Annotated in this window: 100 protein-coding genes and 1 tRNA gene (1 of these 101 cut by a window edge); 41 read left to right on the plus strand and 60 right to left on the minus strand. The window is 68.5% G+C overall.

The features are described from left to right. The first annotated feature begins 201 nt into the window (after positions 1–201). Positions 202–516: a DUF1476 domain-containing protein gene (locus tag CVV76_RS10085; RefSeq protein WP_102224527.1), complete on the plus strand. Its 315-nt coding sequence runs from the start codon at positions 202–204 to the stop codon at positions 514–516. A gap of 149 nt (positions 517–665) precedes the next feature. After that, a complete protein-coding gene (gene bmt / locus CVV76_RS10090) occupies positions 666–1679 on the plus strand; it encodes a betaine--homocysteine S-methyltransferase (protein ID WP_102224528.1) in 1014 nt (337 codons plus the stop codon). A 229-nt stretch (positions 1680–1908) separates the two neighbouring features. On the opposite strand, the gene CVV76_RS10095 is transcribed toward bmt, so the two are convergent. Continuing rightward, positions 1909–2991, minus strand: a complete 1083-nt coding sequence (locus CVV76_RS10095; RefSeq protein ID WP_199178558.1) for a PA0069 family radical SAM protein — start codon at positions 2989–2991, stop codon at positions 1909–1911. Between the two features lie 305 nt (positions 2992–3296). On the opposite strand from CVV76_RS10095, the gene CVV76_RS10100 reads away from it, so the two are divergent. From CVV76_RS10100 to CVV76_RS10105, 3 genes are all read left to right on the plus strand, one after another. Further along, on the plus strand, positions 3297–3998 hold the full coding sequence (locus CVV76_RS10100) for a corrinoid protein (protein WP_102224530.1): 702 nt from the start codon (positions 3297–3299) through the stop codon (positions 3996–3998). Between the two features lie 114 nt (positions 3999–4112). Then, positions 4113–4280, plus strand: a complete 168-nt coding sequence (locus CVV76_RS24960; RefSeq protein ID WP_158243129.1) for a hypothetical protein — start codon at positions 4113–4115, stop codon at positions 4278–4280. Beyond that, positions 4277–4936, plus strand: coding sequence for a DUF1638 domain-containing protein (locus CVV76_RS10105; protein WP_102224531.1), 660 nt, complete (start codon positions 4277–4279; stop codon positions 4934–4936). Before CVV76_RS24960 ends, CVV76_RS10105 begins: the two co-directional genes overlap by 4 nt. 88 nt (positions 4937–5024) lie before the next feature. Here CVV76_RS10105 and msrA read toward each other — a convergent pair whose 3' ends face one another. Genes msrA through CVV76_RS10125 form a run of 4 tightly spaced genes read right to left on the minus strand, consistent with a single transcriptional unit; the run spans position 5025 to position 8019 of the window. Beyond that, positions 5025–5531: a peptide-methionine (S)-S-oxide reductase MsrA gene (gene msrA, locus CVV76_RS10110; protein ID WP_102224532.1), complete on the minus strand. Its 507-nt coding sequence runs from the start codon at positions 5529–5531 to the stop codon at positions 5025–5027. Continuing rightward, a complete protein-coding gene (msrB, locus tag CVV76_RS10115) occupies positions 5528–5983 on the minus strand; it encodes a peptide-methionine (R)-S-oxide reductase MsrB (protein WP_102224533.1) in 456 nt (151 codons plus the stop codon). Before msrB ends, msrA begins: the two co-directional genes overlap by 4 nt. A gap of 56 nt (positions 5984–6039) precedes the next feature. Next, entirely contained in the window at positions 6040–6819 is a 780-nt protein-coding gene (locus tag CVV76_RS10120; protein ID WP_102224534.1) for an RlmE family RNA methyltransferase, read from the minus strand. A 54-nt stretch (positions 6820–6873) separates the two neighbouring features. Next, a complete protein-coding gene (locus CVV76_RS10125) occupies positions 6874–8019 on the minus strand; it encodes a Ppx/GppA phosphatase family protein (RefSeq protein WP_102224535.1) in 1146 nt (381 codons plus the stop codon). 352 nt (positions 8020–8371) lie between these two features. Here CVV76_RS10125 and CVV76_RS10130 point away from each other — a divergent pair, with 352 nt between their 5' ends. From CVV76_RS10130 to CVV76_RS10145, 4 genes are all read left to right on the plus strand, one after another. After that, positions 8372–8668 carry a virulence factor gene (locus tag CVV76_RS10130; RefSeq protein WP_102224536.1) on the plus strand — a complete coding sequence of 99 codons (297 nt, stop codon included), beginning with the start codon at positions 8372–8374 and terminating at the stop codon, positions 8666–8668. A 70-nt stretch (positions 8669–8738) separates the two neighbouring features. Beyond that, a complete protein-coding gene (locus CVV76_RS10135) occupies positions 8739–9692 on the plus strand; it encodes a methylenetetrahydrofolate reductase (protein WP_102224537.1) in 954 nt (317 codons plus the stop codon). A gap of 84 nt (positions 9693–9776) precedes the next feature. Beyond that, positions 9777–10424, plus strand: a complete 648-nt coding sequence (locus CVV76_RS10140; RefSeq protein ID WP_102224538.1) for an HAD family hydrolase — start codon at positions 9777–9779, stop codon at positions 10422–10424. 19 nt (positions 10425–10443) lie between these two features. Continuing rightward, positions 10444–11445 carry a methyltetrahydrofolate cobalamin methyltransferase gene (locus tag CVV76_RS10145; protein ID WP_102224539.1) on the plus strand — a complete coding sequence of 334 codons (1002 nt, stop codon included), beginning with the start codon at positions 10444–10446 and terminating at the stop codon, positions 11443–11445. A gap of 243 nt (positions 11446–11688) precedes the next feature. Here CVV76_RS10145 and CVV76_RS10150 read toward each other — a convergent pair whose 3' ends face one another. Beyond that, entirely contained in the window at positions 11689–14010 is a 2322-nt protein-coding gene (locus CVV76_RS10150) for a cytochrome P450/oxidoreductase (RefSeq protein WP_102224540.1), read from the minus strand. Positions 14011–14164: 154 nt separating this feature from the next. On the opposite strand from CVV76_RS10150, the gene CVV76_RS10155 reads away from it, so the two are divergent. The 3 genes from CVV76_RS10155 to CVV76_RS10165 all read left to right on the plus strand — a co-directional run bounded on the left by CVV76_RS10155 (position 14165) and on the right by CVV76_RS10165 (position 15816). Beyond that, positions 14165–14896: an IclR family transcriptional regulator gene (locus tag CVV76_RS10155; RefSeq protein ID WP_199178559.1), complete on the plus strand. Its 732-nt coding sequence runs from the start codon at positions 14165–14167 to the stop codon at positions 14894–14896. A gap of 37 nt (positions 14897–14933) precedes the next feature. Continuing rightward, a tRNA-Gly gene (locus CVV76_RS10160) sits at positions 14934–15007 on the plus strand. Between the two features lie 326 nt (positions 15008–15333). Next, positions 15334–15816: a MarR family winged helix-turn-helix transcriptional regulator gene (locus CVV76_RS10165; protein ID WP_102224541.1), complete on the plus strand. Its 483-nt coding sequence runs from the start codon at positions 15334–15336 to the stop codon at positions 15814–15816. Positions 15817–15844: 28 nt separating this feature from the next. Here the strand turns inward: CVV76_RS10165 and CVV76_RS10170 are convergent, their stop codons facing one another. The 4 genes from CVV76_RS10170 to CVV76_RS10185 form a co-directional block, all read right to left on the minus strand. After that, positions 15845–17155, minus strand: a complete 1311-nt coding sequence (locus tag CVV76_RS10170; RefSeq protein WP_102224542.1) for a TRAP transporter large permease — start codon at positions 17153–17155, stop codon at positions 15845–15847. Then, a complete protein-coding gene (locus CVV76_RS10175) occupies positions 17152–17598 on the minus strand; it encodes a TRAP transporter small permease (RefSeq protein ID WP_102224543.1) in 447 nt (148 codons plus the stop codon). The genes CVV76_RS10170 and CVV76_RS10175 overlap by 4 nt, the downstream gene beginning before the upstream one ends. After that, positions 17595–18647, minus strand: coding sequence for a TRAP transporter substrate-binding protein (locus CVV76_RS10180; RefSeq protein ID WP_102224544.1), 1053 nt, complete (start codon positions 18645–18647; stop codon positions 17595–17597). The genes CVV76_RS10175 and CVV76_RS10180 overlap by 4 nt, the downstream gene beginning before the upstream one ends. A 281-nt stretch (positions 18648–18928) precedes the next feature. Continuing rightward, positions 18929–19522 (minus strand): TetR/AcrR family transcriptional regulator, encoded by a 594-nt coding sequence (locus CVV76_RS10185; RefSeq protein ID WP_233192800.1) that lies wholly within the window; start codon positions 19520–19522, stop codon positions 18929–18931. 249 nt (positions 19523–19771) lie between these two features. Here CVV76_RS10185 and CVV76_RS10190 point away from each other — a divergent pair, with 249 nt between their 5' ends. From CVV76_RS10190 to CVV76_RS10200, 3 genes are read left to right on the plus strand one after another with little or no spacing between them, the layout of a single operon-like run. Beyond that, positions 19772–20272, plus strand: a complete 501-nt coding sequence (locus tag CVV76_RS10190; RefSeq protein WP_102224545.1) for a (2Fe-2S)-binding protein — start codon at positions 19772–19774, stop codon at positions 20270–20272. After that, positions 20269–21318: an FAD binding domain-containing protein gene (locus CVV76_RS10195; protein ID WP_102224546.1), complete on the plus strand. Its 1050-nt coding sequence runs from the start codon at positions 20269–20271 to the stop codon at positions 21316–21318. The genes CVV76_RS10190 and CVV76_RS10195 overlap by 4 nt, the downstream gene beginning before the upstream one ends. Beyond that, entirely contained in the window at positions 21311–23566 is a 2256-nt protein-coding gene (locus CVV76_RS10200; RefSeq protein ID WP_102224547.1) for a xanthine dehydrogenase family protein molybdopterin-binding subunit, read from the plus strand. Before CVV76_RS10195 ends, CVV76_RS10200 begins: the two co-directional genes overlap by 8 nt. Before the next feature lie 84 nt (positions 23567–23650). Here CVV76_RS10200 and CVV76_RS10205 read toward each other — a convergent pair whose 3' ends face one another. The 4 genes from CVV76_RS10205 to CVV76_RS10220 all read right to left on the minus strand — a co-directional run bounded on the left by CVV76_RS10205 (position 23651) and on the right by CVV76_RS10220 (position 31394). Next, positions 23651–25630, minus strand: coding sequence for a MacB family efflux pump subunit (locus tag CVV76_RS10205; protein ID WP_102224548.1), 1980 nt, complete (start codon positions 25628–25630; stop codon positions 23651–23653). A gap of 1 nt (position 25631) precedes the next feature. Next, the gene (locus tag CVV76_RS10210) at positions 25632–26900 is read right to left on the minus strand and encodes an efflux RND transporter periplasmic adaptor subunit (protein WP_102224549.1); all 1269 of its coding nucleotides are present in this window, start codon (positions 26898–26900) and stop codon (positions 25632–25634) included. A 117-nt stretch (positions 26901–27017) separates the two neighbouring features. After that, positions 27018–30119 carry an efflux RND transporter permease subunit gene (locus tag CVV76_RS10215; protein ID WP_102224550.1) on the minus strand — a complete coding sequence of 1034 codons (3102 nt, stop codon included), beginning with the start codon at positions 30117–30119 and terminating at the stop codon, positions 27018–27020. 72 nt (positions 30120–30191) lie between these two features. Continuing rightward, a complete protein-coding gene (locus CVV76_RS10220; protein ID WP_102224551.1) occupies positions 30192–31394 on the minus strand; it encodes an efflux RND transporter periplasmic adaptor subunit in 1203 nt (400 codons plus the stop codon). A 165-nt stretch (positions 31395–31559) separates the two neighbouring features. Between CVV76_RS10220 and CVV76_RS10225 the strand changes: the two genes are divergently transcribed. Next, on the plus strand, positions 31560–32261 hold the full coding sequence (locus tag CVV76_RS10225) for a TetR/AcrR family transcriptional regulator (RefSeq protein ID WP_102224552.1): 702 nt from the start codon (positions 31560–31562) through the stop codon (positions 32259–32261). A gap of 112 nt (positions 32262–32373) precedes the next feature. After that, entirely contained in the window at positions 32374–33618 is a 1245-nt protein-coding gene (locus CVV76_RS10230) for an MFS transporter (RefSeq protein ID WP_102224553.1), read from the plus strand. Positions 33619–33720: 102 nt separating this feature from the next. Here the strand turns inward: CVV76_RS10230 and CVV76_RS10235 are convergent, their stop codons facing one another. From CVV76_RS10235 to CVV76_RS10255, 5 genes are all read right to left on the minus strand, one after another. Next, on the minus strand, positions 33721–34701 hold the full coding sequence (locus tag CVV76_RS10235; protein ID WP_102224554.1) for a branched-chain amino acid ABC transporter permease: 981 nt from the start codon (positions 34699–34701) through the stop codon (positions 33721–33723). A 9-nt stretch (positions 34702–34710) separates the two neighbouring features. Further along, entirely contained in the window at positions 34711–35622 is a 912-nt protein-coding gene (locus CVV76_RS10240; protein WP_199178560.1) for a branched-chain amino acid ABC transporter permease, read from the minus strand. Positions 35623–35730: 108 nt separating this feature from the next. Beyond that, a complete protein-coding gene (locus tag CVV76_RS10245; protein ID WP_102224702.1) occupies positions 35731–36438 on the minus strand; it encodes an ABC transporter ATP-binding protein in 708 nt (235 codons plus the stop codon). Positions 36439–36461: 23 nt separating this feature from the next. After that, entirely contained in the window at positions 36462–37235 is a 774-nt protein-coding gene (locus tag CVV76_RS10250; protein WP_102224555.1) for an ABC transporter ATP-binding protein, read from the minus strand. Between the two features lie 81 nt (positions 37236–37316). Further along, positions 37317–38525, minus strand: a complete 1209-nt coding sequence (locus tag CVV76_RS10255; RefSeq protein WP_199178561.1) for an ABC transporter substrate-binding protein — start codon at positions 38523–38525, stop codon at positions 37317–37319. A 751-nt stretch (positions 38526–39276) separates the two neighbouring features. Between CVV76_RS10255 and CVV76_RS10260 the strand changes: the two genes are divergently transcribed. Together CVV76_RS10260 and CVV76_RS24965 are read left to right on the plus strand one after the other, a co-directional pair. Then, entirely contained in the window at positions 39277–40488 is a 1212-nt protein-coding gene (locus tag CVV76_RS10260) for a sugar ABC transporter substrate-binding protein (protein ID WP_158243130.1), read from the plus strand. 6 nt (positions 40489–40494) lie between these two features. Continuing rightward, on the plus strand, positions 40495–42582 hold the full coding sequence (locus tag CVV76_RS24965) for an ATP-binding cassette domain-containing protein (protein ID WP_158243131.1): 2088 nt from the start codon (positions 40495–40497) through the stop codon (positions 42580–42582). Between the two features lie 166 nt (positions 42583–42748). Here the strand turns inward: CVV76_RS24965 and CVV76_RS10270 are convergent, their stop codons facing one another. From CVV76_RS10270 to CVV76_RS10285, 4 genes are all read right to left on the minus strand, one after another. Continuing rightward, entirely contained in the window at positions 42749–43228 is a 480-nt protein-coding gene (locus CVV76_RS10270) for a hypothetical protein (protein WP_102224557.1), read from the minus strand. A gap of 423 nt (positions 43229–43651) precedes the next feature. Continuing rightward, entirely contained in the window at positions 43652–43909 is a 258-nt protein-coding gene (locus tag CVV76_RS10275) for a hypothetical protein (protein ID WP_102224558.1), read from the minus strand. 136 nt (positions 43910–44045) lie between these two features. Continuing rightward, the gene (locus tag CVV76_RS10280) at positions 44046–44228 is read right to left on the minus strand and encodes a hypothetical protein (RefSeq protein WP_102224559.1); all 183 of its coding nucleotides are present in this window, start codon (positions 44226–44228) and stop codon (positions 44046–44048) included. Between the two features lie 485 nt (positions 44229–44713). Next, positions 44714–45007, minus strand: a complete 294-nt coding sequence (locus CVV76_RS10285; RefSeq protein ID WP_102224560.1) for a DUF1344 domain-containing protein — start codon at positions 45005–45007, stop codon at positions 44714–44716. A gap of 329 nt (positions 45008–45336) precedes the next feature. Here CVV76_RS10285 and CVV76_RS10290 point away from each other — a divergent pair, with 329 nt between their 5' ends. Next, entirely contained in the window at positions 45337–45783 is a 447-nt protein-coding gene (locus CVV76_RS10290; protein ID WP_102224561.1) for a GNAT family N-acetyltransferase, read from the plus strand. An 87-nt stretch (positions 45784–45870) separates the two neighbouring features. On the opposite strand, the gene CVV76_RS10295 is transcribed toward CVV76_RS10290, so the two are convergent. The 6 genes from CVV76_RS10295 to CVV76_RS10320 form a co-directional block, all read right to left on the minus strand. Continuing rightward, the gene (locus tag CVV76_RS10295) at positions 45871–46869 is read right to left on the minus strand and encodes an ABC transporter ATP-binding protein (protein ID WP_102224562.1); all 999 of its coding nucleotides are present in this window, start codon (positions 46867–46869) and stop codon (positions 45871–45873) included. Next, complete coding sequence (locus CVV76_RS10300) at positions 46857–47900, minus strand: Gfo/Idh/MocA family protein (RefSeq protein ID WP_199178562.1); 1044 nt, start codon at positions 47898–47900, stop codon at positions 46857–46859. The genes CVV76_RS10295 and CVV76_RS10300 overlap by 13 nt, the downstream gene beginning before the upstream one ends. Next, positions 47897–48739: a carbohydrate ABC transporter permease gene (locus tag CVV76_RS10305; protein WP_102224563.1), complete on the minus strand. Its 843-nt coding sequence runs from the start codon at positions 48737–48739 to the stop codon at positions 47897–47899. Before CVV76_RS10305 ends, CVV76_RS10300 begins: the two co-directional genes overlap by 4 nt. Before the next feature lie 13 nt (positions 48740–48752). Continuing rightward, positions 48753–49673 (minus strand): carbohydrate ABC transporter permease, encoded by a 921-nt coding sequence (locus CVV76_RS10310; RefSeq protein WP_102224564.1) that lies wholly within the window; start codon positions 49671–49673, stop codon positions 48753–48755. 229 nt (positions 49674–49902) lie between these two features. Next, positions 49903–51156 carry an ABC transporter substrate-binding protein gene (locus CVV76_RS10315; RefSeq protein WP_102224565.1) on the minus strand — a complete coding sequence of 418 codons (1254 nt, stop codon included), beginning with the start codon at positions 51154–51156 and terminating at the stop codon, positions 49903–49905. A 59-nt stretch (positions 51157–51215) separates the two neighbouring features. After that, positions 51216–52109, minus strand: a complete 894-nt coding sequence (locus tag CVV76_RS10320) for an N-acetylmuramic acid 6-phosphate etherase (RefSeq protein ID WP_102224566.1) — start codon at positions 52107–52109, stop codon at positions 51216–51218. Positions 52110–52262: 153 nt separating this feature from the next. On the opposite strand from CVV76_RS10320, the gene CVV76_RS10325 reads away from it, so the two are divergent. The 4 genes from CVV76_RS10325 to nagA are packed head-to-tail and all read left to right on the plus strand — an operon-like array spanning position 52263 to position 56048. After that, the gene (locus tag CVV76_RS10325; RefSeq protein WP_102224567.1) at positions 52263–53105 is read left to right on the plus strand and encodes a BadF/BadG/BcrA/BcrD ATPase family protein; all 843 of its coding nucleotides are present in this window, start codon (positions 52263–52265) and stop codon (positions 53103–53105) included. Beyond that, positions 53102–53872: a GntR family transcriptional regulator gene (locus tag CVV76_RS10330; RefSeq protein ID WP_102224568.1), complete on the plus strand. Its 771-nt coding sequence runs from the start codon at positions 53102–53104 to the stop codon at positions 53870–53872. The genes CVV76_RS10325 and CVV76_RS10330 overlap by 4 nt, the downstream gene beginning before the upstream one ends. Further along, positions 53869–54894 (plus strand): SIS domain-containing protein, encoded by a 1026-nt coding sequence (locus CVV76_RS10335; protein WP_102224569.1) that lies wholly within the window; start codon positions 53869–53871, stop codon positions 54892–54894. The genes CVV76_RS10330 and CVV76_RS10335 overlap by 4 nt, the downstream gene beginning before the upstream one ends. After that, positions 54891–56048, plus strand: coding sequence for an N-acetylglucosamine-6-phosphate deacetylase (nagA, locus tag CVV76_RS10340; protein WP_102224570.1), 1158 nt, complete (start codon positions 54891–54893; stop codon positions 56046–56048). The genes CVV76_RS10335 and nagA overlap by 4 nt, the downstream gene beginning before the upstream one ends. Positions 56049–56073: 25 nt before the next feature. Here nagA and CVV76_RS10345 read toward each other — a convergent pair whose 3' ends face one another. Next, positions 56074–56511 carry a MarR family winged helix-turn-helix transcriptional regulator gene (locus CVV76_RS10345; protein WP_102224571.1) on the minus strand — a complete coding sequence of 146 codons (438 nt, stop codon included), beginning with the start codon at positions 56509–56511 and terminating at the stop codon, positions 56074–56076. A gap of 215 nt (positions 56512–56726) precedes the next feature. On the opposite strand from CVV76_RS10345, the gene CVV76_RS10350 reads away from it, so the two are divergent. Continuing rightward, a complete protein-coding gene (locus CVV76_RS10350) occupies positions 56727–58676 on the plus strand; it encodes an FAD-binding monooxygenase (RefSeq protein ID WP_102224572.1) in 1950 nt (649 codons plus the stop codon). Between the two features lie 328 nt (positions 58677–59004). Next, entirely contained in the window at positions 59005–60435 is a 1431-nt protein-coding gene (locus CVV76_RS10355; protein WP_102224573.1) for an APC family permease, read from the plus strand. A 347-nt stretch (positions 60436–60782) separates the two neighbouring features. On the opposite strand, the gene CVV76_RS10360 is transcribed toward CVV76_RS10355, so the two are convergent. Then, the gene (locus CVV76_RS10360; protein WP_102224574.1) at positions 60783–62765 is read right to left on the minus strand and encodes a primary-amine oxidase; all 1983 of its coding nucleotides are present in this window, start codon (positions 62763–62765) and stop codon (positions 60783–60785) included. Positions 62766–63132: 367 nt separating this feature from the next. Continuing rightward, entirely contained in the window at positions 63133–64155 is a 1023-nt protein-coding gene (locus tag CVV76_RS10365; RefSeq protein ID WP_102224575.1) for an AraC family transcriptional regulator, read from the minus strand. A 309-nt stretch (positions 64156–64464) separates the two neighbouring features. On the opposite strand from CVV76_RS10365, the gene CVV76_RS10370 reads away from it, so the two are divergent. Further along, positions 64465–65613 (plus strand): amidohydrolase, encoded by a 1149-nt coding sequence (locus CVV76_RS10370; RefSeq protein WP_102224576.1) that lies wholly within the window; start codon positions 64465–64467, stop codon positions 65611–65613. A 178-nt stretch (positions 65614–65791) separates the two neighbouring features. Further along, complete coding sequence (locus CVV76_RS10375) at positions 65792–66601, plus strand: creatininase family protein (protein ID WP_102224577.1); 810 nt, start codon at positions 65792–65794, stop codon at positions 66599–66601. 24 nt (positions 66602–66625) lie between these two features. Here the strand turns inward: CVV76_RS10375 and CVV76_RS10380 are convergent, their stop codons facing one another. After that, positions 66626–67558: a 2-hydroxyacid dehydrogenase gene (locus tag CVV76_RS10380; protein WP_102224578.1), complete on the minus strand. Its 933-nt coding sequence runs from the start codon at positions 67556–67558 to the stop codon at positions 66626–66628. A gap of 156 nt (positions 67559–67714) precedes the next feature. Here CVV76_RS10380 and CVV76_RS10385 point away from each other — a divergent pair, with 156 nt between their 5' ends. After that, on the plus strand, positions 67715–68641 hold the full coding sequence (locus tag CVV76_RS10385) for a LysR family transcriptional regulator (RefSeq protein ID WP_102224579.1): 927 nt from the start codon (positions 67715–67717) through the stop codon (positions 68639–68641). A gap of 43 nt (positions 68642–68684) precedes the next feature. Here CVV76_RS10385 and CVV76_RS10390 read toward each other — a convergent pair whose 3' ends face one another. The 8 genes from CVV76_RS10390 to CVV76_RS10425 form a co-directional block, all read right to left on the minus strand. Next, positions 68685–70022 (minus strand): NAD(P)/FAD-dependent oxidoreductase, encoded by a 1338-nt coding sequence (locus tag CVV76_RS10390; RefSeq protein WP_102224580.1) that lies wholly within the window; start codon positions 70020–70022, stop codon positions 68685–68687. Further along, a complete protein-coding gene (locus CVV76_RS10395; protein ID WP_199178563.1) occupies positions 70022–70762 on the minus strand; it encodes an SDR family NAD(P)-dependent oxidoreductase in 741 nt (246 codons plus the stop codon). The genes CVV76_RS10390 and CVV76_RS10395 overlap by 1 nt, the downstream gene beginning before the upstream one ends. After that, positions 70759–71784, minus strand: a complete 1026-nt coding sequence (locus CVV76_RS10400) for an ABC transporter ATP-binding protein (protein WP_102224581.1) — start codon at positions 71782–71784, stop codon at positions 70759–70761. Before CVV76_RS10400 ends, CVV76_RS10395 begins: the two co-directional genes overlap by 4 nt. After that, positions 71781–73718 (minus strand): dipeptide/oligopeptide/nickel ABC transporter permease/ATP-binding protein, encoded by a 1938-nt coding sequence (locus CVV76_RS10405; RefSeq protein ID WP_102224582.1) that lies wholly within the window; start codon positions 73716–73718, stop codon positions 71781–71783. The genes CVV76_RS10400 and CVV76_RS10405 overlap by 4 nt, the downstream gene beginning before the upstream one ends. Then, complete coding sequence (locus CVV76_RS10410) at positions 73715–74671, minus strand: ABC transporter permease (RefSeq protein WP_102224583.1); 957 nt, start codon at positions 74669–74671, stop codon at positions 73715–73717. The genes CVV76_RS10405 and CVV76_RS10410 overlap by 4 nt, the downstream gene beginning before the upstream one ends. A 7-nt stretch (positions 74672–74678) precedes the next feature. Beyond that, positions 74679–76208, minus strand: a complete 1530-nt coding sequence (locus tag CVV76_RS10415; RefSeq protein ID WP_102224584.1) for an ABC transporter substrate-binding protein — start codon at positions 76206–76208, stop codon at positions 74679–74681. A gap of 131 nt (positions 76209–76339) precedes the next feature. Then, the gene (locus tag CVV76_RS10420) at positions 76340–78016 is read right to left on the minus strand and encodes a hydantoinase B/oxoprolinase family protein (RefSeq protein WP_332888539.1); all 1677 of its coding nucleotides are present in this window, start codon (positions 78014–78016) and stop codon (positions 76340–76342) included. Next, positions 78016–80088, minus strand: coding sequence for a hydantoinase/oxoprolinase family protein (locus tag CVV76_RS10425; RefSeq protein WP_102224585.1), 2073 nt, complete (start codon positions 80086–80088; stop codon positions 78016–78018). Before CVV76_RS10425 ends, CVV76_RS10420 begins: the two co-directional genes overlap by 1 nt. Positions 80089–80280: 192 nt before the next feature. Between CVV76_RS10425 and CVV76_RS10430 the strand changes: the two genes are divergently transcribed. Further along, positions 80281–80964 (plus strand): GntR family transcriptional regulator, encoded by a 684-nt coding sequence (locus CVV76_RS10430; protein WP_158243132.1) that lies wholly within the window; start codon positions 80281–80283, stop codon positions 80962–80964. 121 nt (positions 80965–81085) lie between these two features. Here the strand turns inward: CVV76_RS10430 and CVV76_RS25190 are convergent, their stop codons facing one another. The 6 genes from CVV76_RS25190 to CVV76_RS10455 form a co-directional block, all read right to left on the minus strand. Then, a complete protein-coding gene (locus CVV76_RS25190) occupies positions 81086–81262 on the minus strand; it encodes a hypothetical protein (protein ID WP_199178564.1) in 177 nt (58 codons plus the stop codon). Positions 81263–81407: 145 nt separating this feature from the next. Beyond that, a complete protein-coding gene (locus CVV76_RS10435) occupies positions 81408–82466 on the minus strand; it encodes a 4-oxalomesaconate tautomerase (RefSeq protein WP_102224587.1) in 1059 nt (352 codons plus the stop codon). 125 nt (positions 82467–82591) lie between these two features. Then, on the minus strand, positions 82592–83263 hold the full coding sequence (locus tag CVV76_RS10440; RefSeq protein ID WP_102224707.1) for a 4-carboxy-4-hydroxy-2-oxoadipate aldolase/oxaloacetate decarboxylase: 672 nt from the start codon (positions 83261–83263) through the stop codon (positions 82592–82594). 10 nt (positions 83264–83273) lie between these two features. Continuing rightward, positions 83274–84227, minus strand: a complete 954-nt coding sequence (locus CVV76_RS10445; RefSeq protein ID WP_102224588.1) for a VOC family protein — start codon at positions 84225–84227, stop codon at positions 83274–83276. Positions 84228–84252: 25 nt separating this feature from the next. Next, positions 84253–84744, minus strand: a complete 492-nt coding sequence (locus CVV76_RS10450) for a cytochrome b (protein WP_158243133.1) — start codon at positions 84742–84744, stop codon at positions 84253–84255. Positions 84745–84796: 52 nt separating this feature from the next. Continuing rightward, positions 84797–85549, minus strand: a complete 753-nt coding sequence (locus CVV76_RS10455) for a PIG-L deacetylase family protein (RefSeq protein WP_102224590.1) — start codon at positions 85547–85549, stop codon at positions 84797–84799. 160 nt (positions 85550–85709) lie between these two features. Between CVV76_RS10455 and CVV76_RS10460 the strand changes: the two genes are divergently transcribed. Both CVV76_RS10460 and CVV76_RS10465 read left to right on the plus strand, forming a co-directional pair. Beyond that, positions 85710–86591 carry an NAD(P)-dependent oxidoreductase gene (locus CVV76_RS10460; RefSeq protein ID WP_102224591.1) on the plus strand — a complete coding sequence of 294 codons (882 nt, stop codon included), beginning with the start codon at positions 85710–85712 and terminating at the stop codon, positions 86589–86591. After that, complete coding sequence (locus CVV76_RS10465) at positions 86588–87757, plus strand: LysR family transcriptional regulator (protein WP_102224592.1); 1170 nt, start codon at positions 86588–86590, stop codon at positions 87755–87757. Before CVV76_RS10460 ends, CVV76_RS10465 begins: the two co-directional genes overlap by 4 nt. 79 nt (positions 87758–87836) lie before the next feature. On the opposite strand, the gene CVV76_RS10470 is transcribed toward CVV76_RS10465, so the two are convergent. Next, entirely contained in the window at positions 87837–88715 is an 879-nt protein-coding gene (locus CVV76_RS10470) for a sugar phosphate isomerase/epimerase family protein (RefSeq protein WP_102224593.1), read from the minus strand. Continuing rightward, on the minus strand, positions 88712–90388 hold the full coding sequence (locus tag CVV76_RS10475; protein WP_233192801.1) for an FAD-dependent oxidoreductase: 1677 nt from the start codon (positions 90386–90388) through the stop codon (positions 88712–88714). The genes CVV76_RS10470 and CVV76_RS10475 overlap by 4 nt, the downstream gene beginning before the upstream one ends. 112 nt (positions 90389–90500) lie before the next feature. Here CVV76_RS10475 and CVV76_RS10480 point away from each other — a divergent pair, with 112 nt between their 5' ends. From CVV76_RS10480 to CVV76_RS10510, 7 genes are all read left to right on the plus strand, one after another. Next, complete coding sequence (locus CVV76_RS10480) at positions 90501–91445, plus strand: LysR family transcriptional regulator (protein ID WP_102224595.1); 945 nt, start codon at positions 90501–90503, stop codon at positions 91443–91445. A 121-nt stretch (positions 91446–91566) separates the two neighbouring features. Next, entirely contained in the window at positions 91567–92571 is a 1005-nt protein-coding gene (locus CVV76_RS10485; protein WP_102224596.1) for a Bug family tripartite tricarboxylate transporter substrate binding protein, read from the plus strand. A gap of 130 nt (positions 92572–92701) precedes the next feature. Next, positions 92702–93271, plus strand: a complete 570-nt coding sequence (locus tag CVV76_RS10490; protein WP_102224597.1) for a tripartite tricarboxylate transporter TctB family protein — start codon at positions 92702–92704, stop codon at positions 93269–93271. Further along, positions 93271–94791, plus strand: a complete 1521-nt coding sequence (locus tag CVV76_RS10495) for a tripartite tricarboxylate transporter permease (RefSeq protein WP_102224598.1) — start codon at positions 93271–93273, stop codon at positions 94789–94791. Before CVV76_RS10490 ends, CVV76_RS10495 begins: the two co-directional genes overlap by 1 nt. Beyond that, on the plus strand, positions 94788–95639 hold the full coding sequence (locus tag CVV76_RS10500; protein WP_102224599.1) for a shikimate dehydrogenase family protein: 852 nt from the start codon (positions 94788–94790) through the stop codon (positions 95637–95639). Before CVV76_RS10495 ends, CVV76_RS10500 begins: the two co-directional genes overlap by 4 nt. Continuing rightward, complete coding sequence (locus CVV76_RS10505; RefSeq protein WP_102224600.1) at positions 95636–97525, plus strand: bifunctional sugar phosphate isomerase/epimerase/4-hydroxyphenylpyruvate dioxygenase family protein; 1890 nt, start codon at positions 95636–95638, stop codon at positions 97523–97525. The genes CVV76_RS10500 and CVV76_RS10505 overlap by 4 nt, the downstream gene beginning before the upstream one ends. A gap of 44 nt (positions 97526–97569) precedes the next feature. Continuing rightward, positions 97570–98412 carry a BKACE family enzyme gene (locus tag CVV76_RS10510; protein WP_102224601.1) on the plus strand — a complete coding sequence of 281 codons (843 nt, stop codon included), beginning with the start codon at positions 97570–97572 and terminating at the stop codon, positions 98410–98412. A 105-nt stretch (positions 98413–98517) separates the two neighbouring features. Here the strand turns inward: CVV76_RS10510 and CVV76_RS10515 are convergent, their stop codons facing one another. The 11 genes from CVV76_RS10515 to thpD form a co-directional block, all read right to left on the minus strand. Then, positions 98518–99720 (minus strand): calcium:proton antiporter, encoded by a 1203-nt coding sequence (locus tag CVV76_RS10515; RefSeq protein ID WP_233192802.1) that lies wholly within the window; start codon positions 99718–99720, stop codon positions 98518–98520. 352 nt (positions 99721–100072) lie between these two features. After that, positions 100073–101149, minus strand: coding sequence for an NAD(P)H-dependent flavin oxidoreductase (locus tag CVV76_RS10520; RefSeq protein ID WP_102224602.1), 1077 nt, complete (start codon positions 101147–101149; stop codon positions 100073–100075). 203 nt (positions 101150–101352) lie between these two features. Next, positions 101353–102408, minus strand: a complete 1056-nt coding sequence (locus CVV76_RS10525; RefSeq protein WP_146010283.1) for a sterol desaturase family protein — start codon at positions 102406–102408, stop codon at positions 101353–101355. Between the two features lie 354 nt (positions 102409–102762). Further along, on the minus strand, positions 102763–103455 hold the full coding sequence (locus tag CVV76_RS10530) for a glycosyltransferase family 2 protein (protein WP_102224604.1): 693 nt from the start codon (positions 103453–103455) through the stop codon (positions 102763–102765). Continuing rightward, positions 103452–104024 (minus strand): DedA family protein, encoded by a 573-nt coding sequence (locus tag CVV76_RS10535; protein ID WP_102224605.1) that lies wholly within the window; start codon positions 104022–104024, stop codon positions 103452–103454. The genes CVV76_RS10530 and CVV76_RS10535 overlap by 4 nt, the downstream gene beginning before the upstream one ends. A gap of 4 nt (positions 104025–104028) precedes the next feature. Then, positions 104029–105162 (minus strand): ceramide glucosyltransferase, encoded by a 1134-nt coding sequence (locus tag CVV76_RS10540; RefSeq protein WP_102224606.1) that lies wholly within the window; start codon positions 105160–105162, stop codon positions 104029–104031. A gap of 11 nt (positions 105163–105173) precedes the next feature. Further along, positions 105174–106046, minus strand: a complete 873-nt coding sequence (locus CVV76_RS10545; protein ID WP_233192803.1) for a UDP-2,3-diacylglucosamine diphosphatase — start codon at positions 106044–106046, stop codon at positions 105174–105176. A 559-nt stretch (positions 106047–106605) separates the two neighbouring features. Beyond that, the gene (argE, locus tag CVV76_RS10550) at positions 106606–107766 is read right to left on the minus strand and encodes an acetylornithine deacetylase (protein ID WP_102224607.1); all 1161 of its coding nucleotides are present in this window, start codon (positions 107764–107766) and stop codon (positions 106606–106608) included. A gap of 218 nt (positions 107767–107984) precedes the next feature. Then, a complete protein-coding gene (locus tag CVV76_RS10555) occupies positions 107985–108851 on the minus strand; it encodes a metallophosphoesterase family protein (protein WP_102224608.1) in 867 nt (288 codons plus the stop codon). Continuing rightward, entirely contained in the window at positions 108848–109897 is a 1050-nt protein-coding gene (locus tag CVV76_RS10560; protein WP_233192804.1) for a diacylglycerol/lipid kinase family protein, read from the minus strand. The genes CVV76_RS10555 and CVV76_RS10560 overlap by 4 nt, the downstream gene beginning before the upstream one ends. A gap of 141 nt (positions 109898–110038) precedes the next feature. After that, positions 110039–110983 carry an ectoine hydroxylase gene (thpD, locus tag CVV76_RS10565; protein ID WP_102224609.1) on the minus strand — a complete coding sequence of 315 codons (945 nt, stop codon included), beginning with the start codon at positions 110981–110983 and terminating at the stop codon, positions 110039–110041. Between the two features lie 403 nt (positions 110984–111386). On the opposite strand from thpD, the gene CVV76_RS10570 reads away from it, so the two are divergent. Together CVV76_RS10570 and CVV76_RS10575 are read left to right on the plus strand one after the other, a co-directional pair. After that, a complete protein-coding gene (locus tag CVV76_RS10570; protein WP_102224610.1) occupies positions 111387–112256 on the plus strand; it encodes a dioxygenase family protein in 870 nt (289 codons plus the stop codon). An 85-nt stretch (positions 112257–112341) separates the two neighbouring features. Further along, positions 112342–113407, plus strand: partial view of a muconate/chloromuconate family cycloisomerase gene (locus CVV76_RS10575; RefSeq protein WP_102224611.1) — the 5' portion only. 110 nt of this gene lie beyond the right edge of the window; 1066 of the gene's 1176 nt are visible here — the first part of the coding sequence; its start codon is at positions 112342–112344; its stop codon lies off the right edge, out of view.

The following is a 113407-nucleotide window of genomic DNA, read 5'->3' on the forward strand; positions in this document are numbered from 1 at the left end:
GCGAGCAGAAAGTGGGACCGGGGCGGCGGCGCATCCTTGCTTCCTGCGCAGTGACCTCGGAAGCATGGAGGCGTGGCCATGTGCTGGATCATTGTCCAACCTCCGGGACTTGCGGCATCATCCTTGCGTGGGCATATCTTGAAGGACGCGCATCACCCCTTATCCGACTGCGTCGGGAAACATGCACAGGGAGGCCCCCCGATGACCACCTTCGACGACCGCGAGAATGCGTTCGAATCCAAGTTCGCCCATGATGCCGAGATGCAGTTCCGCGCCGAGGCGCGGCGCAACAAGCTGCTCGGCCTCTGGGCCGCCGAGATGATGGGCCTGACCGGCACGGCGGCGAGCGATTATGCCCTGACCGTGGTCAAGGCCGATTTCGCCGAGCCGGGCCACGAGGATGTGGTGCGCAGGGTGGTGGCCGATCTCGACGGCAAGGCCTCGGCCGCGGATATCCGGCTGAAGATGTCGGAGCTTCTGTCGGTCGCCAAGGGCCAGCTTCTGGCCGAGAACTGAACCGGCACAGGCGCGCCCGGATGGCGGCGCACTGAATCGAATTGCCCTGACGGGCCGCGCGTGGCACACCCTGCCCTGCGCGCCCCTGTTCGTTCGCGGTGCAGCGCAGGCCCAGATCCGACGCCCCGATCCGACCAAGGGAGACACCGATGAGCGACCTTCTGTCCAAGCTTCTGGCCGAGCGCGACTGGCTGATGGCCGATGGCGCCACCGGGACCAACCTGTTCAACATGGGGCTGAGTTCGGGCGAGCCGCCGGAGTTGTGGAACGTCGACCGGCCGGACAACATCCGCACGCTCTATCGTGGTGCGGTTGATGCGGGGTCGGACATCTTTCTCACCAATTCCTTCGGCGGCAACGCGGCGCGGCTGAAGCTGCATGACGCGCAGGACCGGGTGGCGGAGCTGAACCGGGTGGCGGCGGAGCTGGGCCGCGAGGTGGCCGATGCCGCCGGGCGGCCGGTCGTCGTGGCCGGCTCCATGGGTCCAACCGGAGAGATCATGCAGCCGATGGGCAACCTTACCCACGAGCTGGCCGTCGAGATGTTCCACGAACAGGCCGAGGGGCTGAAGGCCGGCGGGGTCGACGTGCTCTGGGTCGAGACGATCTCGGCCCCCGAGGAATACAAGGCCGCGGCCGAGGCGGCCGCGCTGGCCGGCATGCCCTGGTGCGGCACGATGAGCTTCGACACCGCGGGGCGGACGATGATGGGCGTGACCTCGGCCGCCTTCGCGGCGCTGGTCGAGGGGCTGCCCAATCCGCCGCTGGCCTTCGGCGCGAATTGCGGCGTGGGGGCGTCGGACCTGATGCGCACCGTGCTGGGCTTTGCCGCCCAGGGGACGGAGCGGCCGATCATCGCCAAGGGCAACGCCGGGATCCCGAAGTTCCACGACGGCCATATCCATTACGACGGCACGCCCGAGCTGATGGCGGAATACGCCGTGCTGGCCCGCGACGCCGGCGCCAGGATCATCGGCGGATGCTGCGGCACGATGCCCGAACATCTGGCGGCGATGCACAAGGCGCTGGTGGAGCGGCCACGCGGGCCCCGCCCGACGCTCGACCAGATCGCCGAGACGCTGGGCGGCTTTTCCTCGGCCTCCGACGGGACCGGCGACGAGGCCGGCCCCGCGCGCGAACGTCGCGGGCGGCGTCGGGGCTGAGCGCCAAGCCGCGACGCGCGTTTGTGACCGGGAATGGCGCATCCGCGGGGGTTCCCCGCCCCAGCACCCGCCGCATCCGCCGCATCCGCGGGGGTTTCACACCCCCGCACCCCCGTGGAGTATTTCTACAAGAAAGAACAAGGGGCCGGACGGCGATGTCGTTCGGGTCTTTTCGGTGAGTGCGGGCCGCGGGCGGGCGCCCTGACGCGCCACGGGCCCGGGGCGCATCTCAGAGCGCCAGGCTCAGCTGGTCGCCGGGACGCGGCGGCGGGGCGAAGAGATCGGTGCGGAGCGGGGCCGCGCGACCGTCAAGGCCGGTGCGGGCGGCGGCCCGGCGAAAGCGCTGGCGGGCAAGATCGGACCAGGTGCCCTGCCCCGTCATGCGTTTGCCCCATTCCGGATCGTAATCCTGCCCGCCGTGCAGATCGCGCACCCGCCCCATGACGCGCGCCGCGCGGTCGGGGTAATGCGTGGCCAGCCAGTCGCGGAACAACGGCGCCACCTCGCGCGGCAGTCGCAACATGATCCATGAGGCGGAGGTCGCCCCGGCCGCGGCGGCGGCATCGAGAATCGCCTCGGTCTCAGTATCGGTGAGGCCGGGCACCACCGGCGCCACCATCACGCGCACCGGAACCCCGGCCCCGGACAGCCTCCGGATCGCCTGCAGGCGGCGCGCGGGGCGTGGCGCGCGCGGCTCCATCGCACGGCTGAGACCGTCGTCGAGCGTGGTGACGGAAATTCCCACATGCGCCAGCCCCTGCGCGGCCATCGGTGCCAGCAGGTCGAGGTCACGCTCGATCATCGCGCCCTTGGTGACGATGGTCACCGGGTGGCGGAAAGCCGAAAGGACCTCCAGCACCTCGCGCATCACGCGATGCTCGGCCTCGATCGGCTGGTACGGGTCGGTGTTGGTGCCGATGGCGATGGGGCCGGGCGTGTAGGACCTTGCCCGAAGCTCGCGCTCCAGCACCGCACCGATCCCCGGTCGGGCGATCAGCCGGGTCTCGAAATCCAGCCCCGGCGAAAGGTTGAGGTACGCATGGCTGGGCCGGGCGAAACAGTAGATGCAGCCGTGTTCGCACCCGCGGTAGGGGTTGATCGAACGGTCGAACGGGATATCGGGCGAGGTATTGCGGGTGATCGCCGAGCGCGGGCGTTCGATCCGCACCTCGGTGCGCAGGACGCGGGCGTCCTCGGGCAGGTCCCACCCGTCGTCGAAAGCCGCGCGCGCCTGCCCCTCGAACCGCCCTTCAGCGTTCGATCCTGCGGCGCGGCCCGGGGTGCGGAGCCAGGGGGAAAGCGTCTCGTCCATGGGGGCGAGAATAGAACATTTGAAGAACATTTCAAGACGGGCACCTCCACGATCCACGACCCGCCCCCTGCCCGACGGCGCAAAGGTCGCGCGCGTGATAGCGGCACAACGGCCTGCCCTCCCGGGACGCCCCGGCCCCGCCTGACCGGACAGCGCGACGGCGGCGGCGGCGGGGCGATGTCCGCCTCGGCGCCCTCAACCTGCGGCAACAGGTCGCCTGCGTCCGCGCGGAAGTCGCAAACTGGCGCTCCGGGCGCCCCGGTTTGTACGTAGATGGGCGCGAGATCCTCTGGCGGAGCGCGACCATGGCCGACGAAGACGACGAGATCATCCTTTCCGAACTGTCGGACGACGAGCTCGTGCTGCAGATGCACGACGACCTCTACGACGGCCTGAAGGAAGAGATCGAGGAGGGCGTCAACATCCTCCTGGGGCGCGGCTGGGTGCCCTATGACGTGCTGACCAAGGCCCTGGTCGGCGGGATGAAGATCGTCGGCGACGACTTCCGCGACGGTATCCTCTTCGTGCCCGAGGTCCTTCTGGCGGCCAACGCGATGAAGGCGGGGATGTTCATCCTCAAGCCGCTGCTGGCCGAGACCGGCGCGCCGCGCATGGGCAAGATGGTGATCGGCACCGTCAAGGGCGACATCCACGACATCGGCAAGAACCTCGTCGCCATGATGATGGAAGGCGCGGGCTTCGAGGTGGTCGACCTCGGCATCAACAACGCGGTCGAGAAATACCTCGAGGCGCTGGAAAGCGAACAGCCCGACATCCTCGGGATGTCGGCCCTGCTGACCACGACCATGCCCTACATGAAGGTCGTGATCGACACGCTGAAGGAAAAGGGCATGCGAGAGGATTACATCGTTCTCGTCGGCGGCGCCCCCCTGAACGAGGAATTCGGCCGCGCGATCGGCGCCGACGCCTATTGCCGCGACGCCGCGGTGGCGGTCGAGACGGCGAAAACCTTTGTCGCGCGCAAGCACAACAGCATGGGCGCCTGACGCCCCTGCACTGCCTCGCCCCGGCGGCCTGGCTGCCGGGGCACTTTTCTTCCCTGCGCGCAGGGTTGCAATGGCCCTCGCCCCGGCCCAGATCGGAGGCAAAGGGAGATTGCCATGCCCGCCTACCGCTTTTCCTCGCTCCTGATGCTGGTGATCGCCGCCGCGGCGCTGACGCTGGGCGTCGCCTACTGGGTACAGGGCGCCATCGGGATCAAGGGCGGCGCCTTCGTGGCGATCGCCGTGCTCCTGTGCCTGCGCCTCGCGCTCGAGCGCAAGCGATGACAGCCGCCCGGCCCTCCGACGCCACGCTTTCGGACACCGCTCTTTCAGACGAGGGCCTGGCGCCGGAGCTGGCGGGACGGATCCTGCTGATCGCCTGCGGCGCGCTGGCGCACGAGATCCTCGCGCTGAAGCGGATCAACGGCTGGGACCACATGGACCTGCGCTGCCTGCCCGCGAAGCTCCACCTCTGGCCCGACCGAATCCCCGCCGCCATCGAAGCGGCGGTGACGGAGGACCGCGCGCGCTACGACACCGTGTTCGTGGTCTACGCGGATTGCGGCACTGGCGGGCTGTTGCAGCAGACCTGCACGCAATTGGGCGTCGAGATGATCGAAGGCCCCCATTGCTACTCGTTCTTCGAAGGCAACGCGGCCTTCGCCGCCAAGGCGGAAGAGGAATTCACCGCCTTCTACCTGACGGATTTCCTGGTCCGGCAGTTCGACGCCTTCGTCTGGAAACCGATGGGCCTCGACAGCCACCCGGAGCTGCGCGACATGCTCTTCGGCAATTACGACAGGCTCGTCTACCAGGCCCAGACCGAGGACCCGGCGCTTGACGCCAGGGCCGAAGACTGCGCCCGCCGCCTCGGCCTTGCCTACGAGCGGCGGTTCACCGGATATGGCGACCTGGCGGTCGCCCTGGGCAAGCTCGGCTGATCTTCATTGTTCCCCAAATACGCCTGCAACGGCGGGGCCGGGCCCTGCGTATTTAAGGGAACAATGAAAGGCAGATCACGAAGGCGGGTCACTCTGCCGCGCTGCGTTTCGGTAGCACCCAGTCCGCGCGCGGGAAGTGACAGGTATAGCCGTTAGGGATCCGTTCGAGGTAATCCTGATGCTCGGGCTCGGCCTCCCAGAAATCGCCCGCGGGTTCGACCTCGGTCACGACCTTGCCGGGCCAGAGGCCCGAGGCCTCGACATCGGCGATCGTGTCCAGCGCGACGGCCTTCTGGTCGTCCGAGAGAGTGTAGATCGCCGAGCGGTAGGACATGCCGCGATCGTTTCCCTGGCGGTTCACGGTGGTCGGGTCGTGGATCTGGAAGAAGAATTCCAGAAGCTCGCGATAGCTGATGCGGGCAGGATCGAAGACGATCTCGATCGCCTCGGCATGGGTGCCGTGGTTGCGGTAGGTGGCGTTCGGCACGTCGCCGCCGGAGTAACCGACGCGGGTCGCCTCGACCCCGGGGAGCTTGCGGATCAGGTCCTGCATGCCCCAGAAGCAGCCGCCGGCAAGAATGGCTTTCTCGGTCATTTCACATCCTCCTCGAAGAGATGGGCGTAATCGCCGTAGCCCTCGGCCTCCAGCTCCGCGACCGGGATGAACCGCAGCGAGGCCGAGTTGATGCAATAGCGCAGGCCGCCCCGGTCGCGCGGCCCGTCGGGGAACACGTGGCCCAGGTGACTGTCGCCGTGGGACGAGCGGACCTCGGTCCGCACCATGCCGTGGGTGCGGTCGGTCAGCTCGACCACGTGGTCGTTCTCGACCGGCCTGGTGAAGCTGGGCCAGCCGCAATGGCTGTCGAACTTGTCGAGGCTGGTGAAGAGCGGCTCGCCCGACACCACGTCGACATAGAGGCCCTCGCCCTTGAAGTCGTGGAATTCGTTCATGAAGGGCCGCTCGGTCCCGCTTTCCTGCGTGACCCGGTATTGTTCCGGTGTCAGGCGGGCGACGGCCTCGGCGCTCTTGGCATAGGTTCTGGTCATGGGGCTCCCCTTCGCGTTGCCCCTTATGTGGGGCGCATTGGGCCGCGCGTCCAGTGTCAGTCTTCGTCCTGGTCCATGGCCTCGGCCCCGTGCCCGTCGTCGGGACGCCCGCGGAAACCGGTGGCGACCACGAACTTCTCGGAGCTGTCGGCGCGGCTGGCCGGCGGCTTGACGTTCGCGACCTTCTTGAAGGCGCGCTTCAGCAGCGCCTGCAACTCGTTCTCGGCGCCCCCCGCCAGCACCTTGGCGACGAAGGTCCCGCCTTCCTCCAGCACGTCGAAGGCCAGTTCGGCGGCGGCCTCGCACAGGGCCACGATCCGGATATGGTCCGTCTGCTTGTGCCCCGAGGACGATGCGGCCATGTCCGACATCACCACGTCGGCCTTGCCACCGAGCCAGGCCTTGACCTTGTCGTCGGCGCCTTCCTCGAGGAAATCCAGCTGATGGATCTCGGCCCCCGCGATCGGCTCGACCTCCTGCAGGTCGATGCCCAGAACCGTGCCCACGGGCTTGCCCTTCTTCTCGCCGAGCGCGTTGACGCGCGGCACCGCCACCTGGCACCAGCCGCCGGGCGCGCAGCCGAGGTCGACCACCCGCGCCCCGGGCACGAGGAAGCCGTATTTCTCGTCCAGTTCGAGGATCTTGAAGGCCGCCCGCCCGCGGTACCCTTCGGCCCGGGCGCGCTTGACGTAGGGGTCGTTCAGCTGGCGTTCCAGCCAGAGGGTCGAGGACAGCCTGCGCCCCCGCGCGGTCTTGACCTTGACCCGCAGGTCACGTGCCCCGCGCCCGCTGGTCTTCTTCTCGCCGCCGCCCTTGCTGCCCTTCGATCCCGTCACGACAATCCCTTTCGTTCGCCGCCCCCTACCCCGGGCCGCGGCGCCCGGCAAGCATTAATAGGGTCCTTCCTCCAACACTCCGTCGGCGCACATCTGGGCGTAGAGCAGCCCCTCGCGCAGGCCCCGGTCGGCGACCGAGAGGCGATCCGTGGGCCAGACCCGCATCAGCGCCTGCAGGATCGCGGCGCCGGACATGATCAGCGCGTGCCGGTCGCGCCCGATCCGCGGATCGCTGCGCCGCCCCTCGGGCCCGAGGCTGAGGTAGTCGCGGATCACCGCGTCGATCTGGTCCGAGGTCATCCGCAGCCCGTCCACCTTGTTGCGGTCATAGCGCTTCAGCCCGAGGAACGAGGCCGCAACCGTGGTCACGGTGCCCGAGGTGCCGATGATCTGGAACCCCTCGCGCGGGGTTTCGGCGTTGTAGGGGCTGAAATCGGCCAGCTTCTCCTCGAAGAACCAGCTCATCAGCGCGAAACGGGCGCTGTCGTCGTCGACATCGGTGAACTGGTCGCGCAGCGTGGCCACACCCAGCGGCACGCTGATCCAATCCACCATCCGCGCCACCGGCCCGATATCGTCGCGTGGCGAGAACCCCGCGTAAAGCCGCATGATGGAACGCGACTTCTCCCCCGGCGGCACCTTGGACAGGTCGAGCCAGACCAGCTCGGTCGAGCCGCCGCCGATGTCCACGACCAGCAGCTCCTCGGTCCGCTTCGAGACCAGCGGCGCGCAAGAGACGACGGCAAGGCGCGCCTCTTCCTCCGGCGCGATGATCTCGAGGCTGAGCCCGGTCTCGCGCTGGACGTGACGCATGAAGTCGCGCGCGTTGCGGGCGCGCCGACAGGCCTCCGTCGCGACAAGGCGCATCCGGCCGACGCCATGCTTCTCGATCTTCTTCTGGCAGATCCGCAGCGCCTGCACGGTGCGCCCCATGGACGCCCGGCTCAGCCGCCCCGAGGCCTCCAGCCCCACGCCCAGCTGAACCGCCTTGGAAAAGCTGTCAAGCACGTGGAACTGGCTGCCGCGCGGGCGGGCAATCAGCATGCGGCAACTGTTCGTGCCGAGATCCAGCGCCGCATAAAGCGCGGGATCTATGGAAGGGGTGCGGGTCGGCTCCACCGGATCGGGGCCTGCGACGGCAATGTGCGGCTCTGCCGACTCCGGGAACGCGCCCTCCCCTTCGGGACGCTCGGGCGTCATCTCGTCGCCCTCCAACTCAAGTTGCCCCCAAGGTAGCCCCGCCCGCCCCCGCGTGCAAGCGCCCGGGGATCGACGAAAGGCTGAATAAAGTGGCACGGCCACCGCAGGTGCCCACCTGCTTCGCGTCTTTCGCGCCGGAAATACGCCGGCGAAGGCGCGTGCGCCGTGCCCGCAGAGGGGCGCCAAGGGGTCGGCGCCTCCTCTTCACGAAACCGCGCGTCGCCCGCAATGCCGTGTCCGCCGGGCCGGGACCGCCCCCAAGGTCGCCTATCGCGCCGGAAATGTCGAAATCCGACGAGGGGCGCCGCCCCGCCCGCCGTAGAGAAGAAGCCAAGGACGGAGGAAACCCGACATGCCCGAAGTCACGATCGTCTCATGGCGCGACATCCCGGCCCAGGTCATCGTCGGCAAGGGCCGCCGCGGCGCCAAGCGGCCGCTGCCCGAACGCTTCGAACAGGCGATCGACCGCTGCGCCATGAAGGTCGGCGCACAGGAGACCGACGCCTATCTCGCCGAATGGCGCAAGGCCGCCCCCTACGAGGTGGCGGGCGATCCCGAAGAGGTGCTCGCGGCGGAACTTTCCCGCCTCGAGACGGAATACGACAGCCAGCGCCTGAAGACGCTGATCGACAATGACGGCTGGGCCTGACGCCCGGTTGCCCCCTCGTTCGCCCCGCGGATCGTCCCGCACCCCCGTGTTCACCCTCAGGGAGGCTCTGATGGCCCTTCTCAATTTCCGGCGCCCCGATCCGCGGCAGGATGCGGCCTTGCAGGAGCGCGCAGCCTCGGCCGAGGTGGAGGCCTTCCTCAAGGGCTTCTCGATCGAGGTGATGCCCCGCACCGCCGAGAAGATCGAGGATTTCCGCGACCTGCTGCCCGCGGGCACTCGGGTCTACATCGCCCATATCGACGGCACACCGATCGAGGACATGGTGGCGACCGCGGCGCGGCTGGCGCGCGAAGGCTATGCCGTGATGCCGCATCTGCCGGCCCGGATCATCCGCGACCGGGCGCAACTTGCCGACTGGCTCGCCCGGTACAAGGGCGAGGCCGGGGTCGACCAGGCCCTGTTGCTGGGCGGTGGCGTGGCCCGGCCCGCGGGCGTGTTCGACAATTCCATGCAGCTGATCGAGACCGGCCTGTTCGACGGCTTCACCCGGCTGCACATCGCGGGCCACCCGGAGGGCAACCGCGACATCGACCCCGACGGCGGCGATGCCAACGTGATGGACGCGCTGCGCTGGAAGGCGGCCTTCTCCGAGCGTACCGACGCGAAGATGGCGCTGGCCACGCAATTCGCCTTCGACGCCGCCCCCGTGATCGCCTGGGCCGACCGGCTGGCGGTAGAGGGGATCGACCTGCCGATCCATATCGGCGTGGCCGGCCCCGCCAAGCTCCAGACCCTGATCAAGTTCGCCATCGCCTGCGGCGTCGGCCCCTCGCTCAAGGTTCTTCAGAAGCGCGCCCGCGACGTCTCCAAGCTTCTGCTGCCGTTCGAGCCGGACCAGTTCGTGGCCGATCTCGCCGCCCACAAGGCCCGCTATCCGGGCTTCGGCATCGAGGCCGTGCATTTCTTTCCGCTCGGCGGTATCAAGACCTGCGCCGGCTGGACCACGGCGCACGGGGGCACGTCGGGCGTGCCCGCGCGCGACCAGGCCCACGCACAGGCATAACCCCCGCCGCACGGCGCGGGGGATGGTCCGGCGGCACGACACCGCGACGGGACGGGCGCAGAAGAGGCGCGGAACGGGGGAAGAATGCGCGACACGCTGCTTTTCGATCTGGACGGGACGGTCGCGCATACCGACCCGATCCACGAGACGGTCTTTCGCGCGCTCTTCACCGCCCACGGCGTCGCGCTGGAGGAGGATTTCTACAGCCGCCACGTGATCGGCAGCTCCAACGCCGCTATCTTCGCGCATTTCCTGCCCGATCATCCCGACCACCGGGCCCTCAGTGCCGAGAAGGAAGCCACCTTCCGCGCCAGCCTGCCCACCCCCTTTCCGCCGACCGCGGGCCTTTCCGCCCTGCTCGCGCGGGCCGAGGCGGAGGGCTGGCGCCGCGCCATCGTCACCAACGCGCCCCCCGCCAATGCCGAGGCGACGCTGGAGGCGACCGGCCTCGCCCGCCATTTCGACCTGATCGTCTCGGGCGCCGCCCTCGGCCGCTCCAAGCCCGACCCGTTCCCCTACCAGGAGGCGATGCGTCACCTCGGCGTCACCCCCGACCGTGCCATCGCCTTCGAGGACAGCCCCTCGGGCGCCCGCGCCGCCCGCCGCTCGGGCGCGTTCACCGTGGGCGTCCGCTCCTCGCTGTCCGACCAGGACCTGCGCCAGGCCGGCGCACATCTGACGATCCAGGATTTCACCGACCCCGCGCTCGAGCCGCTGCTCGGCGCCGCATGAGGCAGGAAGGACAGACGACATGAGCACCCGCACCGTACTCGAATCGAAGTCTAAGACCGTGGTGATCGGCTTCGACGAGCCGTTCTGCGTGATCGGCGAACGGATCAACCCCACCGGCCGCAAGAAGCTGGCGGCCGAGCTGGAGCTGGGCGATTTCTCGACCGTGGAGCGCGACGCGCTGGAACAGGTGGCCTGCGGGGCGATGGTGCTCGACGTGAACTCGGGCGCGGTGTTCTCGAACAAGATGGCCGAGGATCCGCGCTATGCCGACAACAACTTCGTCGAGCCGCCGCTGATGCGCGAACTTTGCGCACGGGTGCAGGCGGTCGTGGACGTGCCGCTCTGTATCGACAGCTCGGTCCCTGGTGCGCTGGAGGCGGGCCTTGCGGTCTGCGAGGGGCGCCCGCTGGTCAACTCGGTCACCGGCGAAGAGGAGCGGCTGGAAAAGGTGCTGCCGCTGATCGCCAAGTACAAGGTACCGGTGGTGGCGATCTCGAACGACGACACCGGGATCTCGGACGATCCGGACGTGCGCTTCGCGGTCGCGAAGAAGATCGTCGAGCGCGCGGCGGATTTCGGCATCCCGGCGCATGACATCGTGGTCGACCCGCTGGTGATGCCGGTGGGCGCGAAGGACACGGCAGGCCTGCAGGTCTTTGCCCTGGTCAAGCGGCTGCGCGAGGAGCTGGGGGTAAACACCACCTGCGGCGCCTCGAACATCTCCTTCGGGCTGCCGAACCGCCACGGGATCAATGCGGCCTTCCTACCAATGGCGATCGCGGCGGGGATGACGAGCGCGATCATGAACCCGATCCGCAAGGCCGAGATGGAGGCGATCCGCGCGGCGAACTTCCTCATGAACCACGATGCGAACGGCGGTGACTGGATCCGCTTCTCGCGGGTGGTCGAGGCGGTCGACGGGGGCCAGAGCTTCGCCGAAGCCTCGGCCGCAGCAGCAGCCTCGGGCGGTCGCGGCGGGCGTTCTGGCGGGCGTGCGGGGCGCGCGCGGGCACGGGGCTGAGCTCCGACGGCGGGCCTATCGGGTTCCCAGATCCGCATCGCGGCGCAAGCTGATGCGGCGGGCCGGCGGGGGCGCTGCCCCCTGCACCCCCGGGATATTTTCGAGCAGAAAGGGAAGAGGGGCTGCCTTCTTCTGAGTGGAAATATCCCACGGGGGTGCGGGGGTGTGAAACCCCCGCGGATGCGGCGCGTGCGGAGGTGAGAAACCCCTGCGCCGCAATCTCCGCCGGCACTGGCGCCGGGATCAGAGGGCGAGCTTCAGTTTCGCCCCCCTGGCGCGCGAACAGCAGGTCATCATCCGGGTCATGCCCGCGCGTTCGGACCGTGTAAGGACGGCGTCGCGGTGATCGATCTCGCCCTCGAGCACCGCGACTTCGCAGCTGCCGCACAGGCCCTCGCGGCAGTCGCAGGCGACATCGACCCCCGCGGCGGCCAGTGCGTCGAGGACGGTTTCGTCGGGGGCCACCGTCACGGTGAGGCCGCTGTCGGCCAGATCCAGCGTGAAGCCATGTTCCGCCCCGGGGTCGAGGAGGGCGCTGGCGGCCTGGAAATGTTCGAAGCGGTAGGTGCCCTCGGGGTGGTCCGCGGTCAGGTCGTCGAGCGCGGAGAGCATCCGCGCCGGGCCGCAGGCGAAGATCTGGCCGCCTTCGGGCAGGCTCGCCACGATGGCGGCGAGGTCGGCCCGGGTGCCCTCGTCGCCCACGTGCAGCGTCAGGCGATCGCCGTGGTCGGCCGCCAGCCGGTCGAGGAAGGCCATCCGGCCGCGCGACCGCCCGGCGTAGTGGATCTCGTAGCTGCGGCCGAGGATCTTCAGCCGGTCGGCCATGGCGAGGATCGGGGTGATGCCGATGCCGCCGGCCACGAGCATCGTGTGGGGCCGGGTCTCGTCCAGCCGGAAGTGGTTGCCGGGCCCGCGCAGGCGCAGTTCCGTTCCGGGCCTGAGCCGCTCGTGGAAGTGGCGCGAGCCGCCCTTGCCGGTCTCCTCGCGCAGGATCGCCACCGAATAGCCCGCGCCGGGCCGGCCGCAGAGCGAGTACTTGCGCTCGACCGTGCCATCGCAGAGCTCGACATGGGCGCCTGCGGTCCAGGCGGGCAGCGGGCGGCCCTGCGGGTCCTCGAGCGTCACGCCAAGCACGCCCTCGGCCTCCTGCCGCACCTCGGCCACGCGGACCCGCCGCGCGATGTCGCGCGCCGAGGGGGCGCCAACGGCAAAATCGCGTACGGGGTGCGGAGCGGCGTTTCCGGCCCGTTCGGGGACCTGCGCCGGATCCCATTCGACCCAGAGCGCCTCCGGTCCGCGGAACGAGGTGGAGGGGACGTAGCTGAACGCCTGCTCCGCCAGCCTGAGGCCGGGGATGCGGCGGGTCATCTCCTCGAGGAAGATCCGCATTTCCATTCGGGCGATGTTCTTGCCCATGCACTGGTGTGCGCCGTAGCCGAAGGACAGGTGGTCCACCGCGTCACTGCGGTAGATGTCGAAATCGTCGGCATTCTCGAAATGCAGCGGGTCACGGTTGCCCGAGGTCTGCACGATCAGCAGCTTCGCGCCCTCGGGGATCTCGACCCCGCCGACCACCGCGGGGGCCGTGGTCTGGCGCCGCCACGCGACGATGGACCCCCCGTAGCGCAGGCATTCCTCGACCGCGTTGGGAATGAGGCCCGGGTCGTTGCAGATCTCTTCCCAGGCGGGCCGGTTCGACAGCAGCAGGCGGAACATGTTGGCCGAGGCGAGCGAGGTCGTCTCGTGCGCCGCCACGATGATCGCCATCATCATCGAGTGGACGTAGCTGTCGGTCACGACCTCGGGGATCTCGGCGTTCTTGCGGATGGTGTAGTGCATCCAGCCGGTGCCGTCCGTTTCGGCGCGCATCTTCTCGATCACCCGGCCCGCGTATTGCCAGAAGCGGCCGACGTCATGGGCGACCTCGGCCTGCTTGTCGGGCGAGGGTTTGCCCCAGGTGTTCACCGAATGCGCGACCGAGAAGGTGCGCAGCGTCGCGATCTCGTCCTCCGGCACGCCGAGGAAGTGCAGCGCCACCAGCAGCGGGACTTCATAGAGCATCGCCGCCACCAGGTCGGTGCGGCCAGAGGCAATGAAGGCGTCGATCCGCTCCGACGTCAGCTGGCGGATCATCTCCTTGTTCTTCTCGAGGTTCTCGGGAAGGAAATGATCCATCAGCGCGCGGCGGCGGATCATATGGGCGGGCTCGTCCTCGTTCACCATGGTGCGGTCCATGGCGTAATCGTAGCTTTTCAGGATCTCCACCGCCTCGGGCGTGGCGGGGGTGATCTTTTCCAGCACATTCCTGGGCGAGAACAGGATGTTGTCGCGAAACACCGCCTTGATGTCGTCGTAGCGGGTGACGATCCAGTAGCCCATTTCCTCGGAATAGAAGACGGGCCTTTCCTCGCGCGACCAGCGCAGCGCTTCGGCCGGGTCGGCCTGGTAGGGCGCGCCGAAGGCGTCGAAATGACGGGCGCGGGCGTCAAGGTCGTCCTGCGCGTGGTGGTTCTGCGCGGAGCCGGCCTGGTGGAAAGGACAGGCGGGGGCTGCGGTCTCAGTCATCGGATCCTCCCTCAGAGCGATGGATTTGCACATAGTGGACAAATCGTCTCATATATCGTATCATTTGAAACGAGTTTCGCAAGGGCCGCCGTGCAGGGGCCGCCGCGCAGGGGCCGCCGTGACACTATGCCAGCGGGAGGATCATGAGGGGATCATGAGCAGGAAGATGACGGAAAAGGCGGGAAAGGCGGAGGCCACCGAGACGGGTCTCCTCCAGACGCTGCAGCGCGGGATGGAGGCGTTCAGGATCGTCGCCGCGGCGCCGGGCGGGCTTTCGGTGGCCGAGCTTGCGGAGCGCCTCGGGCTGAACCGGGCGAACGTCTACCGGATCGTGGCGACGCTGGAGGCGGACGGGTTCGTCGCGAAGGGCCCGGGCGGCCGGATCCGGCCCGGCGGCGCGATGCTGGCGCTGGCCGTGGGGGTCGACGTGCAGCTGCGCGCCGTGGTGGGGCCGGCGCTCGACCGGCTGGCGATGGAGGCGGCGGCGACGGCCTTCCTGTCGATCGCGCGGGGGGACGATGCCGAGGCTGTCCTGGTATCGGAAAGCGACGCGGGACTGATCCGCGTGGGCTACCGGGTCGGCAGCCGCCACCCGCTGGCCCGCGGTGCGGCGGGGATCGCGATCCTGGCCGGCCGGCCCGCCGCGCCGGGCGAGGCGCCGGCGATTGCGACAGCCCGAAACGAGGGCGTCAGCGTGACCCGCGGAGAGCTGCAGCGCGGCGCCATCGGGATCGCGGCACCGGTGCGGCTGGCGGGGGTCGAAGCCTCGGTGGGCGTGGTCGCGCTCGACGATCTCGAGGTCGCGCGGGTGGCGCCTCTGGTGCGGGCCACGGCCTCCTCTATCGCCGCGGGATTTTCCGCGGCGAGGCCGCGCAGCGGCGCTTGACGGCGCCCGCGGCTTCGCGTACCTCAACCGCAACCGGGCGGGTGTAGCTCAATGGTAGAGCAGAAGCTTCCCAAGCTTACGACGAGGGTTCGATTCCCTTCACCCGCTCCAGGTTTTCCCGATATCTTCCACGATGCGGCTCTGTTGCAGAGATCGTCTTTCTTGGCGTCCCGACATCGCGGCGCTCATGGCTGCCGGCGTTCACACGCCCGCACCCGCCACATCCGCGGGGGTTTCACACCCCCGCACCCCCGTGGGATATTTCCGCTCAGAAGAAGGCAGGCCCTCTTCCCTTTCTGCTCGAAAATATCCCGGGGGTGCAGGGGGCAGCGCCCCCGCCGGCCCCGCCCTCTCCGCCGATGCCCGCCCATTGACTTGACGCACCGGCTCGATTCTGATCATCCCGTTGCGGATGAAACGAACCGCCGGGAGGCCGCGTGCAGCTTGAGACCTTCTTTCCCTATCGCCTTGCCGTCGCGGCCGAGGCGTTCTCGCGCAATCTTGTGGCGGTCTATGGTCAGAACTACGGCCTCACCCGCGAGGAGTGGCGGCTTCTGTTCCTGATCGAGGGGGCGGGGCGGATCTCGTCGCTTGAACTGGCGCGGCGGACGACGCTGGGCAAGGTGCAGGTGACGCGGGCGGCGCAGCGGCTCGAGGAGAAGCAGATGATCACCCGACGGGTTCCCAAGGCGGACCGGCGGTTGCGGGAATATTCCATCACCGAGGAGGGCCGCACGCTCTTTGCCCAGGCCTTTGACGAGGTCAACGCGCGCGCCTCCGAGATCCTCGGCGCCATGGCGCCGGAGGACCGCGCCGCGCTCGACCGCGGGATCGAGGCGTTGATGCGGGCGGTGCGCGCGACCACGCCCGAGGGGGTGCTTGCCCCCGATCCGGAGGGCGGACCAGAGGTCGGCGCGTAAGGCGCCCCCGCGGAGGCCGGCGCCCCGGCTAGCTGACCAGCCAGAGCGAGATCGCCGGGAAGGCGACGATCAGGGTGATGCGCACGATGTCGGCCACCCAGAACCACAGGATGCCGCGGAACATCGTCGAGAGCGGCACGTCCGTCAGCACCGAGCGCAGCACGAAGACGTTCATCCCCACCGGCGGGGTGATCAGGCTGATCTCGGTCGCCACCACCACGATCACCGCGAACCAGATCAGGATCATGTCCGGATCGGCCAGGATCCCCGCGCCGAAGTCGAGCTGACTGACCAGCGGGTAGAAGATCGGCACCGTCAGCAGGATCATCGACAGGCTCTCCAGCACCGCGCCCAGCACCATGTAGATCAGCACGATCACGACGATCACTTCCCACGGCCCGAGCCCCAGCGCCTCCACGAAGTCGTAAAGCTTGTCGGGAAGCCCCGCGAAGGTGATGAAATTGCTGAAGATCTCGGCACCGATGATGATCGCGAAGATCATCGCCGACGCGATGGCCGAGTCGATCAGCGCCTCCCACAGCCCGGCACGGGTCAGCCCGCCGACGGCGAGTGCAATCAGCACGGCGGCGGCGGCGCCCATGCCTGCGGCCTCGATCGGGGTGAAGAACCCGCCGTAGATCCCGACCATGATGAAGACGAAGAGCGCGAGCGTCGCGAAGACCCCCACCATATCCTGGCGGGTCATGTGGGCGACATCCCCCACCGCCGGCGCCAGCGCGGGTTTCACCCGCACCGCGACCAGCACGGCGACGAGATAGAGGCCGATCCCCAGCACGCCCGGCAGGATGCCGGCGATGAAGAGCTTGCCGATATCGCTTTCGGTCAAGAGGCCGTAGATGATCATGATGACCGAGGGCGGGATCAGGATCCCCAGCGTGCCGCCTGCGGCGATCGACCCGGTGGCGAGGCTGTCGTGGTAGCCGAAGCGCCGCATCGAGGGCATCGCCACCTTGGACATCGTGGCGGCGGTGGCCAGCGACGAGCCGCAGACCGCCGAGAAACCACCGCAGCTGAGGATCGTGGCCATGGCCAGCCCGCCCCGGAAGCGGCCGAAGATCCGGTCGGCGCCGTTGAAGAGGCCGCTGGCGATTCCTGACCCGGCAAGGATGTTGCCCATGAAGATGAAGAGCGGCACGACCGAGAGCGAATAGTTCATCCCGGTCTCGAACACCGCGTTACCGACCATGGCGCCGGCGGCGTCGAAGCCGCGCATCTGGGCAAAGCCGAGCCCCCCCACGAGGGCCATGGCAAAGGCGATCGGCACGCGCAGGAAGACTAGTCCCAGCAGGACGGCGAAGGCAATCAGGGAAGAGGTCATTCAGGTTTCCTGGCAAGTGCCACGATGGCGGAGGCGACGCAGCTGACGAGGCCGACCGCCCCCAGCGTCCACAGCGGGAAGCCAATCCCCTGCGTCGCGCGCCCGGTGGTGACGTCGTCCTCGACCTTGAAGCCGAGGCGAAAGGCGAAATAGACCAGCACCAGCGCGGTCACCACCGCCGCGGCGACGCCCAGGACACGGGCCGCCCGGGCGGGCATGAGCGAGAGGAACAGGTCCACCTCGACATGGCCGCCCCGGGCGGTGACCAGCGGCAGCGCCGCGAAGACCAGCGCGCCGAGCAGGATCTGCGTCAGGTCGTAGGCCCCGCGCAGGGGGGCGTTGAACAGGTAGCGCCCGACCACGTCGACGCAGGTGACGAGGATCAGCCCCACCACCAGCGCCGCCGCGATCACCTCGAGCGCCCGGCGCGCCGTCTGGATCATGCCGAGATGCCCGTCATCTTGCGGAACTTCTCAAGCGCGGCCTTGCCGTCATAGCCCTTGTCGAGGCTCCCGGCCCACTTGTCCTCGAAGACGGAGCCCTTCGCCTTGATCGCCTCGACGAGCGGCGCGGGGGCGTCGATCACCTCGATCCCGGCCTTCTTGGCGGCCTTCACGCCCAGGTCGTCGGCGATGTTCCACGCCTCGCCCGCGCGCTTGGCGAAAGCCTTGCCCGACAGCTTGGTGATCGCCTCCTGGTCGGCCTTGGAGATCTTGTCCCATTTGCCCGGGTTCATGACGAGGAACCAGGTGGTGTTGTAGATCCCGCCCGGCACCTTGGTGGTGTATTTCACCAGTTCCGCCAGCTTGTAGGAGTTCAGCGGGTCCATCGGGAAGGTCACCCCGTCGATCACCCCGCGCGACAGTTTCTCGTAGACCTCGCCGGGCGCGGTCAGGATCGTCACCGCGTCGAACGAGGTCATCAGGTCCGAGATGTAGCCGCCGGGGCAGCGCAGTTTCATCCCCTTCAGGTCGTCGGCGGTCTTTACCGGGCGGGCCTTGTTGTGGATCACGCCCGGGCCGTGGTTGAAGAGGCCCAGAAGATGCGTTCCCTCGTGTTCCTTCACCGCGCCCAGGTCCTGGGTGTAGACGTCCCAGAACGCCTGCGAGATCGAGGCGGCGTCATTGCCCAGAAGGCTGAACTGTCCGATCCGGGAATTCTTGAAACGGTCGTCCTTGGTAAAGGAATGCAGGCCATAGGTGATGTCGGCCACGCCGTCGCGGGCCATGTCGAAATGCGCGGGCGGGCTGCCCAGCGGCTTGGCCAGAACGCGGATCTTCACCCGGCCCTCCGTCGCGGTCTCGATGTCCTTGGCCCAGGGCTTGATCGCATGCACCACCACCGGGTGGCGCGGCGGCAGCCAGCTCGACAGCACGAGGTCCACGCTCTCGGCGCGGGCCGGGCGAAGGCCCAGGCCGGTGGCGCCCACGGCCACCGCGCCGGCGGCCGCGGCCTGGCCCAGGAACGCGCGCTTGGTCAATTTCTCGGTCATTGGGTCTCCTCCCCTGACGTTATCTACCCCGCAGACATCGCGCGGGCCTTGCCGCTTGCCGGCCCCTCCTCGCGCTCCTCCCGCGTCTCGTGACCCGAAGGCCCCTGCCCTCAATCATCCTGTCACGCCCGATCAAGTCAAGGAGATTATTTCATCTGCAACGAGTTCGCTGGAAAGATGCATCGCAGGCCGTCCTGGGCGGGCTTTGCGCACCTCCGGACAGAGCTCTCGCACGGGGGCCACTAGGGGATCAGGCCCGTGCGGGCCGCCAACCGGTTGTATCAGAGAGCGGCGCTCAACCCATCAGCGAAGATGTCGACCAGGCGCCCGGCCCGCTCGCGCCAGCCGGGCTGGCCGCGCATCGCGCAAAAGCCGATGACGGCGTGCCACAGATCGTCGGGCACCACGTCGGCGCGAATCTCGCCCGCCGCCACGGCGCGGCCGATCAGCGCCTCGGCGCCCGCGTTCATCCGGCACTTGGAATAGGAGAACAGCTCCTGCTTGCCCTCGGTCGCCAGCGCCAGCGCCTCCAGCATGCCCTTCTTGACCGCGATCACGTCGATGGCGCAATGCAGCCAGCGACGCAGCGCCTCGCCCGGAGGCAGTTCCGCCGCCAGACGCTCGGCCATCTCGGCCAGCGCGTCGACGTCGCGGCGGTAGACCCCCTCGAACAGCGCGTCGCGAGTGGGGAAATGACGGTAGAGCGTGCCGATGCCGACGCCCGCCCGGCGCGCCACCGCCTCGAGGCTGGCCTCCGGCCCGCCCTCGCGGAACACCTCGGCGGCGGCGGAAAGCAGCTTTTCGCGGTTGCGCAACGAATCGGCGCGCGGCTTGCGCCTTGCCTTGTCGCCCTCCGGACCCATTTCCTTGTTCATCGCCTGAGCCGACCCTTCCGAATATCCCGCAAACATGGGGTATCACGCGCCCCCTTGCAAAACGGAGGGCTCCTCCGTATAACAGGGTCACGCGAAAACACCAACCTCCGTAACCTATCCCCCATCGATGCGCCACGTCCGCCAGAGACGTCCGTGCCTATCACCGACCGTCAGCGCGGTCCCTTCCCCATGCCCATCGCGGGCAGAGGGGCCTTTCCGTGCTGACTTCCTGAGCGATCGGAGCCCGACATGTCCCATGACCTTACCCTGACGATCAACGGCACCCGCCAGCAGATCGCACTCGACGACCCGCGCGTCACGCTGCTCGACCTCCTGCGCGAGCGGCTTCATCTGACCGGCACCAAGAAGGGCTGTGACCGCGGCCAGTGCGGCGCCTGCACCGTGCTGATCGACGGCCGGCGGCAGAATGCCTGCCTCGCCCTCGCGCTCAGCCACGACGGCGCCGAGATCACCACCATCGAGGGCCTCGCCGAGGGCGACACCCTCCACCCCGTCCAGGCGGCCTTCGTCGCCGAGGACGGCATGCAATGCGGCTATTGCACCCCCGGCCAGGTGATGAGCGCCGTCGGCCTCATCGCCGAGGGCCGCGCCGGGACCGACCCCGAGCGGATCCGCGAAGGGATGAGCGGCAACCTCTGCCGCTGCGCCGCCTACAGCGGGATCACCCGCGCCGTGCTGGCCGCGGCCGAAGAGATGACCACCACCAAGGGCGAAAGGAAAACGGCATGAAAAGCTTCGACTATCTCCGCCCCGAAACACTGGCCGACGCGATCGCCGCGGGCGGCGCGCCCGGCGCGGCCTACCTTGCCGGCGGTACCAACCTCGTCGACCTGATGAAGACCGGCGCCGCTGTGCCCGATCGGATCGTCGACATTACCCGCCTGCCCGGCCTCGACCGCTGGGAATGGCTGGACGACGGCGGGCTGCGGATCGGCGCGCTGGTCCGCAATTCCGACCTCGCCCATGACGTGGACGTCGCCCAGACCTTCCCGGCCATGGCCGAGGCGCTTCTGTCGGGCGCGTCGGGCCAGCTGCGCAACGCGGCGACCGTGGGCGGCAACCTGATGCAGGCCACCCGCTGCCCGTTCTTCGCCGACCCCACCTCGTCGTGCAACCGGCGAGAGGCGGGCTCTGGCTGCGCGGCGCAGGGCCTGAGTGCACGCGCCTTCGCGGTGCTGGGCGCGTCGGAGGCCTGCATTGCCACCCACCCGTCGGATTTCTGCGTGGCGCTGGCCGCCCTCGGCGCGATGGTGGAGGTCGCGGGCCCCGACGGCACCCGCGCGGTCGCGCTGACCGACTTCCACCGCCTGCCCGGTGCGGCCCCGCAGACCACGACGGTGCTGAAGCCAGGTGAGCTGGTCACCGCGATCACCCTGCCCGCCGCGGCGGCCGGGTTCCGTCGCCACGCGCGCTACCTCAAGCTGCGCGACCGCACCTCGTTTGCCTTCGCGCTGGTCTCGGCCGCCGCAATGCTGCGGATCGAGGACGGCATCATCGCCGAGGCGCGCCTTGCCTTCGGGGGCGTCGCCGCCAAGCCCTGGCGCGCGCTCGACGCAGAGGCCGCGCTGAAGGGCGCGCGTCCCGATGCTGACGCCTTCGCCACCGCCGCCGCCCGGGCGCTGGAGGGCGCCGCCGCGACGGCCGGGAACGGCTTCAAGATCCCGCTGGCCGCGCGCATCGGCGCCCGTGCCCTGACCCTTGCCGCGGCCGGCACGCCCGCCGAGATGCCCGTCCTGCCCGGCTCCGTCCACCTGGGAGAACCCGCCCATGCCTGACGTCACCCCGCTTCCCGCCGCCACGCCGATCCGCATGGGATCGAATGCGGGCCAGCCGCGCACCCGTGCCGATGGCCTGCTGAAGGTCACCGGCCGCGCCACCTATGCCGCCGACAACCACCCCGCGGGGATGGCGCAGGCCGTCCTCGTCACCGCCGCCATCGCCCGCGGCCGGGTCACCGCGATGAATGTCGAGGCCGCCCGCGCCCACCCCGGCGTGGTCGAGGTCTATACCCCCGCGAACCGGCCCGAACTGGCGCTGGAGCCCGATGCGAAGCCCTCCTTCTTCTCGAAACTGACCGAGACGTTGCAGGACGACACGGTGCGCTACGAGGGCCAGCCGATCGCCCTCGTCGTGGCCGAGACGCTGGAAGCCGCGACCGAGGCCGCCCGCCTTCTGGCGCCACAATATGCGGCCGAGACGGCCCGCGTGGGCTTCGACCTTGCGCCCTACGCGCCGGAGTCGGTGGGCTTCGGCTTCCCGATCGAAATGTCCAAGGGCGACATCGCCGCGGGCCTGTCGGAGGCCGCCTCCACCACCGAGACGGTCGTGGAAACCCCGCCGCAATATCACAACGCGATGGAGACCCACGCGATCGTCGCCGAATGGAAGGACGGCAAGCTCTACCTCGACACGCCAACCCAGGCCCCGGGGATGAGCGCTGCGGGCTTTGCCGCATGGCTTGGCCTTGATCCGGCCGACGTGGTGATCCGCTCTCCCTTCCTCGGCGGCGGTTTCGGATCCAAGGCAGCGGTCGTCGGCGCGTTCCTGCTGGCGATCCAGGCGGCGAAGCTGCTGGACCGCCCGGTCAAGCTGGCGCTCGCCCGGCACCAGATGTTCGGACATGTCTTCCACCGCGGCGCCACCCGGCAGACCATCAAGCTGGGCATGGATGCCGAAGGGCGCCTGACCGCGATCGACCACCACACGACCGCCGTCACCGCGGCCTTCGAGGAGTTCATCGAGGGCGCCTCGGGCGCTGCGCGGACCACCTATGCGGCGCCCGCGATCCGCGCCTCGCATGACGGCGTGCGCAACGACGTGGGCGTGCCCGGCGCGATGCGGGCCCCGGGCGAGGCATCCGGCTCCGCCGCGCTGGAGATCGCGGCCGATGTCGCGGCCGAGGCCGCGGGCCTCGACCCTCTGGAGTTCCGGCTCAGGAACTATGCCGAGACCGACCCGATGTCGGGCCTGCCCTATTCCTCCAAGGCGCTGCGCGAATGCTATGCCGAGGGGGCGCGGGAATTCGGCTGGGCCGGGCGCCCGCTGGCGCCGCGCCAGATGACCGACGACGCGGGCATGCTGGTCGGCTGGGGTGTGGGCACCGCCACCTTCCCCTGCCCGATGTTCGGCGCCGAGGCGCGGGCCACGCTGCGCGCCGACGGCACCGCCGTGATCGAGACCGCGCTCATCGACATGGGCCAGGGCTCGTGGACCGCGATGGCGCAGATCGCGGCGGATTCTCTGGGTCTGGATGTGGAGCAGGTGGAGATCCGGGGCGGCGTGTCCGACCTGCCGGATTCCGGTGTCGCGGGGGGCTCCGGCTACACCGCGACGCTGGGCCTCGCGATCGACAACGCGGGCGGCGACACGATCCGTCAGCTGGCCGAGATCGCGTCCTCGGACCCGGACTCGCCGCTTCACGGCACCGGCAACACCAGGGTGGTCGCACGTGGCGGCAGGCTTTACGCCCAAGACGACGAGAGCAGGAGCGAGAGCTATGCCGACATCCTTGCCCGCGCCGGGCGCGAGACGCTGAGCGGCGAGGGCAAGGGGGCGCGCGGCGAGAACGACGCCAACGATCATTCGTTCCAGTCGCATGGCGCGGTCTTCGCCGAGGTGAAGGTGGATCCCGACCTTGGCCAGGTACGCGTGACCCGGCTGGTCGGTGCCTTCGCCGCGGGCCGGATCATCAACCCGCGGATGGTCGAAAGCCAGCTGTCGGGCGGGATGATCTGGGGCATCTCCTTCGCCCTGCACGAGGGCGCCGAGATGGACCCGCGCACCGGGCGCATCCTGAACCGCGACTTTGGCGAATATCATGTCTCGGTCAATTCCGACGCGCCCTCGGTCAAGGTGCTGACGATCCCCGAGGAGGACGCATTCGTGAACCCGCTGGGGGTGAAGGGCGTGGGCGAGATCGGCGTCACCGGCACCGCCGGCGCCATCGCCAACGCGATCTGGCACGCCACCGGCAAGCGGGTGACGAGCTATCCGATCCGGCTGGAGGAACTGCTCGACCTCTGATCGCGCCTCTGATTTTGGGGCTGATCCGATGGAATGACGCGGCCGGGGGCAACCCTCCGGCCGCGTTTTCACATGCCCGCGCCCCTACTCCCGTGCCAGCGCCTCCACCGGGTCCAGCCGCGAGGCGTTGCGCGCAGGCAGATAGCCAAAGACGATCCCGATCAGCGTCGAGGTCACCACCGCCGCCACGATCGACACCGGCGAATAGACCAGCGCGAAATCCGTCGACAGCGCCGAGAAGCCCGCGCCGAACCCAAGCGCAGCCCCGATCCCCAGAGCGCCGCCAAGGAAGCACACCAGCACCGCCTCGATCAGGAATTGCCGCAGGATGTCGCTGCGGCGCGCGCCCACGGCCATCCGCACCCCGATCTCCGACACCCGTTCCGACACCGACACCAGCATGATGTTCATCACCCCGATGCCCCCGACGACCAGCGAGATCACGGCGATCGCCGCCACCAGCATCGTCATGGTCTGCGTGGTCGAGGTGATGGTCTTGCGGATGTCATCGGTGTTGAGGATGAAGAAGTCCTTCGACCCGTGGCGCCGCATCAGCAGGTCCGTCACCGCGTTCTCGGCCGCCGACATCGAGGCGTCGTCGGCCACCCGCACGGTGATCGACCTGAGCGAAGGACTGCCTGTGATCCGCGCCTGCACCGTGGTGTAGGGCAGGAACAGCGAGGGGTTCGCACTCGACCCGAAACCCGATTGCTGCGGCTGCATCACCCCGATGATCCGCATCGGCACCGTGCCGATCAGGACCACCTGTCCCAACGGATCGGTGCCGTCGGAAAACAGCGCCTTGCGGGTGTTCTCGTCGATCACGACGACCTGCGCCATCCGGTCGACATCGCCGGTGTCGAAGAACCGGCCCTCGGCCAGTTTCGACCCCTTCACCTCGAAATACTGCCGTCCGACGCCGTTCACCTGCGCATTCGCCTCGGTCGCGCCAAACCGCGCGGTGGACGAGGTCGTGACCGTGGGTGTCGCTGCCGCGATATAGGGCTCGCGCGCCAGCACGTCGGCATCGCCCACCACCAGCGTGGTGATCCGCCCCGAATGCACGTCGCCGAAATCCTTGCCCGGGAAGATGTCGAGCGTGTTGGTCCCCAGACTCGAGATGTTCGACAGAACCTTGGCCTGCGTACCCTGCCCCAGTGCCACCACCGACACGACCGAGGCGATGCCGATGATGATGCCCAGCATGGTCAGGAAGGTGCGCAGCCGGTGCGCGTTCATCGCCAGAAGCGCCATGCGGAACGCCTCGCGGAAGCGGCCGGCAAGATCACCCATGCCGCGCCGCGCCGGCCGCGCGGGACCGGGCGTCGCGCCCCCTGCCGCCTCTGCCACATGGTCGCGCGCGGGCTGCACCTTGTCGGACAGGATCTCGCCGTCGCGGATCTCGATGATCCGGCCGGCACGCGCCGCCACCTCCGGATCGTGGGTGACGATGATGATCGTCCGGCCCTCGGCGTTCAGCTCGTCTAGGATCCGCAGCACCTCGGCCCCCGACCGCGTGTCCAGCGCGCCGGTGGGTTCGTCCGCCAGGATCACGTCGCCGCCATTCATCAGCGCGCGGGCGATCGACACCCGCTGCTGCTGTCCGCCCGACAGCTGGCCGGGACGGTGCGCCCAGCGTTCGCCCATGCCCAGCCGGTCCAGGAGCGCATGCGCCCGGTCCGCCCGGGCCCCCTCGGCCCAGCCGGCATAGATCGCCGGGATCTCGACATTGCCGACCGCATCAAGTTCGCCCAGCAAGTGGTAGCGCTGAAAGATGAATCCGAAATGCTCCCGGCGCAGCGCGGCCAGGTCGTCACCGTCCAGGCTGGAGGTTTCCACCCCCGAGATGTGGTAGCTGCCAGAGGTCGCCCGATCGAGGCAGCCGAGGATGTTCATCAGGGTCGACTTGCCCGAGCCCGAGGCGCCGATGATCGCCACCATCTCGCCCGCGCGGATCGTCAGGTCGACGTCCTTGAGAACGGCGATCGTACCCTCGCCCGAGGGGAATTCCTTGCGGATCTTCTCCAGCCGGATCAGTGGCGGGGCGTCGTTGGCCGGTGCCATGTCAGAACCCCATCGGTGGCGGCCCCATCCGGTGCCCGCTGGAGCTGGCGGAGGAGGCGGAGGTGCTCCCGCCCTCGCCCGTGACCACCTTTTCGCCAACCGTCAACCCGGACAGCACCTGCGCCGTGACCTTGTCGTTCAGGCCGATCTTCACCGGGACCTTGCGGATCGCGCCGCCGTCGCCGACCACCCGGACGATATAGTCGCCGTCCTTCGTCTTCTGCCCCAGCGCGGCAGCCGGGATCACCGGCACGTCCCGGGCAGAGCCGAGCACGATATGCACCTCTGCCGTCATGTATGTGCGCAGCTCTCCATCCGGGTTGGGCACGTCGAAGCTGCCCTCGTAATAGATCGCCGAGGACGAGGAGGAGGAAGACGACGACGACGAGGAAGACGACGAAGAGGTCGAAATCTCGCTGTCCGAGCTGATCGAGGTGGGCGCCGGAGCGATCGACTTTAGGGTCGCGTCGTAACGCTTTGACGGATCACCGAGAATCGTGAACCAAATCTTCTGCCCGGGCTTCGTGTCCACCACGTCCACCTCGGAGATGTCGGCCTGTACCTCCATGGTCTGAAGCTGCCCGAGGATGACGATCGTCGGCGCCGTCTGCGAGGCGTTGACGGTCTGGCCCTGCTGGGTGACCACGTCCAGCACCGTGCCGTCCATCGGCGCGGTGATCCGGGTGTAGGCAAGGTTCACCTTGGCGGTGTCGACGGCGACCTGCGCGGCCTGGATTTGCGCGTCGAGCGACTGAACCGCGGCCTTGTCCTCGCCCACTGCGGCCACCGCGCTGTCGTAATCCGACGCGCTCGAGGCGCGGGTCGACTGCATCTGCTTCTGCCGCTCAAGCTGGCTTTCGGCATAGGCCAGCGTCGCCTCGGCCTGCGCCTTCTGGGCCTTCATGTTGGCGAGGTCGGCCTGCGCGGTCTTCAGGGCGTTCTGCTGGGTGGAGCTGTCGATCTCGGCCAGCAACTGGCCCTTCTCCACCTTGTCCCCCAACGCCACGTTGACCGAGGTGACCCGGCCCGAGACCTGCGCCCCCACCGCGACCAGCTTGGACGGCCGCAGCTCGCCATTGGCCAGCACCGTGACGTCGACATTGCCCTTGGTCACCGTCGCGGTCATGAGCCCCGCGTCCGGCGGGGTCGCGTCATGCCCGCGCCAGTACCAGGCACCAGCCGCCGCGACCACGAGAAGCACCAGCGCCGCCCACCACCACCGCCCGCGGCCACGGCGACGCCGCGGGGCCATTTTCGTTTGCTCGGTCATGCCTGTTCCGTATCACCTTCGTCGTCCTGCCCGAAGGTTCTACGGACCTGCCGGGACGTTCCGTCGCGGCTGCCGGGCGGATCTTGTCCGCCCGGCCCGTTGCTGAGGCGGCGCGCCTTACGTCCGCGTCTTCTCCTTGAAGATCCGGCGGATCGTGGTGAAGAAGAGCGGCACGAAGAGAACGCCCAGCACCGTGGCCGACAGCGTGCCCCCCAGCACCGCCGAACCGATCGCCCGGCGCCCGCCGGCCCCCGCCCCGGTGCTGACGACCAGCGGCAGCACGCCCAGCGAGAACGCCATCGACGTCATGATGATCGGGCGGAAACGTTGCAGCGCCGCGATCCTGACCGCCTCGAACACGTCCATGCCCTCGCGCATCCGGTCGCGGGCGAATTCGACGATCAGGATGGCGTTCTTGCCGGTCAGGCCGACCACGGTCAGCAGGCCCACCTGGAAGAACACGCCGTTGTCGAAATGCCCCAGCCACGCGCCCGCCAGCGCGCCCAGCACGCCGATCGGCATCGCCAGCAGAACCGCGATCGGGATCGCCCAGCTTTCATAGAGCGCGGCAAGGCACAGGAAGATCGCCGCCAGCGACAGCCCGTAGAGAAGCGGCGCCTGCCCGCCCGATTCCTGTTCCTGCAGCGACAGACCGGTCCAGGCCACGCTATAGCCCGGCAGCGCCTGCGCCAGCTTCTGGATCTCGGCCATGGCCTCGCCCGAGGAGACGCCGGGCGCGGGCGTGCCCTGGATCTCCATCGCGGGGATGCCGTTGAACCGGGTCAGGCCCTGCGCACCGAACTTCCACGACGCGGTGGTGAAGTTCGAGAACGGCACCAGCCCCCCCGAGGCGTTCCGCACGCGCCACTTGTCGAGGTCGGACGGATCCGACCGCGCCGAGGGCTCGCCCTGCACGTAGACCTTCTTCACCCGGCCGTTGTCATTGAAATCGTTGACGTACTGCCCGGCGAAGGCGATCGACAGGGTGTTCGCCACCTGTGCCGGCGTAAGCCCGTAGGCCCCCGCCTGCCGCCAGTCGATGTTGAGGTCGTACTGCGTCGCATCCTCGAGCCCCGATGGCCGCGCGGTGGCGATCAGATTGCTCTTGGCCAACATGCCCAGCATCTGGTTGCGGGCGTTCAGAAGCTCCTCGTGGCTCTGCCCGTTCTGCGCCTGAAGGTAGAAATCGAACCCCGAGGCGTTGCCGAGCGAAATCACCGCCGGCGGCACGATCGGGAAGACCATCGCGTCCTGGATCGCCATGAAGTTGGGGAAGGCCCGCCCGGCGATCGCCTGGACGCTCTGTCCCGGGTTCGGGCGATCCTTCCAGTCCTTCAGCCGGACGAAGGCCATGCCCATGTTCTGCCCCTGCCCGGCAAAGCTGAAGCCGACGATGCCGAAGGTGGATTCGACGTTCTTCTTCTCCTTCGTCTCGAAGTAATCCTCGACCTTCTGCACGACCTTCAGGGTGCGGGCAGCGGTGGCGCCGGTAGGCGCCTGGACGAGGGCGAACATCACGCCCTGGTCCTCGTCCGGCAAGAAGCCCGTCGGGGTCTGCACGAACAGCCAGACCATCCCCGCGCCGATCGCGAGGTAGATCAGACCGATGCGGAGCGGCCGCTTGACGATGTAGCCCACGGTCGCGCCGTAGCCCCCCGTCACCCGGCCAAAGCCCCGGTTGAACCAGCCGAAGGGGCCCCGCTTGGTGTGCTGGGCGTCCTTGGCGCGCAGGATCGTGGCGCAAAGCGCGGGCGTCAACGTCAGCGCGACCACCACCGACAGCAGCATCGCTGAGATGATGGTGACCGAGAACTGCTGATAGATCACCCCCGTGGAGCCGCCGAAGAACGCCATCGGCACGAACACCGCCGACAGGACCAGCGCGACGCCGACAAGCGCCCCGGTGATCTGGCCCATCGACTTGCGCGTTGCTTCGCGGGGTTCCAGCCCCTCGTCCTCGATGATCCGCTCGACGTTCTCGACCACGACGATGGCGTCGTCGACCAGCAGACCGATCGCCAGCACCATGGCAAGCATGGTGAGCGTGTTGATCGTATAGCCCGCCGCCGCGAGAATGCCGAAGGTCCCCAGAAGGACGACCGGCACCGCCAGCGTCGGGATCAACGTGGCGCGGATGTTCTGCAGGAACAGCAGCATCACGAAGAACACCAGAACGATCGCCTCGACCAGCGTCTTCACGACCTCCTCGATCGAGATCTTCACGAAGGGCGTGGTGTCGTAGGGGATGACGTAGTGCACGCCCTTGGGGAAGTACTTTGACATCTCCTCGACGGTGTTGCGCACCCGCGTCGCGGTATCGAGCGCGTTGGCCCCCGAGGACAGCTGGATCGCCATCCCCGCCGAGGGCCGGCCGTTGTAGCGCGCGATGACGGAGTAGTTCTCGGCGCCGATTTCGACCTTGGCCACGTCCTTGAGCAGCACGAGGCCGCCGTCGGTCTGCGAACGCAGCACGATCTGCTCGAAATCCTTCGGCGTCTTGAGCAGCGATTGCGCGGTGATCGTCGCGTTCAACTCCTGCCCCTTGACCGTCGGCAGGTCGCCGAAGGCGCCGGCCGAGATCTGGGCGTTCTGCGCCTCCACCGCCGAGACCACATCCTGCGGTGTCAGCTGATAGGCCGCGAGCTTGGACGGGTCGAGCCAGATCCGCATCGCGTAGCTCGCGCCGAACGCGGTGATGCCGCCCACACCCTTCACCCGGCTCAGAGTGTCGGACATGTTCGATTTCATGTAATCGGACAGGTCGACCTGGCTCAGGTCCGGGTTGTCGGTGGTCAGGCCCACGACCATGAGGAACGAGGTCGAGGTCTTCTCGACCTTGACCCCCTGGCGCTGCACCACCTCCGGCAGCAGCGGCGTCGCCGAGGACAGCTTGTTCTGCACCTGGACCTGGGCGATGTCGGGGTCGGTCCCGCTGCGGAACGTCAGGGTGATCTGGGCCTGCCCCGCCGATGTCGACGACGACGACAAGTACATCAGGCCGTCGAGACCCGTCATCTGCTGCTCGATCACCTGGGTGACCGTGTTGGCAATGGTCTCGGCCGAGGCGCCCGGATAGGTCGCCGTGATGCGGACCGCCGGGGGGGCGATCTCGGGATATTGCGCGACGGGAAGCTTCAGGATCGAAAGAACGCCCACCCCCATGATGAGGATCGCGATCACCCAGGCGAAGACCGGCCGGTCGATGAAGAAACGTGCCATGAGGTTTGTCCTTTGCCGGACGGCGTTTGAGGTCTGAACGGCGAAGCGGAAGGGGCCGGCGCGGTCGCCGGATCAGCCCTTGTCGCCGCCCTTGGCGTCTGAGGCGGGCTTGGCGGCGTCGGCGGCCCGCTCGGCGGGCTTCACGGTGGCGCCGGGGGCGATCTTCTGCAGGCCGGCCACGATCACCTTGTCGCCCGCCTTCACGCCGCCATCGACGACCCAGAAATGCCCGTCGTCGCGCAACACCTTGAGCTGGCGCTGTTCGACCACGTCCTTGGCGTTGACGACCATCGCCACCGCCTCGCCCCGCCGGTCGCGGGTCACGGCCTCCTGCGGGACCAGGACGACGTTCTCGGCCGTGCCCTGGGGCATCTCGACCTGCACGTACATGCCCGGCAGCAGGATCTTCTGCGGGTTCGGGAAGGTCAGCCGCAGCACGACCACGCCGGTCTGCTCGTCCACGTGGGGCTCGGCCGCCGAGAGGTGGCCCTTCTGGTCGTATTCGGTGCCATCCGCCAGGCGCAGCGTGACCGGCACATTGGCCGCATCGCCGATATTGCCGCCATCGGCCAGCTTGCGGCGCCAGCGCACCAGATCGGCCGCCGACTGGGTGACGTCGACATAGACCGGATCAAGCGACCGGATCGTCGCCAGCGGCGCCGCCTGCCCCGACGTGACAAGCGCGCCACGGGTGGTCTGGCTCAGGCCGATCGTGCCGGAGATCTGCGCCCGGATCGTGGTGCGGTCGAGGTCGACCTTGGCCTTGTCGAGGTTGGCCTGCGCCAGCGCGACCGCCGCCTTGGCCACGTCCCGCGCCGAGATCGCGGTGTCGAGGTTCGACTGACTGACCACCGCGCGGCCCTTCAGGGCCTCCTGCCGCTTGGCCTCGGTCTCGGCTTCGCCGAGCTGGGCCTGGGCTTGCGCGAGGCTGGCCTCGGCGCCGGCGACGGCGGCGCGGTAGGTCGCGTCGTCGATCTGGTAGAGCGGCTGGTCCTTCTTGACCTCGCTGCCCTCCTTGAACATACGCTTCGTGACGATCCCGTTGACCTGCGGGCGCACCTCGGCCACTTCGGAGGCGGCAACGCGGCCCGGAAGGGTCGTCGTCAGCGCCACGTTCGAAGCCTTGAGCGTGACCACGGTGACCGGTTGCGGCGGGCGCTGGCCACCGGCCTGTTGCGCGGCGGCGGGAACGGCGGCAAGGCTTGCCGGCATAATCAGGGCCGCGAGGGCCAGGGCGGAAAGCGCAGCGCGCGAAAGACGGGGCTGGGCGGGCATCGGGGAACACTCCTGCTGAACGCGCGCGGGGCGTGAGGTGTCGGGGGTCTTCATCGCCGCAGTGCGGCGCGGATCCTTCTGTCTGGTTCCCAATATGGAAACCACAGGGTTTTGTAAAGTGCGGATTTGGTGTATGACATACCCCACCGCGACGAGGAGAGGCGGATGAGTAACACCGACGGCCAAGGCGGCACCTGCCGGGACACGGCGCCCTGCACGCTGCCCCGCGATTGCGGGGCCGAGGCCGCGCCGCGACGCGGGCGTCCGCCGCAGCTTGACCACGATACCCGACTTGCGCGCATCCTCGACGCCACCGAGGACGTGCTGGCCGGCCCCGACACCGGCGGCGTGTCGATGGCCGCGATCGCCCGGGCCGCCGGAATGTCGAAGCGTACCGTCTACGAGCACTTCCCCGCCCGCGAGATCCTGATCGGCGCCTGCATGCGGCGGCTGTTCGACGGGGTTTTCTCGCCCCTGCCCGAAAGCGCGCGCGCCCTGCCCCTGCCCGACCGCCTGCGCCTGATCCTCACCCCGGACTGGGAGCGCAAGCGCGCGACGCGCTCGCTCGACATCCTGCGCACGGTGATCGCCGAGACCCGGCGCCAGCCCGAACTGGCGGGCCACGTGCTGGAAAACGGGTTCAGCGATCTTGTCGACCGGCTGGAGGCGGAGCTTTCCGCCAGCGTCGCGGCGGGCGAGATCGCGCTGGACGACGTGCCGCTGGCGGCGGCGATCCTGCGTGACATGGCCTTCGAGAACCCGGTGACGGCGCTCCTCGACCAGAGCGCCTGCTCGATCGACCGCGCGCCGGAATATGACCGCCGCCGCGACCGCGCGATCGAGATCTTCTGCAAGGGGATCGCCTGACCCGGCGCCCCCCAGGCTGGGGACCATCCACACCTCTCGCCGCCCGGGCGGGGTTGCGCCCGCTGACGGCGGGCGGTTTAACGTCCGGACGGGGCAGGTTTGCGGTGAGCGGATGTTCAGGGACACGGTTCGGTTCTTTGCCGACAATGCGCGGTGGCTGTCGGCGGGGTTCCTGCTGACGCTGTTTTCCTCCTTCGGGCAGACGTTCTTCATCGGCCTGTCGGGCAACGCCCTGCGCGAGACGTTCGGGCTGTCCGGCGGGGCCTTCGGCGGGATCTACATGCTGGCGACGCTGGCGAGCGCGGCGACGCTGCCGTTCCTCGGCCGGACGCTGGACCTGATGCCGGGCTGGAAGGTCGTGCGCTTCGCCATGCCCGCGCTGGCGCTGGCCTGCGGGCTGATCGCGGTGTCGCCGAACGTCTGGGTGCTGGGGATCGCGATCTACCTGCTCCGGCTCTTCGGCCAGGGCATGATGACCGAGATCGCCTTCACCGAGACCGGGCGCTGGTTCGTGGCAAGCCGCGGCCGGGCGATGGCCATGATCGCGCCAGGGCTGTCCGCGGGCTCGGCCATCCTGCCGGTGATCGTCGTGCTGGTCGTTGGCGCGAGCGGCAGCTGGCACACCGCCTGGTACCTGGCGGCGGCGGTGAGCCTGCTGATCGGATGGCCCCTGATCATGGCGCTGATGCGGGTCGAGCGGGTGCCCTCGGGCGCCGAGATCGCATCGCACCAGGGCACCACTGCGCGGGACTGGACCCGGGCCGAGGTGGTGCGCGACCCGGTCTTCTACCTGCTTCTGGTGGGGCTGCTGGCGCCGCCCTTCATCGGTACGATCGTCTATTTCCAGCAGGGCTACCTGACCGAGTTGCGGCACTACCCGCCACTGGCCTTCGCCGCTGCCTTTCCGCTGATGTCGGGGGCGACGATCGTCTTCGGCTTCGTCTGCGGCGCGCTGGTGGATCGGTTCGGAGCGCTCAGGCTGTTGCCCTACTTCCTGGGCCCGCTCTTCCTGGCGGCGCTGGCGGTCGCGCTGGTCGCCCCGGTCTGGGGGATCTTCGTCTTCATGGCGCTGCTCGGGGTGTCGAACGGGTTCACCAGCACGCTGATGGGCGCGCTCTGGCCCGAGGTCTACGGCACCGCGAACCTGGGCGGCATCCGCGCGCTCGTCGTTGCCGCCATGGTGCTGGCGACCGCGGCGGGTCCCGGGATCACCGGGGTGCTGATCGACATGGGCGTGCGCCTGCCCACGCAGATGCTGTGGATGGCCGGCTGGTGCCTTGCTGCCTCCGCCATCCTCGGGCTTGCCGCGCGCCGGGTGCGGGCGCGCGAGGCGGCATGGCGGGCCGAGGCGGCCTGAAGCGGGTGGCGGGGGCGGTTTCGGCCCCAGCCTGCGTATTTGGGGAACAATGAAAGAGACGGAGGGAGGGGCGCGCCGCGATGGGCGCGCCCCCCGGGGGCGTCAGACCGAGTGCAGTTTCAGAAGCCGCGCGATCTCGCCGATGATGCCGCGGCGGAACACCAGCACGCAGGCCACGAAGGTCGCGCCGATCACCACCTGCACCCACGACCCGATGCCGGTCAGCACGTGCTGCAGCGCCACCACGATGAAGGCGCCAAGGACGGGGCCGAAGATCGTGCCCATGCCGCCGACCAGCGTCATCAGGATCACCTCGCCCGAGGTCGACCAGTGCACATCGGTGAGCGAGGCGAACTGGAACACGATCGCCTTGGTCGACCCGGCGACCCCCGCCAGCGTCGCCGACAGCACGAAGGCGATCAGCTTGAACCGGTCCACGTTGTAGCCCAGCGAAAGCGCCCGCGGCTCGTTCTCGCGGATCGCCTGGAGAACCTGACCGAAGGGCGAGTGGATCGTGCGGTAGATCGCGAGGAACCCCACAAGGAACACCACCGCAACGAAGTAGTACATGTTGAGCGAGTCGTTGAGGTTGATGAACCCCAGAAGGTAGCCCCGCGGGATCCCCTGCAACCCGTCCTCGCCCCCGGTGAAGGGAAGCTGGAGGGCGAAGAAATAGACGATCTGGGCCAGTGCCAGGGTGATCATGGCAAAGTAGATCCCCTGCCGGCGGATCGCCAGCGCCCCCACGACAAGGCCCAGGACGGCCGCGAACAGCCCGCCAGCGATGATCCCCAGAAGCGGCGGAAAGCCCCAGGCCGTCAGCACATGGCCGCAGATGTAGGCAGCCCCCCCGAAGAAGGCGGCGTGGCCGAAGCTCAGCAAGCCCGTGAAGCCGATCAGCAGGTTGAAGGCGCAGGCGAACAGCGCAAAGCACAGGAGCTGCATCACGAAGACGGGGTAGAGGAAGAACGGCGCCAGCAGAACGAAGCCCAGCAGCAGGATCCACAGTACGGCCTGCCCGATCCGGGTACGGCCCCGGTCCTGCGCCGGCACGTCTTCTTCGAATTCAGCGATATCGGTCATTCTCTGCCCCTAGCCCTGACGCCCGAAGAGGCCTGCCGGCCTGACCAGCAGGACGATCACCATCAGGAAGAAGATCACGGTGTTGGAGGCGGGTGCGTAGAACACCTTGGTCACCCCCTCGATCAGCCCCAGCGCAAGGCCCGTCACCACGGCGCCCGCGATCGACCCCATGCCGCCGATCACCACCACCGCGAAGATGATGATGATCAGGTTGGCCCCCATCAGCGGCGAGACGGAATAGATCGGCGCGGCCAGCACACCCGCCAGCCCCGCCAGCGCGGTGCCGAAGCCGAAGGTCAGCGTGACCATCCGCGGCACGTTGATGCCGAAGGCCTGCACCAGTTCGGGGTTCTCGGTCCCGGCCCGCAGCATGGCGCCGATCCGGGTGCGTTCGATCACGAACCAGACCGCGATGCAGACGAGGATCGAGAAGACGATGACAAAGAGGCGGTACTTCGGGAACATCATGAACCCGAGGTTCACCACCCCGCGCAGGCTTTCGGGCATGCCCGGATAAGGCGTGCCCGAGGCGTTGAAATAGTTGATGAACAGCCCCTGCAGCACCAGCGTGATCCCGAAGGTGAGAAGCAGCGAATAGATCGGGTCGAGACCGTAGAGCCATCTGAGCAGGAACCGTTCGATCAGGATCCCGAAGAGGCCCACCACGATCGGCGCGATGATCAGCGCGGGCCAGAACCCGATGTGCAGCCAGCCGATCCCCAGCCAGACGCCGAGATAGCTGTTGAGGATCAGGGCGACGAAGGCCCCGGTCATGTAAAGCGCCCCGTGGGCGAAGTTCACCACGTTCAAGAGCCCGAAGATCACCGCAAGGCCCAGCGACAACATGGCGTAGAACACGCCGTTGTTCAGGCCAAGCATCCCCTGGGCCATGATCAGCTTCATCATCACATCGAAGCTCATCGACTGCCCCTCCCCTTGTTGTTCGTTATGGCCAGAGCCTTGTTTTCCTTACGCGACGCCGGCAGGGCCCACGTCACTGACGTGTGGATCATCTGTCTCATCCCCACCTCAGACGCTCAGATAATGGTTGAGGCGGTCCATCTTCGTCTCGATCTCGTGCGCCTCGACCACGTCGATCACCTCGCCATGCTCGATGACGTAGTGACGATCGGCCAGCGGCGCGGCGAAACGGAAGTTCTGCTCCACCAGCACGATCGTATAGCCCTTGGCCTTGAGCTGACGGATCACCGTGCCCAGCGTCTTGACGATCACCGGGGCCAGACCTTCGGTGATCTCGTCCAGCAGCAGCAGCCGTGCGCCGGTCCGCAGGATCCGCGCCATGGCCAGCATCTGCTGTTCACCCCCGGAAAGCCGTGTGCCCATCCGCTTGCGCACGTCGCGCAGGTTCGGGAACATGGTGAAGATCTCGTCCAGCGGCATCCCGTCCGGCCCCACGACCGGCGGCAGCATCAGGTTCTCCTCGACCGTGAGGGTCGAGAAGATCCCGCGTTCTTCCGGGCAGTAGCCGATGCCGGCGGTCGGCGCGATCTTGTGGCGTGGCATGCCGATATATTCGGCCCCGCCGATCTGGATGCTGCCGGTGCGGCGGTCGACAAGGCCCATGATCGCGCGCAGCGTGGTTGTGCGCCCGGCCCCGTTGCGGCCCAGAAGCGTGATCAACTGGCCCTCGGCCAGTTCCAGGTTGATACCGTGCAGCACGTGGCTTTCGCCGTACCAGGCGTGCAGGTCGGACACCTTGAGAAGCGGTTTCGTCATGGTCGCCGCGGTCGTGTCGGGGCTCATGCGTCTGTTCCTTCCGCTTCCTCGGCGCTGACGCCCATGTAGGCCTCCATGACCTGCGGGTTCTTCGACACCACCTCATACGGCCCCTCGGCCAGCACCTCGCCGCGGTTCAGCACGGTGATCGTGTCGGCCAGCGTCGACACGACGCCGAGGTTGTGTTCCACCATCACGATTGTGCGCCCCTCGCGAACCTTGCGGATCAGCTCCGTCACGGTGCCCACGTCCTCGGTGCCCATGCCCTGGGTGGGTTCGTCCAGCAGCATCAGCTCCGGCTCCAGCCCCAGGGTCGTGGCGATCTCCAGCGCGCGCTTGCGGCCGTAGGGCATCTCGACCGCGCGGGTGTGGGCGAAGTCCTGCAACCCCACCTGTTCCAGCCGCGCCATCGCCTCGGCGTCGAGCTGGCGCAGGATCTTCTGCGAGCGCCAGAAGTGGTAGTTCATCCCAAGCTTGCGCTGCAGCGCCACGCGGACGTTCTCCAGCGCGGTCAGGTGCGGGAACACCGCCGAGATCTGGAACGACCGCACGATCCCCAGCTTGGCGATCTCGGCGGGCTTGCGGCTGGTGATATCCTGCCCGTTGAACAGGATCTGGCCCGAGGTCGGGCGATGAAACTTCGTCAGAAGGTTGAAGAGCGTGGTCTTGCCCGCCCCGTTCGGTCCGATGATCGCGTGGATCGAGCCGCGCTTGATCTTCAGGTCCACGTCCTTCACGGCGACGAAGCCGCCGAAGGAGATGCGGATCTTGCGCGCCTCGAGGATGGTATCGTCCATGTCCGCTCCCTGTGTCCGGTTTCTTGCATCCGGTCTTTCAGGCGGGGCGAACGGCAGCGCGCCGCCCGCCCCTTCCCTGTCTCAGTCGGCCAGCTTGCAGGCCTTGTTCATCGGCCCGTAGGCCTCGTCGCCCGGAATCTTGCTGACCACCTGCGCCACGTCCCAGTCCTTGCCGCCGGGTTTCACCTTCAGCAGGTACATGTCGTAGACGAAGAGGCCGTCCTTCCGGATCTTGCCGCCCTTGGTGTAGAAGTCGTCGATCGTCATCTTGCCAAGCTCGGCGCGCACCTTGTCCGGGTTGTCGGTGCCCGCGGCCTTGACCGCGTTCAGGTAGGCCATGGTGAGCGAGTAATCGGCCGCATGGACGAAGGTCGGCGAGGCGCCGTTCGAGAATTTCTCGTATTCCGCCGTCCACTTGCGGCTGGCGTCGTCCATGTTCCAGTACCAGCCCGAGGTCCATTCCAGACCCGCGGCAGTATCGGTGCCCAGCGACTTGATGTTCATGATCGACACCAGCATGCCGGCGATCTTGGCCCCGCCCGAGGTCAGGCCGAACTCATGCGCCTGCTTGATGGCGTTGACCGTGTCCTGGCCCGCGTTGGCAAGCCCGATCACCTGCGCGCCCGACGATTGCGCCTGCAGCAGGTACGACGAGAAGTCGGTCGAGCCCAGCGGCACGTCGGACGAACCCAGCACCTTGCCGCCGTCCTTTTCAACCACTTCCGAGGTCGATTTCTGCAGGTCGTGGCCGAAGGCGTAATCGGCGGTGATGAAGTACCACGACTTGCCGCCGTTCTTCAGCATCGCCGTGGCGGTGCCCACCGGCAGTGCGTGGGTGTCGTAGCCGTAGTGGATGCCGTACTTGGTGCAGGACGCCCCCGTCAGCTCGGTCGAGCCGGCGCCGCTGGCGATGGTGATCACGTGCTTGTCCGAGGCAAGCTTCTGCACCGCCAGCGCGACGGCGGAGTTGGTGAGATCGGTGATCATGTCGACATGATCCTGGTCGATCCACTGCCGCGCGGTGGCGGAGCCCACGTCGGCCTTGTTCTGGTGGTCCCCGACGATCACCTGGATCGGCTTGCCCAGCACCGTGCCACCGAAATCCTTGACCGCCATCTTCACGGCGGCAACGGCGCCCGGGCCGCTGAAGTCGCCGGAATAGACGCCGGACATGTCGCCGAGAACGCCGATCTTCACCGCGCCGTCGGAAATCGCGTCCTCGGCCATCGCGGCCCCGGCCGTCGCGGCCAGGGTCGCCGCGGCGACCCCTGCTAGAAATTTCGTCTTCAACACCCTTGTCTCCCTTTCTCACAAGCGGATTGTCGTCTTCGGTCTTGCCGGCGCGCGGACATGGACCACCACGCCGAAGGCCCGCCCACGCAAGGGATCGGACCTTTCGCTCCCCGGCAGCGCACCTCCTGCGCACGCTGCCGTCACCACTGAACCGAATGTCCTCCCCTGGACATCTCGCTTGCGCAGACTGATAGGTCATTTTGTCGCCACTGCACCCAACGAATGGTAATGTTTCCGTGAGTGAAGCCAACCGGTTTCTGGGATAGGGCGCGAAAGTCGGGCCTGCGGTGCCGCAACGGCACGGCACTGCACGCGCCGGTTGTGGCATGACGGGGGGATCCAAAGCGCCTTGGCAACCGGGATCGCATCGGGGTCACGGCCGCGCCAAAATCATCACGCCCGCGTGATGTACCGTGACGATTCGAATCGCCCAGCCTCTTCGGCGCACTCACCAGCGTGGCACCGGGAGATGCACTCGGGCGGCGGAACTTTCCCTCAAGGGAACTCGCCTGTTTCCAACCGGTTCCACGCCGCGGCGCAGCATCGAAGTTGCCCTTACGGCACCCTGTGCGGCGCCCCGTCGCACGCTTCACAACTTCGCGACCAGCCGCGTGCGCACGTTGGCAATTCACGCGGTTGCTGGCAGGCAGAAAGGTGCCGGTGGGGCGCAGTCGGGTCGACGCGCCGCCGTAGTACCGCGCGACGACCGGTGGAACGGTCCGCGCTTGACCCGCTTCAGGAGGAGAACATGCCAGTTATGACCGAATTGCCCCGCCGCCCGTCCCGTCCTGCCCGCGCGCTGCGCCGCGCCGCGCTGGTGTCGGGTGCCGCCGCCCTTGCGCTGTCTTTTGCAGCTGGCGATGTTAGCGCCAACACCGACCTGAGCGCCACGTCCTTCACCCCCGACTTCTCGGCCATGGCGCAGCTCAAGGACGTCGTGTCCAAGGGCAAGGGCAAGATCGGCGTCCTGCTGCCCGAGACCACCACCTCGGCCCGCTACACCTCGTTCGACCAGCCCTACCTGGAGCAGGCCTTCGCCAAGGCGGGCCTGTCCAAGGATGACTACATCATCACCAACGCCCAAGGTTCGGAATCCGACCAGTTGACGCAGGCGCAATCGGCGATCTCGCAGGGCGCGACGGTGCTGCTGCTCGACCCGATCTCCTCGGGCGCCGGTGCGGCGGTCGAGAAATACGCCAAGGAACACGGCGTACCGGTCATCGACTACGACCGCCTGACGCTGGGCGGCGACCGCGAATACTACGTCAGCTTCGACAACGTGAAGGTGGGCGAGCTGATCGGCAAGGGCATGGAACAATGCCTTACCGACTGGAAGGTGAAGGACCCCAACATCCTGGTGATGGCCGGCGCCCCAACCGACAACAACGCCACGCTGTTCAAGCAGGGCTACATGAAGGTTCTGGATCCGAAGTTCAAATCCGGCGACTACAAGAATGCGGGCGAACCGGCCGGCACCTGGGACCCCTCGGTCGCCCGGACGACGTTCGAACAGCAGTTCACCGCGCATAACACGATCAATGCCGTGGTCACGCCGAATGACGACAACGCCAACGCGGTCATCTCCTACCTGAAGTCGCTGAAAGCCCCGCCGCATCGCTTCCCGACCACCGGGCAGGACGCCACGCTGACCGGCATGAAGAACGTGCTGGCTGGCTATCAGTGCGGCTCGGTCTACAAGCCGATCTACCTCGAGGCGCAGGCCGCCGTGGCGCTCGCCGTTTACCTGCGCGCCAAGGAAACCCCGCCCGACGCGCTGGTCAATGGCAAGACCATGGACGGCCAGCAGAAGAAGGACGTGAAATCCGTCCTGCTGACGCCGGTCTGGGTGACTCCGAAGAACATGGCCGACACCGTCGTCAAGGACGGCTTCGTCGATGCCAAGCAATTGTGTGAAGGCGGGATGGCAAAGGATTGCCAGGCCGCAGGCATCAAGCAGTAGGCGCAGATGGCTGATCCGAAGCAAGCGAACGAGTCCCCGGCGCTTCTGCGCATCCGGGGGCTCAAGAAGAACTTCGGTGCCGTTCAGGCCCTGGGGGGCGTCGATTTCGACGTCTACCCGGGGCAGGTCACGGCACTGGTGGGAGACAACGGCGCCGGCAAGTCGGTGCTGACCAAATCCATCGCCGGCATCCACGAAGCCGACGGCGGCGAGATCCTGTGGGAGGGCAAGCCCGTCCGCATCCGCTCTCCCCGTGACAGCGCGGCGCTGGGGATCGAGGTGGTCTACCAGGATCTCGCGCTCTGCGACAACCTCGACATCGTGCAGAACATGTTCCTCGGGCGCGAGCGGCTGAAGGGCCGCCTTCTCGACGAGGACGCGATGGAGCGCGAGGCCGCGAAAACGCTGGCCGGCCTGCGGGTGACGACGCTGCGCTCGATCCGCGCGCCCGTGGCGGCACTCTCGGGCGGGCAGCGCCAGTCGATCGCCGTCGCCAAGGCGGTGATGTGGAACTCCAAGCTGGTGATCCTCGACGAACCCACCGCCGCGCTCGGCGTGGCCCAGACCGGTCAGGTGCTGCAACTCGTGCGCCGCCTCGCCGATCAGGGGCTTGCGGTGGTGATGATCTCGCACAACCTCAACGACGTCTTCGCGGTCGCGGACCGGGTTGCGATCCTGCGGCTGGGCGAGATGGCGGCGCAGGGCCCGATCGAGGAATTCGACACCCAGCGGGTGGTCGAACTGATGACCACCGGCAAGTCCGACCATGTCGTGACACCGGGTCAGGGCACCGCCGCCCCCTCGATCGCCAACGAAAACGCGCTGGAGGTCGCCGCCTCGCGCGAAGCCAGCGGCGAGGCCGGCCCCTCGGCCGTCGTCGGCGAAGGCCACGTGGAAAGCTTCGGCAGCTACATGCGCGCGGCCTGGTCGCGCATCCTGGCGGGCCAGAGTGGCGTTCTTCCCGTGCTCCTTGGCGTCGTACTGATCGCGGCACTGTTCCAGAGCCAGAATTCCAAGTTCCTCTCGAACGGCAACATCGTGAACCTGCTTGTGCAGGGCTCGGTCTTCATGCTGATCGGGATGGGCGAGGTCTTCGTCCTCATATTGGGTGAGATCGACCTTTCGCTGGGCTTCGTGGCCGGCATCGGCGCGACGGTCGCGGTGATTGCTCAGCAGCCTTCGGTCGGCTGGCCATGGTATGCGGCGGTGATCGCGGCGCTGGTGGTGGCGGGGATCCTCGGCACGTTCCAGGGCCTTTTGATCACCAAGCTCCGGCTGCCGTCCTTCGTGGTGACGCTGGCGGGTTACCTTGGGTTCCAGGGCATCATGATCCAGATGCTGGGCCAGGGCGGCACGATCCCGATCCAGGACGAGACGATCAACAACTTTGCCAACGGCACGCTCAGCCCGGCGCTCGGCTGGGGGCTGACGATCGTGGCGATTGCGATATTTGCGGCCTTCACCTTTGCCCGCGATGGCAAGCGGAGAGCCTCGGGCCTCGTCGCGCCGCCGATGGGGCTCACGCTCCTGAAGGTCGCGGCGGCGGTGATCGCGGGCGTCGTTCTGGTGGTGATCTCGAACATGAACCGCGGCGTGCCGGCCTTCCCGCTCAACGGCATGCCCTGGGTCATTCCGATCGTCTTCCTCGTGCTGGCACTCTGGGCCTTCGTTCTGGGCCGCCTTCGGTTCGGCCGCTACCTCTTCGCGATCGGCGGCAATGCCGAGGCTGCGCGGCGCGCCGGCATCAGCCTGGCGAAGATCCGCGTCGCGGCCTTTGCGATGGCAGCGATGACCGCGGGCCTTGGCGGCATCATCTACGCCTCGCGCCTGCAGTCGATCTCTACCAGCTTCGACGGCGGCACGATCGTGCTTTACGTCGTCGCCACCGCGGTGATCGGCGGTACGTCGCTGTTCGGCGGACGCGGCCACCCGCTGCACGCGGTGCTGGGCGGCGTGGTGATCGCGGCCATCGTCAACGGCATGGCGCTTCTGGGCCTGCCCGCGGCAGTGCAGCTGATGGCGACGGCCGTCGTCCTGCTGGCGGCGATCACCGTCGACGTGGTGGTGCGGCGCCGGGGCGAGACCACGCGCTGACCGGCCGACCGAACGACAAACCAAGGGCCGCCCCACCCCGGGCGGCCCTTTTCCTTTTCGCCCTCCACAGGGGGCAGGAACTGCCCCCCGCGCATATGAAAACGGGGGACCCGAGGGCCCCCCGCTGACCGGACTGTGCAGCCCGGGTCACATCACCCGCAAAGGCTCAGTTGGTCTCGACCGTCGCATCGCCCGACACCGCCTTCTCGTGCGACGCGGTCTTCTGCTCGCCCGAAGCCGAGGCGTTGATCGTCGCGTCGGCCGAGGTATCGGCCTTCACCGGCTTGCCCGACAGGCCGTTGGCCTCTGCCTTGGCCTCGCCCGAGGTGATCTTGGAGGTGCCGGTCGTGGCGCCCATTGCCGACCCGGTGGTCATGTCCTTCGCGGGCTTCATCGCGGTGACCGAGGCCATGGTGCCCTTGGTCTCGGTCTTGAACATCACGCCTTCGCCGACCTTGAACATCATGCCGTTGGCCGCGCCGGTGTTCAGGTGGTACTTGGCCCCGTCGATCGAGATCGTGTCGGTCGCCTTGTCCATCCCGGTGATGGTGCCGCTCTTGAAGGTGCTCGCGGCCATGGCCATGGGGGCGGCGGCGGCAGCGGCGATGGTGGCAACGGCGGCGATCTTGGTGAAACGGTTAATCATGGTCTTCCCTTTCGTCTGCCGGTTCCCGGAACGGCCGCCCCTTCGGGCGCCGGCAAGACCTCATCCCTCCCGGCGCGCCCTCTCGGGTGGCCGGGCCGTGAAATGGGTCCGTCTGGCGCCGCCGATGGGCGGGCTGATCCGGCGAACCCGGGGTTCGGCGGTTGAAAAACCCGGCATGAGCCGGGGCGACTGACGCGTCCCGGACGGCATATGCCCGGTCGTCTGACGTGTCGGGAATACAACGCAGAAGCCGCATACCTGTTCCTGAAAACATCGCCGCACTGTCCCGGCGCAACCCTTCGGAAGGTGACGAAGACGGCGTGCCCAAGGGCCAGGCATGAAAAAGGCGGGGTGCCACTTCCGGCACCCCGCCCTTTTCCGCCCCCCTGGCAGGGGCGGCCCCGGCTGCTTCCGGGATCTGCCTCAGTTCTGCGGCAGCATCCGGCTGATCGAGTTCATCGCGCCCTTGGTCGAGGTCTTGACCAGCACATGGTCGCCCACGGCAAAGCTGCCCTGCGCGGCCCCCGAGTCGAGGGCGTAGCGCGCCCCGTCGATCGAGACGGTGCCGGCGACCGGGTTCATCGAGGTGATGGTGCCGCGCGAAAAGCTGTTGGCCATGGCCATTGGCGAAGCAACGGCCAGGGCGGCGGCGGCAACTGCGGCAAGTTTCAGAGTACGCATGTTATTTCTCCTTGGAGTGATCGGGGCCCCGCCTGGTGTCGCGCCCGAGATGGCGTGGCGGCAGGCCCCGGAATGCCTTGAATCAGGTGGTTCGGTGTCGGGGGCTTTCTGCCCCCGGGGCTTCGGTCGGCCGGGCTCAGCTTTTGCCCTGGCCCGAGATCACCGAGGGGATCGCCGAGGTCGTCGCAGTCACCTGCGGGCCGTAGAGGCCGTTCGAAATGGCCTTCTGGCTGCCCGAGAGCGGGGTACCGGCCATCGCGACAGGCGCGGCAAGCGCGAGGGCGGTGACGGCGGCAGCGGCAAGTTTGAGGGTACGCATGGTTTCTCTCCAGTTTTCCGGGGCGCCACGTTTCCGGGCGGCCCCATTCGAATTACATCTGTGAGCCGGTGGGCGAAGCTTTTCTGAACCGCTTCGTTCAGCTCGTGAACAAGCATTTAAGACTGAACAGTTCAGTTTAAAGCTTTCTCACGACCCGGTGATCACCATGTGACATGGAGTGAGTGGGGAAGACCCCGGCACAACCTCACAGCCGGGGTTGTTTGCACGGAAAAATACACGTCGGCAAATACGCCGAATTCGACTTTATCCCTTTTCTATCAGACATTAGACAGGATCACGCCGCATGAGACCGCCGCGTGAAGTGAAAAAAATCCTGGAAAATCGGGAACCGCCGATCTGCACATCAGCTGTGCAATGGATCACAAATGACGCCGTCCTGCGCGTCGAAAGCCGTCGGCAAAACAGAAAAACGGGGGCCCGAAGACCCCCGTTTTCCAAACTTTTCGGCGCGATGCGCGAGGGGATCAGCCCTTGGCGGGTTTCGCCGGGGCCTTCGCCGCCTTCAGCTTGATCACGTGGGTCGCGTCGGCGGTCTTGCCCTTCATCATCCACTTCACCTCAACCTTTTCGCCGGCCTTGAAGGCGTGGCTCTTGTACTTGTGGGTCAGGTGGAAGGTCTTGCCGTCGGCGAGGGTCAGCGAATGCGACTTGGCGTCGAACATCTTGACGGTGCCGGTGGCGGTTTCGGTCTTGGCGAGGGCGGCGCCGGCAAAGCCGAGGGCCGCGATCGTGACGACGGGAAGCAGAATTTTACGCATGGCGCAATTCCTTGGAGGCCCGGCCTGAGGGCTGCGGGCGGGGTCATCCGTCTCGGTGGAACGGGTCCACGACCCGACCCGCGGATCGCCCGGTTCCACCCCGGATAGATCATGCTCATACTCCAGTTCTGGACTTTGGGAAGTGGGGGCCACCGCGGTGTGATGGGCGGTGATCGGCCGTGTGCCGCAATGCGGCGCCGGATGGGCCCGACGCCGCCCATTTCGCGGTTCGCGATGGGCCGCATACCGCCCATAGCGTCCTTTCCCTTGCCGCCATCGGCCTGTGCGCCTACCAAGACGGCACTCCGTAACCTGAGGGGAAGGCTGCGATGACCGATACCGCGATCCGCTGGGCCCAGTCCGGGGACGAGGCCGCCTGGCGCGGCCTCTGGGCCAGCTACCTGGAGTTCTACGCAACCGCCCTGCCCGAGGCGGTGACCGCCGCCACCTGGGCGCGCTGCCTCGACCCCGCGCATCCCATGGGGCTGCGCCTCGCGCTCGTCGACGGGGTGCCCGCGGGCTTTGCCCTGCATCTGTCGCATGCCTCGAGCTGGTCGCCCGCCGACGATTGCTACCTCGAGGATCTTTTCGTCGACGCCAAGGCGCGCGGCACCGGCCTTGGCCGGGCGCTGATCGAGGATCTGCGCGAGCTCTGCCGCGACAGGGGCTGGTCCCGGCTCTACTGGCTGACCGGCCGTTCAAACGCCCGGGCGCGCGCGCTCTACGACAGCTTCACGCCGACCGACGACCACCTGCGCTATCGCCTCGACGTCTGAACCGGGCGCCCGGGCCGGAAGACATGGGTCAACGCCCTCCCGTACCGGGGCGCACCCGCCAGACCATCATCGGCGGCGCGCCCTGCCCTAGCGCATCCGCAGCCCGTCCTTGTCGAACAGGAACCGACGCGTCGGATCGGGGCTCAGGTACACCGGCTCGGCCACGACGAAGTTGTGCTCGCCGAACAGGCGCACGGTCAGCAGGCCGTGCGGTTCGGTGTGGACATAGACGTTGGTCTCGCCGCCCAGATGCTCGACATGGCTGATCGTGCCGGCGATGTCACCGGTCTCGCGGCTGATCTCAAGGTGCTCGGGACGGATCCCCAGCGTCTCGGCCGCAAGCCCCAGCGCCCCCCCCTTGAGAAAGTTCATCTGCGGCGACCCGATGAACCCCGCGACGAAGGTGTTCGCCGGATCGTTGTACAATTCCATCGGCGCGCCCACCTGCGCCACCCGGCCCGCGTTCAGCACGACGATCCGGTCAGCCAGCGTCATCGCCTCGACCTGGTCGTGGGTGACGTAGATCATCGTGGCCTTCAGTTCCCGGTGCAGCCGCGCGATCTCGATCCGTGTGTTCACCCTGAGGGCCGCGTCGAGGTTCGACAGCGGTTCGTCGAAGAGAAACAGCTTGGGCCGCCGCACCACCGCCCGCCCGATCGCCACGCGCTGCCGCTGCCCGCCCGACAGTTCCGACGGCCGCCGCGTCAGCAGCGGCTCCAGCGACAGGAACCCCGCCGCCCTGTCCACCGCCTGCGCGATCTCGGCCTTCGGCGTGCCGGCCTGCTTCAACGCCAGCCCCATGTTGTCGCGCACCGTCAGGTGGGGGTAGAGCGCGTAGCTCTGGAACACCATGGCGATCTCCCGCCGCGCGGGCGGTGTCAGGTTCACCCGCGCGCCGTCGATCGACACGTCGCCCGCGGTCACGTCCTCCAGCCCCGCGATCATCCGCAGGAGCGTGGACTTGCCGCAGCCCGAGGGGCCGACGAAAACGCAGAACTCGCCGTCCTGCACCTCGAGGTCGACGCCCTTGATCACCTCGGTCGCGCCGAAGGACTTGGTCACGTTGGAAAGGGTCAGGGCGCCCATGGGGCCTCCTTCATGTTTACCGGCCGGCCGCTGCGCACGCTCTCGTCCGCCGCAAGGCAGATGGCAAGCGATTGCACGGCCTCGGCCATGTGTCGTGTCAGGTCCAGGTCCTCGGCGATGGCACGGGCGACAAAGGCCGCCTCGCGTTCGCACAACTCCTGGTGCCCCGGCTCGTCGGCCATGGAGATATCCTCATCCCCCTGCCCGACCTTGTGAAGCCTGAGCATCGAGGTCTTCGTATGGGTGTCGATATCGTCCGAGCGCGCGGTTTCCGGCATGCGGATCGACACCGCGCCGTTCGGGCTGACCACATCCTTCACGAAGAACGCCGTGTCCGACATCATCGGGCCCCACCCGGCCTCGTACCAGCCGAGCGAGCCGTCTTCGAACAAAACCTGGAAGTGGCCGTAATTGTACATGTCCGGCGCGATCTGGTCCGTCAGGCGCAGGCCCATGCCGCGCACCTCGACCGCGTCCGAACCCGCGATCTGCAGCATCACGTCGACATAATGCACCCCACAATCGACGATCGGCGGCGTGGTCTGCATCAACGCCTTGTGCACCTCCCACGTGGGGCCGGTGGATTGCTGATTGAGGTTCAGGCGAAAGACATACGGGCCACCCAGCGCGCGCGCCTCGCCGATCAGGCGCTGCCACGAGGGGTGGTGGCGCAGGATATAGCCCACCACGACCTTGCGCCCGGTCCGCGCGGCGCAATCCGCCACCCGTCGTGCGTCCGCGACCGTCGTCGCAAGCGGTTTCTCGACGAAGACATGGGCCCCCGCTTCCATCGCCGCGACGGCGAAATCGGCGTGGCTGTCGGAATAGGTGGCGATCGACACGAGGTCCGGCTTCAGCCGCGCCAGCGCCTCATGGAAATCTCCGCTCACCGCATAGCCCGCAAGCTCCGGCCCCAGCGTGGGGGTGGAGCGGTTGACCAGCCCCACCACCTCGAACGCCGGATCGCGGTGATAGGCCAGCGCATGGCTCTGCCCCATGTTGCCAAGGCCCGCCACCATCACCCGGATCATTTCACCGCCCCCGAGGTGATGCCGCGGATCAGCTGGCGCGAGAACACGAGATAGAGCACCAGCACCGGCACGATGGCCAGCGTCAGCGAGGCCAGCACCGCGTTCCAGTTGGTGACGAACTGCCCCAGGAACATCTGCGCCCCCAGGGTCACTGTCTTCACGCTTTCCGCGGGCGCCAGGATCAGCGGGAACCACAAATCGTTCCAGATCGGGATCATGGAAAACACCGCCACCGTCGCCATCGCCGGCCGAACAAGCGGCAGCACCAGGGTAAAGAAGATGCGGTATTCGCTCAGCCCGTCGATGCGGCCCGCGTTCTTCAGGTCGTCCGAGACGGTCTTCATGAATTCCGACAGGATGAACACGGCCAGCGGGATGCCCTGCGCGGTATAGACGAGGATCAGCGCGAACAGCGTGTTGGTCAGCCCCGCCGCCACCATCAGCTTCAGGATCGCGACCGTCCCCAGCCGGATCGGGATCATGATCCCCAGCGCAAGGTAAAGCCCCATCAGCGTGTTGCCCCGGAACCGGTATTCCGACAGCGCGAAGGCCGCCATCGCACCGAACAGCAGGATGAACGCCAGCGACACCACCGTCACCACCAGGCTGTTCCAGAAGTAGAGCGGAAAGTTCCCCTGCTGCAGCACAGTCTGGAACCCGACCAGGTCGAAACTCCCCGGCCCCGGCAGGCTCAGCGGGTGGCGAAAGATCTCGCGCCGCGACTTCATGGAATTGATGACGATGACGAAGACCGGGAACAACGCGATCACGGTGTAGATCAGCAGGATCGCATGGGCCGCCAGGGCCCGGCCATGGGAGGTACGCGCGCGTTTGCTCATGCCCCGTCTCCCTTCAGAACTGGTAGCGGCGCAGCCGCCGCTGGATGCCGAACAGGTAGACGCAGACCCCCACCAGGATGATCGCGAACATCACCGTGGCGATGGTCGCCCCCATGTTCGGATCGCCCAGCTGCAACTGGAAACCGAAGAAGGTACGGTAGAGGAACGTCCCCAGGATGTCGGTCGAGAAATCCGGCCCCGCCAGCGCGCCCTGCGCCACGTAGATCAGGTCGAAGGCGTTGAAATTGCCGACGAAGGTAAGGATCGAGATGATCCCGATCGAGGGCAGGATCAGCGGCAGCTTGATGCGCCAGAACTGGCTCATCCCGGTGATCCCGTCCATCTCGGCCGCCTCGATCACCTCCTCGGGGATCGACAGCAGGGCTGCATAGATCAGCATCATCGGAATGCCGATGAACTGCCAGACCGAGATCAGCGCGATGGTGGTCAACGCGGTATGAGGATCGCCCAGCCAGGGCGCGAACCAGTGCCTGAGGCCCACCGATTTCAACAGATCCGGCGCGATGCCCCAAAGCGGCGAGAGGATCAGCTTCCACACGAAACCCACGATGACGAAGCTCAGGATCGTCGGCACGAAGATTGCGGTGCGATAGGCCGCCGCGAACCGCAGCCGGTTCGACGACAGAAGCGCGGCCAGACCGATCCCGATCGGGTTCTGCACCGCCATGTTGACGACGAAGAACCAGGTGTTGTTCCACAACGCATTCCAGAACTGCCCCGACCAGTTCGGATCGCCGAAGAGCTTGGCGAAATTCCCCAGCCCCACGAAGGCGGCAACCTTGTCGCGCACCTCGTAGAGCGACAGGTCGAGCGTCGCGAACAGCGGCACGATCATGATCGCCGTATAGACGATCACCGCCGGCGCGAGGAACACGCCGACATGCCAGCGCACAGGCTTGCGATCCTGGGCCATGCCCTCACTCCCTGCTTTTCATCTTGGCAAAAATACTCTCGGGGGGTCCGGGGGGCCGACAGCCCCCCGGCCTTCAGGCAGGGACCCGGGCGCCGACAGTCCCCGGGCTTTCACACAGTGACCGCGGGCCGCCCCCGCCACGGCTTTCAAGCGGGGTCCGGGGGGCACGCGGCTCCCCGGCCTTCGGCGCCGCGAATGCGCGCCGCGCACCGGATCCGTGCCGATCCGGTCACTTCTGCTGCGGCTCGTACCAGCTCGCCAGCCCCTTTTGCAGTTCCTCGGCCGCCTGCTCCGGGGTCTCGGTCTTGTTCATCACGTTGGCCGAGGCTGCCCAGAGCGCATTCTCCAGGTTCGGCGTCCCGCGCGACAGGATCTGGTAGGTATAGCGCATGGTGGGCTTGCACGACTGGCGCCAGCTCAGGAACTCGTTGGCAAGCGGATCCTTGATCGTCACCTTCTCCTTGGTCAGCGGGAAGAAGCCCGGCAGCGCGTTGCCGTAGATCTGCGCGAACTCCTGGCTGCCCACCCACTTGAGGAAGGTCATCGCCGCGTCCTTGTGCTTCGAGGCCGCGTTCAGACCCAAGGCGTGGTCGGGCTGGTCCGAGATGTAGCACTGGTCGCCCGCTTTCTGCACCGGCGGCGGGAAGGCCCCCATCTTGAAATCGGCCTGCTTCTCGAAGACCGAGATCTCCCACGATCCGGCCGGGTAGATCGCCGCGCGGCCCAGCGTGAACAGGTTCTGGCTGTCGGGATAGGTCTGCGCCTTGTAGCCGTCGCCCATGTAGTCGGTCCACTTGACCAACTGCTTGAACGGCTCGACGAACTGCGGATCGGTCAGCTTCTCGGTGCCCGCGATCACCGCCTTGCGGCCCTTCTCGCCGTCCCAGTAGGTCGGGCCGATGTTCTCGTAGCCCATGGTCGCGGCCTCCCACTGGTCGTGGGTGCCCATGTCGAGCGGGGTGTAGCTGCCGTCCTTCTTGATCTTGTCGAGATCGGCGTAGAATTCGTCCACCGTCTTCGGCGCGGCATCGATACCGACGTCCTTGAAGGCATCCTTGTTGTAGATGAAGCCGTGAATCACGCTGGCCATCGGCACGCAGAAAGTATGCTTGGCATCGTCGGTCTGCCACGCAGCCTTTGCCACGTCCGAGAAGTTCGACATGATCTTCATGTCCGACAGATCCGCCAGCTGCCCCTTCTTGAAGAGCGCGAGCGAGGCGTCGAACGGCCGGCAGGTGATCAGGTCGCCCGCCGTCCCGGCGTCCAGCTTGGAGTTCAGCGCGGCGTTGTATTCCGTCGGCGCCGAGGGCACGAACTTCACCTTGATGTCCGGATGTTCCTTCTCGAAGGCCGGAATGATCTTCTGCTGCCAGACCGTCAGGTCGTCGTTGCGCCAGCTTTCGATGGTGATCGTGGTGTCGGCCAGCGCCGCGGTCGTGCTCAGCAGCATCCCCGCAAGCGCGAGGCTGAAGGTCGTCTTCATGTCGGTCGTCTCCCTGTCTGCGGCCCCTGCCGGTCTCATGCCGGGTGCGGCCTTCCTGGTTACGGTTTCGTCAGTGCCTCCAGCGCGGGCCCGAGGTGCCCGCCATGGGTCTTGAGAAGGCGCGCGGCAAGGGCCGCATCGGCCCCCGCGGCAATCAGCACGGCGGGTTTCACCGCACCGCCGCCCGCCTCGAGCGCCGCCAGCGACGCGGCCTCGCCGGCGCCGGAAAGCGCCGCCACGATCCGCGACGCGCGGCCGCGCAGCTTTGCATTGTCGGCCTGCACGTTGACCATGAAGCCTTCATGCACGTGGCCCAGTTCGATCCCCAGCATGGTGGAGACGAGGTTGAGCGCGATCTTCTGCGCCGTGCCCGCCGCCATCCGGGTCGATCCCGCCACAACCTCCGGCCCGGTGTCGAGAAGGATCGGAACCTCGGCCATGGCCAGCAGCGGGCTGTCGGCGACATTGGCGATCCCCACGACGTGGCAGCCTGCCGCCGCCAACCCCTCGGCGCAGGCAAGCGTGTAGGGCGTGGCGCCCGATGCCGAGACGCAAAGCGCCACGTCCCCCGCCGCCGGCGCCAGTGCTGCAAGGTCGGCCGTGGCCTGCGCCGGATCATCCTCGGTCGCGCCCTCGAGATGCAGAAGCGCCCCGGCCCCACCCGCAAACAGCATCGGCGTGCGCTCCGGCGCGATGCCGAAGGTGCCCGCAAGTTCAAGCCGGTCCGCCAGCGCCATCAGCCCGGAGGAGCCTGCCCCGACATAGATGAGCCGCCCTTCGCCCCCAAGGGCACGGGCCGCCAGCGCGGCGGCCCGCGCCAGCCCCGGCAGGGCCGGCTCCAGCGTCGCGGCCGAGGCCAGCTGAGCCCGCATCAGGCGGCGCAACGCCTCGACCCGGGGCAACGCCTGTAGCCCCGCGCCATCCTGATGCCGTTGCTCGGTGGTGGCAGCCATCCGAATCTCCCTTCGCTGTTGATGATGCCAAACTAATACCAATCTGCCAAACACTTTCGTAAGTCGCGATTTTTCGGCGAAAAATCGTTGCCGACGCACGGATTTCTTGCACATTGGTATTCTTTTGGTATTGTCCCAGCAAAGGGAGTCGCCATGACCTTTCTGATGGGAATCGACGGCGGGGGCACCGGGTGCCGCGCCGTTCTGGCCGATGCCGAGGGCCGGGTGCTGGGCGAGGGCCGCGCCGGCCCCGCCAATATCGTGACCGATCCCGACGGCGCCCGCCGGTCGATCCTGGCCGCGGCGGAACAGGCGCTGCGCGGCTCCGGGGCGACGCTGGCCGATCCGGTCGCGGTGCTGGGCCTCGCGGGGGCGAACATTCCCGATTACGTCCACCGCCTTGCCGCCGCCCTGCCCTTCGCGCGCTGCCGGATCGAGAACGACGCGGTGATCGCGCTCAAGGGCGCGATCCGCGATTCCGACGGCGTGGTGGCAACGATCGGCACCGGATCGGTCTTCGCGGGACAGATTGCGGGAAAAATCGAACAGATCGGTGGCTGGGGCGCGGTGCTGGGCGACGAGGCCTCGGGCGCCTGGCTCGGCCGGGCGCTCCTGTCGCGCACGCTGCATGCCGCCGACGGGCTGGTTCCGCGCACCGCCCTTCTGGACGCGCTGCTCGTGGAGCTTGGCGGCGCAGAGGGCATCGTCGATTTCGCCCGTGCCGCGCCGCCCGACGCCTTCGGCCGCTTCGCGCCGCGGCTCTTCGACACCGGCGATCCGGCGGCCGAGGCGGTCCTTGCCCCCGCCGATGCCTGGATCGCGCGCTGCATCGACCGGCTGGCGGGCGATGCGGGCGGACAGGTGACCTTCCTTGGCGGGCTCGGCGCCCGCTTTGCCGCGCGCCTCGCGCCGCTCTACGGCGCAAGGCTTGTCCCGGCCCGGGGCGGCGCGCTGGACGGGGCATTGTTGCTCGCCCGGCAGGAGGCGGGGCTGTGATCCCGCTCTTCTCGCCCGAGGGGTTCGACGACAGCGGCCACGGCCCGCTCTATCGTCAGCTGTCGCGGCGGATCGGCGAGGGCATCGCGAACGGCCTGCTGAAGCCCGGCGAGACGCTGCCGCCCGAACGCGACATGGCAACGATGACCGGCCTGTCGCGGGTGACCGTGCGCAAGGCGGTGCAGGCGCTGGTCGAATCCGGGCAGCTGGTGCAGCGCCGTGGCTCCGGCACCTATGTCGCGCCGAAGGTCGAGCGGCTGGAACAAGCGCTGTCGCTGCTGACCTCCTTTTCCGAGGACATGCGCCGCCGCGGCAAGGCCTCGCACTCGGTCTGGCTCGACCGGTCGCTGCATTCGGCGACGCCCGAGGAGGTGATGGTACTGGGCCTTGCCGCGCATGACCGCGTCGCCCGGCTTGCCCGGGTGCGGATGGCCGACGGCGTGCCGCTGGCGATCGAGCGCGCCAGCCTGCCCGCGCGCCTGTTGCCCGATCCAGCGGCGGTGGAAACCTCGCTCTACGACGACCTGGACGCACGCGGCCTGCGGCCCGTGCGCGCCGTGCAGCGCCTCTCGGCCGTCAACATCGGCGCCGCCGATGCCGCGCTGCTGGAGCTGACGCCGGGCACCGCCTGCCTTCGGATCGAACGCATCGCCTATCTCGCCTCTGGCGCGACGGCGGAATACACATTGTCGCTCTACCGGGGCGACGCCTACGATTTCGCCGCCGAGCTGCGCCTCGCCGGCGACGACACGGGAGAGACGCCATGACGACCCACATGCAGGCCGAAGTGCAGGAGATCCCCGCCGCCACCGCGCGGTTCCTGGGCGCCAATGCCAGTGCCGCCGCCGACGCCGGCGCGGCGCTGCGCGCACGCGACCCGGGCGTCCTGGTGACCGTGGCGCGGGGCTCCTCCGACCATGCGGCGAGCTATCTGAAATACGCGGTGGAGCTGGTGGCGGGGGTGCCGGTCGCCTCGGTCGGGCCCTCGGTCGCCTCGGTCTACGGCCGGGCGCTGAAGCTTGACGGCGCGGCCTGCCTCGGGATCTCGCAATCGGGGCAGAGCCCAGACATCGTGGCGATGATGGAAAGCGCGGGGCGTGCGGGCGCGTTGACGCTGGCGCTCACCAACGTGGCGGGCGCACCGCTTGCACGGGCCGCAGGGCACGCGCTGGCACTGAGCGCCGGCGAGGAAAAGAGCGTGGCGGCCACGAAGACCTTCGTCAACTCGGTGGTGGCGGGGCTTCTGCTGCTGGCCGAATGGCAGCAGGACACGGCGCTGCGCGAGGCCGTCCTGGCCCTGCCCGGCGCCTTCGAGGAGGCGCTGAGCTGCGACTGGGCACCGCTGGCTGACCGGTTGGTCCGGGCACAATCGCTTTACGTGCTGGGGCGGGGTCCGGGTTTTGCCATCGCCAGCGAGGTCGCGCTGAAGTGCAAGGAAACATCCGGCCTGCATGCCGAGGCCTATTCGGCGGCCGAGGTGCTGCACGGCCCCGCCGCCATTGTGCAAGACCGCTTTCCCGTGCTGGCGCTGGGGGTCGACGACGCGGCCCTGCCCGGCGTGATCCAGACGGCCGAGCGGCTGGCGGCGCAGGGGGCGGACGTCTTCCTGACCGCGCGCGGCGCCGGGGGCGGCGTGCGCGCCCTGCCCCATGTCGCGGCGCTGCATCCGATCGTCGCGCCGCTGGTCCTGGTGGTCAGCTTCTATGCCTTCATCGAGGCGCTGGCCCGGCGGCGCGGGTTCGACCCGGACAAGCCGCCCTATCTGAACAAGGTGACGGAAACGCTATGAGCCGCGTAGTCCTGACCGGTGCCCGGGTCTTCGACGGGCAAGATCTTCTCGATGGCCTGGCCGTGGTGATCGAGGCGGGCCGCGTCACGGGCCTCGTGCCCGAAGCCGAGGCGCCGCGCGACGGGCGGGAGGATCTGGCGGGCGGCATCCTCGCGCCCGGTCTGATCGACCTGCAGGTGAACGGCGGTGGCGGGGTGATGCTGGGCGCCGATCCTTCGGTCGAGGAGATCGCGACGATCTGCGCCGCGCACCGGCCGCTGGGGTCGCTCCACCTCACGCCCACGCTGATCACCGACACGGCCGAGACGACCGCCCAGGTGCTGGAGGCCGGGATCGCGGCGGCGCGGGCGGGGGTTCCGGGCTTTGCCGGGCTGCATATCGAGGGGCCGCATCTCGATCCGCGGCGCAAGGGGGCGCATGACCCCGCGCTGATCCGACCGATGCAGGCGGCCGACCTCGACCGCCTGTGCCGCGCGGCGGCGGAGCTCCCCTCCCTCATGGTCACGCTGGCGCCCGAGGCGGCGCAGGAGGCCCAGATCGCGGCACTGGCCGCGGCCGGGGTGATCGTCAGCCTCGGCCACACCGACTGCGGGCTGGAGACCGCGCGGCGCGGTTTTGCCGCCGGGGCGCGCTGCGCCACCCACCTTTTCAACGCGATGAGCCAGCTCGGCAACCGCGAGCCGGGAATGGTCGGCGCGGTGCTGGACACCGAGGCGGCTCATGCCGGCATAATCGCCGACGGCATCCATGTCGCCCCCGAGACGCTACGCATCGCGCTGGCAGCCAAGCGCGGCACCGACCGGCTGTTCCTCGTGACTGACGCCATGGCCCCGGCGGGCACCCCGCTGACCGAATTCACCCTGGGCGGGCGGCGGATCCTGCGCCGGGAGGGGCGGCTCACGTTGGAGGACGGAACGCTGGCCGGGGCCGACGTTACCCTGCCCGGCGCGCTGTCGGTGGCGGTCGGGCAACTTGGGCTGACGCCCGAGGCGGCGCTGCGAATGGCAACGGCGGTGCCGGCCGCACTGATCGGCGCCTCGGACCGGATCGGCCGGATCGCCCCCGGGCGCGTGGCGGACCTCGTGCATCTCTCCGACGCCATGGCGCTCACCCGCGTCTGGGCGGCGGGCGAGGCGCTGGCGGTGCCCGCCTGAAACAGACTGCAACGCGTCCGAGCCACTAGGTGCCGCCGGGGTCCTGCCCCTCGTGCCCCTCGTGTCCCGCGGCCTTGGCCGCGAGGGCCACGAACTGGCGGTACTCGTCCTCTGTCAGCCCGGGCAGGATCTCGGCCTGAAGCGCACGGACCACGGGCAGGACCTCGGCCAGCAACGCTGCCCCGCCGGGGGTGAGCCGAAGCGTGCGCGCGCGCCGGTCGCGATCGCTGACCTCGCGCGCGACCAGCTTCTTTTGCACCAGCCGGTCGACCACGGCCCCCACCGTGGCACGATCCTTCGCCGTCGCCTCGGCAAGCCCGGCCTGGTCGATCCCGGGCCGGTGGCCGAGAGCGTCCAGCGCGGCGAACTGCACCGGCGTCAGGTCGAACCCCGCGGCACGCACCCGCTGGGCGAAGACATTGGTCGAGATCTGGTGCAATCGCCGGATCAGGTGCCCGGGCATGCCCGCGCTGTCGGTTGCCTCTGCCGCTGTGTCGGCACCAGGACCGTTCTTTTCCCTACCCGTTTCGCCCATCGGCCCGCCCCCGTCTCCGCCCGCGCGGCACATAAATGATACGTCGACTTACTTTTTCCCTTTGACGCGCGACGTGCAAGCGATAAATGATAAGTCGACTTATCGTTTTGCTCACTTGTCACCAAGCGCGGGGAGGCGCAGCCATGCAGTATCATCTCGACGGATTTCGCCCGGGCGACCCGGACCTCCAGCCCGCCGCGGCGGGACGCGAGGCCGGCCCGGGGCCCCTGCCGGAACGCGTGGACGTGCTGATCGTCGGCTCCGGCCCCGCGGGACTGACCCTTGCGGCGCAACTTGCAGCCTTCCCCGATATCTCCACCCGCATCGTAGAACGCCGTACCGGCCCGATGGAGAAGGGCCAGGCCGACGGGATCTCCTGCCGGTCGATGGAGATGTTCAACGCCTTCGGTTTCGCCGACACCGTGCTGCGCCAGGGCTACTGGGTGAACGAGACGACATTCTGGAAGCCCGACGCGGCAGACCCGGCCCGGATCACGCGCAACGGCAGGGTCCAGGATGTCGAGGACGGCCTTTCCGAGATGCCGCACATGATCCTCAACCAGGCCCGCGTGCATGACATGTACCTCGAGGTGATGCGTAAATCCCCCAGCCGGCTGGAGCCGGATTACGGCTGGGAGGTGACGGGTCTGACGGTGGATCCCGAGGCCGGGGACTACCCGGTCACGGTCACGCTTGCCCGCGCCGACAGCTCCGACACCCCCGCCCGGCGCCCCGCCCGAACGATGCGCGCGCGCTACGTCGTCGGCTGCGACGGCGCCCGCAGCGCGGTGCGCCGCGCCATCGGCCGCACGCTCGATGGCGCTGCGGCCAACCAGGCCTGGGGCGTGATGGACGTCCTCGCCGTCACCGACTTTCCCGACATCCGCTGCAAGTCGCTGATCCAGTCGGCCGACGAAGGCAACATCCTGATCATCCCGCGCGAGGGCGGCTACCTCGTCCGGTTGTACATCGAGCTGGAGAAGCTGGCCGAGGGCGAGCGGCTGGCGCGCGACCGCGTCACCGCCGACGACCTGATCGCGGCGGCGCAGCGGATCTTCCGCCCCTACGCGTTCGAGGTGCGCGACGTCGTCTGGTGGTCGGTCTACGAGATCGGCCAGCGCCTCACCCAGCGCTTCGACGACGTGCCCGTCGGTGCGGAAGCCACCCGCCTCCCTCGCGTCTTCATCGCCGGCGACGCCTGCCACACCCACAGCCCGAAGGCCGGACAGGGCATGAACGTCTCGATGGGCGACGCCTTCAATCTGGGCTGGAAACTGGTCTCGGTACTGACCGGTCGCTCCGCCCCCGAGCTTCTGCACAGCTATTCGGCCGAGCGGCAGGCCGTGGCGAAGGACCTGATCGACTTCGACAGGGAATGGGCGCGCATCATCAGCGCCCCGCCCGGCGACGCGGAGCGAGACGGCGAAGAGGGCAGCGAAGAGGGCGCCACCGCACCGAAGTTCCAGAGCTACTTCATCCAGCACGGGCGCTACACGGCGGGCATGTCGGTGACCTACGCGCCCTCGCTCCTGACCGGCGCGGCGACATGGCAGGCGCTTGCGCCGGGCTTTGCGATCGGAACCCGGTTCCACTCGGCACCGGTGGTGCGGCTGGCGGACATGAAGCAGATGCAGCTGGGCCATACCGTGCGCGCCGATGCGCGCTGGCACCTCTTCGCCTTCTGCCCAAACGAGGACCCGGCCGCGCAAGGCGCCGCAATCCGCGATCTCTGCCGGTTCCTGGCCGAGGATGACGCCTCGCCCTTGCGCCGCGCCACACCGCGGGGCGCCGACGCGGATGCGGTGATCGACCTCAGGGCGGTGTTTCCTCAGTCGCCCCGCACCGTCGCGCTGGAAACGCTGCCGCCGCTCCTCCTGCTGCGCAAGGGGCGGTTCGGCCTGATCGACTACGAGAAGGTGTTCTGCGCCGATCCCGCCCCCGGGCGCGACATCTTCGACCTGCGCGGCATCGACCGGGCCCGCGGCTGCCTTGTAGTGGTGCGCCCCGACCAGCATGTGGGCCATGTCCTGCCGCTTGCCGACCATGCCGGGCTTGCCGCCTATTTCGAGGGCATCCTGCGGCCCTCGGCCTGAGCCGTCATCAGGCCCGACCGCGGGTGCGCCCTGACCGCCCGCGGTTGAGACATCTGCGAATCATCTTTGCCATGCCCTGGGGCGGATCGGCCCCGCGCCCAATATTGCGCCATGCGGCCCTTTCCCTGCCGGAAAAGCGGCCCCGGGCAAGATCCACCCCGCCTGCGCCGGACTGCCCGTACAGGCACCGCCCGGTCAGGAAGGTGATCGCCGCCAGCACATTGGCGCAAAATATCGAATTTTTGGCACGAAACGCAATGGCCGGGCAGCGCCGCCCGCCCGCACCAAGAAAGGACAACCATAACAGAACACCAACAGGAAACGCGCCATGACAGATGTCACCGACACCGGTCAGCTGAGGAAAAACTCCATCGGGCTGGCCCATATCGTCTTTTTCGTCGTCGCCGCCGCCGCCCCGATGACCGCGGTCGTGGGCGCCACGCCGCCCGCCTTCGCCTTCGGCAACGGCGCGGGCGTGCCCGGGGCCTTTGTTCTTGCCGGGCTGCTCTACCTCGTGTTCTCGGTGGGCTACACCGCGATGACGCCCTATATCACCGGTGCCGGGGGGTTCTACAGCTACATCTCCAGGGGCCTCGGCTCCGCCGCCGGGATCGGCGGGGCGATCCTCGCCCTGCTGGCCTATTTCACCATCCAGCTAGGGATCTACGCGCTCTTCGCGGTGTTCATGGCCGGCGCCCTTGCCCCGTTCGGGATAAATCTGCCGTGGTGGGTGTGGTCCTTTGCCGTGCTGGCCGTCGTCGTGCTCTGCGGGCGGCGCAATATCGCGATCTCGGGGCGGATCCTCGGGATCTGCATGCTGGCGGAACTGGCGATCCTCCTGCTCCTCGATCTCGCGATCCTGATCCATGGTGGTGGGCCTGATGGGCTCACCCTCTCGGGCCTGCACCCGTCGGACGTGTTCTCGCCCGGGCTGGGGGTGACGATGGTGTTCGTGCTGGGCGCCTACGTGGGCTTCGAAGCCACAGCGATCTTCGCCGAGGAAGCCCACCGCCCCGAAACGACGATCCCCCGCGCCACCTATGTCGCGGTCATCCTGATCACGCTGTTCTACGCCTTCTCGACCTGGGCTATCGTGCAGCACTACGGCGCAAGCCAGGTGCGCGGCGCGGCCAAGGCTTCGCTCGACGGGTTCTACTTCGCGCCGGCCGGGGGCCTTCTGGGCGGCTGGTCGGTGACGGTGATGAACGTGCTGCTGCTCACCAGCCTCTTCGCCTGCCTGCTGTCGTTCCACAACACGATGAACAGGTACTTCTACACCCTCGCGCGGGAAAGCCTGATCTGGCGGCGGCTGGCCCATGTCCACCCCGATCATGGCTCGCCCCATGTGGCGGGGCTGGCGCAGGCGGCGCTGGTGGTGATCTGCCTCGGCGCCTTCGCCATCGGCGGGGCCGATCCCTACACGGTGGTGTTCTCGTGGCTGGTGGGGCTTGGCGTGCTCGCGATCCTCGCCGTGCAGACGCTGGTGTCGGTCTCGGTCATCGTGTTTTTCCGCGGGCAGGCGCATGCGCGCTCTTCCCTCGCCGTGCTGGTGGCGCCGGCACTGGCGGTGGTGGGGCTGGCCGCGTCCTTCATCCTGGTGAGCGCGAACGTCACCCTGCTCACCGGCAGCGACAGCCCGATCGTGCTGGCCTTCCCCGGGCTGGTGATCCTGAGCGGGGTGGCCGGCGTGGTGATCGCGCTGATGCTGAAACGCTCCAACCCGGCGCTCTACGAGGGGCTCGGCCGCAGCCTCGACTGAGCCTGCCTCGGGTCATCCATGCGACCTTGAATTCAGCCCTGCCCCCGTCACCCCGGGGCAGGGTCTTTCATTCACGCCGCTCCCGCATCATCGGAGGCCAGGGCGTGCGCCTGTCCGTGGGATGGCGCATCCTGCCCCTGGATGTAGGCGCTTTATCCCGGCCACATCCGCGCATGGAATGAGCGTCGCGCGCGGCTACCCAAAGCGCCAGCCCGCAGGGACGGGCAGGCGCTCGCCCTGCGGTCGCCACGGCGGCCGCGCACCGGGCGGATGCGCATCATCCCCACCAAAACAAAAGGGGCGGAGAGCTTGCGCCCCCGCCCCTGTTTCTCACTCTCAGTGGGGTCTCAGCCGCAGCAGCCGCCCTTATCCGCCGTCTTGTTCGACCGGCAGCAATGGGCGCCGTTCGCGTCCTTCGGCACGTCGAGCGTCGGGTTGCGGTCGAAGAAGTTCTCGGGTCTGAGCGCGAAGCCCGCGTAATCGACCGGCATCACCGGCCAATCTTCGGTGCGCGGGAAATGCGTCAGGCCGAAGGTGTGCCAGACGACGATATCCTCCCCCTCCACCTTCCGGTCGCCCGCCGCATAGGACGGCAGCCCCGCCCCGCCCGGATGCTGGTTCGGCGTGTAGCCCGCGGCCCACATCTCGTCGCGGTCGAACTGTGTCACCCACAGCGAGCGTGTGGCGAACCCCGCCCGCGCGGTGATCGACGCCGCGTCATCGGCCAGAAGCAGCGGCAGCCCCTCGGGGACCAGCACATAAGCCGTGGGCTCGCCCAGATAGTTGGTCTTCTCGGCCGAGCTGACCCGCCAGATCCGCCCCAGATCGTTGCGCGCCACCCGCTGGGCCTGCGCCTCGGAAGTCAGCCGCGTGATCTGCCGGGTGAAGGCGTTGCCCACCGGGTTGCCCTTGCCCATCGGCACCCGCTTCACGTCGATCTCGTCGACGCTGTTGCGCCAGCCGTCCACCGCGAAGTCGAGCCGGGCCGAGAACAGGTGTTGGTGTTGCGGCGCCCCCAGCGACGGCGCAAGTTCGGTGGCCCATTCATACGCGCCCTCGGGCCGGCCGGAGGTGAAGACGATGCCGGTCGCCTTGCACTCCAGCTCAATCTTCCCGTCGAGGTAGAAGTACCAGTAGAACCCGTAATCGTAGTTCCCCACCGTCACGAAGAACGAAATCACCAGCCGCCGCTGGCGCCGCACGTCCGACCGCCCCGAGAAGATGTCGGTGTGCTTCCACAGCGTGCCAAAATCCTCCTCGTGGATGCAGACGGCATTTGCGATCTTCACCGGGTTGCAGAAATCGTCGACCACGGTGGCGTCGAGGTAATGGATCTCGCCCAGGCAGTCGCAGCCCAGCACCAGCGAATTGGCCAGCCGCCCGAACTGGTATTCGCCCGCGTCGAAATAGTTCTGCCACTCATGCGTCGGCTGCGGCTCTCCGTAGGGCACCACCATCTCGGAAATCGCCGCGCGGTTCAGGATCTGCCGCTGGGTGCCCCGGTCGTTGAACCGGATGTCGTGCAGAGTCAGCCCCTCGCGGCCGTTGAAGCCTGTGCGGATCGACCAGTTCTCCCACGTCAGAACGTTGTCCTCGATGTCGAACGAGGGCCCCTCGGGCTGGGTGATGTGCAGGGGTTTCATCGTCTCGCGCGGCGCGATCGCGGGGTCGAGGTAATCGTCATCCTGCCCCGGCACCGTCTCGAACCCCGTGTCGACAAAGCGCAGCACCTTCCGCTCGGTCAGGTCGACATGGCAGACGACGCCCTCGATCGGATGGGCCCAGAGGGCGTGCACCCGCTCGGCGCTGGGGGCGAGGAAGGACAGCACGCGCAGCATGCGGCGCCCCTCCTCCTCCTTGTGGCCGAAGACACCGGCGGAAAGCGGGCAGCAGAAGACAAGGTCGAGATCGGTGATCCCGCGCTTGGCCAGCGCCTCGACAAAGCGCGGATCGGCCTTGGCGATCTCCTCCGCCGCGACGTAATCCTCGTCCAGCACCGGGCCCCAGCCGTCCGTCGCCGGGTCGAGCGCGCGTTCCTTGACGATCTTGCGCGCGGGGATGTCAATGACGAACTCGGTCACGCTGCGGTCGGCCACGTCGCTGAGCAGCACCCCGATCTCGCGCGGGACGGTCCCACCCGGGGTGAAGGCGGCCAGCGTCTCGCGCGCGGGTTCGCGCAGCATGACGTAGGAATAGCGCTTGGTCTCGCCCGCGTGGCCCGCGGACGCCAGCACCTCCTTGAGGGTGACGACCTCCTCGGCGGAGATCGGGTCGAGCGGGTGCAGGATCGGGGTGCCGGCCTTCGTGGCGGCGGGATTGGCCTGGTCCATGGGGTCCTCTGTCTGTTGGCGCGGGGCAAGGCTCCCCCGAGGCAGGGGCCGGGCACTATGGCAGATCACGCCAAAAATCCGATAATATGCGCCATCGCACGGATGCGGTGGATTTCAGGGTGGCGGGCGCGCGGATGCCGTATGGACCTTGCACAAGGGTACGGCACGCGCATGACACAACGCCCATTCACAGGGCACACGGACCACGCCCAAGCTTGGGCGCAGTCCCGACACCCGTGGCCGTCCCATGACACCGCCCCCTCCGGCGCCCGCCTCCACGTTGCTCGCGCGTCTTCGGGGCAGAGCATGTGCCCAGGCCAACCCCGGGAGAGGTCTGCCCCTCGGCGTATCGAGCCGGACGCCCCCCTCAGCCCCGCCCACGCGACGGGGGGGCGCCGGTCCAGTCCTTCCAGGCGCGCCACAGCACCGTCTCGTCGGCATAGCCGAGGCTTGCCGCCACTGACTTCAGGCGCACGTCGGGCCGGGCCAGCTGCTGTTCGCCGATCCGGCGCCGCTCGGCCCGGACGATCTCGCGCAACGAGGTGTCCTCGGCCGCCAGGTGGCGCTGCAGGCTGCGCGGCGCCAGCCCCAGCGCCGCCGCCACGCCGGACAGCGTGACCGGCCGGCTGCCAAGATCGCGGTCGACGATGGTGCGCACCCGCTCGGCCAGCGACAGCTCGGGCTCCCGGGCGCGGATCAGGTCGGCCACGTGACGCTCGATCACCGCGATCAGCCCGGCATCCTCGGTCCGGTGCGGCGTGTCGAGGCCCTCGGGGCCGAAGACGATCCGGTTGGCACCCTGCCCGAAGCGGACCGGTGCCGCGAACAGCCGCTCCAGCAGGTCGGGCCGGCGCGAGGACGGATGGCTGAAATGCACCTCTTCCGGGCGCCACCGCCGGTCGAACCCCAGCCGGATCAGCCGGCACACGCACGATAGCGAGAATTCCGCGTCCTGCGCCCCCGGGACCACGGCGCGCGAGGCGATCTGGTAGCTCAGCGACAGCCGCACCCCGTCGTCGCTGAGCGTCATGTCGGTGGCCGTCTGCAACGCGGCGAGGGTTTCCTGGAACCGCCCGAGGCCGCGGCGGATGGTCGAGGATTGCATCAGCAGAAGGCCGGTCGGCCCGAGGTCGGCGGGCGAGATCTCCAACCCCAGCCGCGCGCCCAGTACCGGATCGCGGGCCAGCCTGGCTGCCGCCTCGAAGACCTCGAAATAGGAGGCAAGCGGAATTTCCTCGTAAAGATCGCGCACCCGCCCCGGATCGACGCCATGGCCGGTCAGGAGGCCCGTGAACTCCGCCTGCCGATCATGGAAATGCCGCAGCACGGGCGCCAGCGCGGTGGCGCGCACGAAGGGCCTGGGCTCCGGCAGGCGTTGGGTGTCGATCATGAACGGGCGCTCCGGTCTCGCCGCAGTATCGGCGCCGCGCCGCCACGGCGCAAGCCGGCAGCGCGGCGCCTGAGGGGGCGGGCGCCTGAGGGGACGGACGCCTGAGGGGATGGGGCGCGTGTGGGGACGGGGCGCGTGTGGGGACGGGCGAATACTGGACGAGCTCAGATCTCCACGCCTCCATGCCTCCACGCCTCCCGATGCGCGCGACGCCGGGGTTGATCTTTGGCCGGTGCTCCCCGAAGGTCCGCCCCCGGGGCGAGAGCGCCGGGCGCGGCGACCAGACGAAACCGAAGGCCGGGGGATGCGATGCGGCTGAGCAACCAGGACATTCTCGAACTCACGGAACTTCGGCGCGACCTGCACCGGCAGCCGGAGCTTTCGGGTGAGGAAACCGGAACCGCCCGCGCGATCGTGGCCGCGCTGGCCCCCTGCCCGCCCGATCGGGTGATCGACGGCCTTGGCGGGCATGGCGTGGCCGCGATCTTCGACGGCACGGCGCCCGGCCCGACCGTGCTGATCCGGTCCGAACTCGACGCCCTCCCGATCGAGGAGATATCCGCCCTGCCTTACCGCTCGCAGGTGCCGGGCAAGGGGCATCTGTGCGGTCACGACGGGCATTCGACGATCCTGGTCGGGCTGGCGCGCCTTCTGTCGCGCCAGCGCCCCGCGCGGGGCCGCGCCGTCCTGTTGTTCCAGCCCGCGGAAGAGACCGGCGCCGGGGCCGCCGCCGTGCTGAAAGACCCGCGCTTTGCCGAGATCACGCCGGACTGGGCCTTTGCGCTGCACAACATGCCGGGCCTGCCGCTGGGCCGCGTCTCGGTGGCCGAGGGCCCGGCCAATTGCGCCTCGGTCGGACTGCGGGTCATGCTGACGGGGCGCACGGCCCATGCCTCGATGCCCGAGGACGGGATTTCCCCGGCACAGACGCTGGCAGGGCTGATCCCGGCATTCTCGGCGCTCGGCCGGGGCGGCGATCTGGCGCCCGGGTTCCGGCTGGTGACAATCACTCACCTGACGATGGGAGAGCCCGCCTTCGGCATCGCGCCCGGCGCGGCGGAGATCTGGCTGACCCTGCGGGCGCTGAGCGACGAGGATCTGTCGGACCTCATGGAAACCGCCACGGCCCTTGCCTGTGATGCCGCCGCCACCGCGGGCCTTTCGGCCGAGCTGACCCACCACGATCACTTCCGCGCCTGCACCAACGATCCCGGGGCCGTGGCCCGGCTGCGGGACGCGCTGGAGACCGAGGGCATCCCGCATGACGCCGCGAACCTGCCGATGCGCGCCTCGGAGGATTTCGGCCGGTTCGGCGGTGTGGCGAAGGCGGCGATGTTCCTCCTCGGCTCGGGCATCGAAAGCCCGGCCCTGCACAACCCGGACTTCGATTTCCCCGACAGCCTTATTCCCGTCGGCACGCGGGTCTTCCACCGGGTCCTGCGCGACATCCTCGGCTGATCTCCCGACCGCCCAGGGGCCCGGCACCGATCCCACCCCTCGGGGCAGCTTCGGCAGATTGCCAAAACTTGCCGCCGCGGAAAATTATTTTAATTGGACGCGGCCCCGCCTCCCGGGCTCACATGCCCCCGGACGAGGCGGCCCGGCGTTCGGGCCGCAGACAAGGCGGAGCCTCCCAATGACCGACAAGCTGAAGATCGCGGAACTGACATCGGAGGAGGCCCGCGAGCATCTGAACGACGAGGCGGTGATCCTGCTGCCGATGGGGTCGCTGGAAGATCAGGGCACCCACGCGCCGATGGGCGATTTCCTCGCGGCCGAGGCAGTGGCCCTCGACATGGCACGGGCGGCGCGGGCACGCGGCGTGCCCACCTTCGTGGCCCCCGCCCTGCCTTTTGGCGGCAAGGATTACTTCGACAGCTCGCACGGTGGCATCTCGATCCGCAGCTCCACCCTCGTGGCCCTGCTCGACGACATGCTCGGCCAGCTGCACCGCCACGGGCTGACCCGGGTGATGATCGTCAACGGCCATGGCGGCAACGTCCCCGCGATCACCGAAGTCACGCTGCGCTGGCGCCAGAAGGCGGGCATGTTCGTGCCATCGATCTACCTCTGGCAGGTCTCCTATGAATTGCTGAAAACCATCCTCGGCCCCGAGGCGGCGGCGAAATCCTCGGGCCATGGCGGCGATCCGCTGACCTCTGTCGGGCTGTACTACTACCCCGAGATCCTGCGCCCCGACCTGATGCGCACGCCGCCGAAAGGCCGCAAGATCAAGGGGATGGACGTGGCGGGCTTTGCCGCGATCCTCTACGATGGCGCCCGTATCCAGGTGCCGATCGAGGCCGCCGAGACCGCCCCCGATGGCGTCTGGGGCGGCGACCCGTCCTTCAGTTCCGCCGCGACGGGCGAGGCCCTGGTCAAGCGGCTGGTCGAGATCGGCGCCGGGCTGATCTGCGACCACGTCGCCAAGGGCTTCCCGGAATAGGCATCCCCCGCACCGGCGCGCCGCTCAGTAGCCGCGCGCCGCGTCGGCGAGGTCGGCCACCGTGCCGTCACGGTCGAAATCGTGCAGGTTGCGCGCGATGATCCGCGCCCCGGTCCCCGGGTCGATGAGCGAGGCGGTATGCGCCGTGATCGTGATCCGCGGATCGGTCCAGAACCGGTGATCCTTGGGCAGCGGCTCGACATGGAAGACGTCGAGCGTCGCCTGACCCAGCTGCCCCGCATCCAGCGCCGCGACAAGGTCGTCGTCAACGAGATGCGGGCCGCGGGCGGCGTTGATCAGCGCGGCCCCCGGGGCGAGCCGCGCGAAAAGCCCGGCGTTCAGGATGCCCGTCGTCTCCGGCGTCAGCGGCAGCAGGTTCACGAGGATCTCGGTCCCCGCGAGAAAGGCATCAAGGCCCTCGACCCCGGCATGAACCTCCACCCCCGGCACCTCGCGCGGGGTGCGCGCCCAGCCCGTTACCTGGAATCCCAGCGCCGCCAGTGTGGTAGCCGCGACCTTGCCGAGGTTGCCCAGCCCCATCACCCCCACGCGCCGCCCCGTCGCGGGCGGCACCACCGGCTGGAACCATGCCCCGCGGGCCTGCGCGGCAAGCATCGCGGGCATGTCGCGATGATGACGCAACACGTGCAGCGCTACGTATTCGCGCATCCTCTGCGTCAGGTCGGCGCCGACCGTGCGGATGATCGGCACCCCCTGCGGCAGCGACGTGTCGGCCAGCACGTGGTCGATCCCCGCCCCGATGGAGACGGTCGCCTTGAGGTTCGCGAACCGGGCCAGATCGCCCGTCCGTGGCCGCCAGACCACGGCATAGTCCACCGCGGCGGGATCCTGCACCGCGTCGAGCGGTTCGATCGTCCAGCCCGGCAGAAGCTCGCGCAGCATGACGCACCAATCTTCGCAGCGATCCGGGTTCGGGAGATAGACGGCAACGCTCATTCGGGTGTTTCCTCGGGTCTTGTTGGGGGCGGCTTCGGGCGCGCCGGGACAGGCGCAGCATCAAGGCGCCGGCGGGGGATGGTCAAAGCAAAAAACTTTTGTGATCAAATAGATTGCTTCTATCGCCCAGGGTCGCGGCGGCCTATCATTTTTCGCATGAATTTCAAACAGCTCGAAGCCTTCTACTGGTTGACCAAACTGCAGAGCTTCCACCTGGTAGCCGAGCAGATCGGCCTCACGCAGCCTGCCGTCTCCGCCCGGATCAGCGGGCTGGAGGACGAGTTCGGGGTCAAGCTGATCGACCGCGACGCCGCGGGCTTTCGCCTGACACAGCCGGGCGAGGAGGTCGCCGATTTCGCCGCCCGCTTCATGGACCTGAACGAAGCGCTGGTGTCGCGGCTGAAGCAGACCCGCAAGCGGCGCTTCGCGATCGGCATGGTCGGGCCGGCCGCGCTGACCTGGGGCACCACGCTGCGCGCCCGCCTCGACGAGACGCTGGACACCGGGATCGTCGACTTCCACGTGGCCTCCAACGTGCAGTTGCGGGCACAGCTGAACGCGGGCGCGCTGGATCTTGCCTTCCTCACCAACGAGGCGGGGCTGGAGCCCCACCCCGGGGGCTTTGCCATGCGCTACAGTGTCGGCTGGGTGGCACGGCCCGAACTCGTGCAGGGCCTCGTGTCGGCGGGGGCACCACCCCTCAATGCCGACACGCTCCGCGGGCTGCCGCTTGTGCTTTATCCCCGCAGCTCGCCGATCTATTCCCCCGTCGCCGAGGTGATCGAGGAAACCCGGCGCCGCCCCGCCGCCCGGCATTACGGCAATTCGCTGAGCACGCTGGCCGAGATGGTGCGCCTCGGTTACGGCGCCTCAGCCCTGCCGCTCGCGGTGCTTGAGGCCGACATTGCCGAGGGCCGGCTGGTGGAGCTTCCGACCGTCACGCCGCTTGCGCCGTTCGAGGTGCGCTGCGTCTACCTCAACACCGCGCGCCGGACGATCTCGTCCGAGATCCTCGCCGCCGCGCGCGAAGTGGCGCATGCGTGGTGGACGGCACATCCGCGCTACGTCGATTTCCTCGGCTGATCCGGTCGCGGCTCTTCCCCTAACACCCCTCCGGGCCGCCCCCTCAAGCGGCGCGCAATCCGGTGCGGCCATCGGGCCGGCGCACCGCGCCGAAGCGCGACAGGGCGAAGGGCGCGGGGTCGACGCAAGGGGTCTCTCCCAGCACCATCTCGGCCGCCAACTGCCCCGCCCCCGGCCCGATGCCGAAGCCGTGGCCGGAAAAGCCCGTGGCGATCACCAGCCCCGGCAACGGCGCGGGGCCGATCACCGGCACGCCGTCGGGCGTGGCGTCGATGATCCCGGCCCAGCGTTCGACCTCGGCCAGCCCCGCGAAGGCGGGAAAGCGGCGCTCCACCTCCGCGCGCGCACGGGCCAGCAGGCGGTCCGAAGGCGCGGGGTTGAGGATCCGGGTCCGCTCGAACGGGGTGACGGCATCGGGCGCCCAGTGCCGGGCGGCGCCGAGATCGTCCCAGAAGGTCCGGCCGAACTGAAGCGTGAACTGGCTGTGGTCGCGGGCGATCATGCCCAGGTAATGCGGGAACAGCAGGAAGGAATCCGGCGTGATCTGCGCCTGGCTGCGATTGCGGACCGCGATGTTGTATCCCCCGTCGCGCCGCCGCCGAAGCCCGAAGGCACCGTTTCCCAGCGCCGCCTCCGGCCCGCCCGCCAGAGGCGCCGTGCGCAGGACGGACCCCTTGACCTTCAGCACCGGCAGCCCGATCCCCAGGTTGCCCGCGAACAGCCGCGACCACGCGCCGCCTGCCAGCACCGCCGCGCGGCAGCGGATCGGCCCGTGTTCAGTCACCACCCCGCAGACCACACCGGCCTCCGTCTCGATGCTGCGCACCGCACAGCAGGTCAGCACGTGGCCGCCCAGCCGCCGCACCGCCCGCGCCACCGCCGGCGCGGCGAACGATGGTTCCGCCCGCCCGTCGTCCTCGGTCAGAAGCGCGCCCAGAACGCGGCCCTGCACCCCGGTCATCCGGTCGGCATACCCGGCCTGGTCCAGCATCCGGGTCGGCAGCCCGAAGGCCTCGGCATCGCGGCGATAGCCTTCGAGTACGGTCATCTCCGCCTCGGTCTCGGCAGCATAGAGGATGCCCGATCGGGTGAACCCCGTCTCCGCGCCCAGCCGCGCGTTCATCCCGGCCCAGAGGTCGAGGCTGTGGATCCCAAGCGGGTATTCCGCCACCGCCCGCCCCATGCGCCGGACCCACCCCCAGTTGCGACAGCTCTGCTCCGCCGCGATCTCGCCCTTCTCGCAAAGCGCGACGCGCTGGCCGCGCTCGGCCAGCGTCAGCGCGGTGCAGGTGCCCACGATGCCGCCACCGATCACCACCGTGTCGACCTCGGCCGGCAGGGTATCGTCGCGGGGCAAGAGGTCGAGCGTGGGATGATCCATCAGAACCCCGCCTCGTATCGCCAGTTCACCAGAAGCTCTGCCACCGTGGCGGTGTTGGGCAGCGCGACCATCTCGACCACCAGCCGGGCCAGATCCTCCGGCTGGGTGATCTCGGTGGCGTTCAACTCGTCATGCTTCAGCGCCATGTCGGTGGCGACGAAGCTGGGGCAGATCGCGGTGGCGCGGACGCCGTGATCCCACCCCGTGCGCCGGGCCGCGTTCGACAGCGCCACCGCGGCGTGTTTCGTCACCTGGTAACCCGCGTTCAGCCCCAGCACCCGCTTGCCGGACATCGAGGCCAGCGTGATCACCCGACCCCGGCCCGAGCGGCACAGATGCGGCAGCGCCGCGCGGGTCACCAGGAACGGCGCCTTGATGTTGACGGACAGCAGCGCGTCAAGCCGCGCTTCGGCCTCCTCGTCGTCCAATGCCGGATCCTCCATCAGCCCCAGATGGGTGGAGATGCCGGCATTGTTCACCAGCACATCGATCCCGCCCGCAACCTCTGCCGTCGACGCGACCCAGGCGCGCGCATCCGCGGGCCGGCCCGCGTCATAGGCGAAGGTCAGCGCCGTGAAGGGCGCCAGATCCCCGGGCAGCGCCGATGGGTCGCGCACCCCGAGCGACAGCCGGTAACCCGCCGCCCCCAGGGCCCGGGCGACGGCAAGGCCGATGCCGCGATTGGCACCGGAAATCATCGCAGTGCCCTTCGCCGCGCCCTTTGTCCCCTCGCACCTCATGCCGTCGGCCCTCCGTCTGTTGGCCCACCCACTGGCCCGCCCATCGCCGCAATGTCCTCGCTGCGGATGCAGGCTGCGCGATGCCCCCTCGCCACCACCGAGAGCGGGGGCACGCCCCCCGCGCAGGCCTCCACCGCGAAGGGGCAGCGGGTGCGGAAGGCACAGCCCGAGGGCGGGTTCGCGGGGCTTGGCAATTCCCCCCCGAGCGCCGGCGCCCGCCCATCCGGGCGGCTGCCGAGCGCAGGCGTCGCAGCCATCAGCGCGGCGGTATAGGGATGGCGCGGCGCGGCAAAGATCGCGGCCGCCGGCCCCTCCTCCACCACTCGGCCGAGATACATCACGATCAGCCGCGACGAGAGGTGGCGCACGACGTGCAGGTCGTGGCTGATGAACAGCATGGCAAGGTTCAGATCGGCGCGCAGATCGGCCAGCAGGTTCACGATCTGCGCCTGGATCGACACGTCCAGCGCCGAGACCGGCTCATCCGCTACGATGAAGTCCGGCCGCGGCGCCAGCGCACGGGCCACCGCGATCCGCTGCCGCTGCCCGCCCGAGAATTCGTGCGGACGGCGGGCGGCGGCGCCGGCGTCCAGCCCCACCAGTTCCAACAGCCGTGCCACCTCGCGCCCGGTCTCGGCGGCGGGGACGACATGGTGATTGCGCAGACCGTCGGCGATCTGCGCCCCCACCGCGCGGCGGGGGTCGAGGCTTCCGAACGGGTCCTGGAACACCAGTTGCATCTTCTTGCGCAGCGCCCGGCGCGCGCCGCCGCGGATCTCGGCAAGGTCGCGCCCCTCGAAGGTCACCGTGCCGCGCGACGGCCGGTCGAGGCCGAGGATCAGCCGCCCCAGCGTGGACTTGCCACAGCCGGATTCGCCCACCACCCCCACCGTCTCGCCCGGCGCGATGGCAAGGTCGACGCCCGCCAGCGCCCAGACGTCGCGCCTGGCCCCGACCCAGCCTTGCCGGATCGGGTAATTCCGGGCGAGGTTCTGCACCTCGACGATCGGCGCCTGGCTCATGTCGCCTCCCTCCAGCGGATACAGCGGGTGCGGCGCGGCCGGCCGTCCGGCCCCGCTCCGCCCTCGATTTCGATCAGTGCCTGCGGTGCGCGGCAGGCCTCGGCCGCGAAGTCGCAGCGCGGGGCGAAGCGGCACCCCTCGGGCATCCGGCCCGGCTGCGGCACGGTACCCGGGATCGCCTGCAAGCGCCCCTGTCCCGCCTCGGGGACCGAGGCCAGAAGCGCCGCCGTGTAGGGGTGGCGCGGCGCGGCGAACACCTCGGCCACGGGGCCCTGTTCCACCACCTCGCCCGCGTACATCACGCAGACGGTATCGGCGATCTCATGCACGAGGGCGAGGTTGTGGGTGACGAAGATCACCCCCATGTCCGGGTTCTCCTGCTTGAGAAACTCCAGAAGCTGGAGGATCTGCGCCTGGATCGTCGGGTCGAGCGCGGTCGTGGGTTCGTCCGCGATCAGGAGGCGCGGCGCATTGGCCACCGCCATGGCGATCATCGCCCGTTGACGCTGCCCGCCCGAAAGCTCGAACGGATAGGAGCGCGCGCGGCGCTCCGGGTCGGGGATGCCTACCTTGCGCAGCAACTCCACCACCTCGGCTTCGATCCGCGGGCGCGACATCGGGCGGTGCGCGGCGATCACTTCGGCCAGCTGGTCGCCGACCCTGTGGACCGGGTTCAGCGCCGCCGCCGCGTCCTGGAACACCATCGAGATCTGGGCCCCGCGCAGCGGGCGCATCCCGTCCTCGTCCAGCGCGGCAAGATCGGTCACCCCGCCCGGCGTCTGAAACAACGCGCGCCCCTCGGCCACGCCAAGGCCGTTCGGCAGAAGCCCGGTCGACGCAAGGCCCGTGAGCGTCTTGCCCGACCCGGATTCGCCTACCAGCGCCAGCGTCTCGCCCGGCGCGACGCGCAGGCTGATCCCCTGGGTCAGCGGCCGGCCCGTCGCAGTGATCGCGACCGAGAGCTCCTCCACCGCCAGCAGGTCTCCGCCAAGATCCCTCGCAGGGTCACCTGTCAGTTCTTCCGGCACCAGTTTGCCAGCCGGCACCTTGCCCGCCGGCATCATGCTCGCCCTCCGCCGCGCCGCGCCCCGCGCCCCGCGCCTGAGCCAGGCCGCGCCGCCGACCGCCGCCGTGCGCGGGCTCAGCACGTCCTGCAACCGGTCGCAGATCACGTTGAGCAGAAGCACCGTCCCCGCCAGCGCGACCGAGGGCCAGACCAGCAGCATCGGCGCCACGTCGAGCGCGCTCCGCGCCGAGCGGATCATCAGGCCCCAGCTCGGCGTCGGCGGCACCACGCCCAGGCCCAGAAAGCTCAGCCCGCTTTCCAGGAGGATCGCCCCCGCGACGGTGAGCGAGAACTGCACCAGCAGGGGCGGCATCACGTTGGGCAGGATCGTGCGCCACAGCGTGGTCAGCGGATGGGTGCCCATCGCCTCCTGCGCGACGACGAAATCCTGCGAGGCGGTCTGCAGGGTCGCGGCATAGACCACGCGGGTGTAGTTCGGGATGTAGAGGATGGTGATCGCAAGGATCAGGGTCGAGACCCCGGCGCCGAGGATGGTGATCACCAGAAGCGCCAGCAGGAGCGGCGGCAGGAACAGGATCACCTCGCTCACCCGGACGGTGACGACCTCGACCACGCCGCGGAAATAGCCGCCCAGAAGACCCAGGATCGTGCCCGCGATGCCCGCCAGCACGGCCGAGCCGAAGGCCACGGCAAGCGAGGCCCGCCCACCCCAGACCAGCCGGGCAAAGACGTCGCGGCCGTAATTGTCGAGGCCCATCCAATGCGCGGCCGAGGGCCCGGCGAAGCGGTGCGGGATGTCCATCGCCCGCACGTCGTCAAGCGGCAGGATCGGTGCGGCCGCGATCACCGCGATCAGCACGGCGGCCAGGCAGAGCCAGATGTAAAGCTGATGTCTTGCCCTGATCATGCCGCCAACTTCACCCTGGGGTCGAGTACCGCATAGGCGATGTCGACGATGAGGTTGATCAGCACGAAGACGATCGAGATGGTCAGCACGATCCCCACCACCTCGGGGTAGTCGCGCGCCTCGACCGCGCTGACGAGGTAGCCCGAGAGGCCGGGCCAGTTGAAGACGTATTCGATCAGCACGGTGGAGCCCAGAAGCGTGCCCATCTGCAGCCCGATCACCGTGATCACCGGCACCATCGCGTTGCGTACCACGTGACGGCGCAGGATGCGCCGTCGGCCAAGGCCCTTGGCACGCGCGGTACGCACGAAGTCGCGCTCCAGCACCTCGAGCACCGAGGCCCGCGTCATCCGCACGACGATGGCCCAGAGCGACAGCGCGATCGTTCCCGCAGGCATCAGCAGAAGCGCGAGGTGGCGCAGCGGATCCTGCGCAAAGGGCACGTAGCCGCCCGCCGAGATCCAGCCCAGCTTCTGCGCGAAGAGCAGGATGAGACCCGTTCCGACGACGAAGACCGGGGTCGACAGCGCGAGCGAGGCCAGCAGCGACACCAGCCGGTCGGCAAGCCCCCCGCCCCGGATCGCCGCCAGCGTGCCCAGCGGAATGCCAAGCACGCTTGCGATCAGCGTCGCCGCGACCACCAGTTCCAGCGTCCGCGGCAGCCGCAGCATAAGCTGCTGCGCGACGGGGGTTCCGTCGCGCAGCGACACGCCGAAATCGCCATGCACGATCCCGGCAAGGTAGCTTGCGTATTGCACCATCAACGGCCGGTCGAGGCCCATCTCGGTGCGCAGCTGCGCCACCGCCTGCGGATCCGGCGCGGTGTTGCCCGAAGCCAGCAGCAGCTCGGCCGGGTCGCCCGGCACGAGGTGCAGCACCATGAAGACCAGCGTCGACACCAGCCATATCAGCACCAGCGCCACCAGAACGCGCTGCCCGATGTACCGCGCCATCCCTGCCTCAGCCCAGCGCGGTTTCGGAAAGCGTCAGGCCGGAGTAGAAGGTCAGCTGCCCCGGCAGGTTGACGAAGCCCGCCACGTTCTCGGCCAGCCCGTAGCCCTGGCTGCGCGAGCACAGGAACACGGCGGGAACGGTCTTCATCACCTGCGCCTCCATCTCGTGGTAGATCTTCTTGCGGGCGTCCTTGTCAAAGGTCTCGCGGCCCTGCTGGAGCAGCTTGGTGATCTCGGGCGTGGGAAGCTTGTAGCTGCGGTTGAACGAAGGCCCCTGCGAGCCGTCCAGAACCGTGGCAAGGCCATCGGGATCATTCGAATCCGCCGCCGTGCCCATGACGGCGATGTCGTATTCGCCCTTGTTGCCCTTCTCGACCCGGGTCGACCAGTCGGGCAGGTCGAGCTTCACGTTGATGCCGATCATCGAGAGATAGGCCTGCGACACCTCGGCGGTCTGCTGGTGCATGCCGTATTGCGCGGTCGACAGCATGGTGCAGCTGAAGCCGTTCGGATGGCCCGCCTTGGCCAGCAGGTCCTTGGCCTTCTGCATGTCGTATTTCCAGCTGTCGGCAAGGTCGGCGTTGTAATAGGGGCTCGACTTGTCGATCGGCAGGTGATTGAGCGGGGCGCCATGGCCGTAGAAGGCCGCCGCCACCACGTCCGACCGCTTGATCGCGATCGCCACGGCCTGGCGCACCAGCGGGTTGTCGAACGGTGGCTTTGAGCCGTTGAACGTCAGGTACATGAACGGGCCCGGCACGGTGTCGAGCTTCAGCTTGCCGTTCTTCTCGATCCGGTCCATCGCGGCCCAGGGCACGTATTCGATGATGTCGACGTCGCCGGCCTCGAGCGCCGCCACGCGCAGGTTCTCATCGGAATAGACGATCGCGTCGATGCCCTTCACCTTGGGCTCGCCCTGGCGGTAGAACTTGTCGTAGGCGGTCACGCTGATCTTCTGCCCGCGCTCGGCCTTGACGAACTTGAACGGCCCCGCCCCGAGGGTCGAGGTCCGGGGCTCGCCCTTCTTCAGGATCGGCATGTTGTAATGCGCGAACCACACCGGGATCGTCGCGGTGGGCGCCTTGGTCGTCAGTTTGACCGTCAGGTCGTCGGGCGTGTCGATCTTGGTGATCGTGCCCATCTGGCCGCGGTAATAGGCGGTGCTGTCGGGCGCGGCCATCTGCTCGATCGAGTATTTCACGTCGGCCGAGGTGACGGGCGACCCGTCGTGCCAGGTCGCCTTGCGCAGCTTGAAGGTCCAGACGCCGTCCTTGTCGACGTCCCAGCTTTCGGCCAGCTCTCCGGTCAGCTGGCCCTTGTCGTCATAGCCCAGAAGGCCGCGGTGAATCATCAGCTTCACCGTCGCCGCCGCGGTCCCGGTCGAGGCCCACATGTCGAAACTGGGCGGATAAGCGGACAGGCCGAAGCGGAGGGTGCCGCCGGTGGCCGCGCGCAGCGCGCCGGGAGCGGCGAGGACAAGGCCGCCAGTGGCCAGCGAAGCGGCAAGAAAGCCGCGTCTGTTCAATCTGTCAGTCATTTTACCTCTCTCTGTCTGTTGGATCGCTGCGGGCCCTTTGCGGACCTCTCTGCACGTGATCGGGGTGTCTCTTTCCTGCGGGCTCCTGCCCTCCTTGGTTTCCGGGTCCCTCGCGGCCCCCGGCAGTTTCGTCAGGCGCCGCCGGCCGGCGCGAAGGCGATGCCGTCGCGTGCGTCCCGCACCTGTGCCTCGGTGTCGCGCTCTTCCGCCGGGCCGTAGCCGCCGCCGCCGGGCGAGGAGATGGCGAACCATTCGCCCGCGCGCAGCGTGCCGCGGCCCAGGCTGAAGGGCGCCACGCCCGGGCCGAAGACGATGGAGGACTTGCCCCCCGCCCCGCCGCCGCCAAGGCCCCAGCTCGCCGTCTCGAAACGCGAGACGTCCAGCCGGACGACGCAATCCTCGGTCGCGCGGTAGACCCGGCGTAGCCCCATGCCGCCGCGGTATTTCCCCGCGCCGGCCGAGCCGTCGACCAGTTCATAGCGCGTCAGGATCAGGGGATATTCCAGCTCCAGCGCCTCGACCGGCAGGTTCGAGGTGTTGGTCGCATGCACGTGGATCCCGTCCAGCCCGTCGGCCGTCGGACGCGCGCCCCCGCCGCCGCCGATGGTTTCGAGATAGACCCAGAGGTTGCCCTTCTCCGGCCCGTCCTGCCGAACCCCCGAGAAGGTTGCCACCGTGCAGGCAGAGTTGGTGCAGGCGCACACCTTGTCGGGCACCGCACCCGCCAGCGCGCCGAGGATCAGGTCCGATACCCTCTGGCAGGTCTGCACCCGCCCGTTCACCGCGGCCGGATGGGCGCAGTTCAGAACACTCCCCTTCGGCGCCTTTACGTGGATCGGCCGCGACAGGCCGGAATTCGGCAGGATCGTCGGATCGACCACCGATTTCACGATGTAATAGACCGTGGCCAGCAGCGCCGTCTCGGTCATGTTGATCCCCGCCCGCACCTGCGGCGGCGCCTCGAAGGCAAGGGTCACCTCCTCGCCCGCGATGGTGACTTCCACCGCCAGCGGCAAGCTTTCCTCGAGATCAATGGAATCGAAGATGTCTTCGAACCGGTAGGTCCCGTCGGGCAGCGCCGCGATGCCCGCGCGCATCTTGCGTTCGGCGTAATCCAGAAGCTCGTCGCCCGCGGCCAGCACCACTGCCTTGCCGTGCTTGGCGCAGAGATCCTGGAACCGCCGCACCCCCACCCGGTTCGCCGCCATCTGGGCGCGCAGGTCCGACAGCCGCTCGCGCGGGACCTGGCAGTTCAGGAGCACGAGGTCGAGGACGTCCTGCTGCACCTCGCCCGCACGATACAGGCGGATCGGCGGGATTCGCAGCCCCTCCTGATAGATATGCGCATGCCCGCGGTCGGCGAAATCCGAATGGTGCGCCAGGTTCACGGTCCAGGCCGCCAGCTCGCCATCGACGAAGATCGGTTCGGCCAGCACGATGTCGGGAAGGTGCGTGCCGCCGCCGGCATAGGCGTCGTTGCCGATGAACACGTCGCCGGGGCGCAGGCTGTCCACGTCCTTCTCGGCCATGATCTTCGGCACAAACTCGATGAAGGACCCGAGGTGGATCGGGATGTGTTCCGCCTGGCACAGCGTCCGCCCCTCGCGGTCGAAGAGCGCGGTGGAACAGTCGCGCCTCTCCTTGATGTTGGTCGAATAGGACGCGCGCACCAGCGCCTCGCCGGTCTCGTCGACGATCGAGGCGAGGGCCGATCCGATCACCTCCACCGTGATCGGGTCGAGGGCCGTGACCTTGGCCGCGTCCCCGGCCTTGGAAAGCATTGCGGCGGACGGGGTTTCGGGACGCATCAGGGAAGCTCCATGATCAGGTTCTCGAACGGGTCGACGCGGACCTGCACGCCCGGAGGTACGAGGGTGGTGGTGTCCATCTGCTCGACCAGGGCGGGGCCTGCGAATTCCATCCCGGGGGAAAGCCGCTCGCGGTCGTAGATCGGGCTGTCGGTGAAGGCACCGGTCTCGGGATACCAGACCTCGCGGCTGCCCGAGACCGCGCTGGCGGCCTCGGCCGGGCCCAGTGGGCGCTCAGGCAGTTCGGCCTTCTCGACAAGGCCCAGCGCCTCGGCCCGGAAGGTGACGGCGTTGATCGCCTCGCCCTCGGCGGTAAAACCGTACATCCGCTGATGCTCGGCCTCGAAGCGGCGGATCACCTCGGCCAGTGCGTCCGCGTCGAAGTCCCCTTCCGGCACCGGCACGCTCAGCTCGTAGTTCTGGCCCTCGTAGCGGATGTCGATCGACAGGATCAGGCGCCGCGCCGTCTCGGCGATGCCCTCGTCCGCGAACCACTGGTCGGCCTCTGCGGCCACCTCCTCCAGCGCGCCCTGCAGGACGGGGATGTTGTCAGCCGTCAACCGGGTCAGCCGCGTGACGGGGAAGTTCGCGCGCAGGTCGGTGAGCAAAAGGCCCAGCGCGCAGAGCGTGCCGGGGTTGCGCGGCACCAGCACCCGCCGGATGTCCAGCTCCTGCGCCAGCCTGACCGCATGCAGCGGCCCCGCGCCCCCGAAGGCCATCAGCACGTAATCGCGCGGGTCGTACCCCCGCTGGATCGAGATCACGCGGATCGCGCGGGCCATGTTGGCGGTCACGACCGAGATGATCCCCTGCGCCGTCTCCATCGTCCCAAGGCCAAGCCGTCCGGCCATCCGCTCCACCGCCTTGACCGCAAGGTCGCGGTGGACTGCCAGACGCCCGCCAAGGATATGCGTGGGGTTCAGCACCTGCAGAACGATGTTGGCATCGGTCACGGTGGGTTCCTCGTTGCCGCGACCGTAGCAGACCGGGCCCGGATCGGCCCCCGCCGACTGTGGCCCGACCTTGAGGAACCCGCCCGTGTCGATCCAGGCGATGGAGCCGCCGCCCGCGCCGACGGTGTTGATGTCGAGCATCGGCGCCTTGATCGGGTAGCCGTGCACCACCGCCTCGTTGGCCTGGGTCGTCTGCCCCCCGGTCATCAGCGCGACATCCGAGGAGGTGCCGCCCATGTCGAAGGTGATGATGTCGGGGTAGCCAGCAACCGCGCCGATCGCCTCGGCCGCCACCACACCGGTGGAGGGGCCCGAGAGGACGGAGCGCACCGGCGTGCGTGCCGCCGCGTCGAAGCTGGCCACCCCGCCGTTCGATTGCGTCAGGTGCGGCGCGGCGGCAAGCCCGAGGTCAGACAGCCGCACCGACAGCCGGCGGATGTAGCGGTGCATGATCGGCCCGAGGTAGGAATTCACCGTCGCGGTCGAGAGGCGTTCGTATTCGCGGAACTCGGGCGCGATCTCGTGGCTGGCGCAAAGGAAGGCCTCGGGCAGGATCTCCTCGACGATGGCGCGGGCCCGGCGCTCGTGGTCGGGATTGACGAAAGCGTAGAGGAAACAGATCGCCACCGCCTCCACCCCCTCGGCCTTCATCGCCTCGGCGGCGGCGCGCACCGCTGCCTCGTCCAGCGGCACCTCGACCGAGCCGTCGTGCAGCAGGCGCTCGGCCACGCCGAAGCGCAGGTGGCGCGGCACCAGCGTGGCGGGCTTCTCCGCGAAGATGTCATAGAGGCTGGGGCGCTTCTGGCGGCCGATCTCCAAAAGATCGCTGAAGCCCTCGGTGGTGATCAGCCCCACCTTGGCGCCGCGCAGCTGGATCAGCGCGTTGGTCGCGACCGTGGTGCCGTGGCCGAGGTAGGAGATCATCGCGCCGGGGGATTGCGCCGCGCCCACGCCGGCATGTTCGCGCATCCCCTCCTCCACCCCTTGGGCAATGCCGACCGAGGGGTCGGAAGGCGTCGAGGAGACCTTCCAGACCCGAACCTTGCGCTCGGTCTCGTCGAACATGCAAACGTCGGTGAAGGTGCCGCCGCTGTCCACGCCAACGCGCCATTTTCCCATTCGCCGCCCTCCGGAATATCTGTTGGCGGGCCCGCCGCCGTCGCGTATACATGAAACATACGCGCAGTTTCCGCACAGATGAGAAAAAAATTTTGATCGGGGGGAAAGGTTCGTTTTGCCCATGGAATGCACAGAAGATGCAGCCACGCCCAAGCAGCGGGCGCTTCGCGTCCCCCGGTCCCCGTTCCTGCGATGACGAAGGGGGCCCCAGACGATTCCGCCCCCGCCCCGGTGCCGCCCCCCGCGCCGGAAAGCGCGAAGGAACGTGCCTACCGCACCATCCGCACGGGCATCATGACCGGGCGCTTCCCCGCCGGCAGCTTTATCGAGGAGGCGCAGGTCTGCGCCCTTGCGCAGGTCTCTCGCACGCCGGTCCGCGAGGCGCTGAACCGACTATCGGCAGAGGGGGTGATCGAGCAGCTGCCGCGGCGCGGGGCGATGGTGCGCCATGTCACCGCGCGCGAACTGGCCGAACTTTACGAGGTGCGCAAGCTGATCGAGGGGCAGGCCCTTGCCCTGCTCTGCGCCGCACGGCAGGGGGCGCCGGCCCGGATGCACGTCCTCGCGCAGGAGATGGGCGAGGTTCCGGATACGGAGGTGCTGCGCCATGTCGAACTCAACCGCGACTTCCACCACGCGATGGTCGAGGCAGCGGGCAATGCGGTGATGACGCGGATCTACGCCGATCTGCACCTGTCGGTGCTGCGGGTCGCGCTCTCCGCCCTGTCGCTGGACCGGGAGCGCAGCGGGACGATCCAGGCGGAACACCGCGCGATTCTTGATGCGCTCGACGCGCATGACGCGGAGACGGGACGCGCGATCCTTGAAAAGCACCTCGCCCCAATCCCGCAGCTGGTCGCCCGGCTGCCGCACTGAGCGACGCGAGGCGACCGAAGGGCCCGAGGGCCGGTCTGCACTGCGGCCTGTACTACGGCCTGCACCGCGGTCCCGCGCCACGTAACCCGCGCGGAAACCGCAGATCCACGCGGAGCGCGGGTTACTTCGTCAGGATCCCGGCGCCCGCGCCGAGTGCCGCGCCCGCCGCGGCGTCGTTCCCGGTCAGGGCCGCCGCACCAGCACCAAGCGCCGCACCGGACACGCCGCGCGACGCGTAGGTATCGCCACAGCCGGCGAGGGCCACCACGGCCGCGAATGCCAGAAAACCAAAGCGCATTTTCATATCTTTCTCCATCACTGGGCCATCGGAGGGGCGGTCTGCACCGCATATCGCCGCGACCATGTATCCGGAGAACGCGCGCGGCCCCAAAAAGATCCGACCATCGGCGGCGGACCGCAAGGCCCCCCGGGCCCGGCCCCCACTACCCCCGCGGGAAGACCCGCCCGTCCATGAGCTTGCGCGCCGTGCGCAGCGTCCCGGCCCCCGTCACCCGTCCCTCCGCGTCCCGCGCGATCAGGACCTCGGCGGCGCCACTGGGATGTTCGATTCTGTATCGGCCGTCAGGTGGCAGCATGGCGACCCCGGCCGCGGGCGATCCCGGCAAGGTGCAGGCCGTGGCCACCGAGACCGCCGCGAAGACGCCGATGGAGGCATGCACACGATGGGGGATCAGGCTCAGCGTGGCGACCGTTCCACCGTCGCGCGGCGCAGAGACCAGCGTCATCTTGGGTACCGATTTCCCGGCCACGTCGCCAAGGTTCATGAGCGGGCCGCATTGCAGCCGGATCGCCTCGATCCGCGCCTTGACGTCCGTCATCGCCTCGAATTCCTCGCGGCTTTCGGCCCCCGTCAACCCAAAGTCCGAGGCCAGCAACACCACGCAGGGCATGCCGTTGTCGATCAGCGTGCAGGCGACGCCGTCCACCTCGTCCACCGCGTTGCCCGAGGGCAGCAGCGCGCCGCACATCGACCCTTCCAGCCCCTGGAACATCAGCGGCACCGGCGCGGCCGTTCCCGGCACCCCGTCGATCGCGGCCTCGCCGCTGTAGCTCACCCGTCCGCCCGGCGTTCGCACCGTGGCAACGGCGATCTCTCCGGTGTTGAGCATGTGGATCCGTACCGGCGTCTCGCCCTCCCGCGCCGGGACCAGCCCGCGTTCGATCGCGGCGGGGCCGACACCGGCGAGGATGTTGCCGCAGGCCTGCGCATCCGACACCAGCGCCTGGTCGACGAAGACCTGCAGGAAAAGGTAATCCACATCGGCGTCGTCGCGGCTGGGTGGCGACAGGATCGCGACCTTGGAGGTCAGCGGGTCCGCGCCGCCGATCCCGTCGATCTGGCGCGGATCGGGCGCGCCCATGATCGCCAGCAGAAGCGGGTCGATCGCCTCTCGCCCTGCGGGAAGGTCGGAGGCCAGGAAATACGCCCCCTTGGAGGTTCCGCCCCGCATCCACAGGCAGGGAATGCCGTCGTCGCTCATCTCCGTGTCTCCCCGTGTCTGAGTTCGCCCGTGTCTGAGTTCGCCCGGGCCGGTGTTCCCCGGTGTACATGTGCCCCGGTGCCGGTGTTCCCCGATATCTGCCTTCCCCCGCCCTCCCCAGACGCTCAGACGTACTTCAGGCCCTTCTCTGCCAGCCGCGGCCGCATGTCGTAGAGGTCGAGGCCCAGCTCGCCCGAGGCCAGGCGCTTGCGCTTCATCTCCTCGTTCGCCGTCCGTGCCCGCGCCGCGGCCAGCACCTCTTCCGCCTCGGCGCATCTGACGACGCAGACCCCATCGTCGTCGGCCACGATCACGTCGCCCGCCTCGATCGCCTGCCCGGCGCAGACGATGGGCACGTTGACCGATCCCAGCGTCTCCTTGACCGTGCCCTGCGCAGAGATCGCCCGGGACCAGACCGGAAAGCCCATCTCGGTCAGGTCGCGGATGTCGCGGCAGCCGGCGTCGATGATCAGCCCCTTGCAACCCCGCGCCATGGCCGAGGTTGCCAGAAGATCGCCGAAATAGCCGTTGTCGCAGGGCGAGGTCGGCGCAAGGACGAGGATATCGCCCTCCTGCACCTGCTCGATCGCGACATGCAGCATCCAGTTGTCGCCGGGGGCCGCGCTGATGGTGACGGCCGAGCCGGCAATGCGCGCGCCGGAATAGATCGGGCGCATGCTGGCGGCAAGGCAGCCGCGGCGGCCCTGCGCCTCGTGCACCGTGGCGACGCCGGCCTCGGCGAGGCCTGCGATGACCTCCGGGGTGGCGCGCGGAATGTTCTGAACGACGACGGGCATCATCTGCCTCCTATGTCTTCACCGGCGGTGTGCCGTGCGTGTGGAATGTCTCGATGGTCTTCAGCCCCCAGGCCTGGCCCTTCCTGCGGTCCGCCTCGGTCCAGCAGATCGGCTCCCAGTCGGGGGCGAGGATCAGCCGCGCACCCGAATTCGCAAGTTCCACACGGTTGCCCGCGGGCTCCCAGACATAGAGGAAGAAGGTGCCCTGGATCGCGTGCTTGTGCGGCCCGGTCTCGATATGCACGCCGTTCTGCAGGAAGATATCGGCGGCGCGCAGGATGTCCTCGCGCTGGTCCGTGGCGTAGGTGACATGGTGCAGCCGGCCATCGCCGCCGCCGTGCTCCTCGGTGCAGGCAAGGTCATAGGTCTTGTTGTTGACCGTGAACCAGCAGCCGCCGATCCGCCCGTTGTCGAGCTGGATATATTCCGTCACGCGGGCGCCCAGGCAGATCGCCATGAAGCGGCGGAACTCGGTCACGTCGGCGGCCAGCAGGTTCAGGTGGTCGATGCGCCGCGGCGCGGCCCCGGTGAAGGCCGAGGCCGTGTTCTTCAGCGCCGCGCGCTCGGCCGCTTCCTGCGGTTCCCACCAGTTCGTGTCGTAATAGAGCTCGAAGACATGGCCGAACGGATCCTCGAACCGGAAGGCGCGGCCATGGCTGGCGTCGCCGTCGACCCAGCCATGCACCGTGTAACCCGAGGCCTCGATCACGGCGACACGCCGGGCCAGCGCCTCGGGCGAGGCCGCGCGATAGCCGATATGGGCAACGCCCGTCGTCCCGGCCCGCGTGAGCTTCAGCGTGGCGTATTCGTAATCGTCCCAGGCCCGCAGGTAGGCGCTGTTCCCGTCCTCGCTGCTCAGCTTCAGGCCATAGACGCGGGTGAAGAAGTCCAGGCTTTCATCATACTTGTCGGTGAGCATCTCGACATGGCCGAGATGCGCGATATCAAAACTTCTTTCGCTCATTCCTCCCCCCTATTTGAGCGCCCGGTCAGATCATCCGGCCGAGCAGATTGGTTCTCCAGACCAGGTGGTGCACCGCCACGGCCGCCACGTGCAGTCCCGCCAGGACCAGCAGCGCGTCGGACAGCAGCTTGTGCACGTCGGTCAGCGGATCGTATTTGCCGAACCACGAGATCAGCCCGGTCAGCGGCAGCGCGAAGAGAAGCAGGTACAGCAGCCCATGCGTAACCTTCGCCAGCATCGAGAAGAGCGCGGGTTCGTCGTCGGGCGCAGCCGGGGCACCATGGGTAGCGCGCAGGGCGACACGCCAGATCGCCAGCAGCAGGATGACCGTGCCGATCAGGAGGTGGGCGATCGACGTCGTCGTCCAGGCCCCCGTTTTGCCATCTGCATAGGCGTGGAAATACCTCCCCATCCCGCCGTCGAAGACGAATTCCTGCAAGATAAGTAGGACCACCACGGTCCAGTGCAGAATCTTCTGGGCAGGGGAAAAGGCGGCGGCGGGTTTGGACAGGGCCATCTGGGCGTCTCCGTGAGGTGGGCATGACCGCCGGACTGGCGGCAGGCCCAGCTTAGAGTTCATCCACCGTCCTGGGAAAGATCGACTGGAAGCCCTCGGCGAATTTACAGTCACGCCCGCCGGACTGCCCGCCAGAATTGCGCTTGAAATGGTTGGCGCGCTGCTGCGCCACGCGGGTGTAATATTCCCACAGGTGGATCTGGCCGTTCATCGCCTCCATCGCGGCGCGCTTCTTGTCCCAGACCGGCGTGATGTCGAGGAAGGTGTCGGGCTTCCACCCCATCTGTTCGGTCTGGTGCGGCTCGAACAGGTAGAGCTGCGGCGCGCCCAGCACCTTTTCGCCCGGGTTGTGGCCCCAGGCCTGGGCGATCATCCGGCATTCCAGCGCGACCTGCGTGGCGTACATGTGGTCGGTGTTGTAGGGGTCGTACTGGCTGTGGCTGAGCATGAAGCGCGGCTGTACCTTGCGGATCAAGTCGACCAGGCGGGTCTTGTCCTCGCGGCCAAGCTCCAGCGGGTAGTCGCCTAGGTCGAAGCTCACCAGGTCATGCACACCGAGCGCCTGCGCCGCGGCCTCGGCCTCGCCGCGGCGGATGTCCTTGACCTCCTGCAGCGACTTGCCTTCCTTCCACAGCCGCGCGCTCTCGCCGCGCTCGCCGAACGACAGGCAGACGACGGTGACCTCGTACCCCATCTCGGCATGCAGCGCGATCGCCCCGCCGCACCGCCAGACGAAATCGGCGGCATGGGCGGAAATGACCAGCGCGGTCTTGGGGGCGGTCTTCTGGGTGGTGGCGTCGGACATGGTGCATCCCTTCTCGTGTTGCGCCGAATAGGTACCCGCTCGCCCCGTTCTTGCAATTCAGAAACCCCGCCGGATACATAAGTTCTGGCTATAGAGGGTTGGAATGCGCCGCGGCGCGCGCGATGCTCCCGCAACATTCGGCAACGGGGAGGAGCCTGCAATGTCCAGCAATCTGACGGGGCGCGACATCGGGTTCGCGGGGTTCGGCGAAGCCGCGTCGGCCTTTGCCCGAGGATGGGGCGGCGAGGTCTGCACCCGGGTCGCGGCCTATGACCTGAAGCTTGAGGATCCCGCGCAGGCGGCCGAGGTCAGCACCCGCGCGGAGGGGTTCAGCGTGGCCCCGGCCCCCAGGGCCGAGGTGCTTCGGCAGGCGCGCGCGGTGTTCTGCCTCGTGACCGCCGACGAGGCGGCGAAGGCGGCCGAGGAGGCCGCGCCCCTGATCGTGCAAGGCACGCTCTGGCTCGACGGCAATTCCGTGGCGCCAGAGACCAAGGCCCGCGCGGCCCGGGCACTGGGGCAAGCGGGCGCCGATTACGTCGACATGGCGATCATGGCTCCGGTCCATCCCCGTCTGCACAAGGTCCCGCTTCTGATCTCCGGCCCCGGGGCGGCGCGCGCCCTGCCGCTCCTTGAAAGCCTCGGGATGGAGGCGCGGATGATCGACGACAGGGTGGGCAGCGCCTCGGCGATCAAGATGATCCGCTCGGTCATGATCAAGGGCACCGAGGCGCTCTTTGCCGAATGTCTGCTCGCCGCGCGGCGCGCCGGGGTCGAGGGGGAGGTGATCGGCTCGCTCGCCGCCTCGAATCCGGAAACCGACTGGCCGCGCCGGGGCGCCTACAACCTGGAACGGATGATGGTGCATGGCGGGCGCCGCGCGGCGGAGATGCGCGAGGTGGCCAAGACGGTCGCGGGCCTCGGCCTGTCGCCGGGACTGTCCAGCGCCGCGGCCGACTGGCAGGCACGGATCGGCGCGCTGGGGCTTGAGCCGGGCGCGGAAGATCTCGCCGCGCGGCTCGACGCCGTGCTGGCGGCGCTGTGATCGGCGCGAACCTGCGTCACCTGCGGGTCTTTCTCGCGGTGGCCGAGGGCGGATCGGTGACCCGGGCCGCGGCGCTGTCCTACCTGTCACAGCCCGCCGTCACGCAGGCAATCGCCAAGCTCGAGGGGCAGACCGGCGGCCCGCTGTTCCTGCGCAACCCGCAGGGCTTCTTTCCCACCGAGGCCGGCGAGGTGCTGCGCCGGCGGGCGGTCCGGGCCTTCGCCCTGCTCGACCCCGCCCTGACCGAGATCGCGCCGCGCCTGCCCCGGATCGCCTCCCGGCCCCAGCTGCGCGCCCTCGTCGCGGTGACCGAGGCGCAGAATTTCACCCTTGCCGCGCGCGCACTCGCGATCTCGCAGCCGACGGTGCACCGCGCCATTGCCCAGCTGGAACGCGAGGCCCCCCAACCGCTGTTCCGCCGCTCCCCGCTGGGGGTGATGCCCACCCGCGCCTGCACCGCGCTGGCCCGGGCCGCGCGGCTGGCCTTTGCCGAGCTCGACCAGGCGGATGCGGAGCTGGGCGAACTTGCCGGGCGCGAGGTCGGCCGGATCGCCATAGGCGCCACGCCGCTGGCCCGGTCGCACATCCTGCCCCGCGCGCTGGCCGCGTTCCGGGCCCGGCGCCCGCGGCTGGAGATCCGGGTGCTCGACGGCCCCTACGCCACCTTGCTGGCGGCTCTCAGGCGGGGCGATATCGATTTCATGGTCGGCGCCCTGCGCGACCCCGCCCCGATCGACGACGTGGTGCAGGAGCGGGTCTTCGAGGACCGGCTGGTGATCCTCGCCGGCGCAGGGCATCCGCTCATGTCCGGCAGGCCCGATGTCGCGCAGCTGGCCGGGTATCCCTGGCTCGTCACCCGGGAAAACACCCCGGCCCGCAACCAGTTCAACGCGATGTTCGATGCGGCCGGCGTGGCGCCACCCACCGGGGTGATCGAGACCGGATCGGTCATCCTGATGCGCGAGATGGTGCAGGACGGCCGCCACCTTGCCTGCGTCTCGCGCCTGCAGGCGATCGGCGAGATCGGGCGCGGCATGGTGCAGGCGCTGGACATGACCGTGCCGGGCCCGTCGCGTCCGATCGGCCTGACCTTTCGCGAAGGCTGGCAGCCGACCCCGGCGCAGGCCCAGATCCTCGACGACGTGCGCGCGGTCGAGGGGGAGTGAACTGGCCCCGGTCCCCGTCCCCGCCCCGATCCCCGTCCCGGCCCGTGCATCGCCGCCCGCGCGGCCCTGCCCCCGAGGCCTAGGTCGCGGCCCGCGCGGCACACCCGGCCAGAAGATCGACCGTCGCCCGATGCAGATCGCGCAGCACCTCCACGGCGTCGCGCCCGGCGGTACGGGCCTGCGGCACCTCGAGGCCCAGCGGCACCCCGGCGGGCAGCGCCGCAAGGATCGCCGCCAGGTCGATCTGCCCCCGGCCCGGCGGCAGGCGATCCTCGCGCGCGGTGTGCAACAATTGCGCCTCCGTGTAGGGCGGGTGGACCGGGGCGTCGCACAGATGGGCGAAGGGCAGCCGCGCGGGATCCCGCGTCGCCAGATCCGCGAGATCCGCAAGCCGAGACCCCGAGCGGTCGAAATGCAGGCTGTCGACGAGGATCCCGATCCCCGGCGCAGACCCCGGCGCAGACCCGGGCTCGAAACCTGGTCCGGCTGCCTGCACGACGGCGGAGCAGGTGGCGAGATCGGGGACCGACGTCCAGGGGAAGAATTCCAGCACCGTCGCGATGCCGCGCTGCGCCGCCGCCGCGCCCAGCTCTGCCAGGCGATCGGCAAGACGGGTGTGATCGTCGTCGTAAGGCGCGGTAATCAGGTGGCCGGCGCCCAGCTCCGCCCCCGCGTCCAGCATCGGCAACAGCGCCTCGACCCGCGTGTCGGGGGTGATCCTGACGAACTCGATATCGTTCACGCCGATCCCGGTGGCGGCCAGCGCCGCGCGGGTGGCGCGCAGCATCGCCGGGTCGTCCATCAGCGGGTAGCCGGGGCTGTCGTCGGTCACCCGCAGAAGCCGCAGGCCGACCGCGTCGAACCCGGCGCTGGCCGCCGCTTCGATCAGCGCCGGCGGCGGCAGGTTGATTGCCGACAGGTGGGCCAGCGACAGGCGGGGGAAAGGGGCGCGCGTCATGGGGTTTCTCCGGTGGCGGCATGGCGGCCCGCGATGAACCCGAAGGTCAGCGCCGGACCAAGGTTGATGCCCCCCGCCGGGTAGAATCCGCCGAAGACGCTGGCCGCGTCAGTGCCGGCGGCATAGAGACCCGGGATCGGCGCGCCGCCCGCGTCCAGCACCCGTGCCGCGGCGTCGGTGGCAAGGCCCGCGAAGGTGCCGAAGCTTCCGGGCACCACCTCCACCGCGAAGAAAGGCGCGCGCAGGATCGGCGCGACGCAGGGGTTCGGCGTCACCTCCGGGTCGCCCTGCAAGCGCATGTAGGGCGTGGTGCCGCGGCAGAAGGCCGGGTCTTCCCCCCGCGCCGCAGCCGCGTTCCACGCGGCCACCGTAGCGACAAGGCCCGCCGGGTCGATCCCGCAGGCACGGGCGAGGTCCTCGATGCTGCGCCCGGTCTTGAGGTAGCCGCGGCGCACCCATTGGCGCCAGGGCACCGGCGCAGGGCGCACCACGCCCAGACCGTAGCGCCGCAGGAACCGCAGGTCGCACACCAGCCACGAGCGCGCGCGCTGCCCCTCGGGCACGGCGGCGAGCATTTCATTGACGTAATCGTGGTAGCCCAGCCCCTCATTGCAGAAGCGCCGCCCGTCGGCCAGCACGCCGATCACCCCGGGTTTGCCGCGGTCGATGATGTGGGGGAATGGCGCGACCCGCCCGTCGGGCCAGCGCACGGTCGAGACTGGGCAGAAGGCGGCGGGGCGCGCGACCGACAGGTCGACATGCCCGCCCACCGCCTCGGCCAGCCGGGCGCCGTTGCCCGCAGCCTCGGGCACGGCGAGGGTGCGGTGCTCGGCATTGCGGGGGAAGCTTTCGGCGCGGCGGGCCGCGTCATGGGGATAGCCGCCGCTGGCCAGCACGACGCCCGCGCCCGCCATCAGGACGCTGCCGTCGGCCAGCCGCACGCCCGCGACGCGCCCGGCCCGGCGCTCCAGCGCGGTCACCTCAACCCCGGTGCGGAACGCGACCCCGAGATCGAGGGCCGAGCGCATCAGCCGCGCGACCAGCGCGTTGCCGTTACGCAGATCCATCCCGCGGCCGTGCAGCGCAAGGTCGCGCATGTGGCGCAACACCCGCCCCGTAGCATGGGCGAAGGACCGGGCCGAGCGCGTCATGGTCATGAAGGCGCGCAGGTCCGCACCGGACTGGATCGTCATGCCGAGGAACGTCGTCTCCCGCACCGGCTTGCGCAGCAGCCGGATATCGCGCCCGAGCTTGCGCCCGTCGAAGGGTTTCGCGATGACCGAACGCCCACCCTGCCCCGCGCCAGGCAGGTGGCCGTAGGTGTCGGGGATGGCCAGCCCGCCCTCGAACTGCAGTGCGGTCCGTTCCTCGAAGAATCCGACCATCTGAGGGGCGGCACGCAGAAAGGCCCCGACCCGGGCCGCGTCGAGATGATTGCCGAGAACTGCCTCGAGGTAGCGACGCGGGGCGCCCGGATCCTCGTCGATCCCGGTTCGGGCGCAGACCGGATTGCCCGGCGCCCAGATCCAGCCGCCCGACCAGGCGGTGGTGCCGCCGATCGTGCCGGCCCTCTCGATCACAACGACGTCGAGGCCATGCGCTGCGGCCGTCACCGCCGCGGCCAACCCCGCCGCCCCCGACCCGACGACGATAAGATCGCGATCGCCCGTCACCTTCGCCTCCCTCGCTTGGGCTCGACCATTGGGGATGGCTCGCCATAACGTCAATAATGGAATAGACTTCCATCGTAACATGACGTTAATCAAAATTCGGGGGAGGCACCGCATGAAGGAAATCACGCTCCGGCAGGTGGAGGTGATCCGCGCCGTGATGCTGCGCGGCACGATCAGCGGCGCGGCGGAGCATCTGGGTGTGTCGGCCCCGGGGATCAGCCGGCTGGTCAAACATACCGAGGAATCGCTGGGCATCCGGCTGTTCGAGCGCCGCGCCGGTCTGTTCGTGCCCTCGGTCGAGGCCGGGCCGGTCTTCGACCAGATTCGCGAGGTCTACAAGGGGGTGGAGAACCTACAGCTCGCGCTTGACTCGCTCCAGAAGGGAGAGGACGTGCGGCTTGCCTTCGCCTCCGCGCCCTCGGTTGCGCAGTTCATCGCGGCCCGGGCGATCCGCGCGATGCGGACCCGCTATCCCGACCTCTTCATCGACCTCAACATTCTGAAGATCGAGGAGACAACCGACTACCTGCTCCTGGAACGTGGCGAGTTTGTCATCATGAGCTCGCCGATCCGCAACCCAGGGATCGAGAACGAGGCCCTGGCCCATGGCAAGATCGTCGCGATCCTGCCCGAGGGGCACCGGCTGGCGGGGCGCGACACCGTGTCGGTGCACGACCTGGCGGGGGAGCCGCTGATCGGCGTCGACCCGTCAGACCCCTATGGCAGCATCGTCGCCCGGCCGTTCCGCGACGCCGGGCTGCCGCTGCGCCAGTCGATGCGCGGGCGCTTCGCCCAGACCGTCGTCAGTCTGGTCCGCCACGGCCTCGGCGTTGCGCTGATCGACGAATTCTCGGTGGCCGAGGTCTACATGCCCGGCCTCGTCCGGGTGCCGCTGGCCGAGGAGGCGCCGATCACCATCTACGTCGTGTCGAAGAAGGGCCGCAGCCTGTCGAACTTCGCCGAATTCGGCATCCGCCAGTTCCGCAGGGAGCTGGCCGAGGCGCACAAACACTGGACGCGCCCCGGGAGCCCGGCTTCGGGGGAGCGGGAAGCCTGAAATTAACGTAAAGTTAATTGATGATCACATTTGATATTTGGAGTTACGTTCGTTTTGCTGCACCTTTCATACCCGACGGGCGGACAGGAGGGTCTGCCCGGAACGGATTTGGGAGGACGACATGAAAAGCATTCTGGTCAGCGCCGTTGCGGCGCTTGCGCTGAGCACCGTCGCGGTCTCGGCGAAGGACTACCCCTCGAAGGAAATTCAGGGCGTGATCCAGTGGGGCGCAGGCGGCTCGACCGACACCGTGATGCGCTCGGTCACCCCGCACGCCGAGAAGACGCTCGGCGGCACCGTCGTGATGCAGAACATGACCGGCGGCGTGGGCGCGATCGCGCTGAACTTTGTCACGGGCAAGCCGGCCGACGGCTACACCCTGCTGATGGGCGCGGAAAACCCGCTGCTATACAAGGTGATGGGCCTGGGTCGCAAGGATTACAGCGACTTCACCCCGATCGACATCCTGGCCCGCGGCACCGCAATTCTGGTCGCCCGCCCCGGCCTGCCCTTCGACGATTACAAGGGCATGATCGCGTATATCAAGGCGCATCCGGGCGAGCTTCGCATCGGCGCGACCGGGCCGGGCGGCCTGCCCTCGGTCGTGACCGCTATGATGAACAACGTCGAAGGCAAGCTGAACGTGATCTCGGTGCCCTATGACGGCGATGGCCCGGCGCTGACCGCGCTGCAGGGCGGCGCGATCGACGTGATGCCGGCGGTTCTGGGCGCCGCGATCGAAAGCATCAAGGCCGGCAAGATGAAGCCGCTCGCGATCTTCGAGAAGCAGCCCAACCACCTGCTGCCGAAGGTGCCCACCATCACCTCGTTCAACGAGGCCTATGCCAAGTACCTGCCGTGGGGCCCGTTCTTCGGCGTCTTCGTCAAGAAGGGCACGCCGAGCGACGTGGTGGCCAAGCTTTCGGCCGCCTACAAGGCCGGCGCCGAGACGGCAGATTTCAACAAGCTGATGGATGGCCGCGGCTATACCGTGATGAACATCTCGGGCAAGGCGGCGCAGGACTTCCTCACCAAGTGGCAGTCGAACACCACCTGGCTTCTTCAGGACGCGGGCCTGACCAAGACCTCGCCCGCGAAATTCGGGATCGCCAAGCCCGGCAAGTGATCGGCGCCGGGACGGCCACGGGGCCGTCCTCCAGAACGACCCGGCGCCGCCCTTCAGCACCGAAGCGCGGCGCCATCTCATTCCGGACCTGCTCATTCCGGGCCTGCGCGAACGCCCGAGGGAGGAACCCATGTCGCAGCATCTTGAAACAGACCATCATGACGGGACGTCCGACGCGACGCCCGGCGGGTACGAGGACCAGAAGCGACCCGGCGAGACCGCTTTCGCCGTGATCATGCTGCTCGCCAGCCTCGGCCTCCTGTGGAACGCCTACGGGATCGCGGGCTTCACCTCGCTGTCCTCGCCCGGTGCGATCCCGATGGCGACCACCTTCGTCATGGTCGTTGCCGCGGCGATCGTGCTGGTGCACACGATCCGACTGCCGAAGGCGACCGGAGAGACCTTCGTCAAGGACATCCTGCCGGGCACGGTGCTGCTCTTCGTCGTCTTCCTGGTCTGCTACGGCGTGCTGCTGGAGCCGCTGGGCTTCATCCTTACCTCGGCACTGTTCCTAGTCGCCGCGATCAAAGTGCTGTGGCGGCGCAGCTGGGCGGTGACGCTGGGGGTCGCGGCCTTCAGCCTTCTGCTGATCTGGCTGGTGTTCCGCATCGTGTTCACCGTGCTGATGCCCGAGGGCGTCGTGCCCGAGGCCGAGATCATCCAGACCTTCCGCAACCTCTTCACCGGAGGGGCCTCGTGATGGAACATCTTCTCGCCTTCTTCACCATCTTCACCCACCCGCAACTCCTTCTCCTCGTGGGTCTCGGCACCTTCGCAGGGGTCTACGTGGGGGCGATCCCCGGGCTGTCGGTCACCATGGCGGTGTCGATCCTGATCTCCTTCACCTTCTCGTGGGACGTCTACCCGGCGCTGGCGCTGATGGTGGGGATCTACATGGGCGGGGTCTACGGCGGGTCGCGCACCGCGATCCTTCTGAACATCCCCGGCGCGCCCTCGGCGATCGCCACGGCGATGGACGGCTATCCCATGGCGCAGCGCGGCGAGGCCGGGACAGCGATCGGTGTCACCACCACTATGTCGTTCTTCGGCGGTTTCATCGGCATCCTCGTGCTGGCGCTGGCCGCGCCCTCGGTCTCGGCCTTCGCGCTGAAGTTCCAGCCGCGCGACTACATGCTGCTGGCGGTGCTGGGCATCCTGCTGGTCGGTTCGCTCTCGCAGGGCAGCCTGACCAAGGGGATCTTTGCCGGCGCGCTGGGGATAGCCATCGGCGCCGTCGGGCGCGACCCGCTGACCTTCGCCGAGCGTTTCACCTTCAACATGCCGCTGATGGAAAGCGGGATCTCCTTCATCGCGGTGATGATCGGGATGTTCGGCGTGTCCGAAGCGCTGCTGCAGTTGCACCACGTCGGCCAGCCGGCGATCAAGCAGAAGATCAGCCGCATCGTGCCGTCCTGGTCGACGATCCGCAAGCATCTGCCGCTGTCGCTTCAGACCTCGACCATCGGTGTGATCATCGGCGCGCTACCGGGCACCGGCGGCGACATCGCAGCGCTGATGGCCTATGACCACGCCAAGCGCGTCACCAAGAAACCCACCCGCCCCTTCGGCCAGGGCGCGATCGAGGGGCTGGTGGCTCCCGAGACCGCCAACAACGCGGCCGTCGGCGGCGCCTTCATCCCGATGATGACGCTGGGCATTCCCGGCGACGCGGTGACCGCGATCATGATCGGCGCGCTCTACATCCACGGGCTGAACCCGGGTCCGATGCTGATGGTGGAACAGCCCAACATGTTCTGGTTCATCGTCGGCGCGCTGGTGATGGCGAACTTCTTCATGCTGATCTTCGGCCTGACGGGGATCCGCCTCTTCACCAAGATCGTCGCGATGCCGCGGCCGGTGCTGATCCCGCTGATCATGCTTCTTTCGATCGTCGGCGCCTATGCCGTGAACAACTCGATCACCGATGTCTACTGGATGCTCGGCTTCGGCATATTCGGCTACCTGATGCGGCACTACGGCTATCCGCTGGGCCCCGTCATCCTGGGCGTGATCCTGTCGCGGCTGCTGGATGACAACTGGCGCCGGGCGATCATCTCGGACCGCGGCGACCTCGGTCTCTTCTTCCGCGGCATCTTCACCAGCCCGCTGTCGACGGTGTTGTTCCTGGCCGTGGTGCTGATCTTCGTTTCCCAAACCCCCATCTGGCGCTGGCTCAAGGCTCGTATCCTCGGTCAGGGCAAAAGGAGTGTCGAACAATGACGGACGCACCGTCGCTTCTGCTCGGGCTGATCGGCGACAACATCGCGCGGTCGCAGTCGCCCCGCCTGCACCGGCTCTCCGGCGCGCAGAACGGGATCAGGGTGCGCTACGACAGCCTGATCCCCAACGACATGGGCGCCAGTTTCGAAGAGGTCTTCGACGGCGCCCGGACCGGCGGCTACCGCGGGCTGAACATCACCTATCCCTACAAGGAAAAGGTGGTCGGCATGGTCCGCGTCGACGACCCGCTGGTGCGTGCCATGGGGTCGGTGAACACGGTGCTCTTCGAACCCGAGGGGCCCGTGGGCCTGAACACCGACTACACCGGCTTCATGGCCTCTTACCGCGCGATCCGGGGCCATGCGGCGCCGGGCGTGGTGGCGATGATCGGGACCGGCGGCGTGGGCCGCGCCGTGGCGTTTGGCCTTCTCGGGCTGGGCGCGCGCGAGATCCGGCTGGTCGACCGCGACCCAGCCCGGGCCGAAGCGCTGGCCGAGGCGCTGAACCGGGCCGACCCGGACCTTGCCGTGAGCATCTGGATCGAGGCGGAGCGCGCCGCCGAAGGCGCGACCGGGTTGATCAACTGCACCCCCGTCGGCATGTACGGCCACGAGGGCGCGGTGCTGACCGCGGCGGCCATGGCGGGGGCCGAATGGGCCTTTGACGCCGTCTACACCCCGGCCGACACCCAGTTCCTGACTGGGGCTGAGCAGGCAGGCCTCGCCGTGATCTCGGGGTGGGAGCTGTTCTTCTTCCAGGGCGTGCACGCGTGGAAACTGTTCTCGGGCAAGGGCGTCGACGAAGCGCGGCTGCGCGCGCAGCTGATCGGACAGGAGGACGCTGCATGAAGACCTCCATCGCCACCGTCTCGGTCTCGGGGAACCTGCAGGAAAAGCTCGAGGCGATCGCCGCCGCAGGCTTCGACGGGATCGAGATCTTCGAACAGGATTTCCTCGCCGACGACCGCAGCCCGCGCGAGATCGGCCGGATGATCCGCGAGCACGGGCTGGAGATCACCCTGTTTCAGCCGTTCCGCGATTTCGAGGGCCTGCCCGAGCCGCTGCGCGCCAAGGCCTTCGAGAGAGCCGAGCGCAAGTTCGACGTGATGCAGGAGCTGGGCTGCGACCTTGCGCTGTTCTGTTCCTCCTGCCATCCGCAGGCGCTTGGCGGCATCGACCGCGCGGCCGCGGATTTCGCCGAGCTGGGCGAACGCGCCGCAGCGCGGGGCCTGCGCGTGGGCTACGAGGCGCTGGCCTGGGGCCGGCACGTGAACGACCACCGCGACGCGTGGGAAATCGTGCGCCGCGCCGATCACCCCGCGATCGGGCTGATCCTCGACAGTTTCCACACGCTGGGCCGGGGCATCGACCCCGAAACCATCCGCCGCATTCCCGGCGACCGCATCTTCTTCGTCCAGCTCGCCGATGCGCCGGCGATCGAGATGGACCTGCTCTACTGGTCGCGCCACTTCCGCAACATGCCAGGCGAGGGCGACCTCGACGTCACAGCCTTCATGCGGGCGGTCGCGGCCACGGGCTATGCCGGGCCGATCAGCTTGGAAATCTTCAACGACCAGTTCCGCGCGGGCCGTCCCGGCAGCATCGCGCAGGACGGCTATCGCGCGCTCATCAACCTGATGGATGACGTGCGCAGGCAGGAACCCGGCCTCGTGCTCGATCTTGCGCCGATGCCCGCGCGCGGCACGGTCGAGGGCACCGCGTTCCTCGAGTTCGCCTCGCGCGGGGAAGAGGCCGAGACGCTGCGCGCACTGCTGCGCACCCTAGGTTTTTCGCGCGTGGGGCGGCACCGGAGCAAGGATCTGGGCCTCTGGCAGCAGGGCACGATCCGCATCCTGATCAACGAGGAAACCAGGGATTTCGCCGCCACCGCCTACAATGTGCACGGCACCAGCATCTGCGACATCGGCCTTCTCGTCGCCTCGGCGCCCGACACGGTCGCCCGCGCCACCGCGCTGGGGTCGGGCGCCTTCGCCCAGCCGCTCAGCCCCGGGCAGCTCGACATTCCCGCGATCCGGGGGCTTGGCGGCAGCGTGATGCACTTCCTCGACGGCTCGCAGGATCTGGCCAAGGTCTGGGACCGGGAATTCACCGCCCAGGGGGCCGAGGTGCACCCTGCCGCGGGCCTGACCCGGGTCGACCACATCGCCCAGACGATGACCTATGACGAGATGCTCAGCTGGACACTGTTCTACACCGCGCTCTTCGAGATGGAGAAGGCGCCGATGGTCGACGTGACCGACCCGGACGGCCTTGTGCGCAGCCAGGCGCTGGAGGCCGCGGGCGGGGGCCTGCGCGTCACCCTCAACGGGGCCGAGACCCACCGCACCGTCGCCGGCGCCTTCCTATCGGAAAGCTTCGGCGCGCCGGTGCAGCACGTGGCTTTGGAAAGCGCCGACATCTTCGCCAGTGCCGAGGCGCTGGCCGGGCGCGGCTTTGCCGTGCTGCCGATCCCCCCGAACTACTACGCCGACCTTGCCGCGCGGTTCGACATCGCCCCGGACCGACTGGCCGAGATGCAGCGGCTGAACATCCTCTACGACCGGAGCGGCGACGGCGAGTTCTTTCAACTCTACTCGCAAACCTTCGCGGGCGGGATGTTCGTCGAGATCGTCGAGCGCCGGGGCGGATACGCGGGCTATGGCGCCCCGAACGCGCCGTTCCGCATCGCCGCCCAGCGGCGGCTGATGCGCGGCAAGGGAATGCCGCGGCGTTGACGCACGAAGCGCGCCGCGTCACACAGGTCAGAGGAGACCCCACAATGACCAAGCCCTGCATCATCTGTGTCGCCATCACCGGATCCCTGCCCACCAAGGCCAACAACCCGGCGGTTCCGATCACCGTGGCCGAACAGGTGGAAAGCACGCAGGAGGCCTTCGAGGCAGGCGCGACCATCGCCCATTGTCACGTCCGCAACGACGACCAGACCCCCTCGTCCGACCCGGAGAAATTCGCGCGGCTGAAGGAGGGGCTGGAAAAGCACTGCCCCGGCATGATCGTGCAATTCTCGACCGGCGGGCGGTCGGGCGCGGGGCACGCGCGGGGCGCGATGCTGTCGCTCGGGCCCGACATGGCCTCGCTTTCCGTGGGGTCGAACAACTTCCCGACCCGGGTGTACGAGAACCCGCCCGACCTCGTCGACTGGCTGGCGGCCGAGATGCAGGCCAACCGGGTCATGCCCGAGGTCGAGGCCTTCGACCTGTCGCATATCCTGCAGGCGATCGCGCGGCACCGGGCCGGCGGCCTTTGCGGCAAGCTCTACGTGCAGTTCGTGATGGGGGTGAAGAACGCCATGCCCGCGGACAAGGCGGTGTTCGACTTCTACGTCGAGACCATGGCCACCCGCGCGCCCGAGGCCGAATGGTGCGCCGCCGGAATCGGGGCAAGCCAGATCGTCGTCAACGAATGGGCGATCGCGGCGGGCGGCCACACCCGCACCGGGCTGGAGGACAACGTGCGCCTCGACCGCGACACGCTGGCCCCCTCCAACGCGGCGCTGGTGCGGCGGGTCACCGATCTCTGCGCGCGCTATGACCGGCCGGTCGCGACATGGCGGGAGGCGCGGGAGATCCTCGGCCTCCGGCCCGTCACAATCACCGGCTGAGCGCAGCAGGGGCGCAGGCCGGTCGCAGGCTGGGCGCCCGCCCCGTTCCGCCGCCCTGTGATGTCGCGGCCACTTGCCGGGCGGCCCGCCGAAAATCTTGCAGCGTCAGGACTGAAACAGCAGCAGAACGAAGGCCAGGAACATCAGGATGTGAACCGCGCCCTGCAGCAGGTGGGTCCTGCCGCTCGAGAAGGTGATGATGCTCACCGCCAGCATGGTCACCAGCAGCACAAGCTGCGTCGGCGGCAGGCCGAGGTTGAGGTCGAGCCCCAGCGCCCCCGACACCACCAGCATGATCGGCACCGTCAGCCCGATCGTCGCAAGGACCGACCCGAGGAAGATGTTGACCGACCGCTGAAGGCGGTTGGCGATCGCCGCCTTGACCCCGCCGATCGCCTCGGGCGTGGCGACGAGGATCGCCATCAGCACCCCGCCCAGGGCCTGCGGCGCGTGCAACCCCTCGATCACGTAATCGACGGGATGGGCCAGCTGCTCCACCAGGTAGACCACGGGAACCATGTAGACCAGCAGGAGCAGCAGGTGGGGCAGCAACGGCGGCCGGGCCTCTTCCTCTTCGTGCGCCTCCTCCGGCTCGCCCTCGGGGGCGGTGAAAAACGCGCGGTGGCGCCCGGTCTGGATACCGAGGAAGATCAGGAACAGGGCGGCGGCCATCAGCCCGACCATCACCTTCTGCAGGGTCGAGAGCGTTGGCCCCTCCGTCGCGAAGGTCACGTCCGGCAGGACAAGCGTGAAGACGGCAAGGGGCACGATCACCCCCAGGTAGGCGTTGGCACCCTGAAGATTGAAGCTCTGTTCCCTGTGGCGCAGCCCGCCGAAAAGAAGCGATGCGCCGATCATCCCGCCCAGAACGATCATCACCACCGAGAACAGCGTGTCGCGCACGAGGTCGGGGTTGTTCTCGCCGTGCATCATGACGGCCGTGATGCTCAGCACCTCGATCCCGGTGATCGAGAGCGTCAGGATCAGCGTGCCGAAGGGTTCGCCAAGCCTTTCGGCCAGCGCCTCGGCATGCCGGACCACGCCCATCGCGGTGCCCATGACGACAGCGAAGAGCCAGATCAGCACGAAGGCAAGACCCAGCGGATGCTTCTGGAGGGCAAAGAGCGCGGGCCCCGCGAAGACGAACATCCCCACCGTCGCGAGGGTCACTACCAGGAACCATTCCCGGGCCAGCCGCGGCCCGGCCCCGGTGCCCCGCGGGCCGGACGCGGCGGGGGGCATCCCCGCGGGGGGCGTCACCGTGTTCTCCTGGCGGGGTGTGGAGGAAATCCCGGTCTGCTCCGTCATGCCCTGGCTCCCCTCGCGCGCGACAAGGCCGGGGCCGGGCCCATCCACCATCCCGCGGAGGCGTTGCTCAGGCAGCGCGACCGGGGTATCGCTCGTTTCCGCCTCGGGCCCATCCGGGACAGGCCCGGCGGCAGAGCGGGCAAAAGCGAGGGCCGCGCGCTTCTCCGGCAGGAGACCCCGCAAGTGCTGTTCGACGAATGCAGGCCCATGCGACGCCCTTTCTCCGGCCCCCGACGTGGCCTCAGCTTAGGCGATCATCCCGAACAAGCGAAAGCCGCGCGGGAATTCCGGGCGAAGGTGTGGCTTCTGGGGCGTAGTCGGGGGGCCGAACGCCCCCCGGCCCCCGGAGAGCTCAGCTCGGGGGGAGCCGCCCAGCCCCGAGGCCCCGCGTCTCGGCCAGTTCCCGCGCCAGGGTCGCGACAAGCTCGGCCGCCGGCATCGGGCGGGACAGCGGCGCGCCCTGCCCGGCCCATTGCGCGCCGTAGCCGTATTCGCCGCCCGCGCTGGCAGCCGCGTGAAGCGCCTTTCCCGCATCGTAGGCGATCGGGTAATCCGGCGGGCACGCGTCCAACACTTCGGCCGCGGCGGCGAAGCGATTGGCCACCACCCGCGCCGGGCGCCCCGAGATCGCCGAAGTCATCCGGGTATGCCGCCCCTCCGCGCCGAGAAGCGCCGCCCGGTAGGCCGCATCCGCCGCGGATTCCGGGCAGGAGATGAAGGCGGTTCCCAGCTGCGCCGCGGCCGCGCCGAGGTCGAGAACCGCACCAATGCCCGCGCCGTCCATGATCCCGCCCGCCGCGATCACCGGCAGGCGCGACTTGCGCACCAGCAGCCGCGTCAACGCGACCGTCCCCAGCCTGTCGTCGGCCCCCGCCGGGTCGAAGATGCCGCGGTGCCCCCCGGCCTCGTAGCCCTGGGCCACGATGGCGTCGAGGCCGGCATCCTCGATCCTCTGCGCCTCCTCGGGGCTGGTCGCCGTCGCGACCAGCAGGATGCCCGCCGATTTGAGCGCCCGGATCGTCGCGGCGGGCGGCAGGCCGAAATGCAGGCTGACGACCGCCGGTTTCACCTCCAGCATCAGGGCAAGCATCTCGGGATCGTCGGCAAAGCTCTTGTAGATCTTGCGCAGGCTTGCGGGCGGCGTGGCGCCGAACTCGGTGAAAAGCGGTGCCAGGGCGTCGAGCCAGGCCCGGTCCCGCGCCAGGTCCGGCCTCGGCGCCTCATGCACGAAGAGATTGACGTTGAAGGGCCGCGCGGTGCGGGTGCGCAACTCCTCGATCATGGCCCGCGCGCCGCGGGCGTCGGTCGCGCCCATCCCGATGGACCCAAGCCCGCCCGCATCGCTTACCGCGGCGGCCAGCGCAGGTGTCGCGACCCCGGCCATCGGCGCCTGCACGATGGGCAGGGCAAGCCCAAGTTTCTCCAGCATTCCGGTCTCCTCGAACCGTCGCATCCCCGGTGGCCGGGCCCGCGACCTTGCATCGGATCTCTATCTAGCACGGGAAAGACGCGCCGCATCCCCCCGGGGACGGCGCGCGATCGGGATCACCCGGCCCCCAGTGCCGAAGATGCCCCCATCGGACCACGCTCAGGCCCGAGGCGTTCCAAACCTGTCGAAAAGTGCGCCGGTGGTCAGGGCTGGCCGCGCGGCGGTGGGGGCACCAGGTCCTCGCCCGTGCCTTCCAGATCGGCGGTGAGGTACTTCCACAGCGTCGGGGCGGGCCGGGTACCGACGATCCCCGTCTCGACCATCTCGTCGTCCGCCGGGATGTAGCAGGTCCCGAACACCCGGTCCCACAACGTGAAGTAGGCGGAGAAGTTCTTGTTGTAATGTTCGAAATGCCGGCTGTGGTGGAAATGGTGATAGCGGTTGTCGACAAAGAACGCCCTGAACCGCCCCAGGTGAATCGGCGCCCGGCTGTGGATGAAGTGATCGTGCATCACACGGATGGCGCTGACGATCAGGAAATCCTCGTAGCTCAGGCCGATGATTGCGCCGATCAGGCCGACGAAGACCAGCGGCAGCGCATGATCCAGCGGGTGCAGGTAGTTGTTCGCGGCATCGAGATGCTCGATGCTGTGGTGCACGGAGTGGAACCGCCACAGCGCCTTCGCCCGGTGCTGCAACCGGTGCGCCCAGTAGACCCCGAAATCCTGCAACAGCAGCGCGACCAGGATCATCAGCGTGGCCGAGGCGGTCGCAACGAGGACATTCGGGCTTTCCGCCGCCGTGAACGTCATCAGGGATCCGGGCAGCAGGCGCGCGAAGAGCTTCGCCAGCAGCAGCGCGATCACCGTGTTCAGGACCGTCTCGACCGCCCGGTAGAACAGGCTGCGCGCGGTGGTGCCCCAGCTTTTCGGCGGGCCGGCAAGCCGGATCTCCACCAGCAGGAAGACGAGGATCATCACGAAAGGCTGCAGCAGCGTCAGCGCGGTGTAACCGAAAAGATCCAGCAAGGCCGCACCAAGGTTGACGAGGCTCGGCAGATGCAAAAGCGCCTTTCCGGCGTCGGCAAGACCTGTGCGCAGCGCCAGCAGCATCGGCGCGGTGAAGGCCAGCAGCAGCCCGGCCAGGTTGACGAAGGCAAAGGCCGCCACCGCGACCAGGAAGGTGGATTGCGCACCTGGCGCCTTCAGCTCACCCGCGACCACCCTACCGCTCTGCTTGTCGAAACCCGAACCCGTCAATCACCCTGGCGCTCAGGGTAGACGCGGCGCCCTTCCAGTCAAGATTTCGCGACCGCAGCGAGAGGTCGCCCCCATGCCGCATTCCGTTTTCGGCCCCGTTCGCGCCACAAAAATGCCGCAAATAAAGAGGGTTACCCAATGACGCCTACGGGGAAACATACCGTTTCCCCGAGGCTATCGTTTCCCATGACGCATCAATTCCCGCCGCCGGGCGCAACTGCAACGGATCGCACGGCGCGGCTGTCATCTTGCTGGCGCCAGGGCCGCGCATCGCCAACCCTGCCTGAGGGGTGCGACGGGGAGATCCTAACAGGAATGCGCGCGCCCCTGCCTTGTGTCGCCACGGCCCTGCTCTCAGGCCACACGACGGGCGCGCATGCGGGCGATCTGGCCCAGAAGGCGCTGTGGCGGAACGGTGCGGAAGATGTCGCCCATCATCCGCGCATCGGCGCGGATCCCGCGCCAGCGGCCCATCTTGGCGCCCTTGAGAGGGCTTCGAACCCCCTGCCAGCGCACCACCGCGATCCGCGCGCCCTGCCCCAGCGCAAGGCTGTTCAGATGCACCTCGAACCCGAATTTCGGCAGCCGGTCCAGCGCCGCGATCCCTTCCTCCAGCACCGCGCGGGGCAGCACACGCTCACCCGAGATGTAGTCGATCCCGATCCAGTGCCAGAGCTTCGGGGCATTGTCGCGCAGGCTGATCGACATCTCGGCCCGGCCATCGCGCACCGGCGCCGCAAGGGCCGCGACATGGGCCGGCGTCAGCCCCTGCAGGTCGCCGTCGATCAGCATCAGGAGGGGCGCGCCCGCCTCGGCGATCCCCACCGACAGCGCCCCGGTCTTGCCGCGGTTGGGCGACAGCCGGATCAGCCGGGTATTGGCGGCCCCCGCGATCGCGGCCTCGACGACCTCGGGCGTGCCATCGGTCGATCCGTCGTCGACGACGATCACCTCGGACAGGTCGGGGTGCCCCGCCACCGCGGCCAGCACGGCGGCCACGCGCGGCGCCTCGTTATGGACCGGGATGATGCACGAGATCGGGGTCATGTCAGGCGCCTCCGCCGCAGGATCCACCAGCCCACCGCGCCACCGATCAGGACCAGCAGCACCAGCGAGCCGAGGAACAGGTAATGGTCGATCGACTTGTAGGCATAGCCCAGCGAATAGCCCAGCACCACGAAAGCCGCGGATTTCGGCAGCGTCGAGACCAGGTTCCAGAACAGGAACTTCAGCACGTTCATATGCGCGGCCCCGGCGGCGGCCAGCACCACCATCCCCGCCGAATGGGTGATCTTGCCGATCACCAGCGTGCGCCCGCCCTTCTCGCGGAAATGATCCTTCAGCTTCTCGATCCGCTTGTCGTCGAGATGCATCCGGTGCTGCCACTTGGGCGACAGCCAGCGGGTGCCGTTACGCCCGAGCTCGTAGAAGATCATGTCGCCCACGAGGTCGGCCAGAACGACCACGACGAACACGGCATAGGGGTTCAGGAGGCCCATCTTGGCCATGTAGCCGCCCAGCACCGACACGATCGGCCCCTCGAGCACCGAGATAGGGAACAGCAGCCACAGGCCGTGGGTCTGCGCAAGATGCAGGATACCGTCGAGCGTGAACATCAGGTCATTCCGCCGGGCGCAGTCCCTGCGCCTCGGCCTTGTCCATCTGGTTGCCGCGCCAGGTGAAGCCGCGCCCGAGCCAGGCCGCGACCCAGAGCGCGGGCATCATCAGGTCGCGCAGGATCCAGGCCAAGACGTCGCGCGGCCCCGAGGGCCAGCCCGCACCCCGCGCCAGCGCCCATTCGGCCCCGAACCAGACCAGCGCGAGCAGCGGCAGCCAGGCCCAGCCCGCCGCGCCGATCAGCGCAAGCACGGCCAGTGCCAGCAGCGGCGGCACCGCGCCGGTCAGGATCTCCGAGGCGAAGACCAAAGGCACGCCCATGCGCCGCACCTTGGCCCAGCGCAGCTGCCGCCCCCAGACCGCCGAAAGGCGCCGGCGCCCGATCGGCTGCGGGAACGGCATGCGTGCCAGCCGGACCTTCAGCCCCTGCGCACGCACCAGCTTGGTCGAGGCGATATCCTCGGCCATCTCGCGCCCCAACGCCGGCAGGCCACCGCCCGCCTCGGCCACGCCCCGGCGCCAGAACAGCGTCTTGCCCTGGGCATAGCCAAGGCCCACGCAATCCGCCGCCAGCTGCCAGCGCGCCTGGTAAGTGTTGAGAAAGCCGCATTCCAGTGCCCCCCAAAGGCCATTGGGGCGGATCCCGATGGCGGGCGAGGACACCAGCCCCGTGCGTTCGTCGAACCGCGCCACGCAGGCGCGCAGGAAATCCGGCGGCAGCAGCACGTTGCAATCGGACATCACGATCCAGTCGTGGCGCGCCGCGTTCCAGCCCTTGACGAGGTTGTTGAGCTTGGGGTTCCCGCTCACCGCATCCTGGCCGATCAGTAGCCGGGCCGGCACCTCGGGATGGGCCTCGATCGCCGCGCGCGCGACCGCGACGGCCGGGTCGTCCTCGCGCTCGACGCAGAAGATCACCTCGTAGCCCGCGTAATCCTGCGTGAAGCTCGACGTCAGCGTCTGATCGAGTTGGTAATCCTGACCGCAGAGCGGACGCAGCAGCGACACCGGCGGCTGCCCCGGCCGGTCAGCCCTCTGCCCCCCGCGCAGCCGCCAGGCGACCAGACCCACCGTGGCCAGGTGCAGCGCCAGCGCCACAAGCGCGAAGAGAGCGAGGATGAGCGCCAGATCGGCCATGTCCGGTTCCCTCAGGCCACCCAGCCCGGGGCGTCCTCGGTTTCGGGCAGCAGGGTGCCCGCCGGTTCGGTCGCCTCGGTTCCGGCCCAGTGCAGAAGGTCGAGCCCGCCGTCGCGGTTTTCCGTCACCGCGGTGAAGCTGTCGATCCAGTCGCCGCAATTGGCATAGGTCACGCCGAAATCGTCATGCAGCGCGGGCTTGTGGAAATGGCCACAGATGACCCCGTCATAACCGCCCTGCCGCGCCCGCTTGGCCAGCCGCTTCTCGAACCGGTTGCCATAGCGGATAAGAGAGTTGAACCGCAGCAGCGCGCGCTCGATCACGATGAACTCGTCCATGCCGAGGATCCGGCGCACGCGGTTCACGCCCGAGGACAGGCCGCGCAGCCCGCTGTCGACATGCGCCCCCAGAAGCGAGATCCAGCGCGCCCGCTTCTTCTGGAAGATGTCGCATTGGTCGCCATGCAGCACCAGATACTCGCGCCCGTCGATGGCGGTGTGGCGGGTCTCGTCCACCACTTCGATCTGGCTGAAGTAGACGCCCAGGTGGCGGCGCATGAAGGCGTCGTGATTGCCGGGCAGATAGACGATCCGCGCACCGGCCTCGGCCAGGTCAAGCAGCAGCCGCACGGCCATGTCATGCGCGGGGGTCCAGTGCTTGCCGATCGGCACCCAGCTGTCGAAGATATCGCCGACGAGGTAGATCGTGTCGGCACTCACATGGGTCAGGAAGTCGACCAGCATCTCGACCCGGCAGCCCCGGGCGCCCATGTGCACGTCGGAGATGAACAATGCGCGGTAGTGCCGCCTTGGCCCTGTCGGAACCGGACGCGGAGCCTCCGCCCCGCCGAGCATCGCCTCAAAGGCCGCCCTGGTATCCTTCATCCGCCTACCCCTATCTTGTTGCCACCGCCCTGCCCCCTCCCATATCTGGAAGGATATCAGAACCCGTGTCGCTTCTGCCACGACAACCACACGAGTTTGTGACGTTCGGGCCATAGATCGCGCGGGGCGGTCCGGTCCTGCACAATTCGGCGGCATTCGGTTACACGGTTCGGCAAGCAGGTCCTCCCGCCTGCCGTCCCAACCCTTCTGCGACGGAAGTCTACACCTCGGTCTTGCAGATGGGAACCAAGGCTTGCAAGGCCCTGTCAGTAATCTCACAAATGTTTAATCTTGGAGTCCTTCTCCGTTTTGGGCCCCGTCTCCAGACCGCCGATTCCCTAGGGAACAACACGTCGTGCGACATCCGGTTCCCCGCACCGCCCGGCGCCGCCGCAGGGCACCCGCCCCCGGGGACCAGACTTTTCCCTTCGATTGCAAAACCTTGCAGGGCAGCCGATAGCACACGACGGCTCCTGCCGCGTCGCCGGGCCGCATGTCAGGACCACATGCCGGGGCCGTCACCGCGATGCCACGGGGCACGACCGGGCAAACCGCCCCCTCACGCCAGCTTGGGCGCCAGCCGCTCCAGCATGTCGACACATTGCGCAAGCTGGCCCAGTTCGACGTATTCGTCGGGCTTGTGCGCCTGCGCGATGGCGCCCGGACCGCAGACCACCACCGACATGCCCAAGGCCTGAAACAGCCCCGCCTCGGTGCCGAAGGGCACCGTCTCGGCGCCGTTGAAGCCGGTCAGCTCCGCCACGAGGTCGCGCGCCGCGTTCTCGTCCATCGGCACCAGCCCGGCCACCTCACCGATCACCTCGGTCTCGATCGCCGCGCCTGGGTTCACGCGCCGCATCGCCGGCAGCAGCACCTCCGAGCAGTAGGTGGCAAGATCCGCATTGACGAAATCGGCATCCTCCCAGCGGACCGGGCGCATTTCCCAGGCCACCTCGGCATAGCCGGGGATGACATTGTGCGCGTGACCGCCATGGATGACGCCAGTGTTGATCGTGGTCCAGGGCGGATCGAACAGGCTGCCCTCGGGCGCGCGGTCCTTCAGCCGCTCGCGCAGCTCCAGCAAGCGCGCGACATAGCGCACCGCGTATTCGGCCGCGTTCACGCCCCGGTCCGGATTGGACCCATGCCCCTCCAGCCCGGTGAAGCGCGTGGTGTACTCGCAACAGCCCTTGTGCCCCTCAACGATCCGCATCTCGGTGGGTTCGCCGATGATCGCCAGCGCCGGCCGGATCTCCCGATCGCGCAGCACGCCGGCAAGCGCGGCCCCGCCCAGGCATCCGACCTCCTCGTCGTGGGTAAAGGCGAAATGGATCGGTCGGCGTCCGCTCTGCCCGGCATAGAGCGGCGCCACCGCGGTGCAGGCGGCGATGAACCCCTTCATGTCGCAGGTGCCGCGGCCGTAGAACCGGCCGATCCGTTCCTCCATCGCGAACGGGTCCGAGGACCAGATCTGATCGGCCACCGGCACCACGTCGGTGTGGCCCGACAGCAGGATGCCGCCGTCGGCGTCTTCCGGGCCGATGGTGGCGAACAGGTTGCCCTTGGTCCCCGTGCTGTCGAGGAACACCTCGCAGCGCGCGCCCGCATCTTCCAGCCGCTCGGCCAGCCAGGCGATCATCTGCAGATTGCTGTCGGCCGAGACCGTCGGATAGGCGATCATGCGGCCAAGATGGTCGATGGTGGTGTCGATCAGGCTCATCGCGCGCCTCCTTTGCCGGGTCTCTTCCCTCCCCGTATCGCAAAGGTTCGGGCCCGGGTCAGGGCCTTGCGCGCCGCCTGCTGGTCAAAACGCGACCCGCTGGCGAAAATTTGTGCACATCTCGGGAGGGGCCGTGCGCCGCAGACGCGTTCGCAGCCCAAAGACGACGCCCCCGCGCCGCTGCCGCTCAGTCATCCTGAAGGGCTCATTCTGAGGGGCTACTCTGCGGCAGATGCAAGCTTCGGTTGCCCGTCCTCTCCGATCGCGCGCCCCCCCTCCCCGGATGGCTCGTCCCGCTCCCAACCGTGTTCGCCGCGGCGGAAGACGCCGTAGCGGCCGGGACGGAACCGCCTGGAATGCTCGGCCACGTAGGTGGTCAGGCGAACCTGGCCGGGCCCCGTGTCGAGCAGGTTGAAACTGTTGACCTCGCCGCGCAGACGGGTCGAGAGGCTGGTGCCCGCCTGCACGAACAACAGACCCGGCGCCGTGCGGAAGGGGGCGAATTCGGCATAGTGTAGATGCCCCGAGAGCACGATGTCGGCGCCGCTTTCCTGCAACCGTTCCAGCGCCTCGTCGGCACCGCGGGCCAGTTGCTTGTCCGTCTCCGGGCCATGTTCCAGCGGATGGTGGACCACCACGATCCGTGTCCGCCGCTCGATCCCGTAAAGCGCCGAACACACCCGGTCGAGCGCCCGGGACGAGACCTTGCCGCGCTGCCAGGCGAAGCGGTTGACCGTGTTCACGCCCACGACCGCCACGTCGTTGTCGTAATAGAGCGGCTCCAGCTCGCGCGCGATCGAGGCCCGGTAGCGTGCCCAGGGCCGCAGCAAGCGCATCCACAGATTGTCGAGCGGCACATCGTGATTGCCCGGAACGCAGAGGATGCGCGCCTCGCAGCTTTGCTGGATCCGTTCGAGGAACTCGGCGGCATGGCGGAACTGGCTGCGCCGGGCGCGCTGGGTGAAATCGCCCGAGATCGCCACCACGTCCGGCTGCAACTGGGCGATCGACTCAAGGAGCGGCTCCTCGAGCTCCGACGCCGCGCGACCGAAATGCAGGTCTGACAGGTGGAGGATTCGGCTCATGACGCGCTGCCCACACCCGGCTCAAGTCCATCATGCGGCGTGTCGCGATGGGGCGGCACGACCACGTGCAGCTCATCCTCGGACATGGAGAAGTGAAACGGGCTTTCCTCCATCCGCTTCTCGCCGTCGAAGGCGATCAGGGTGCGGCGCGCGCGCGTCTCGATCGTCAGTTCCGGCGCTTCGATCAGCTCGTAATCCTCGCCACGGCGCATCGCCCGCACCGCCAGCTTCACCGCCAGCCACAGCAGCGCGCCGCGGCTACCCGCGCGCGACACGAAAACGGCGAACCCGTCGCGGCGGATCACGTCGCTGCCCTCGAGGCCGAAGCTTTCCAGCTGGTAGGCCGACCGCCCGACGAAGATCATCGCGGTCTTGCGCGTCTCTGTGCGGCCGTCGACCCTGAAGGTCACGGTCAGAGGGCTGCGGAAGCGGAAGAACGTCTTCAGCGCCGACCAATGCGCCAGCAGGCGTTTGCGGCCGAACCGCTTGTAGACGCCCTCACGCTCGCGCAGGATCGCGGGATAGAGGCCGAGGCTTGCGTTGTTGAGAAAGGGCTGGCCGTTGACAGCGGCAACCCTTATCGGCTTCGGCCGCCCCTCCAGGATCTGGCGCGCGGCCTCGGCCGGATCCTCGGACAGGCCGAGACCACGGGTGAAGTAGTTGAACGTGCCCATCGGCAGCGCGGCCATCGCGACCCCCCGGCCCAGCATCGCCGAGGCGACGCCCACGGTGGTTCCGTCGCCGCCGGCCGACACGACAAGGTCGGCCCCCTGCGCCAGCGCCTTGTCGACCGCGGCCTCGATGCCACCGGCGCGGCCCGGTTTGAACGGGATCACCTCGGCCCGGTCGCCGAAAACCTCGAGCACCGGGGCAAGGGCATCGTCTTCGCGGCTGTTCAGGCCCGACTTGGGGTTGGCGATGATCCGCACGGTCTGTGGCCAGGGCTTGTCGGCCATGGCGGTCAATGCTGAGACCGCATCGCCGGCGTCCCTGCCGGCTTCGGTGGCCACGCCACGCATGATCTTCGCGTCCGATCCGTCCTTCATCACGGTCCCCTTTTCAAGCCCCTGCACTCCCCCTTCTTGCAGGTTGTCGCAAGACCAACGCGGCGGGGGGGCTTTCGGTTCAGTCCGGCCCGCAAAATAACGGGCCGGACACCGGAGAAAGGCCCCGTGATGCGGCCCGGATCAGAGCGCGCGGATGCGCCCGCGGATCGGGGCGATCGGACGGGCCTCGCCGCGATTGGCCAGAAACGCCGGGCGGGGCTTTGCCGCGGCGTAGGGGGCCGCCGGGCGATTGGACACCGCGTTGTACACAAAGAACGCGTTCGAGCGCGGGAACGGCGTGACGTTGCCGTTCGAGGCATGCAGCGTGTTGCACTCGAAGAAGATCACCGTGCCCGCCGGCCCCGTCGCGGCATCCAGCCCGGCCTCGGCGGCAAGGCGTTCCAGCGTCTCGGATTGCGGCACGCCGATCTCCTGCTTCTTCAGGCTGCGTTCGTGGTTGGCCTCCGGGGTCTCTCCCAGGCAGGCCACGAAGCGGCGGTGCGACCCCGGGATCAGCATCAGGGGCCCATTCAGCGCCGAGTTGTCGGTCAGCAGGATCGAGGCCGACACCGCGCGCATCCTGGGCATCCCGTCCTCGGCGTGCCAGGTCTCGAAATCGGAATGCCAGTAGAATTCCTTGCCGGTGAAGCCGGGCTTGTAGTTCAGTCGGCTCTGATGAAGGTAAACATCATCTCCTAAAAGGAATTTCGCCGTATCGACCAATCGGGAATCCGCCGCGAGCCGGGCGAATGTCTCGCTGTTCTCGTCGAGACGGAAGACAGTGCGGATCGCGTCGGACCCGGGCTCGGTCACCCGGTCCTCGGGGCGGATCTCGTGGCCGTTGGCGCGCAACGTGGCCGAGGTTTCGATCAGTGAGCGGATCTCGTCGTCCGAGAACAGGCCGTTGCGCACAAGGTAGCCCTTCTCCTCGTAGTGGCAGGCTTCGTCGCGGCTGATCGGGGCATCCTCGGACCAGGCGCTGTAGAGAACGGGATCACGTCGCTCGCCGACCCGTTCCTCGTCGGCCAGGCGGGTCGGGTAGACATCCGCAGCGGCGACGGCTGAGTTGGGACTCGTGACATCCATGAGTTTCCTCCTCGAAAATGGGGTATGTGCAAAGCGCTGACTGGGTAACAATCCAACGCACCTGTGCACAACCCCGGCGACGGCCTGCTGTTCCCAAGTTTTTCACTTGGATTTATACGCCCGCCCCTCGGAACCCCTCTGATGCGCCCCGACCACCGGCCCCCTGCCGGGCGGGGCCCTGCCCGGGTTCCCAATGCGCACCCCGACATTGACGCCCTCGAAGCAGGCAACCCCCGGACGTCCCGATGCAGTCAAGGTATGGATTTCGGTCAGCTTACAACCTTTCCGGTATTACAGGATACCGCGCCCCCATCTGGCACCGGCGCCGCGCCGGTGCCAATCTTGCGCGGCAAATCTAGGGGCGGCCCGGAGGAAGGACGCCCGCCGCTGAGGAGGAAGACAGATGCGCAACGTTACCGTGGACAACGTGACCGACACCGTGATCGCGTCGCTGGGCAAGCACGACAAGATCGGCCCGCGCCAGCGCGAGATCATGGAAAGCCTGATCCGTCACCTGCACGGGTTCTGCAAGGACGTGAACCTGACGCATGACGAGTTTCTCTACGCCTGCGACTACCTGGGCCGGGCGGGCGCCCTGTGCTCGGACAAGCGCCAGGAATACATCCTGCTGGCCGACATCCTGGGCGTGGAAGTTCTGGTCGACATGCTGTCGAACCCGATCTCGGGGACCGAGACCGTCTCGACCGTGCTGGGCCCGTTCTTCCGCGAGAATGCGCCGGTGATGCCCAAGGGCGCCTCGACCGTGCAGAAGGTGTTCGAAGGGCAGGAAACCGTCTATGTCGAGGGGCATATCCGCGACAACAAGGGCAACCCGGTCGCCGGCGCGATCATCGACGTGTGGGAAGATGCGCCCAACGGCCTGTACGAGAACCACGACCCCGACCAGCCGGAATACAACCTGCGCGGCCGGTTCGAGAGCGACGAGAACGGCCACTACGCCTTCCGCGCGATCCGCCCCGTTCCCTACCCGATCCCGGACGACGAGACGGCGGGAGAGCTGATCCGCTACATGGGCCATCACTGCATGCGGCCGGGCCACATCCACATGATGGTGACGCGCAAGGGCTACCGCCCGCTGATCTCGCAGATCTACGACGCCGACAGCGCGCATCTCGACGACGACTCGGTCTTTGCGGTGAAGGAGGACCTGATCGGCCACTTCCACACGGCCCCCGAGGGTGCCGATACCGACCTCACGCTGACGTTCGACTTCACGCTGGCCGACCAGGCCCAGGCGATGGCGGCGGAGTAACGGCCGCTTTCCCGCTCCGGCGCCGGCGGCCCCCGCCCCGGCGCCGGATCTTTCCCCCGAGAAGACCCTGCCAAGGACCGAAGACATGACCCCACCCGTGGCGCAATTCGCCGAACCAGCCCCGAGCGGCCCGCGCACGGCCTGCCGCGTCGCCGCGATCGAGACGACCATCGTCGATTGCCCGACGACCCGGCGCCACAAGCTTTCGAACACCGAGATCAGCTTTCAGTCCTACGTCCTCGTCCGCGTGATCCTGGCCGACGGCTCCACCGGCTGGGGCGAGGCCTCAACCCTGGGCGGCCCCCGCTGGGCCGAGGAAAGCGTCGAGGCGATCAAGGCCAATATCGACACATACCTTGCCCCGGCGCTCGAGGGGGCGAACGCGCTCGACTTCGAACTGAACGCCCTGACGATGGCAAAGGCCGCGACCCGCAACACCGCCGCCCGCGCCGCGGTGGATGCGGCGCTGCACGATGCGGCCGGCCAATCCCTCGGCCTGCCGGTCGCCACGCTTCTCGGCGGGGCCGTGCGCGACCGGATCGAGGTGCTCTGGGCGCTGGCCTCGGGCGATGCCGAGCAGGAGATCGAGGAGGCGCGCGCCAAGCTCGCCGCCCGCGAACACCGCCGGTTCAAGATCAAGCTGGGCTTTCACGCCCCGGCCGACGACATGGCGCGGCTGGCGAAGATCGTCAATGCCATCGGGCCGCAGGCGACCGAGATCGTCGTCGACGTCAACCAAGGCTGGAGCGAGGCGACGGCGATCCGCTACCTGCCCCGTCTGGCCGAGATGGGGGTCGCGCTGATCGAACAACCCCTGCGCCCCGGGCTGATCGAGGCCACCGCGCGGGTGGCCCGCCGGTCGCAGATCCCGATCATGGTGGACGAGGCGGCCTTTACCGGACCCGAGATCATGGCGAACGGCGTGGCCGCCGCCGGATCGGTCTATTCGCTGAAGCTGGTGAAAAGCGGCGGGTTGCAGGAGATCCGCCGCGCCGCCGCCATCGCTGAGGCCTGCGGGATGGAGCTTTACGGCGGCTGCCTGATCGAAAGCGGCATCGGCGCCGCCGCCCATCTTGCCGCCTTCTCGACGCTGCCACGCCTTGAATGGGGATGCGAACATTTCGGGCCGAAGATCCTCAAGACAGATCTGA

Origin of the sequence: Acidimangrovimonas sediminis (assembly GCF_002871005.1) — a bacterium.
In the GTDB taxonomy this organism is placed as follows: domain Bacteria; phylum Pseudomonadota; class Alphaproteobacteria; order Rhodobacterales; family Rhodobacteraceae; genus Acidimangrovimonas; species Acidimangrovimonas sediminis.

Coding starts and splice junctions, on each gene's coding strand:
- CVV76_RS10085 (WP_102224527.1), top strand. CDS start 202: ATGACCACCTTCGACGACCGCGAGAATGCGTTCGAATCCAAGTTCGCC.
- bmt (WP_102224528.1), top strand. CDS start 666: ATGAGCGACCTTCTGTCCAAGCTTCTGGCCGAGCGCGACTGGCTGATG.
- CVV76_RS10095 (WP_199178558.1), bottom strand. CDS start 2,991: ATGGACGAGACGCTTTCCCCCTGGCTCCGCACCCCGGGCCGCGCCGCA.
- CVV76_RS10100 (WP_102224530.1), top strand. CDS start 3,297: ATGGCCGACGAAGACGACGAGATCATCCTTTCCGAACTGTCGGACGAC.
- CVV76_RS24960 (WP_158243129.1), top strand. CDS start 4,113: ATGCCCGCCTACCGCTTTTCCTCGCTCCTGATGCTGGTGATCGCCGCC.
- CVV76_RS10105 (WP_102224531.1), top strand. CDS start 4,277: ATGACAGCCGCCCGGCCCTCCGACGCCACGCTTTCGGACACCGCTCTT.
- msrA (WP_102224532.1), bottom strand. CDS start 5,531: ATGACCGAGAAAGCCATTCTTGCCGGCGGCTGCTTCTGGGGCATGCAG.
- msrB (WP_102224533.1), bottom strand. CDS start 5,983: ATGACCAGAACCTATGCCAAGAGCGCCGAGGCCGTCGCCCGCCTGACA.
- CVV76_RS10125 (WP_102224535.1), bottom strand. CDS start 8,019: ATGACGCCCGAGCGTCCCGAAGGGGAGGGCGCGTTCCCGGAGTCGGCA.
- CVV76_RS10130 (WP_102224536.1), top strand. CDS start 8,372: ATGCCCGAAGTCACGATCGTCTCATGGCGCGACATCCCGGCCCAGGTC.
- CVV76_RS10135 (WP_102224537.1), top strand. CDS start 8,739: ATGGCCCTTCTCAATTTCCGGCGCCCCGATCCGCGGCAGGATGCGGCC.
- CVV76_RS10140 (WP_102224538.1), top strand. CDS start 9,777: ATGCGCGACACGCTGCTTTTCGATCTGGACGGGACGGTCGCGCATACC.
- CVV76_RS10145 (WP_102224539.1), top strand. CDS start 10,444: ATGAGCACCCGCACCGTACTCGAATCGAAGTCTAAGACCGTGGTGATC.
- CVV76_RS10150 (WP_102224540.1), bottom strand. CDS start 14,010: ATGACTGAGACCGCAGCCCCCGCCTGTCCTTTCCACCAGGCCGGCTCC.
- CVV76_RS10155 (WP_199178559.1), top strand. CDS start 14,165: ATGAGCAGGAAGATGACGGAAAAGGCGGGAAAGGCGGAGGCCACCGAG.
- CVV76_RS10170 (WP_102224542.1), bottom strand. CDS start 17,155: ATGACCTCTTCCCTGATTGCCTTCGCCGTCCTGCTGGGACTAGTCTTC.
- CVV76_RS10175 (WP_102224543.1), bottom strand. CDS start 17,598: ATGATCCAGACGGCGCGCCGGGCGCTCGAGGTGATCGCGGCGGCGCTG.
- CVV76_RS10180 (WP_102224544.1), bottom strand. CDS start 18,647: ATGACCGAGAAATTGACCAAGCGCGCGTTCCTGGGCCAGGCCGCGGCC.
- CVV76_RS10185 (WP_233192800.1), bottom strand. CDS start 19,522: ATGAACAAGGAAATGGGTCCGGAGGGCGACAAGGCAAGGCGCAAGCCG.
- CVV76_RS10190 (WP_102224545.1), top strand. CDS start 19,772: ATGTCCCATGACCTTACCCTGACGATCAACGGCACCCGCCAGCAGATC.
- CVV76_RS10195 (WP_102224546.1), top strand. CDS start 20,269: ATGAAAAGCTTCGACTATCTCCGCCCCGAAACACTGGCCGACGCGATC.
- CVV76_RS10200 (WP_102224547.1), top strand. CDS start 21,311: ATGCCTGACGTCACCCCGCTTCCCGCCGCCACGCCGATCCGCATGGGA.
- CVV76_RS10205 (WP_102224548.1), bottom strand. CDS start 25,630: ATGGCACCGGCCAACGACGCCCCGCCACTGATCCGGCTGGAGAAGATC.
- CVV76_RS10210 (WP_102224549.1), bottom strand. CDS start 26,900: ATGACCGAGCAAACGAAAATGGCCCCGCGGCGTCGCCGTGGCCGCGGG.
- CVV76_RS10215 (WP_102224550.1), bottom strand. CDS start 30,119: ATGGCACGTTTCTTCATCGACCGGCCGGTCTTCGCCTGGGTGATCGCG.
- CVV76_RS10220 (WP_102224551.1), bottom strand. CDS start 31,394: ATGCCCGCCCAGCCCCGTCTTTCGCGCGCTGCGCTTTCCGCCCTGGCC.
- CVV76_RS10225 (WP_102224552.1), top strand. CDS start 31,560: ATGAGTAACACCGACGGCCAAGGCGGCACCTGCCGGGACACGGCGCCC.
- CVV76_RS10230 (WP_102224553.1), top strand. CDS start 32,374: ATGTTCAGGGACACGGTTCGGTTCTTTGCCGACAATGCGCGGTGGCTG.
- CVV76_RS10235 (WP_102224554.1), bottom strand. CDS start 34,701: ATGACCGATATCGCTGAATTCGAAGAAGACGTGCCGGCGCAGGACCGG.
- CVV76_RS10240 (WP_199178560.1), bottom strand. CDS start 35,622: ATGAGCTTCGATGTGATGATGAAGCTGATCATGGCCCAGGGGATGCTT.
- CVV76_RS10245 (WP_102224702.1), bottom strand. CDS start 36,438: ATGACGAAACCGCTTCTCAAGGTGTCCGACCTGCACGCCTGGTACGGC.
- CVV76_RS10250 (WP_102224555.1), bottom strand. CDS start 37,235: ATGGACGATACCATCCTCGAGGCGCGCAAGATCCGCATCTCCTTCGGC.
- CVV76_RS10260 (WP_158243130.1), top strand. CDS start 39,277: ATGCCAGTTATGACCGAATTGCCCCGCCGCCCGTCCCGTCCTGCCCGC.
- CVV76_RS24965 (WP_158243131.1), top strand. CDS start 40,495: ATGGCTGATCCGAAGCAAGCGAACGAGTCCCCGGCGCTTCTGCGCATC.
- CVV76_RS10270 (WP_102224557.1), bottom strand. CDS start 43,228: ATGATTAACCGTTTCACCAAGATCGCCGCCGTTGCCACCATCGCCGCT.
- CVV76_RS10275 (WP_102224558.1), bottom strand. CDS start 43,909: ATGCGTACTCTGAAACTTGCCGCAGTTGCCGCCGCCGCCCTGGCCGTT.
- CVV76_RS10280 (WP_102224559.1), bottom strand. CDS start 44,228: ATGCGTACCCTCAAACTTGCCGCTGCCGCCGTCACCGCCCTCGCGCTT.
- CVV76_RS10285 (WP_102224560.1), bottom strand. CDS start 45,007: ATGCGTAAAATTCTGCTTCCCGTCGTCACGATCGCGGCCCTCGGCTTT.
- CVV76_RS10290 (WP_102224561.1), top strand. CDS start 45,337: ATGACCGATACCGCGATCCGCTGGGCCCAGTCCGGGGACGAGGCCGCC.
- CVV76_RS10295 (WP_102224562.1), bottom strand. CDS start 46,869: ATGGGCGCCCTGACCCTTTCCAACGTGACCAAGTCCTTCGGCGCGACC.
- CVV76_RS10300 (WP_199178562.1), bottom strand. CDS start 47,900: ATGATCCGGGTGATGGTGGCGGGCCTTGGCAACATGGGGCAGAGCCAT.
- CVV76_RS10305 (WP_102224563.1), bottom strand. CDS start 48,739: ATGAGCAAACGCGCGCGTACCTCCCATGGCCGGGCCCTGGCGGCCCAT.
- CVV76_RS10310 (WP_102224564.1), bottom strand. CDS start 49,673: ATGGCCCAGGATCGCAAGCCTGTGCGCTGGCATGTCGGCGTGTTCCTC.
- CVV76_RS10315 (WP_102224565.1), bottom strand. CDS start 51,156: ATGAAGACGACCTTCAGCCTCGCGCTTGCGGGGATGCTGCTGAGCACG.
- CVV76_RS10320 (WP_102224566.1), bottom strand. CDS start 52,109: ATGGCTGCCACCACCGAGCAACGGCATCAGGATGGCGCGGGGCTACAG.
- CVV76_RS10325 (WP_102224567.1), top strand. CDS start 52,263: ATGACCTTTCTGATGGGAATCGACGGCGGGGGCACCGGGTGCCGCGCC.
- CVV76_RS10335 (WP_102224569.1), top strand. CDS start 53,869: ATGACGACCCACATGCAGGCCGAAGTGCAGGAGATCCCCGCCGCCACC.
- nagA (WP_102224570.1), top strand. CDS start 54,891: ATGAGCCGCGTAGTCCTGACCGGTGCCCGGGTCTTCGACGGGCAAGAT.
- CVV76_RS10345 (WP_102224571.1), bottom strand. CDS start 56,511: ATGCCCGGGCACCTGATCCGGCGATTGCACCAGATCTCGACCAATGTC.
- CVV76_RS10350 (WP_102224572.1), top strand. CDS start 56,727: ATGCAGTATCATCTCGACGGATTTCGCCCGGGCGACCCGGACCTCCAG.
- CVV76_RS10355 (WP_102224573.1), top strand. CDS start 59,005: ATGACAGATGTCACCGACACCGGTCAGCTGAGGAAAAACTCCATCGGG.
- CVV76_RS10360 (WP_102224574.1), bottom strand. CDS start 62,765: ATGGACCAGGCCAATCCCGCCGCCACGAAGGCCGGCACCCCGATCCTG.
- CVV76_RS10365 (WP_102224575.1), bottom strand. CDS start 64,155: ATGATCGACACCCAACGCCTGCCGGAGCCCAGGCCCTTCGTGCGCGCC.
- CVV76_RS10370 (WP_102224576.1), top strand. CDS start 64,465: ATGCGGCTGAGCAACCAGGACATTCTCGAACTCACGGAACTTCGGCGC.
- CVV76_RS10375 (WP_102224577.1), top strand. CDS start 65,792: ATGACCGACAAGCTGAAGATCGCGGAACTGACATCGGAGGAGGCCCGC.
- CVV76_RS10380 (WP_102224578.1), bottom strand. CDS start 67,558: ATGAGCGTTGCCGTCTATCTCCCGAACCCGGATCGCTGCGAAGATTGG.
- CVV76_RS10385 (WP_102224579.1), top strand. CDS start 67,715: ATGAATTTCAAACAGCTCGAAGCCTTCTACTGGTTGACCAAACTGCAG.
- CVV76_RS10390 (WP_102224580.1), bottom strand. CDS start 70,022: ATGGATCATCCCACGCTCGACCTCTTGCCCCGCGACGATACCCTGCCG.
- CVV76_RS10395 (WP_199178563.1), bottom strand. CDS start 70,762: ATGAGGTGCGAGGGGACAAAGGGCGCGGCGAAGGGCACTGCGATGATT.
- CVV76_RS10400 (WP_102224581.1), bottom strand. CDS start 71,784: ATGAGCCAGGCGCCGATCGTCGAGGTGCAGAACCTCGCCCGGAATTAC.
- CVV76_RS10405 (WP_102224582.1), bottom strand. CDS start 73,718: ATGATCAGGGCAAGACATCAGCTTTACATCTGGCTCTGCCTGGCCGCC.
- CVV76_RS10410 (WP_102224583.1), bottom strand. CDS start 74,671: ATGGCGCGGTACATCGGGCAGCGCGTTCTGGTGGCGCTGGTGCTGATA.
- CVV76_RS10415 (WP_102224584.1), bottom strand. CDS start 76,208: ATGACTGACAGATTGAACAGACGCGGCTTTCTTGCCGCTTCGCTGGCC.
- CVV76_RS10420 (WP_332888539.1), bottom strand. CDS start 78,016: ATGCGTCCCGAAACCCCGTCCGCCGCAATGCTTTCCAAGGCCGGGGAC.
- CVV76_RS10425 (WP_102224585.1), bottom strand. CDS start 80,088: ATGGGAAAATGGCGCGTTGGCGTGGACAGCGGCGGCACCTTCACCGAC.
- CVV76_RS10430 (WP_158243132.1), top strand. CDS start 80,281: ATGACGAAGGGGGCCCCAGACGATTCCGCCCCCGCCCCGGTGCCGCCC.
- CVV76_RS25190 (WP_199178564.1), bottom strand. CDS start 81,262: ATGCGCTTTGGTTTTCTGGCATTCGCGGCCGTGGTGGCCCTCGCCGGC.
- CVV76_RS10435 (WP_102224587.1), bottom strand. CDS start 82,466: ATGAGCGACGACGGCATTCCCTGCCTGTGGATGCGGGGCGGAACCTCC.
- CVV76_RS10440 (WP_102224707.1), bottom strand. CDS start 83,263: ATGCCCGTCGTCGTTCAGAACATTCCGCGCGCCACCCCGGAGGTCATC.
- CVV76_RS10445 (WP_102224588.1), bottom strand. CDS start 84,227: ATGAGCGAAAGAAGTTTTGATATCGCGCATCTCGGCCATGTCGAGATG.
- CVV76_RS10450 (WP_158243133.1), bottom strand. CDS start 84,744: ATGGCCCTGTCCAAACCCGCCGCCGCCTTTTCCCCTGCCCAGAAGATT.
- CVV76_RS10455 (WP_102224590.1), bottom strand. CDS start 85,549: ATGTCCGACGCCACCACCCAGAAGACCGCCCCCAAGACCGCGCTGGTC.
- CVV76_RS10460 (WP_102224591.1), top strand. CDS start 85,710: ATGTCCAGCAATCTGACGGGGCGCGACATCGGGTTCGCGGGGTTCGGC.
- CVV76_RS10470 (WP_102224593.1), bottom strand. CDS start 88,715: ATGACGCGCGCCCCTTTCCCCCGCCTGTCGCTGGCCCACCTGTCGGCA.
- CVV76_RS10480 (WP_102224595.1), top strand. CDS start 90,501: ATGAAGGAAATCACGCTCCGGCAGGTGGAGGTGATCCGCGCCGTGATG.
- CVV76_RS10485 (WP_102224596.1), top strand. CDS start 91,567: ATGAAAAGCATTCTGGTCAGCGCCGTTGCGGCGCTTGCGCTGAGCACC.
- CVV76_RS10490 (WP_102224597.1), top strand. CDS start 92,702: ATGTCGCAGCATCTTGAAACAGACCATCATGACGGGACGTCCGACGCG.
- CVV76_RS10495 (WP_102224598.1), top strand. CDS start 93,271: ATGGAACATCTTCTCGCCTTCTTCACCATCTTCACCCACCCGCAACTC.
- CVV76_RS10500 (WP_102224599.1), top strand. CDS start 94,788: ATGACGGACGCACCGTCGCTTCTGCTCGGGCTGATCGGCGACAACATC.
- CVV76_RS10505 (WP_102224600.1), top strand. CDS start 95,636: ATGAAGACCTCCATCGCCACCGTCTCGGTCTCGGGGAACCTGCAGGAA.
- CVV76_RS10510 (WP_102224601.1), top strand. CDS start 97,570: ATGACCAAGCCCTGCATCATCTGTGTCGCCATCACCGGATCCCTGCCC.
- CVV76_RS10515 (WP_233192802.1), bottom strand. CDS start 99,720: ATGACGGAGCAGACCGGGATTTCCTCCACACCCCGCCAGGAGAACACG.
- CVV76_RS10520 (WP_102224602.1), bottom strand. CDS start 101,149: ATGCTGGAGAAACTTGGGCTTGCCCTGCCCATCGTGCAGGCGCCGATG.
- CVV76_RS10530 (WP_102224604.1), bottom strand. CDS start 103,455: ATGACCCCGATCTCGTGCATCATCCCGGTCCATAACGAGGCGCCGCGC.
- CVV76_RS10535 (WP_102224605.1), bottom strand. CDS start 104,024: ATGTTCACGCTCGACGGTATCCTGCATCTTGCGCAGACCCACGGCCTG.
- CVV76_RS10540 (WP_102224606.1), bottom strand. CDS start 105,162: ATGGCCGATCTGGCGCTCATCCTCGCTCTCTTCGCGCTTGTGGCGCTG.
- CVV76_RS10545 (WP_233192803.1), bottom strand. CDS start 106,046: ATGAAGGATACCAGGGCGGCCTTTGAGGCGATGCTCGGCGGGGCGGAG.
- argE (WP_102224607.1), bottom strand. CDS start 107,766: ATGAGCCTGATCGACACCACCATCGACCATCTTGGCCGCATGATCGCC.
- CVV76_RS10555 (WP_102224608.1), bottom strand. CDS start 108,851: ATGAGCCGAATCCTCCACCTGTCAGACCTGCATTTCGGTCGCGCGGCG.
- CVV76_RS10560 (WP_233192804.1), bottom strand. CDS start 109,897: ATGAAGGACGGATCGGACGCGAAGATCATGCGTGGCGTGGCCACCGAA.
- thpD (WP_102224609.1), bottom strand. CDS start 110,983: ATGGATGTCACGAGTCCCAACTCAGCCGTCGCCGCTGCGGATGTCTAC.
- CVV76_RS10570 (WP_102224610.1), top strand. CDS start 111,387: ATGCGCAACGTTACCGTGGACAACGTGACCGACACCGTGATCGCGTCG.